This window comes from Streptomyces sp. NPDC006463 (assembly GCF_042870715.1).
Lineage (GTDB): Bacteria > Actinomycetota > Actinomycetes > Streptomycetales > Streptomycetaceae > Streptomyces.
This window is the reverse complement of sequence record NZ_JBIAHP010000009.1, coordinates 1-114,285: the sequence shown is the minus strand read 5'-3', so window position 1 is coordinate 114,285 and position 114,285 is coordinate 1. Positions and strand designations below refer to the sequence as shown.

The following is a 114,285-nucleotide window of genomic DNA, read 5'->3' as shown; positions in this document are numbered from 1 at the left end:
GCCTGCCCGTAGGTCTTCAGCCCGTCCAGCACGGCGCTCGCGCCTTCCGGCGCCCGGAAAGCCGCGGGGTCGGAGTCGGCGGCCGCCCGGGCGCCGGGCGCGGCGGTGAGGGCCGCGGCCAGCAGGGCCACCGCCAGCGGGCGGCGCGCGGAGCCCCGTACCGAAACGGCACCGGAAACTGAACGACCGCAAGAGCGAGCCGAAACTGGAACGGAAGCAGGAACGGAGGATGCGGGAACGGCAATCGACACAGTCTTCCCCTTCGGGCCAAAGACCCAGGTGCCCGTGAGTACCGGGGAATCCTATCCGGCTCGAACACTCAAACCACCGCCGCCTTCTGATTACCCATCAGCGGCGTATCCGTCTGGACTACGCGGCGGAACGCGGCCGTCCCGCGGTTGAGGTCGTGCCCGACGGCCGTGGCGTCGATCTCCGCCGAGACCCACCGGTGGCCCTCCCCGTCGGGCGGGTCCTCCCGGACCCGCAGCCGGCCGTGCACCACGAGCGGTTCGCCGACCGACACGGAACCGGCCAGGTTCACCGCGAGGGTGCGCCGCGCCCACACCGTGTAGAAGCTTGTGGACCCGTCGGTCCAGGCCTCCTTGCGCCGGTCGAAGTACCTCGGCGTCACGGCGAAACGGAACCTCGCCGACGGGCCGCCCACCGTCTCCTTGTAGTCGATCTGCGTCGCCACGTACCCCACGAGCGTCACCTGGGTGTCGTTCATCCCGGCCGCCCTCCCCCGCGATTCGCACCCGTACGGACCATCCGCACGAGGTACGCACCATGCTGGGGCCGCCCGCCGCTCCCCGCTCCGGCCTGTGGACTAGTGGCGGGTTGTGGACAACCTCGTCCCCCCTGCGGCGACAGCGGCGTACTGCTCCCGCACCTCCCGGTAGCGCAGCAGCTCCGCCGCCACCGGCTCCAGCACGCGGGCCCGCCCGCATCCGGCCGCCGCCTGCCGCAGCTTCTGCTCCGCGTCCTGCCCGTACCTGCGCGCCGGGCCGCGGGCCGCGATCGAGCAGGCCCATTCCACCAGCGGCCCGCCGACGATGCCCGCCACCATCAGCAGCACCGGCGGCATCAGCTGCGGCTCCAGGACCCCGATGATCTGCCCGACCAGCCACATCCCCCCGAAGATCTGCAGCAGCGTCATCGCCGCCTGCCCCAGTACCGCCGCCGGCCACCACGCGGGCCGCGGCGGTTTGACGGTGGGCACCGCGACCGCCGCGCCGAGGGTCACCGCCAGCTCGTCCAGCGCCTCCGGGAGCCGTTCGGCGCCGCGCACCGCCGTCTCCCGCACCGCCTGCGCCCACGGCTCGGGCAGGCCCGTGACCGCCTCGTCGGCGACCGCCCGCACGGCCTGCTCCACCTTCTGGCGCGCGGTCACCTCCTCCTCGACGGGCGCCTCGGGGACCGGCGTGCCCCGTCCGCCGATCGCCGCGAGGGCGGCCAGGCCCGACAGCGTGCGCGGCGCGCGGCGGCTCTCGTACCACCGCCACAGCCGAAGCCACGGCGTCCCGCACGCCTTTCCGGCATTGCGCCGCCAGGCCCGCTCGGCCGCGAGCCCGGCCGCATACGCCCCGACGGCCTCGGCGAGCCGGTCCTCGAACTCGGCGCGCGCCGCCTCCCCGATCTCCGGCCCCGAGTGCCCGGCCGCCACGTACAGCGGCCGCAGGCGCACGGCCGCGCGGTCGACGTCGGCGGAAATCCGCCGGGTCGCGGCGCCCTTCTCCTGGGTGAACTGTCCGAGGAGCTCGCGCAGTTCCCCGACGCCTTCACCCGTCAGGGCGGAAAGTCCGAGCACCGTGGCCCCCGGCTCCCCGTGCTCGCCGAGTGCGATCCCGTCCTCGTCCAGCAGCCGCCGCAGGTCGTCCAATACGAGGTCGGCGGATTCCCCGGGCAGCCGGTCCACCTGGTTGAGCACGACGAAGGTCACCTCCGCGTGCCCGGCCAGCGGCCGCAGGTACCGCTCGTGCAGCACCGCGTCCGCGTACTTCTCCGGATCCACCACCCACACCACCGCGTCGACCAGCGCCAGTACGCGGTCCACGTGGTCGCGGTGCGCGCCGACCGCCGAGTCGAGGTCGGGCAGGTCGACGAGGACCATCCCGCGCAGTGCCTCCGCCTCCGAGGTCTCGCGGGGCCGGCGCCGCAGCCGGCCCGGGATCTCCAGCCGGTCCAGCAGCCCGGCGGCCCCGTCCGACCAGCTGCACGCGATGGGGGCGGCGGTGGTCGGCCGGCGCAGCCCGGTCTCGGAGATCTGCACCCCTGCGAGGGAATTGAAGAGTGTGGACTTGCCGCTTCCGGTGGCTCCCGCGATCGCGACGACCGTGTGCTGCGGTGACAGCCCGCGCCGCGCGGCCGCTTCGTCCAGCACCCGGCCCGCCTCGGCGAGGGTCTTGCCGTCGAGCCGGGTCCGGGACAGCCCGACCAGCTGGCGCAGCGCGTCCAGGCGCGCGCGCAGGGCCCGCGCCTCGCGGCTGAGCGGGGGCGCGGCCGCCTTGCCGCCGTCGCTGCCCGCGCCGGAGACGGCCCGGACGAGCGCCTCGTCGCCTTCGTCGCCCTCGTTGCCCTCGCCGTCGCCCTCGGCGCCCTCGGCTGCCTCGACGGCCTTGGGGCGCGAGCGCGCGATGAGTCCGTCGTCCCAGCGGTCGTCGGTGCGGTCGGTCAGAGCGGTCACCGCGTCACCTCTCCTTCTGCAGTACGGACAGCGCGGCAATCAGCTCGGCCTGTGGTTCCGGGGTCACTTCAAGCGCCTCCAGCGGTGCTAGCCGGCGGTCACGTTCGGCGCGCAGCACCTGGTCGAGGTGGTCGCCGACCAGCTCCGCGCCCTGGTCGCGCAGCCGCAGGGCCGCCTGCGCGCCGATCCGTTCGGCGAGCTTCTCCCCCGCGGGCCGGGCCCGCTTGCCGCCGAGGAGGGCGGCGACGAGCAGCGCCGCGATGGCGTCGGGGTCGGGGGCGGGCTGCCGGTCGAGCTGCGCGACCTCCTCCTCGGCGAGTTCCTCCAGCACGCGCCGACAGTGCCGTACGGCCATGCCGATGCGTTCCCCCGCCTCCTTGTCGGGCCTGGGCAGGGGTACGGCGCCTGCGGCGGGCTCGCGCCGCCAGGACTCGGCGATCCGCTCGTCGGCGGCGGCGACGGCGCACTGGAGCAGCGAGGCGAGCGACTCGGCGAGCGAGTCGAGGAGTTCGTCGGCGGTCGTGTCGAGGGGGTAGCCGCGCCACCGGGTCAGTGCGTCCCCGGCCAGCACGGCGCCCTGGTCGAGGCGGTTGCGGACGCGCTTGCCCTCCCTCTTGTACGCCTGCTCCACAGCCGTGGTCAGCCGTACGGCGGCGGCGTACTGGGCGGCGACGGCGGAGGCGAGTTCGGGCATCCGGCGGCCGAGGGAGTCGAGCGCGCCGAGCGCGGTCCGCCCGACGGCGTACTGCCGGGCGGCGGGGTCCTGGGCGTGGTGGGCGAGCCAGGCGGCGAGCGGCGCGACGGCGCTGCCCGGGAGCAGCCCGCCGCCACCGGTGGATTCGGGGAGTTCGGGCACGGTGAAGCGCGGTACGTCGCCCAGCCCGGCCCGGGTGAGCAGGGCCCCGTACTGCCGGGAGACCTCGGCGAGCACCTGGTGCGGAACCCGGTCGAGGACGATGATGAGGGTGGCCTTGTACTGCTTGGCGGTGCGCAGGAGGTGCCAGGGGACGGCGTCGGCGTAGCGCGAGGCGGTGGTGACCATCACCCAGACGTCGGCGGCGCAGATGAGTTCGGCGGCGAGTGTCCGGTTCTCGACCACGAGGGAGTCGATGTCGGGGGCGTCGAGGATCGCGAGTCCGCGCGGGAGGGTGGAGACGGTCTCGATCCGCATCTCGCGGGTGGCGTGGCTTTGACCGTGGCCGTTCGGGCGGCCGCGGCGATGGCCGTTCGGGTGGCCGCGGTCGCGGGGCCGGGTATTGGCGGCGGAAGGCGGCTCCTCCTCGCCGTGCGGCACCCAGACCCGCATGAGGTCGGGCAGCACCCGCATCCCGGCGAACCAGTGATGATCATCCGGATGGCAGACGAGCACCGGCGTACGCGTGGTGGGACGCAGCACCCCGGCCTCGCTGACCTGCCGTCCGACGAGTGAGTTGACGAGGGTGGACTTGCCGGCCCCGGTGGACCCGCCGACGACGGCGAGCATCGGCGCCTCGGGCGCCTTCAGCCGGGGTACGAGGTAGTCATCGAGCTGTGCGAGCAGCTCGGCTCTGGTCTGGCGGGCGCGCGGAGCGCCGGGCAGGGGCAGCGGCAGACGCACGGACGCGACCCGGTCGCGCAGGGCGGACAGGGCATCGAGCAGCTGAGGCCGAACATCCAAGGTCACCACATGCGAAGAATGCCCAATTTAGGACCATTTTTGAAGCTTATACGTCCTCTGCGCGCCGACCGCCACCCCAGTGGGACATCCTGGACACGACGGACGAGTGGGGCGCAGGCATAACGAGTGCACAACACCAGGGGCGCCGCGGCGCAAAAGCGATGCGAGAATCGCACCTGCCTGCGATTATCGGGACCGCTTCACCGAACCTCCACATCGTGGCACGCGAGTGAAGCAACCGGGACAAGGCGACCGGAGCCCTATCCTTGACCCGGCACGGACCGTAGCCCCACCCCCACCAGGGGCTCCAGGCCCACCACGGCCACCTTCCGGCCCCCGTAGCTCAGTGGATAGAGCAGGTGCCTTCTAAGCACTTGGCCGCAGGTTCGAGTCCTGCCGGGGGCACTCTTTCCGCACCACCCCCAGCCCTCCCGCCGCGGAGGGCTTTTTCGCAGGTCAGCGGCACCCTAACGCGATCGCCGTAGCGGCGACGTAAGCCCCTGCACCGCCCCTGACGGCGGGGGTGGCAGTCCGACTGAACCCGGCTTCAGACGGCTCTTGGCGGGTGTTCTTCCCGAAAACTTCCCGAAGTTCTGCTGCGCCCGGTCCGTCTGCGGTTCCACGGCGGGCAGCTCCTGCGGGCCTTCGATGCGCTTCTGGAGATCGGCCAGCTGGCCAGTCACACATCGGGCATAAGTAGCGAGCAAGACAGGGACGCTGTTGCCCGCCCATGCGGCGACCTGGGCCGGCGGGACTCCGTTGTTGAGCCAGGTCGTCAGGCAGGTGTGGCGCAGGTCGTACACGCGCTTGCCGACGGGCGAGGCGTATTCGTGTTCGTCGAGCACGGCCTCGCGGGCCTTGGTCCAGACGCGCCGAAAGACCGATCCGGCCAGCAGCCCGCCCTTCTCTCCGGGGAACAGGAGGTCGCCGGGCTTCAGCTCGTCACGCGCCACGAGCTCGCGCAGAACCGCGACGAGCGCCGGATGGGCGGGCACCGGACGGGTATCGCCCACGGCCCGACCCTTCAGATGGCGACTCTCGTGGACCTCGCCGTCGTCCGTCCACTGACTGCCGACCTCAGGCTCCGCCGCGTGGGCAAGCAGCTCACCCCAGCCGTCCTCCGGCAGCGTCGCGTCAGCTACTCGCAGTGCGACTGCCTCCTCCGGGCGCAGCCCCGCGTAACGCCTGGGTAAAGACGAACTCGCCCTGATCTCTGCGGGCGCCGCAGCATGCGGCATGACGACGGCTGGCTTCCTTGCCCATGCCGCCCTCAGCGCCGAGGACCTGGACCGGACGGCGGCCGAAGTGGCTGGCGACCGCGAGATCGTGGTCGAGCTGTTCGCCTCGCGCCGCCACCTCAGCCACGTAGGCAACAACATCAACCAGGTGGCCAAGGCATTGAACTCCGGCGGAACGGCCTACCACGCCGATGCGGTCGTGGAAGACGTATGGCGGGCAGTCAGGCGGATGGATGCTGCCGTGCAGCAGTTGGTCGACGGGAGGAACGACCACCAGCGATGACCCCCGAGCTCTGAGGTGTCAGGCGCTCAACCGGGCGGCCTTCTCCCGCAGCGCCTGTGCCTCCGACATCCCCTGGTAACGGCGCAGCCGTACCCGCATGTCGTGGAGGGCGGCCTGGACCTTCACCGAGCGGATGCCCTCGGCGCATTCGAGGAAGTCGTTCCAGGTCGCCATCGCGCCGTCCACATCTCCTTGGCGCAGCCGTACGGCGCCGAGGTCGGCGAGGACGATGGCGCGGGTGCGGCGGCGGTCGAGGCCGTGGATGTCGAGGGCAAGGTGAAGGTGCTCCTCTGCGGCGTCGAGGTCACCGAGGCGGGTGAGGATCATGCCGCTCTCGTGCGCCCACCGGCCGGGCGAGTAGTGGGCTGCCCACGACTCGCCTCCCGCGACAGCCGGGCGGCCGATGGCGGATTCCGTGATCGCCAGGCGCTTGGTGGCCATGCGGCGGTCGTCGTCCTGGGCGGCGGCGTTGGCGAGGGTGGCCTCGTAGTAGGCGACGGCCCGTGGGTTGTCGAGGTGGCGGCCGTAGTCCGCGCAGGCTTCGCCGAGCTGGACGGCTTCGGCCCGGTAGCCGAGCTCGACGCACTGGACGGCGAGACCTCATAAGGCGGTGGCGGACAGTTCGGGGTCGCCGGCTTCGGCCGCCAGGCGGAATGCGTGGGCGTAGTAGCCCTGGGCGAGGCCACGCAGCTCCGGCGTGTCGCCTTCGTCCTGGGCCATCCACCCGGCGAGGTGGACGAGCTGGCTGGTCGCACCGAAGAGCTCGCGGCCGGTGGCCTCGGTGAACCGGCCTTCCAGCCAGGGCGCGACGTCCTGGGTGAGGTAAGGGACGGCGAGGTGGCGGGCGTGGCCACCGCCCAGTTCGGAAGCGGAATCGCCGAGCGCCTTCACCATCTGCTTGACCGCGGCGACTTCACCCTTGCCTACGCGTACGGAGCCGACGGGGGGGGGGGCGGCCTTGGTGCGGCGGGTGATGCTGTCGAGGTCGGGCAGTCCGAGGGCCGCCACGGCGTATCCGGTGGAAGCGGTGATGAAGTTCCGGCGGTCCACATCGCTCCTTCCCAACTCCAGGACTGAGACCACGATATCCGCGCTGGGCGGTGTCGGCCCGTCACTCGGCGAAGCGTTGATCGCCTCGATATCAAGGTCCAACACCGCAGCCACGTAAGGCCACCAATAATCCGGAGTCCGGTCACCCACGATCCACTTGTGGGCGTACTGGCGGGATAACCGGCTCGGGTCGCCGCTCTCCGCCAGCGCGACGGCGCGGGCCAGGTCGCTTGGTCCCCAGCCTCGTTCTTCGCAGGCCCGCGCGATCTGAGCCGCGACTCCCCGGTTGTTCGTCACCCCGTCACCCGGCCCCTCCTGGACTACACGGGAGTACGCAGGCCTACATCGTGAGCCCTCCCCAGCTGCGGTGACTGCCCGTTGACTGAACATCACCCGACGGATCTTCGGAGGGCGCGATCTGGCGCCCCTCCTCGGCTTGATCGGTCGGCGGCAGGCTCCGACGCGAGGAGGAAGGCAACGGTTCGTGACCACCATGGACAGCGCCCACAGGGCGAAGCACCCGAAGCAGGCCGAGTCGCAGCCCCCGTGACCTACCGCCACCTCGCCGACCACCTCGGAGCCCCATTGGGCACCCGCCCTCCCCTCACGGAGGCCGCAGCCGCCATCCTCACCCATCGGGCAGATCGCGGCCTCCTCCTTCCCTAGACCGGCAGCGACGCCCGTCAGGCAGGCTCCGTGTTCCTTAACCCACTGGTCACAGACGCGCAAGCGGAGCGGGTACGAGCTGCGGGCGGGCCACTGCATATCGATCACGGACGATTTATCCGAGCCAGCGCAGGTTGGCTTCTGGAGCACATCGGCCACCGTCCCGGCCAGCAACTCACCCCGGAAACCAAGTGCTCCTCTTGGCGCACCCTGACACTCGTCGCCGGCGAGGAGGCTTCCGCAGCCTCCTTCTCGTACGCACTCACGTCACTGGGCGCCGCCGTTTCCACGCGGCATTCAGCTGCTGCGCGAGCTCGCCTGTCTGGGCCTACCTCCTGAACTGGAGACACCACCCACTCCTTGATCCTCCGTCCGAAGGGTGTGCGGTGTTCCCAAGTCGTTGCACACCGGTATGGGAGCTCCTGCCACCGAATAGCAATTATCAGCCACACGTTCGATATTCGTTCCGCTTGGCTCACGCGGTGACAGACGATCTGTCTGTTTCCTATGGGGAGTGGGGTGAGCCATGTTCAGATCCGCACGTCGCGGTGTCGTACTCACACTGGCGTCAGCACTACTGGCTACAGCCGGGGCCACTGATGCAGCGTGGGCCCAATCAGCGCCTCGGGCCGCGCAGCCGCCAGATTCGGCGGTGACGCGCTCTGCCGAGGACCTGCCGAAACCGCCCAAGGCAATGTCTTTGGCGGAGCGCCGAGAGCAGATGGATCGCGCCACCGGGGATCATTCGCCGATGCGGGGCTTCGTACAACCGAAGCCCCCTAACCTCCCGGCTTCTCCGGCAGAGAAGCCGAGCACACCGCTGAAGGCAGGGCCCGCCGCCAAGCCGGCAGTCGAGCGGAACAGCACGTCAGGGCTCGCGGTGGCGGGAGTTCCGAATCCTGACTGGGTATCGGCGTACGCGACCGCCTACCCGGCCACGCTGTCGATCGGCGGGCAGACGAAGTTCTCCTCGGTCGCGGCCTCGTCCGTCTCGGGTCTGTGGCTGTACGTCATGGACGAACAGAAGAACCCGGTTCTCCAACAGGAGATCAAGCGAGCCACCGACGATCCGTCCGGCAAGTATGTGGAGAACGGAGCGTGGTGCTACGGCTGGTGGCCGTCCAACTCCTACCCCGTCGACCAGTGCTTCTGGTGGAGCTCCAGCCTGCTCGGCGGTCATCTCCAGGACGGTAAGAAGTACTACGCCTGGATCTTCCTCATGGGAGCCGATGGCTCATCGAGCCCTGGTGGGACCACCTCGCCGCTCGTCGAGGCCTTCTACACCCCTGACATTCCGGGCACCCAAGCCGGGCTGTGCACCTGCTACGGGCAGTCGTACCGAGCGGACCCGGTCAACACCGCGACCGGCATGTTCTACGACCGGAACACCGATGCAGCGCTCCCGGGTGTCGGCACACCCTTCTCTCTGTACCGCACCTACCGCTCCGACTCGACAACCGTCGGGCTCCTGGGCAGGAGCTGGTCGACTCCCTTCGACTCCAAGCTGACGATCGCCGCAGGCAGCAGCGCGACGCTTCTGACAGCCGACGGTGCGCAGGTGGTCTTCAAAGAGCAGGCGGGTGGCGCCTACACAACCCCGGCCGGTTCCACCCTGAAGCTGGCCAAGACTGGAACGACCTACGCGGTCACCACCGCCGACCACACCCGGCACATGTACAGCGCCTCGGGCCAGCTCACCTCCCTGACCGACCGCAGTGGTCAGGGCCTCACCCTCACCTACTCTTCGGGCCGCCTCGCTTCGGTCAAGGACGCGGCGGGCCGGAGCATCTCGTTCACGCTCGATACGGCGGGCCTGCTGACCAAGGTGGCGCTGCCCGATGGGACTGCGATCTCCTACGGCTACACGGGGGGCCTGCTGACCTCCGCTACCGACCAGACCGGCAAGGCCGCCACCTACACGTACGACGCCAGCAAACGGGTGGCCACCGTCACCGGCCGGGGTAGCGGGAAGGTCTCGAACACCTACGACGCGGCCGGCCGGGTCATCTCCCAGACCGACAGCTCGGGCAAAACCACGGCTTTCGCCTGGGACAACAAGCGTGAGTCCCACACCACCGACCCGAACGGCGGCATCTGGACCGACGTGTACTCCGGCAACGTACTGCTGGAGAGCACCGACCCGTACGGCAAGAAGGTCTCGTACAGCTACGACCGGAACCTGCGCCCCGTGTCGATCACCGACGCGCGCGGCAACACCACGGAGATGACGTACGACGCCTCCGGCCGCATGGCCACGCGGAAGTCTCCCGCCTCCGCCGGGCTCACGGAAAGCTGGACCTACGATGCGGCGGGGAATATCGCGGGCCACACCGACAGCCGGGGCAAAGCCAGCGCGTACACCTATGACGCCGCCAACCGCCTCGCATCGAGCACCGATCCGTCCAGCGGAAAGGTCGCCTACACCTACACAGGCATGGGCGCGCTCGCGAGCCTCACATCCCCGCGAGGCAAGGCCACCACTTACGCCTACGACTCGGCCGGCAACCGTACTGCCGTCACCACACCGGCGGGCGAGAAGACCACATTCCGCTACGACGCCGCCGGGCGGGTCACCGCGATGACCGACCCGCGGGGCAACGTCACCGGCGCCGACCCGAATGCCTTCACCACGACGTACGTATATGACCCGCGTGGGCTGCTCAGCTCCGCGAGCGACCCCCTCGGCCGCACCACCACGTACGGCTATGACAACGCAGGCCGAATCACCTCCGTGAAGGACCCAGCGGGCCGGACCACTGCCTACGCCTACGACACGGCCGGACGGCTCACCAAGACCACAGGCCCGGCGGGCAAAGTCACGACGCGTACCTACGACGCCACTGGCAACCTGGCATCGTCCACGGACGCCCTGGGCAACAAGACCACCTACACCTACGACAAGTCGAACCGGCTGCTCAGCACGGTCTCACCGCGCGGCAATGTATCCGGGGCCAACGCTGCGGCTTACACGACCAGCTACGGCTATGACGAAAGCGGCAACCAGACCACGGTGACCGACCCGTCGGGCGCCGTCACGACCACCGCCTACGACGCGCTGAACCGTCCCATCTCCGTCACCAACGCCCTGGGCCAGACCACCAAGGCTGCCTACGATGGCATCGACAACGTCGTGACCACGACCGATCCGCTGGGAAAGGTCACCCGCCACACCTACACGGACACCGGGCTCACCGCGTCCTCGACCGATCCGCTGGGCAAGGTCACCTCGTTCGGTTACGACCCGGATGGAAACCAGACCAGCGTGACGACGCCGCTGGGACACAAGAGCACGTCGACGTACGACGCCGACGGGCGTCTGCTCACCCAGGTCGAGCCCCGGGGCAACGCGGCAGGTGCGGATCCGGCCAAGTTCACCACCACGTACGCCTATGACCCGGCGGGCAACCTGACCAAGGTCACCAACCCCCTGGGCAAGGTGACCAGCACCTCCTACGACGCAGCCAACCAGGTGGTGGCGTCCACGGACGAGCTGGGCAAGACAACCAGGACCGACTACGACGAGCTCGGGCGCATCGCGAAGGTCACCGGGCCGGACGGCGCGGTCACGAGCTACACATACAACGCGGCCGGTGACCTGGCCACTCGCAAGGACCCCAACAACCACACCACCACCTACGGGTACGACGACACCGGACGGCAGACCTCGGTCACCGACCCGCTCGGCCGGAAGGACACCTTCGGTTACGACCCCGACGGCAACCGCACCACGGTCACCAATGCCCGCGGAGTCACCGCCACAGCAACGTTTGATGCCCGCGGCCTGACGACGGCGGTCGGCTACAGCGACACCACGCCTCAGGTGTCGGCCACTTACGACGCTCTCGGGCGGCGCAAGACGGTCACCGATGCCACGGGCACGCGGACGATGGGCTTCGACGCGGCCGGCCGGCTGACCGGGGTCACTCCGAGCACGGGCAAGGGCTCGTTCAAGTACACGTACGACGACGCTGGGCAACTGACCTCGCGGACCATCGACTACACCGCTCCCCAGCCGCTGGACTGGAGCGGCGCCGCCCAGACCGCCTCCGGGGACCTCAACGGCGACGGCTACACCGATGTCGTCCGGACCGACGCCACCAACGTTATCCGCACCTTCCTCGGACGCTCGGACGGCAACTTCACGACCGGCACGACGCGCAGCGGCTCGGGCACCGGCTTCCAGCAGATCCTCACGATCGAGTACACCGGAGACGGCAAGCTCGACCTGCTCGCGATCGACAAGGCAACCGGCCACCTCCTGCGCTTCGACGGCGACGGCAAGGGCGGTTTCGCCGCCGCCGTCGACCTCGGGGCCGGCTGGGGACCGATGACCCTCACGCCTGGCGATTTCAACAAGGACGGCAAGCAGGACTTCCTCGCCATCAGTTCCACCGCCAACGCCATGTACCTCTATCCGGGCAACGGCACCGGCGGATTCGTCGCCCGCACCGACGTCGGGCCCGGCTGGGGCACCTACCGTGTCGTCCCCATCGAGTACAACGGCGACGGCAAGCTCGACCTTCTCGCCATCAACCCGGCCGACGGGCACCTGTACTTCTACCCAGGAGACGGAGCAGGCAAGTTCGGTACCCGGACCGACCGCGGTGCTGGTTGGGGCGCGATGCACCTCGTGCCCGGCGAGTTCAACAACGACGGCAAGCAGGACTTCCTCGCCGTCGACACCGCCAACCACAAACTGCGCTTCTACCCGGGCAACGGCACCGGCGGGTTCGGTACCTACATCATCCAGCCCGACGACTGGACCGCGTACGGGACACCGAGCGTGGGCCGATTCGGGTCCTCCACCAACCAGGGCATCGTCGCCCCGGACAACGCCAACCGCCTGCGCAAGTGGAACGGCGACGGCAAGGGCAGCCTGACGGGTGCCACCCTCGCGACGGGCCCGTCCGGCGGTGCCAAGGTCAGTTACGGCTATGACGCCGATGGACGGCGCACCAGCCAGTCCGGCTCCGCAGGCACCATCTCCTACGCCTACGACCCGGACGGCAGGCTCACGAGCAGCACCCTTCCGACGGCCAACGGCCACGTCGAAAATCGCGCCTACGACAACGCGGGCCGACTCTCATCCATCACCAACAGCAAGGGTGCCGTCGTCCTCGCCGGGTGGCAGCTCACTCTCGACGACGCCGGCCGGGCCACCCGCGTGGCAGCGACCCGCGCCGGCCAGCCGGCGAGCTACCAGTACTACAGCTACGACAGCGCTGGCAGACTGCTCACGGACTGCACCTCGGCCACGCAAGCCACGACCTGCCCGGACCTCACTGGCGCCACCACCTACACATACGATTCCGTCGGCAATCGCAAGACCCAAACCAAGGGCGGCACCGCCACCACCTACACATACGACGACGCGGACCAGCTCACCGCCGCCGCCACCGGGTCCACCAACCGCGGCTTCACCTACGACGCCGACGGAAACCAGACCTCGGACGGCGCCAACACCTTCGGCTACGACGCGAAGAACCAGCTCACCTCGGTCACCGTCGCCACGGACTCCTACACCTTCACCTACGACGCCGACGGCTACCGCACCAAGGCCGCCAAGGGCGGCACGGCACTACGCACCTCCTCCTGGGACGTCAACGGAGCCCTACCCTCGATCGGCGCCGAGTACAACGCCGTCGGCGCCCGCACCGCCGAGTACCAGTACAACCCGCTCGGCCAGATCCAGACCGAGACCACCGGCGGCGGCAGCTACTACCTGCACCACGACCAGCTCGGCTCCGTCACCGACCTGACCGACGCAAGCGGCACCGCGCGGGTCCGCTACGGCTACACCGCGTTCGGTGAAGCCACCAAGACCGACGTGGCGACCAACCCGCCCGCCAACCCCTTCACCTACACGGGCGCCTACACCGAGCCCACCACCGGAGCGGCCGACTACTACCTGAGGGCCCGCAACTACGACCCCACCACCGGCCGGCTCACCGGAACCGACCCGGCGGCTCTCCCTGTCGGCAGGCCGTACGTCTCCGCCTACGCATACGCTGACAACTCGCCCACCCGCTTCACCGACCCGACCGGCCACACTCCAGACGACCCCAACGATGGCAAAGTCCATTCCGTCGGCGAGGCCGCCGGCATCATCGGCGACGGTCTCGTGGAAGGCGTCAAACTCCCCTTCCAGTTCGTCGCGGACATCTACCACGCCCTCCGGGGCCAGAATGGCGGGGCTGGCGGTTTCCTCGACAAGTACCTCCCCGTCCGGCCGGCCTACCGGCTCTACAGAGCCGCCGAGATGTTCCGCGACCAAGGCTGCGAGGAGCTCTACGACGTCTACAGCCGGACTGCGGATGAACTAGCCCAGCAAGTCGTGGTCGCGGGCCTCGGTGGTCTGCGCGGCTGGCAGCGTGACGCGGCGATGCCCGTTGGAGGGGGCGGCCGCTATTACGGGCCCACCGCCGAGACACGTTTCGGTGCGCCGTACTACACCCCTCTTCACCCTGAGAGTTCGGCGAGAATCAATCCCGAGGGCGGAGGCAGGAACTGCGGCCTGTGCGCCATCGCCGGTGACGAGCTCATGGCGGGCAAGAACCCTGGGCCCGTTGCCGGGGCCCCCATGCCGCTGACGCGCGCCCAGATGAGCGAGAGGACCGGCAAGCCCTGGATTAAAGCGAACGGAGCCACGCCGCTTGTGAATCAGATGCTTCGTTGGGGGCCTGGAGCCCGGGCTATCGTCGGGGCATGGCCCAAAACTGGACCGGGTCACTACTACAACGTGATCAACACAGATGGCAAGGTCATCTTCCTTGACTTCCAGACCGGGAAGCCGAGGCCGTTCTCGGAGCGATACAACGAGTGGTACATCATGAGGATGAACTAACCATGCTCAACATCGAAGAAGCCCTGGCGGCGGCGTCGGACTTCCTGACCAAAGACAGCCAATCCTGGGACTCCGCAGACGTGCGGATCATCCCTGAAGCATGCTTCGTCGAGCAGGGGCGGTTCATCGCCCCATACGACCACGCGGACTACCTGGACCGCGGGAAGGACGACATGCGCCTCGCAGGAAACCTGCCCATCGCCGTCGACCTGAGCACGGGTGCATGTTCGTTCATCACGTGGGATGAAGTCGACGACTTCGCGGAGCGCAACCTGCTGTAGGGCGACAGTCACCTAGCGCCGAATGTCGCCCCACACCTGGCTCGAAGGGTGTGGGGCGACGTCTGTTTCCAATCAGGGCACATCCGGGGCACACGGGAGCGGGAAGAAGTGCGGAACTGCGAGAACTTGCGGGCACGGTTTTCGCTGGGCAGTGCATGCCAAGGAGAAGGCCCAGGCCAGAACCGCGTGCCATCGCCTCAACATCAAGGGCCGGTCAGCGGTGGACGGCTGGACCCATCTCCACCATCACAAGGTCCAGCAAAGAGGAACAGCACCAAGTCCCGCAAGGCCACCTGGGCCTCCCCACCCGTGAACCAGTGCGGGATGCATGCTAGCCGTAGCCGCCGACAATCCAGATGGGTGGGAAGCGCCGGTTTCCCGAGAACAGCAGAAGACCTCAGACTCCACTCTGTCGAAATGCCCGTTTACCCAGGTCAGGGGCGCGCATGCCTCAAACACAGCAGGTGCCTTCTAAGCACTTGGCCGCAGGTTCGAGTCCTGCCGGGGGCACTCTTTCCGCACCACCCCCAGCCCTCCCGCCGCGGAGGGCTTTCGTGCAGGTCAGGGCAGCTTATCGGGGCACCCGTAGCGGAGCGGTAAGCGTCCTCGGCGCGCCGAGGAGACACGCCGGAGGGCGGGTCCCCGGTCCGGGGGCCCGCCCTCCGCGTTCGTCCTGTACCGCCTCTGACCGCCCGTGTCCCGGGCCCTGCCCCGGCTTTGGACGGGACGTCAGCGGCCGGTCGTGTCGCCGCCGCCCTCCCGGTGTCTGCGCCCCCGCCGGCCGAGGGCTCCCGCCAAACCGATCAGGGCGCTCGTGAGCGCGCCGCCCACGAGGATGCGCAGCAGGTCTTCCATCGAGCACTCCCCCTCCGGGCCGAGTGGCGGATCGACTACGAACGGGGACACCAGCGACGTGCCGGCGGCCCGGCTTGGACAAATCCGACCTCGCCCTCACAGGGTGAGCGCGCCCTCCGCCACGCGGGCGGCGGACATCCGGCCGGGATGGTCCCGGCCAGGGCGCGGGACTCGCGGCTGAGGTGAGCCTGGTCGTAGAAGCCGCAGGCAGCGGTCACTTCGGTGAGATGCGCGCCCTCGCGGGTGAGCAACCAGGAGCGCTCCTCACGCCCGAAGCCGTACGCCCTTTGGGCGGGGGCCGTGCCGGGCGCGTGAGCTAGGAGATCCCGAGGACCCGGACCGCCTGGTAGTACGTCCACGCCGTGCTGTCGCAGGAGCCTTTGCGGGTCCCCGAGTAGTGCGCGCAGACCCTCTTCAGGTCCTCGTGGAAGGCCAGGTCCAGCCGGGACTTGGCGGCCGGGAACAGCCCTGCCGCCCGGTGGTTGCGATAGCCGAAGTCGTGACGTGCGCAGGCCATCCGGAAGGGGAAGCGGAAGGGGTTGTCAGGGGAGCTGGTGCAGTAGTCGGTCGACCAGTCGAAGCCGTACGCGGCCCAGCCGGCCCGGTTCTCGCGCGCCGTCACCCAGGCCTCGTAGCTCGCCGCGCTGGTCTGCGTCCAGGTGCTGAGCACCAGGGGCTTGTCCGCGGGGGCGGCCGATGCCGGGGTGGCGACGGCGAGGACGGCGGCCATCGCGGCTGCGGCGAGGGCGGGGGTGAGGCGGCGACGCATGGCATTCCTCCTGGAGCGGGCGGCGGACGGCGCCCGGACTCCCGTGCGGCCACGGGCCGCGCCTCGTCGCCCTGCGCCGCCCTCTCAACGAGGGACGGCGCCGCTCCGTTTCGACTGCCGCCACCGCCGGTCCGGGCCGGGCGGTGGCGGCAGGGCGCGCGGCCGGGGCGGCAACTCGTCACCGCCGAGCGGCACTCCGCCCGTCCGTCAAAGAGCGCCGTCCCCGGCCGCTTCTCCGTCCCCGTCCCGCGCCAGGACCCGGGCGGCCGCCTCGGCGAAGCCTTCCGGGTTGTCCAGCATGATGTTGTGCCCGCAGTCGGGGACGGCCAGTACGGCGACACCCGCCGCCCGGAGCGCGTCGGTTCCCGGGAGCGGGCCGTCCGCCTCGGGCAGCAGGAAGCCGCGCGGAATCCCGAGACCCAGCAGGAGCTCGCGCATGGTGGGCTCGGTGCCCGCGGCCAGGTGGACGGCGCTGCGGTGCAGGGCGGTCCGGCCGGCCAGCCGCATCGTGGACCACCAGTGCGCCCCGACACGGTCGCGCACCTCGGCCCACCCGCCCGCCAGGAACTCCTCCTCGGTGTAGGAGGCGATCCCGCTGCTCCCGGACGTACCGGGTACGCGAGGCAGCGGATCCAGGTTGGCGTCGACGAGCACCAGCCGCGAGACCAGGTGGGGGTGCCGGGCGGCGAGCACGATGGCGACGGATCCGCCCATGCTGTGCGCGATCAGCTCCGCGCCTTGCGCCCCGGCCTCGGTGAGGGCGGCCGCCAGCGCGTCGGCATGCGCCTCAAGGGTGTAGGAGAAGTCCTCGGGCCGGTCGCTGTGCCCGTGGCCCAGCAGGTCGACCAGCAGGGAACGGTGCCCCGCCAGCAGCGGATGGACGGCGCTCGCCGCGAAGTAGGCGGGCGAGCTGGCCCCGAGCCCGTGCACGTAGACCCGGGCCGGTTCCTCCCCCGGCAGTTCCACCCAGCGGATCCGGTCGCCGTTCGCGGTGACGGCAGCGCTACGCACTATGTACTCCCCCGTGTATTTCCCTGTACTGCCCGGCACTTGCCGGTGATTGCCGGTGCTTGCCAGCACTTGTCGGCACTTCCCGTGCGGCCGAGGATAGCCAGCCCCCGACGGGCGCATCCCGGCTCGTCTACCCTCGGTCAGGTGATCGAGTACATGAACCAGCTCGGCGGCGACGCACCGCGGACCGGCACGGCCCCCGAGGGCGCGGCCGTCGCGGTGTGGTCCCTGGACACCTCGCTGGAGTCGGTCGGCGGGCACCCGGTCGCCGAGGCTGCGGCGCTGCTGGACGCGGGCGAACAGGAGCGCGCCGGGAGGCTGTTGCGGGCCGCGGACCGGCAGCGGTACCTCGCCTCGCACCTGGCGCTGCGCGTGCTGCTCGGCAGCTACCTGGGGCAGGCTCCGGAGCAGGTCAAGCTGGTCCGGGAGGAGTGCCCGTGCTGCGGCGGCCCGCACGGGCGGCCCGCCGTGGCCGGCGGCGCGGTCCAGTTCTCCCTCTCGCACAGCGGCGACGTGGCCTACCTGGCCTTCGCCGGGGTGACGGTCGGCGTCGACGTGGAGGAGACACCGGGCCCGGACGCGGTGGCCGACGTACTGCCCCTGCTGCACCCCGCGGAGGTCGCCGAGCTGACCGCGCTCCCGGAGCCGGCCCGCAGACCCGCCCTCGCCCGTGTCTGGAGCCGCAAGGAGGCCTGTCTCAAGGCCGAAGGCACGGGCCTGGCCCGCGGCCTGACCGAACCGTACGTCGGCTCCGCCGCCGCCCCGGCCTCCGTACCGGGCTGGACGCTACGGGACCTCCCGACCCCCGCGGGCTACGCGGCGGCCGTGGCCGTGCGGGCCTGAGGGCTCGGACGCGCCCGGCGCGTGCCGCGGCCCCAGCCGTCGGGGCGGGCCCGGCGGCCGCCTCGACCGGGTCCCGCCTCGGGTCCCGCCCCGGGTCCGCCCCGGGTCCCGCCCCGGGTCCCGCCCCGGGTCCCGCCTCGGGCGCCGCCCGCCACGCCGTGCGAAATCCGCGTCCGCGTATCCCGTCCCGGCATCATCGTCGCCATGGACATCCGCCGGGCCCGTAACACCGCCGAACTCACCGCCGCCGAGTCCCTCTTCGACGGACCCGCCCGCCCGGACTGGTGCGAGCGCTTCCTCGCCGCGCCGGGGCATCTGATGCTCATCGCGTACGTGGACGGAGTACCGGCCGGGGTGGTCTCCGGCGTCGAGATGAGCCACCCGGACAAGGGCACCGAGATGTGCCTGTACGAGCTCTCCGTGGACGAGGGCTACCGGCGCCGCGGGATCGGCCGCGCCCTGGCCCTGGCGCTCGCAGACGAGGCCCAGGCACGCGGCTGTTACGGCATGTGGGTGGGGGTCGACACGGACAACGAGGCGGCCCTGGCCACGTACGCCTCGGCCGGAGCCCGCGACGAGGGCGTCTTCGCCATGCGCGGCTGGCCCCTGGACGCGGAGTAGCTCCCGCGGCGGCGTGTCGTGCGCCCAGTCGGCGCACCCTCCGAGCGCCCGCGCCGCCCGTCGCCGAGCATCGGCCACATGACCGCATTCGCCGCCCTCCTCCCGGCCGCCGCCGCCCTCCTCGTGGCGGCGGCCACGGCCACCGCCCTGCCGCCGTCCCCCGACGCCACCGCCAATGCAACTGCCACCGCCACCGCCGCCGCCCCGTACGTCGTCGTCCTGAAGGACACCACCTCCCGCGCCCCGGCCCACGCCATGGCCGACGAGGCGGCGCGGGCCGGTGACCACGTCGGCGCCGTCTACGACACCGTCCTGAGCGGCTTCGCCGTCCGCACCACCGCCGCCCGGGCGGCCGCCCTGGCCGCCGACCCCCGGGTGGCCTCCGTGGAGCCGGACGCGGAGTTCCACATCACCGACACCCAGCCCCAGGCACCCTGGCCGCTGGACCGGATCGACCAGCGTGAACTCCCGCTCGACGGCTCGTACTCGTACGCGACCAGGGCCGAGGGCGTCACCGTCTACGTGGTGGACACCGGGATCAACGCCGCCCACCAGGAGTTCGGCGGCCGCGCCCGGACCGGCTACAACGGTGTGTTCCTCGAAACCTCCCGCGACTGCAACGGTCACGGCACCCACGTCGCGGCGACCGTGGGCGGACGGACGTACGGCGTCGCGAAGGGGGTCTCCCTCGTCGCGGTGAAGGTGGCCGACTGCGCCGGCGACGGACGGCTGTCGGCGATGGTCGGCGGGATCGAGTGGATGGTGAAGAACGCCGCCAGGTCCCCCGCCACCCCGGCGGTGGCGAACCTGAGCATGGGCGGCACCCCCAGCCACGCCCTCGACACCGCGGTCGCGCGGGCCGTCGCCGCCGGGATCACCTTCACCGTGGCCGCCGGCAACGAAGGCGAGGACGCTTGCGCCGGATCCCCGGCCCGTGTCCCGCAGGCCGTCACGGTCGGCGCGACCGACGCCGCGGACCGGCGCGCGCCGTTCTCCAACTACGGCCGCTGCGTGGACCTCTCGGCTCCCGGCGTGTCCGTCACCTCGGCCTGGAAGGGCTCCGCCACCGCCACCGCGCGGGCCTCCGGCACCTCGATGGCGGCCCCGCACGTGGCCGGAGTCGCGGCGCTCGTCCTCGCCGACGGCACGGCGAAGACCCCGTCGCAGGTGTCGCAGACGCTGGTACGCAGCGCCGTGCGCGACCGGATCACCGCGCTGCCTCCCGGCACCCCGAACCTCCTGCTGCACACCCCGACCGACCGCTAGCGGCGGCCACGAGCGTTCACCGACCAGTCGGTATCCGATGTGCCATCAGACCCGTTCTGATGGCACATCAATTTCTGTGTGCTTCGGGCGAAAACAAGTCATTGACTTCTCATCACCGCGACGCGTCAATGTCGGCCACCGCACCGGCTCGGCCTCCCCCACACAGCGGGTGGGGGGAGGGGTTCGTCATGACGAAGGAGTCGCGACCCAGTGAGTACCAAAACGCTTCGACGAAGAGTGCTGGCCGGGGCGGGAGCCCTTTCCCTGGCCCTGACGGGTGGTGTGGTGGGCCTGGCAGGCTCCGCCCAGGCCGCGACGAAGACCACCGCGGTGTTCGAGAACTGCGACGCACCGGCGCCGCAGCCGGACGGTTCGGGCAACCAGAACTACACGATCACGCTGCCCGACGGCGCCAAGGCCGGCGACGTCGTCCCGATCACGATCGACCCGGGTGCGAGCCCCCTGGTCCCCGGCTTCTCCGTCACGACGGTGAACACCTCCAAGATCACCCTCAAGGTCGGGACGACCACCCAGGTGGTCACCAGCCCGCCCGAGACCGTCACCGTCGTGGCCGGGCAGCCGCTCGACCCCAAGGCGTTCTCCGGAACCATCAAGATCCCCGACGGCACCGAGGGCACCACGGTCGACGTCGCACTCGACCTGGCGGTGACCGACGCGGACCTCTCCGGTTCGGTCTTCACCACCACCTGCACCCCGGCGCCGCGCCCCAGCGCCTCCCTCGGCTCGGTCGCCGTCGAAGCCCTGCCCAAGGACCCGGTCACCACCAAGCTGACGCCCAACAGCGGCCCGGCGGGCACAGCCGTCGTCGTCACCGGTGCCAACTTCCCGGCCGGCCCCGTCACCTGTTCCGCCCTGCTCGGGGGCGTGGCGACCGGTGACACCGGGACGGGCACGGCGGCCGCGTCAGGCGCCGCCACCTGCAACATCACGGTCACCAAGAAGGCCGACACGATCAAGATCGACGGTTCGGTCACCCCGTACAAGGCCTTCGTGTTCCTGGAGGAACAGGCGGGCGTCAAGAATCCGGTCGACGTCGAGGTCCTGCCCGGACCGCTGGCCCTCGGCCCGAAGGACGGCCAGCCGGCCGTCAGCTTCGGTGCGGTGACCATCAACGGCAAGGCGCAATCGGTGGTCGGCGTCTTCAACGCCGCGACCGTCCAGGACTTCCGCGGCGGCTCGCTCGGCTGGGACGTGACGGCGACCCGTACGCCGTTCCTGAACCAGGCGACCGGCCACTCGATGGCGAAGGCGCAGATCGGCATCCAGCCGTCCTGCACCGTGACCAACCCGGACAGCCCGAGCACCTGCACCGCGGGCACGCCCGGCGCGATCTCCGAGACCCCGATGAAGGTGGCTTCCCAGGCCGCCGGCGGGGACGAGCTGACCGGTGGTGAGTTCGCCGTCGGCGGCGCCGGGATGATCCAGCTCCCGCCGTTCATGTTCGCCGACACCTACCAGACGGTCGTGACCTTCTCGATCGCCTGACGCGGCCCCCGGGCCCCCGGGTGGGGGGGGGGGGGCCCCCCCCCCCCCCCCCCCCCCCCGGGCGGGGCCCCCCCGGGGCCCCCCCCCCCCGCCCCCCCCCCCCGCGCCGGCCCCGCCCCCCCCCCCCCCCCCGCGCGGGGGGGGGGGGCGCCCCCCCCCGCCCCCCCACCACCCCTTCCCCGTTTCCGTGCCGACTGGAGAACCGCCCATGCGCACCCGCACCTCTCTGTACGGTCTGCTCGTCGGCCTGTTGCTGCTGGGCGCGGGCCTGCTCCCGGCCGCCACCGCGACGGCGGCGGACAACGGCACCTGGGGCGTCTTCCCCACACCCCCGGCCGGTGCGGCGATGACCGACCGCGCGTACTTCTTCCACCAGGGCGCGGCCGGGACCACCGTCCAGGACAGCGCGACGATCCTGAACTCCTCCGACAAGGAGCTGACGTTCCAGATCTTCGCCACCGACGCCGTGAACACTCCGGTGGGCGGCGCCTTCGCCCTGCTGCCGGTGGAGACCAGGCCCAAGGACGTCGGCGCGTGGATTGCGCTGCCGCCGCAGACCGCGACCACGGTGACCGTGCCGCCCAAGGGCCGCAAGGACGTCCCGTTCACCGTGAAGGTCCCCGCGGACGCGACGCCCGGCGACCACGTCGGCGGGATCGTCGCCCTGAACACCGCCGTGGAGGGCGTGCAGCAGGAGGGCAAGGTCCAGGTGGGCGTGAAGCGCTCGGTGGGCGCCCGGCTGTACTTCCGGGTGCCGGGCCCGCTGACCCCGGGGCTGAGCGTGGAGGACGTGAAGGTCAGCCGGTCGGCCCCGCTGCTGCCCTGGGTCCAGGGCGCCCGCGCCACGATCTCGTACGCCCTGGTCAACCGGGGCAACGTGGTCGTCGAGCCGAAGGTGACGGTCGCGGCCAAGGGGCTGTTCGGGCGCCAGGTGCTGAACCGGCCGGCCCGCGAGCTGAAGCTGGTGTTGCTGCCGGGCCAGCGGGTCGAGCTGACCGAACCGTGGCCGGACGCACCGCAGTCGGACTGGGTGACCGTGACGGTAGCCGCCGGGGCGAGCGCCCATCCCGAGCTCCTCTCGGAGTCCGGAACGGACTTCGTCGCCGTGCCGTGGCCGGCGGTGGGCGCGGCCTTGGTGCTCGCGGGAGCCGGCATCGCCTTCCGGGTGGTGCGGCGCCGTCGCCTCGCGGTCCCGGAACACGCCGGGCCCGCACCGGACTTGGCTCGTTCGCTTTGACCGGTCAGGGTGTCGGCGGGGAGGGCCACGGTGAGGGCGGAGACGGACCCGCCCCCCGCGGTGAGGGTTGCGGGGGGGCGAGCGGACCTACGGGCGCGGGTCAGTGGTTGCGGGGGAAGCCCAGGTCCACGCCCGCGGGCGCGTCCGCGGGGTCCGGCCAGCGGGTCGTGACGACCTTGCCGCGAGTGTAGAAGTGGATGCCGTCGTTGCCGTAGATGTGGTGGTCGCCGAAGAGCGAGTCCTTCCAGCCACCGAAGGAGTGGTAGCCCACCGGGACCGGGATCGGCACGTTGACGCCGACCATGCCCGCCTCGATCTCCAGCTGGAAGCGGCGGGCCGCGCCGCCGTCGCGGGTGAAGATCGCGGTGCCGTTGCCGAACGGCGAGGCGTTGATGAGGGCCACGCCCTCCTCGTAGGTCTCGGCACGCAGCACGCACAGGACCGGGCCGAAGATCTCGTCGCGGTAGGCGTCGGAGTCGGTCTTCACGTTGTCGAGCAGCGACAGGCCGATCCAGTGGCCGTTCTCGTTGCCCTCGACCGTGTAACCGGTGCCGTCCAGGACCACGTCGGCGCCCTGGGCGGCCGCGCCCTTCACGTACGAGGCGACCTTGTCGCGGTGGGCGGCGGTGATCAGCGGGCCCATCTCGGAGGTCGGGTCGTTGCCGGGACCGATCTTGATCTTCTCGGCGCGCTCGCGGATCTTGTCGACGAGGGTGTCGGCGATCGAGCCGACGGCCACGACGGCGGAGATCGCCATGCAGCGCTCGCCCGCCGAGCCGTAGGCGGCGGAGACCGCCGCGTCGGCGGCCGCGTCCAGGTCGGCGTCCGGGAGCACCAGCATGTGGTTCTTGGCACCGCCGAGCGCCTGGACGCGCTTGCCGTTGGCGGAGGCGGTGGTGTGGATGTGCCGGGCGATCGGGGTCGAGCCGACGAAGGAGACGGCCGCGATGTCGGGGTGCGCGAGGAGCGCGTCCACGGCCACCTTGTCGCCGTGCACGACGTTCAGCACGCCCGCCGGCAGACCCGCCTCGCTCATCAGCTCGGCGAGCTTGTTGGCGGCGGAGGGGTCCTTCTCGCTCGGCTTGAGGATGAAGGTGTTTCCGCAGGCCACGGCCAGCGGGAACATCCACATCGGCACCATCGCCGGGAAGTTGAACGGGGTGATGCCCGCGACCACGCCCAGCGGCTGGCGGATGGCGGATACGTCGACGCGGCTGGAGACCGAGGTCGACAGCTCGCCCTTGAGCTGGGTGGTGATCCCGCAGGCCAGCTCGACGATCTCCAGACCGCGCGCGACCTCGCCCAGCGCGTCCGAGTGGACCTTGCCGTGCTCGGCGGTGATCAGCTCGGCGATGGCGTCACGGTTGGCGTCCAGCAGGGCGCGGTAGGCGAAGAGCACCTTGGTGCGGGCGGCCAGCGAGGACTGGCCCCAGGTCAGGTACGCCTCCTTGGCGACCTGTACGGCCGTGTCGACCTCGGCGGCCGAGGCGAGCGCGACCTGGGTGGTGACCTCGCCGGTGGCCGGGTCGGTGACCGGGCCGTAATTGCCCGACGCGCCCTCGACGGTCTTGCCACCGATCCAGTGGTTGACGGTCTTCATGCCTTGCTCCTTCACAGATGGCGACGTCGCTGCGCGGCTTGCCGGTCGTACTCTTCACGGGCCTGGGCCGCCGCCTTGCGGGTCGCGGTCTCGGCCACAGGAACATCCCACCACGCCTGTGCGGGGGGCGGGCCCGACACAGTGTCGGGCGTTCGGGTCTGTACGTAGACACATGTGGGACATGTTGCCGAGCGGGCCTCGGCGAGAGCTTCCCGCAGGTCACGCACGGTACGGGCGCGGATCACGGCCATCCCGAGGGAGGCCGCGTTGGCCGCGAGGTCCACCGGGAGGGGCTCGCCCGTGTACGAGCCGTCCGGCGCCCGGAAGCGGTACGCGGTGCCGAAACCCTCGGCGCCGACGGCGCCGGAGAGGCCTCCGATCGACGCGTACCCGTGGTTGTCGATGATCACCAGCTTGAGCGGGACGCCCTCCTGTACGGCCGTGACGATCTCGGTCGGGTTCATCAGGTACGTGCCGTCGCCGACCAGCGCCCACACGGGGCGGCCGGGCGCGGCGAGGGCGACCCCGATCGCGGCCGGGATCTCGTAGCCCATGCAGGAGTACCCGTACTCGACGTGGTACTGGTCCGCCGACCGGGCCCGCCACAGTTTGTGCAGGTCGCCGGGGAGGGAGCCGGCCGCGTTGATCAGGATGTCGGTGCCGTCGGCGAGGGCGTCGAGCAGGCCCAGCACTTGCGCCTGGGTGGGCGGCAGGTCCTCGTCGGGGGCGGGCACGGCGTAGGCCTGGTCGACGCGGGCCTCCCAGCGGCCCCTGCCCTGACGGTACGCCGTCTCGTAGGCGTGATCCACGCGGTGGCCGGACAGCGCGAGCCGCAGCTCGTCGAGGCCTTCGCGCGCGTCGGCGACCAGGGGCAGGGCGGCGAGTTTGTGGGCGTCGTACGGGTCGAGGTTGAGGCCGATGAACCGGACGGCCGGATGCCTGAAGAGGGTCGCGGAGGCGGTGGTGAAGTCGGTCAGCCGGGTCCCGGCGGCGATGACGAGATCGGCCTCCCGGGCCAGGGCGTCGGCGGCGGCGCTCCCCGTGTGGCCGATCCCGCCCAGGTCGGCGGGGTGGTCGTACGGGAGGACGCCCTTGCCGGCCTGGGTGACCGCCACCGGGATCCCGGTGGCCTCGGCGAAGGCGGCGAGGGCCGCCTGGGCCGCGCTGTGCCGGATCCCGCCGCCCGCGACGATCAGCGGCCGGGCACAGCCCCGTACCGCCTCGGCCGCCACGGCGAGCTCGTGGCGGTCGGGCCGGGGCCGGCGCACCCCCCAGACGCGCTCGGCGAAGAACTCCTCGGGCCAGTCGTACGCCTCCACCTGCACGTCCTGGGGCAGCGCGAGGGTGACGGCGCCGGTCTGCACCGGGTCGGTGAGCACGCGCACGGCCTGGAGGGCGGCCGGGATCAGGGCCTCGGGGCGGGTGATCCGGTCGAAGTGGCGGGAGACGGGCCGCAGGGTGTCGTTGACGGAGACGTCCCCGGCGTAGGGCACCTCCAGCTGCTGGAGCACGGGGTCGGCGGGCCGGGTGGCGAAGGTGTCCCCGGGCAGCAGGAGCACCGGGATGCGGTTGATCGTGGCGAGGGCGGCGCCGGTGACGAGGTTGGTGGCGCCGGGCCCGATGGAGGTGGTGACGGCGTGCGCGGAGAGCCGCCCGCTCTGCCGGGCGTACCCGACGGCCGCGTGCACCATGGCCTGTTCGTTGCGGCCCTGGAGGAAGGGCATGGCGTCCGGGCCGGTCTCCAGGAGGGCCTGCCCCAGCCCGGCGACGTTCCCGTGTCCGAAGATCCCCCAGGTGGCGGCGATCAGCCGGTGGCGCTGTCCGTCGCGCTCGGTGTACTGCCGGGCGAGGAAGGCGACGAGGGCCTGGGCGACGGTGAGTTTCATCGGGGTGCCTCCGCCTCGGTGAAGGGCAGCCGGGGGTCGATGTCCTGGCCGTCCCAGGTGGACCGGATCCAGCCGTGGTCGGGGTGGTCGCGGATCAGCCACTCCCTCGTCGCGCCCGGACCGGCCATCACGTTGAGGTAGTACATGTCGTGGCCGGGGGCGGCGATGGACGGGCCGTGCCAGCCGTCGGGGATGAGCACGGCGTCCCCGGTGCGCACCTCGGTGAGGATGTCGGTCTTCCCGGCCGGGGAGGGGGTGACGCGCTGGTAGCCGAGACCGGGGGTGTCCCCGTGCGGGGCGATCTCGAAGTAGTAGATCTCCTCCAGCCGGGACTCCTCGCCGGGGTGGTGCTCGTCGTGTTTGTGGGGCGGGTACGAGGACCAGTTCCCGCCGGGGGTGAGGACCTCGACGGCGATGAGCCGGTCGCAGCCGAACCCGGCGGGGCCTGCGGCGGCGAAGTTGTTGACCTGACGGGAGCACTGCCCGGCGCCGCGCAGTTCTACGGGCACGGCCTCGGCCGGTCCGTACCGGGCGGGCAGCCGGTTGTCGCACCGGGCCCCCGCGAGGGCGAACCGCCCGCCCCCGGCCGAAACGACCTCCGCGTAACCGTCCCGCGGCAGGTAGGCGAAGTCGGTGACGGCGTCGAACACCTCAGCCCTCCCGCGCAGTTCGAAGACGTCCGGTCCGCCGCCGGACCCGCGGTCCGGGGCGGAGCCCCAGCAGCGGACCTGGCAGCTGCCCGAGAGAGGGAGCACGATCCACTCCGCATCCCGGCACGCGTGCGCGTACACCTCCCCCGGCTCCAGCGCCAGGACCACCAGCCTCGTCCATTCCATCCCCCACTCAGACACCATCGGCACGGCCCAACACCTCCTCCACCTCGGGCGGAAACGGCATCGCGGTCGAACACGCCAGCCGCGAAGCCACGATCGCCCCGGCCGCGTTCGCGAAACGCATGACCCGCTCCAGCTCCCATCCGGCGAGCAGCCCGTGGCACAGCGCGCCCCCGAACGCATCGCCCGCGCCGAGCCCGTTGACCACCTCCACCGGCACCGGGGGGACCTCGGCCACCGTGCCGTCGCGGTGGACCGCCAGCACTCCCTCCGGGCCCCGCTTGACCACCGCCAGTTCCACCCCGGCCGCGAGCAGCGCCCGCGCCGCCGCGTACGGCTCCCACTCGCCGGTGGCGATCGCGCACTCCTCGGCGTTGCCGACGGCCACCGTCGCCCCGGCCAGCGCCCGCTCGTAGTACGGGCCGGGTTTCTCGCGCCACAGCATCGGCCGCCAGTCCAGGTCGAAGACCGTGGTCCCGGACTTCGCCCGGACGTCCAGCGCCGCCAGGGTGGCGGCGCGGCTCGGCTCCTCGCTCAGGCCGGTGCCCGTCATCCAGAACACCCGGGCCTCCCGTACCGCCTCCAGGTCCAGCTCCTCCGCCTCGATCTCCAGATCGGGGGCCTTCGGCAGCCGGTAGAAGTACAGCGGGAAGCGGTCGGGCGGGAAGATCTCGCAGAACGTGATCGGTGTGGGGAGCCCGGAGACCTCCGTCGCCCACCGGTCGTCCACGCCGAACCCCCGCAGCTCGGCGCGCAGATAGGCGCCGAACGGGTCCGCGCCGGTACGGGTGATCACCGCCACCCGCCGCCCCAGCCGGGCGGCGGCGACGGCCACGTTGGCCGGGGAGCCGCCCAGGAACTTGCCGAAGGTCTCGGCCTCGGCCAGTGGTACGCCGGTCGTCAGCGGGTAGAGATCCACCCCGATCCGCCCCATCGTGATCAGGTCGAACCCGATCGGATCGCCGGTCACGTCCAGTCCTCCCACTCGTCCCACTCGTCCCACTCGTCCCACTCGTCCTCACCGTCCCTTCGAGCCTCGCACCCTAAGGTGGCCGCTATGACGTCCTCCCCGCCCGCGTTGACCCGTATCCGCGTCGGTTCGGCTCCGGACTCCTGGGGTGTCTGGTTTCCCGACGACCCCCGCCAGACGCCCTGGGAGCGGTTCCTCGACGAGGTCGCCGACGCCGGGTACGAGTGGATCGAGCTCGGCCCCTACGGCTATCTGCCCACCGATCCCGCACGACTCGCCGAGGAGACGGCCAAGCGCGGGCTGCGGGTCTCGGCCGGAACGGTCTTCACCGGACTCCATCACGGGCCCGCCGTATGGGAGGACACCTGGGAGCACGTGTCGCGGATCGCGGCGCTCACCCAGGCCATGGGCGCGGCCCATCTCGTGGTCATCCCCTCCTTCTGGCGGGACGACAAGACCGGCGAGGTGCTGGAGGACCGCGTCCTCACCCCCGGTCAATGGCGTGAACTGGCCTCCCAGACCGAGCGGCTGGGCCGGGAGGTGCAGGACCGGTACGGGCTGCGGATCGTGGTGCACCCGCACGCCGACACGCACATCGACACCCCTTCGAACGTGGCGCGCTTCCTCGACGCCACCGATCCGGGCCTGGTCTCGCTGTGCCTGGACACCGGACATTACGCGTACTGCGGGGGCGACAGCGTCCGGGCGATCGAGACCTTCGGCGAGCGGATCGGCTACCTCCACCTCAAGCAGGTGGACCCGCGGATCCTCGCCGAAGTCGTCGCGGAGCAGCTGCCCTTCGGCCCGGCGGTGGGCCGCGGGGTGATGTGCGAACCGCCGTCCGGGGTGCCGGTGCTGGAACCGGTGCTGGCGGCGGCCCAGCGGCTCGGCGTGGACCTGTTCGCCATCGTGGAACAGGACATGTACCCCTGCGAGCCCGACCGGCCGCTGCCGATCGCCCGCCGCACCCGCGCCTACCTGCGCTCCTGTGGCGCCCGCTGACTCTTCCCGGGAGGAACACGACATGAGCACGCTCGGTATCGCCGTCATCGGCACGGGGAAGATGGGCGCCGACCACGTACGCAGGATCGGCCGGACCGTCGGCGGGGCCCGGGTGGTGGCCGTGGCCGACCCGGACGGGGACCGGGTCAAGGAGGTCGCGGGCGCCTTGGACGGCGCGGGCGCGCACACCGACCCGGCGGCCGCGATAGCGGCGCCCGGGGTGGAGGCCGTACTGATCGCCTCTCCCGGACCCGCCCACGAGGAGGCCATCGGGCTGGCCCTGGAACGCGGGCTGCCGGTGCTGTGCGAGAAGCCGCTCACCCCGGACCCGGCGGGGGCGGTACGCGTGATGGAGGCCGAGCGGCGGCTGGGGCGGCGCCTGGTGCAGGTGGGTTTCATGCGCCGGTACGACGCCGAGTACGGGCGGCTGAAGGAGCTGCTGGACGCGGACGGGATCGGACGGCCGCTCTTCCTGCACTGCCGCCACCGCAACGCCGCCTCGCCGTCCTTCTTCACCAGCGACATGCTGATCAGCGACTCGGTGGTGCACGAAGTGGACGCGGCCCGCTGGCTGCTGGGGCAGGAGATCACCGCGGTCACCGTGCTCTCCCCCACTCCGTCCTCGGCGGCTCCCGAGGGGCTGCGCGATCCCCGGCTGGTGCTGCTGGAAACTTCCGGCGGGGCCGTCGTCGACGTGGAGATCTTCGTCAACTGCGGCTTCGGCTACCAGGTGCAGTGCGAGGCCGTCGGCGAGCGGGGCAGCGCCCGGATCGGCGACGGCCACGCGATGGTGGTCCAGTCGGCGGGCCGCTGGGGCGGCGAGATCGACCAGGACTTCACCGTGCGCTTCGCCGACGCCTACGACCGGCAGCTGCGCAGCTGGGTGGCCGCGGCCGCGCGGGGCACGGTGGCCGGACCGGACGCGTGGGACGGCTACGCGGCGGCCGCCGTCTCGGAGGCGGGCCTCGCGGCCGCGCGCACCGGTGTACGGACCCCGGTGGAGCTGGTGGAACGGCCGGCCCTCTACCGCTGACCCCGTCTCCCCGCCTTCCTGCCCGGCGACCCTTGTGCCGTTTCCGTCACAGGGGTCGCCTTTGTGTCACACATGTCCGCATTACGCGGGCCTTGCGTCACAGCCGTCCCACAGCCCCTCCCCTGCCCTCACCCAGCGTCGTTCCCCGGGCACAACCCGAGTGATCGTCACTGTCCACACCCCGGCTCCCCCGACGGCCTTCCGGCCGACCCCGCGGCGTGGACAAGGAGGTGTCGTGCAATGAGCGACCGACAGCTGTGGTCGTACAAGGAGATCGCTGCCCACATCCGGGTCCAGCCGGACACCGTGCGCTCCTACCGCAAGCACGGGCTGCTCCCCCCGCCCGATCATATGGAGGGCGGCAAGCCCTATTGGTACGCCGAAACGATCCGCACCTGGGTGGCCCGCCGCCCCGGCAACCGGGGCCGCCACAAGGACTGACCCCGCTCACCCCCCACTCCTCACTCGGGGACGGGGCCCACCCGGGCCCCGTCCCCCGAGGCCACGCTAGGCGGTCCCGGCAGGCACCCGCTCCGGCTCGGCGGTCACCTCCGCCGGCGGCAGCGACTCCCCCTCGCTCAGCCCGAACCTTTCGTGCAGCCTGCGCAGCGGACCCGGCGCCCACCAGGTGGCCTTCCCGGTCAGCTTCATGACCGCCGGGACCAGGAGGCTGCGCACGACCATGGCGTCCATCAGCACCGCCAGCGCGATCCCGAGGCCCAGCATCTTGGTGTTGGTCACCCGCGAGGTACCGATGGCCACCATGACCACGGCCAGGATCACGGCCGCCGCGGTGATCAGCCCGCCGGTGCGGGCCAGTCCGGTGCGCACGGCCCCCTCGTGGTCCCCGGTCCGGTCGTGCTCCTCCTTGATCCGGGATATGAGGAACACCCCGTAGTCCATGGAGAGTCCGAAGGCGATGCAGAACATCAGCACCGGCAGGGTGGTCTCTATGTCCCCGGTGGAGGTGAAGGAGAGCAGTCCGGAGAGGTGCCCCTCCTGGAAGACCCACACCACCGCCCCGAACATCGCGGTCAGGCTCAGCGCGTTGAGGAGCACCGCCTGGACCGGTATCAGAAGGCTTCCGGTGAGCAGGAACACCAGCAGGAGCGTGGCGAGCACCACCAGGGCCAGCGCGGCGGGCAGAGCATCCGCGATGGCCTCCTGGGCGTCGACGAGCCTCGCCGCCTGTCCGGTCACCGAGGTCCGGAAGCCGGCCTCGACCTGCCTCACCTCGCCGACCAGGTCCTGGGCCTGCGGCCCGACCGTCTCGCCCTCGGCGGTCACCGAGAAGTACGCGTACCGCGCCCCGGCCCCGCCGCTCACCGGCCCGTCGACACGGACCACACCGGGCAGGACGGCCAGGCGGTCCCGGTAGGCGGCGAGCTCGGCGGGCCCGGCCGCCCCCTCGGCGAGCACGGTGAGCCCGCCACCGGGGCTGCCCGGGAAGCCGTCCCGGATGTGCTGCTGGACCACGTGCGACTCCGCGGTCTTCGGCAGCTGCCGGTCGTCCACGGTGCCGAACTTCACGCCGAGGAAGGGCAGTCCGAGGAGCAGCAGCCCCGCCGTGGTGGCCACCACGAACACCGGGGCCCGGCGCATCACCAGCGCGGCAGCCCGCCCCCAGCCCCGACCCTCTTCCGCCGTGGCGTCGGCCGTGTGACCCCGGCGCCACAGGCGGCGCAGGTCCAGGGAGTTGACCCGATCGCCCAGCAGCACCAGGGCCGCCGGCAGCAGGGTGAGCGCGGCCGCCGCCGCGAGCAGGACCACCGCGACCCCGGCGTAGGCGAAGGAGCGCAGGAAGTACATCGGGAAGAACATCATCGCCGAGAGCGAGACCGCGACGGTCAGCGCGGAGAACAGCACGGTGCGCCCCGCGGTGCGCAAGGTGGCCCCGACGGCGGCCACCGGATCCCGACCGCCGGCGAGTTCCTCGCGGAACCTGCGGACGATGAACAGGGCGTAGTCGATGGCGAGTCCGAGACCGAGCGCCGTGGTCAGGTTCTGGGCGAAGACGGAGACGTCGGTGATCTCGGTCAGGCCGCGCAGCACCGCGTTGGTGCCGAGGATGGCCACGATGCCGACGCCGAGCGGCAGCAGGGCCGCGACGGCGCTGCCGAAGACGAGGATGAGCAGGACGAGGGTGACCGGCAGCGCGATCAGCTCGGCGCGCAGCAGATCCTCCTGGATGGTCGAGGTCACCTCACGCTGGACCGCCGCGGGCCCGCCGAGGGAGACGCTCACCGGCCCGTGTTCGCCCCGGTAGCGCGGGGCGATCCGCTCCAGCACCTCGGTGGCGGCCTTCTGGTCGCCCAGCACCCTGGCCGCGATCAGGGCCTGCCGGCCGTCCTGCGAGCGCAGCGCGGGCAGCCCGGTGCGCCAGTACGAACCGACGCCGGCGACCCCCTGCTCCGCGGCGAGTTGCGCGGCCAGCCGCTCCGCCTCGGCGGCGACGGCGGGATCATCCACCCCGGCGGTCCCCGCCCGGGCGTCCACGAGCAGCAGCAGATTGGGCTGGGAGGCCGGGAACTCGCGCTCCAGGGCCGCGGCGGCATAGGTGGACTGGGCGCCCGGGTCCTCCCAGCCGCCACTGCCCATCCGGTCGGCGACGCCGCCGCCCGCGAACACGGCCAGTGCCGTGACCACCAGGGCAAGCAGCAGCGAAAGCCGCGGCCGGGCCGTGACGAACCGGGTCCACCTGCCGCTCTCCCCGGGCGACGGCGGATTCTTGACTTCGGACATGACTCGGTGTCCCCTTCACCGTGATTGCCAGGCCAAATAGACTGGCAAACACGAGCAGTCGCTCGCGTTTCCTCAGAATGCGAGCGATCACTCGCGTTTGTCAATCACCCACGGGAAGCAAGGGATTGGACATGCCGGGAACTCCCAAGGGCAAAACAACTGAAAGCGGTGAAAAAGACACCGCTCCACGCCGCCGACAGGCGCGCGGTGAGCGACGGATCTCCCAGCTGCTGTCGGCCGCCGCCGGAGTGTTCTGCCGCACCGGGTACGCCGCGGCCAGCACCAACGCCATCGCCCGGGAGGCCGGCGTGTCACCGGGCACGCTCTACCAGTTCTTCCCGAACAAGGAGGCCATCGCGGTCGAGCTCGGCGGCCAGCTGATGCAGCGCGCGAACGAGATGCACGGACAGGCCTTCCTGCCCGAGAACCTGGACCGCCCGCTGCCCGAGCTGCTCGACGCCGTCCTGGACCCCTTCATCGCCTTCAACTGCGAGAACCCGGCCTTCTGGGCGCTCATGCACGGGACCGGCATCCCGGGCATCGCCCAGGAGCACGAGGAGCTGCACTCCGGCCTGCTCGCCCGGGTCGAGGGGGTGCTGCGCACCTTCTGCCCCGAGGCCTCGCCCGCCGAGCTCACCCGCACCGCGAACATGATCCTGGGCATCTTCAAGTCGTCCCTGGACCTGATCCTGGCGCACGAGGGCGCCGAGCGCGCCGCCTACGTCGCGGAGCTGAAGATCGTCCTGCTGCGCTACCTGGAGCCGGTGATCACCCCGACCCACTCCCGGTGACCGCGAAGGCTCCCAGGCGGCCCATATCACCCACTTGCATACGTTTCATCCGGCTCGGCCACCCCAAAAGAGCAGGCGCAGATACTCGCATCCATACCCCCTAGGGGTATAGTCTCGGAGTGTCGGGAGGACGGTGGAGCGACTCGCCGTTCCCCGGCGACCGCACGCACCCTCGAAGAGGAGAACGACATGACCGCCGAGACGGACACCCAGACCACCACCGTCTACCGGGTGACCGGCATGACCTGCGGGCACTGCGAGGGCGCGGTGACCGCCGAACTCTCCGCCCTGCCGGGCGTCAGCTCGGTCAAGGCCGTCGCCGCGACCGGCGAGGTCACCGTGACCTCCGCCGCCCCGCTGGCCGAGGAGGACGTACGCGCCGCCGTGGACGAGGCGGGCTACGAGTTCGCCGGTCAGGCCTGAGCGCCTCCCCTTCGGCAGTACCCTGCCGGGGCGTGCCGGCCAGCTCATACTGGATTCCGTACGCCCCGGCCCTCCCCCTGGAGCCGGAACATGACCAGCACAGTGCACGACGGACCCATAACGGCGGTCGAGCTCACGATCGGCGGGATGACCTGCGCCTCCTGCGCGGCCCGCATCGAGAAGAAGCTGAACCGGATGGACGGGGTCACCGCCACGGTGAACTACGCCACCGAGAAGGCGAAGGTCTCGTACGCGGGCGACGTACGGGTCGCCGACCTCATCGCGACCGTCGTGAAGACCGGATACACCGCCGAGGAGCCCCCGCCGCCGGAACCGGAACCGGGCCTCGGCGCCCCGGACGAAGCCTCGCCGGCCGTACGGGACCCCGAGCCGGCCGCGCTGCGCCAGCGGCTGCTGGTCTCGGCCGCCCTCGCCCTCCCCGTCGTCCTGTTCTCGATGATCCCGGCCCTCCAGTTCGACAACTGGCAGTGGCTCTCGCTGACCCTCGCCGCCCCCGTCGTCGTCTGGGGCGCCCTCCCCTTCCACAGGGCCGCCTGGACCAACGCCCGGCACGGCGCCGCCACCATGGACACCCTGGTCTCGATCGGCACGCTGGCCGCCTTCGCCTGGTCACTGTGGGCCCTGTTCTTCGGTCACGCCGGCATGCCGGGCATGCGGCACGGATTCGACTTCACCCCCGGATCGGCAGCGACGGGCACCGACGGCTCCTCCGCCATATACCTGGAGGTCGCGGCCGGGGTCGTCAGCTTCATCCTGCTCGGCCGCTACCTGGAGGCCCGCTCCAAGCGGAAGGCCGGCGCCGCGCTGAAGGCCCTGCTCGAACTCGGCGCCAAGGACGTCGCCGTGCTGCGCGAGGGCCGGGAGGTCCGCATACCGGTGGGCGCGCTCGCGGTCGGCGACCGGTTCGTCGTCCGTCCCGGCGAGAAGATCGCCACCGACGGCACGGTCGTCGAGGGGAGCTCCGCGGTGGACGCGTCCATGCTGACCGGCGAATCCGTCCCCGTCGAGGTCACGGTCGGCGACTCCGTCACCGGCGCCACCGTCAACGCCGCCGGCCGCCTGGTCGTCGAGGCCACCCGGATCGGCGCCGACACCCAGCTCGCCCGGATGGCCAAGCTGGTCGAGGACGCGCAGAACGGCAAGGCCGAGGTCCAGCGGCTCGCCGACCGGATCTCCGCCGTCTTCGTGCCCGTCGTCCTGCTGCTCGCGCTGGGCACCTGGGCCACCTGGCTGCTGATCACCGACGACCCGACCGCCGCGTTCACGGCCGCCGTCGCCGTATTGATCATCGCCTGCCCGTGCGCCCTCGGCCTGGCCACGCCGACCGCGCTCATGGTCGGCACCGGCCGGGGCGCGCAGCTCGGCATCCTGATCAAGGGTCCCGAGGTCCTTGAGTCCACCCGGCGCGTGGACACCGTCGTCCTGGACAAGACCGGGACCGTCACCACCGGCCGGATGACCCTCGCCGGCGTCTTCACCGCGGAAGGCACCGACGAGCGCGAGCTGCTGCGCCTCGCCGGATCCCTGGAGCACTCCTCGGAACACCCGATCGCCCGGGCCGTCGCCGTCGCGGCGGCCGACAGGGCCGGCGACCTGCCGGTCCCCGAGAGCTTCGAGAACGTCGCCGGGCTCGGTGTCCAGGGCGTCGTCGACGGACACGCCGTCCTTGTGGGCCGCGAGCAGCTGCTGGCGGACTGGTCGATCGCCCTGCCGGCAAAGCTCGCGCAGGCCAAGTCGGCTGCCGAGGAGGCGGGCGGCACCGCCGTCCTGGTGGCCTGGGACGGCGCGGCGCGCGGGGTGCTGACCGTGGCCGACGCGGTCAAGGAGACCAGTGCCGAGGCCGTCGCCCGGCTGCGGGCACTGGGCCTCACCCCGGTCCTGCTGACCGGTGACAACAAGGCCGTCGCCGAGACGGTGGCCCGCGAGGTCGGCATCGACCAGGTGATCGCCGAGGTGCTCCCGCAGGACAAGGTGGAGGTCGTACGCCGCCTCCAGGCCGAGGGCCGTACGGTCGCGATGGTCGGCGACGGGGTCAACGACGCGGCCGCGCTCGCCCAGGCCGATCTGGGCCTGGCCATGGGCACCGGCACGGACGCGGCCATCGAGGCGGGCGACCTGACCCTCGTACGGGGAGACCTGCGGGTGGCGGCGGACGCGATCCGGCTGTCCCGCCGGACCCTGGCCACCATCAAGGGCAACCTGTTCTGGGCCTTCGGCTACAACGTGGCGGCCCTGCCGCTGGCAGCCGCCGGACTGCTCAACCCGATGATCGCGGGGGCCGCGATGGCCTTCTCATCCGTCTTCGTGGTGACCAACAGCCTCCGGTTGAGGTCCTTCCGCTAGCGGTTCGCCTTCGCATCGAGCACACAGGTTCTTCACACGAGACGCAGATCACAGTGATCGCAACGTAACCATTCGGGGTCGTGACGGGTCTAATGGGGCGATGCCAGGAACGTCTTGGGGGACGTTCCGCGGAGGTCTTGGGGGACGTCCGGGGGCATCAGCCGGCCGGGACGCGTGCCCGCGGGAAGCTTTGAGCGGCCCTCCCGACCCGATACGGGTCCCGGCAGACACCGACGCCCCGGTTCGGGTCCCGTGGGGGGAATCCGTTCCGGGGAAAGGAAAGCGCCCCGACCGTCGACCCGTGGGGGGATCGACGGCGGGGCGCTTTTCGCGAGCGTCGGCCCGGCCGGCCACGAGGGCTGGCCGAGCGGGGGAAGCCTCGGGTCAGCGGGCCTCGACCGGGACGAAGTCGCGCAGGACCTCGCCGGTGTAGATCTGGCGCGGGCGGCCGATGCGGGAACCCGGCTCCTTGATCATCTCGTGCCACTGGGCGATCCAGCCGGGAAGGCGGCCGAGCGCGAAGAGCACGGTGAACATCTCGGTCGGGAAGCCCATGGCCCGGTAGATCAGGCCGGTGTAGAAGTCCACGTTCGGGTAGAGGTTGCGCGAGACGAAGTACTCGTCGGCCAGCGCGTGCTCTTCCAGCTTGAGCGCGATGTCGAGCAGCTCGTCGCTCTTGCCGAGCGCCGAGAGGACGTCGTGCGCCGCCGCCTTGATGATCTTCGCCCGGGGGTCGAAGCTCTTGTAGACGCGGTGCCCGAAGCCCATCAGGCGGACGCCGTCTTCCTTGTTCTTCACCTTGCGGATGAAGGCGTCGACGTCGCCGCCGTCGTTCTTGATGCCTTCGAGCATCTCCAGAACGGACTGGTTGGCGCCACCGTGCAGCGGACCCCACAGGGCCGAGATGCCGGCGGAGATCGAGGCGAACATGTTCGCCTGCGAGGAGCCCACCAGACGCACGGTGGAGGTCGAGCAGTTCTGCTCGTGGTCCGCGTGCAGGATCAGCAGCTTGTCGAGCGCCGAGACCACGACCGGGTCCAGGTCGTACTCCTGGGCCGGCACGGAGAAGGTCATGCGCAGGAAGTTCTCGACGTAGCCGAGGTCGTTGCGCGGGTAGACCACCGGGTGGCCGACCGACTTCTTGTACGCGTACGCCGCGATCGTCGGGAGCTTGGCCAGCAGCCGGATCGTCGAGAGGTGGCGCTGCTTCTCGTCGAACGGGTTGTGGCTGTCCTGGTAGAACGTCGACAGCGCGCTGACCACGGAGGACAGCATCGCCATCGGGTGCGCGTCGCGCGGGAAGCCGTCGTAGAAGCGCTTCACGTCCTCGTGCAGCAGCGTGTGCTGGGTGATCTCGTTGCGGAAAGACGCGAGCTGGTCGACGGTCGGCAGCTCACCGTTGATCAGCAGGTACGCGACCTCGATGAAGGTCGAACGCTCGGCCAGCTGCTCGATCGGGTAGCCGCGGTAGCGCAGGATGCCCTGCTCACCGTCGAGGTAGGTGATCGCGGACTTGTAGGCGGCGGTGTTGCCGTAGCCACTGTCCAAGGTGACGAGCCCGGTCTGGGCCCGCAGCTTCGAGATGTCGAAGCCCTGGTCACCGACGGTGCTCTCGACCACCGGGTAGGTGTATTCACCGTCCGCGTACCGGAGTACTACAGAGTTGTCGCTCACGTCATCCCTCACCGACGTAGTGCCTCTTCTTCGAGGTGCCCTGACTGCCTCTACCTTCCCCCATTTGGCGCAGGAGAGTGCACTCGGGGTCGGCGTTTGGTCCATTTGACGGCACTGAGTGCCGTCAACCCGCTCATCCTGCCCCTCCCCGACGGTTGTCGGAACCCCAAATGATCGATCATTTAGGTGATGTTTCCCACCGGTATCCGGCCGGACAGTCTGGGAGCGACCGCCGTGTACCTCCTGCCTGCGGAAACCGTACGCACAGCCTGGCCAAGGGCCTTGCGGGACCCGACGAGGACGACCAGTTTCTTCGCCCTGGTCACCGCCGTGTAGAGAAGATTTCGCTGGAGCATCATCCAAGCGCCGGTCGTGACCGGGATCACCACGGCGGGATATTCACTGCCCTGGGAGCGGTGGATGGTGACGGCGTAGGCGTGGGCCAGCTCGTCGAGCTCCGTGAACTCGTAGCCGATCTCCTCGTCCTCCTCCGTGCGCACCGTCAGGCGCTGTTCGTCCAGGTCGAGGCCGGTGACCACGCCGACCGTGCCGTTGAAGACACCATTGGCCCCCTTCTCGTAGTTGTTGCGGATCTGGGTGACCTTGTCGCCCACCCGGAACACCCGGCCGCCGAAGCGCTTCTCCGGGAGGTTCGGCCGGGCCGGCGTAATGGCCTGCTGGAGCAGGCCGTTGAGGTTTCCGGCGCCCGCCGGACCGCGGTGCATGGGCGCGAGCACCTGGATGTCCCGGCGCGGGTCGAGCCCGAACCGTGCCGGGATCCTTCGCGCCGCGACGTCCACGGCGAGCACCCCGGCCGCCTCCGTGTCCTCCTCGGGGAAGAGGAAGAAGTCCGGCAGCCCGTCCGTGATGGGCGGTACGCCGGTGTTGATCCGGTGGGCGTTGGTGACCACGCCCGACTGCTGGGCCTGCCGGAAGATCCGGGTCAGCCGGACCGCGGGCACCGGGCCGCCCTCGGCCAGCAGGTCGCGCAGCACCTCGCCCGCGCCCACCGACGGCAGTTGGTCCACGTCTCCCACGAGCAGCAGGTGTGTACCCGGTGCCACGGCCTTGACCAGCTTGTTGGCCAGCAGCAGGTCCAGCATCGAGGCCTCGTCGACGACGACCAGGTCGGCGTCCAGCGGCCGGTCCCGGTCGTACGCGGCGTCCCCGCCCGGTTTGAGCTCCAGCAGCCGGTGCACCGTGGAGGCCTCGGCCCCGGTGAGCTCGGCCAGCCGCTTCGCCGCCCGGCCGGTGGGGGCGGCGAGCACCACCTTGGCCTTCTTGGCCCGGGCCAGCTCGACGATGGAGCGCACGGTGAAGGACTTGCCGCAGCCGGGCCCGCCGGTGAGGACGGCGACCCGGCGGGTCAGCGCCAGCTTGACCGCGTCCCGCTGCTCGGGGGCGAGCTCGGCCCCGGTCCGCCCGGCGAGCCAGCCCAGCGCCTTGTCCCAGTCCACGTCCTTGAAGCCGGGCATCCGGTCGTCCTCGGCGTACAGGAGCCGGCGCACCTGCCCGACCAGCGAGAGCTCGGCCCGGTGGAAGGGCACCAGATACACGGCGGTCAGCGGATCCGGACCGCCCTGGGGATCGGGTACGGGCTCCCGTACGACGCCCTCCGGATCGGCGGCGAGCTCGGCCAGGCAGTCGATCACCAGCCCGGTGTCCACCTGGAGCAGCTTGACCCCGTCGGCGATGAGCCGGTCCTCGGGCAGGAAGCAGTGACCCTGGTCGGCGGACTGGGACAGGGCGTACTGGAGCCCGGCCTTGACCCGCTCGGGGCTGTCGTGCGGGATCCCGACGGCCTGGGCGATGCGGTCGGCGGTGAGGAAGCCGATGCCCCACACGTCGGCGGCGAGCCGGTAGGGCTGGTTCTTCACCACGGAGATGGAGGCGTCGGCGTACTTCTTGTAGATGCGCACCGCGATGGAGGTGGAGACGCCGACGCCCTGGAGGAAGACCATGACTTCCTTGATGGCCTTCTGCTCCTCCCAGGCCTCGCCGATCAGCTTGGTCCGCTTGGGACCGAGACCGGGCACCTCGATGAGCCGCTTGGGCTCGTCCTCGATGACGTCGAGGGTGTCGAGGCCGAAGTGCTCCACGATCCGGTCGGCGATCTTCGGGCCGATGCCCTTGATAAGACCGGAGCCCAGGTAGCGGCGGATGCCCTGGATGGTCGCGGGCAGGAGCGTGGAGTAGTTCTCCACCGTGAACTGCCGGCCGTACTGCGGGTGGGAGCCCCAGCGGCCCTCCATGCGCAGGGATTCGCCGGGCTGGGCGCCGAGGAGCGAGCCGACGACGGTGAGCAGGTCACCGCTGCCCCGGCCGGTGTCGACGCGGGCGACCGTGTACCCGCTCTCCTCGTTGGCGTAGGTGATGCGTTCGAGCACCCCCTCGACCACAGCCAGTTGTACCGCCGCCCCGTTGGTTGCCATGGCACGAAGCTACCGTCCGGCGCCGACAACGCGTCATGCCTGTGGACGGTACGAGAAAGGGGTCCAGCCTCGCGGCCGGACCCCTGTCACGGTTACCCCTCCCGTGCCGGACTTCCCGATCCCCCCAGATCCCCTCCCGGAAGTACCGACGCACCATACGACCCGCAATTCCGCCGGAGGGTTGCACCCGGATCCACAGTTTTGCCTTTCCGTTACCCAACGCCTACTCAAAGTGCCGGTGAATCAGCACAGAAGTCGTATTTCAGGCACGAGTGGAGCGAGACGATGACGACGACGGCGTGGCCCGCGGCCGCCTGCGCCCCTAGAGTTGGCGCATGGCTGAGAGCGTGCGGCTACGGGACCCGCAGCCGGGGGACCTGGGGTGGATCGTGCAGCGCCACGGCGCGCTGTACGCCGCCGAGTACGGCTGGAACACCGACTTCGAGGGCATGGTGGCCCGGGTCGTCGCGGAGTTCGCCGAGGACCACGACCCCTACCTGGAACGCGTCTGGATCGCCGAGCTGGACGGGCGTCCGGTCGGCTCGGTGATGTGCGTCCGGGAGGACGGCGCGCCCGGTACCGCCCGGCTGCGGCTGCTCCTGGTAGACCCGGAGGAGCGCGGCCGCGGCGTCGGCTCCCTGCTGGTCGACACGGTCGTCGGCTTCGCCCGCTCGGTCGGCTACCGCGAGCTCGCACTGTGGGCCGACGACGTGCTGGCCGAAGCCCGCGCGCTCTGCCTGCGGGCCGGCTTCACCCTGGTCGCCGAGCGCCCGTACCGCTCGTACGGCGTCACCCTCACGGGGCAGGACTGGCGACTGCCGCTGCAGGAGGGCTCCCCGCGCTGACGCCCGAACCGACCCCCGTACGGTTCGAGGCGCGCGCGGGGGCCAGCGAGGTGAGGGCCACCCCGCCGACCAGGAGTACGGCCGCCAGCCAGCGCAGGCCCGAGACGGACTCCCCCAGCACCAGGGCCGCCGAGGACATCCCGAACACCGGGACAAGCAGCGAGAACGGCGCCACCGAGGAGGCCGGGTAACGGCGCAGCAGGTAGCCCCAGGCCCCGAAGCCGAAGACGGTGGACACCCAGGCCACGTAGCCGATGACGGCGGCCCCGGACCAGTCCAGGGCGCGCAGCGCGGCCAGGTCCCGCTCGGGCCCCTCCAGCAGGGCCGAGAGCGCGAACAGCGGCAGCACCGGGACCGTGCACACCCACACCATGAAGTTCAGCGCGTCGGGCGGCGAGGCCCTGCGGGTCAGGACGTTGGAGACGCCCCAGCAGGCGGCGGCCGCGACGACCAGCGTAAAGCCGAGCACCGGTCCGGACGTGCCCCCGTCCACGGCGGCCACCCCGATCCCGGCGAGCGCCACGCCCATGCCGAGCAGCCGTACCCGGCCGGGCCGTTCGCGCAGTACGACCGCGGCGAGTACGGCGGTGAAGACGGCCTGGACCTGCAGGACGAGGGAGGACAGCCCGGCCGGCATCCCGGCGGCCATCCCGGTGAAGAGCAGGCCGAACTTGGCGATGCCGAGGGCCACGCCCACCCCGATGATCCACTTCCAGGCGACCTTGGGCCGGCCGACGAAGAACACGGCGGGCAGCGCGGCGACGAGGAAGCGCAGCGCGGACAGGAGCAGCGGCGGGAAGTGGCCGAGTCCGATCTGGATGACGACGAAGTTGAAGCCCCAGACGGCGGCGACGAGCACGGCGAGTGCGGTGTGTACGGGACGCATGTTCCGAGCATCGGCGCCCTGATCGTGTAGCACCAGCGCAGATCTCTTCCGGGATGGATGAAGCATTGCTTACGCTTGGCGCATGCTCGACCTGTTCCGGCTGCGCGCCCTGCACGCCGTCTCCGTCCACGGCTCGGTCGCCGGCGCCGCGGCCGCCCTCGGCTACACCCCTTCGGCGGTCTCGCAGCAGATCTCCAAGCTGGAGCGGGAGACCCGCACCACCCTGCTGGAGCGGCGCGGGCGCGGGGTCGCCCTCACCGAGGAGGCCCGCCATCTGGCCGACACGGCCCAGGAGTTGCTGGCGATCGTGGAGCGCGCCGAGACCACCCTGGAGGAGCGGCGCGGACAGCCGAGCGGGCTGCTGACCGTGGCCGCGTTCGCCTCCGCGGCGCGCGGGCTGCTGCCGGGGGTGCTGGCCGATCTGGCCCGCCGCCATCCGGCCCTCGACGTCCGGCTCACCGAGGTGGACCCGCACCTGTCGGTGGACCTGGTGGCCCGGGGCGTCACCGACCTGGCGGTGGCCCACGACTGGGACATCGCGCCGCTGCCGGCCCCCGAAGGGGTCGAGCAGGCGGTGATCGGGGACGACCTCTGCGACCTGGTCGTGCCGAGCGGGCATCCGTTCACCGAGCGCTCCGTCGTCCGCCGCAGCGACCTCGGCGGCCAGCGCTGGGTGTGCCAGCCGCCCGGCCGGGTCTGCCACGACTGGCTGATGCGGACCCTGCGCACGGCCGGATTCGAGCCCGACATCGCGCACGTGGCGGAGGAGAACCACACCATCGTCGCCCTGGTCGCGGCCGGGCTCGGGGTGGCGGTGGTGCCCCGGCTGGGCACCGGCGCGCTGCCGCCGGGCGCGGTGGCCGTGCCGCTGGAGCCCGGCCCCGTACGCCGGCTGTACGCGCTGTGGCGGACCGGGGCGGCCCGCCGCCCCGCGATCACCGAGGCGGTACGGACCTTGCAGGAGCACTGGACCCCGTAGCGAGTCATCCGGGGGACCTCCCGAGTGTCCGGGGCCCGCGGGACGCGGGCCCGCAGTAGGGTCCGGCGGGTGCCGTACCACGCTTCCCGCCGGACCCTGCTCGCCGCGGCCGCCATGGCCGCCGTCACGGCCGCCGGGGCCCCCTCCGCCGCGGCCGACGCCGCGGCGGCCCGCCTGGCCCCCGACGCGCTCCCGCCCGGCCGCCGGCTCGACGCGGCGCTGCGCCGCCTGGTCGACCGGATGAGCCTCGCCGAGAAGGTCGGGCAGCTCTTCGTCTCCCGGGCGTACGGGCATTCGGCGACCGACCCCGACCCGGCGGACGCGGCGAAGAACCAGGAGCTGTTCGGGGTGCGCACGGCGGCCGAGCTGGTCTCCCGCTACCACCTCGGCGGGATCATCTACTTCGCCTGGGCGCACAACACCCGTAGCCCGCACCAGATCGCGGCGCTGTCGGCCGGTCTCCAGGAGGCCGCCCTCGCCGCCGGTCCCGGGATCCCGCTGCTGCTCTCGACCGACCAGGAGCACGGCGTCGTCGCCCGCATCGGCAAGCCCGCGACGCTGTTCCCGGGGGCGATGGCGCTCGGCGCGCAGCACAACGCGACCGGTTCCGCCGCCGGTGCCCGCCGGGCCGCGCGCATCGCGGGGGCCGAGCTGGCGGCCATGGGCGTCCGGCAGGACTACGCGCCGGTGGCCGACGTGAACGTGAACCCGGCGAATCCGGTGATCGGCGTACGGTCCTTCGGCGCCGACCCGGGCGCGGTGGCGGAGCTGGTCGCCGCCCAGGTCCGCGGCTACCAGCGGGCCGGGGTCGCGGCCACCGCCAAGCACTTCCCGGGCCACGGGGACACGGAGACCGACAGCCACGTCGGGCTGCCGGTGATGCGGCACACCCGCGCCGTCTGGGAGGAGCTGGACGAGCCGCCCTTCCGGGCCGCTGTGGAGGCGGGCGTGGACGCGGTCATGACGGCGCACATCGTCTTCCCGGCCCTCGATCCCTCGGGGGACCCGGCGACCCTCTCCCGGCCGATCGTGACCGGGATCCTGCGCGAACGCCTGGGGTTTCGGGGGGTGGTGGTCACCGACGCGCTCGACATGGCGGGGGTCCGCCAGAAGTACGGTGACGAGCGGGTGCCGGTACTCGCGCTGAAGGCGGGCTGCGACCAGCTGCTGAACCCGCCGGACCTGGGCCTCGCGTACCGCAGCGTGCTGGCGGCCGTGGAGACGGGCGAGCTGACGCGGGAGCGGATCGACGAGTCGGTGCTGCGGATCCTGGAGCTGAAGGCGCGCCTGGGCCTGTTCGGCGGGGCGGGCGCCCCGTCCGGCAAGGTGGACGCGGTGGTCGGCGTCCCGGAGCACCTGGCGGCGGCCGACGAGATCGCGGGCGCCACGACGACGCTGCTGGCCAATCCGGCCGGGCTGCTGCCGCTGGACGCGTCGGCCGGGCCCCGGTTGCTGGTCACCGGGACGGACCCGGTCTCCCCCAGCGGCACCACGGGTCCCCCCACCGCCGTCCTGGCCGAGGAGCTGACCGCACTCGGCTGCCGGGCCACGGCCCTGCCGCCCGCCCGCGCGGTGGCCGCGGCGCCCGGTCACGCGGCGGTGGTGGTGTGCACGTACAACGTCCCCGAGGGGGACGATCCGCAGCGCACCCTGGTGGCCGATCTGCTGGCCACCGGCGTCCCGGTGATCGCGGTGGCGCTCCGCAACCCGTACGACTCGGCGCGGCTGCCGGTGTGCGCGGCGGAGGTGGCGACGTACTCCTGGGCCGATGCTGAGATGCGGGCGGCGGCCCGGGTGCTCACCGGGGCGCTACGGCCGGCCGGCCGCCTCCCGGTGCCGGTCCCGGGCCGCTACCCGCTGGGCCACGGACTGACCTACTAGACGTCAGCCCGCGGCCCGGCAGGGCGCGTTACGGCCGCAGCTGCGGCTCGCGCTCCAGGTCACGCTGGTCGAGCTGCGCGTCCGGCGCCGCCAGCGGCGTCGCCCTGCGCGCGTCGGCGAGCGCGGCGGCCGGGGCCACCCCCGCCCACTGGAGGATCTTCGCGGTCGCGAGGGCCTTCTCTTCGTCCAGGAGCTTGGCGACGTTCGCACCGTGGTTGGCGCCCGGCGCGATCATGACGTAGCTGTCGCGCACCCCGTAGCCGAGGTGGAACGGTTCGGCGCCCCACGGGTCGTTCTGCCCGTACACGAACAGCATCTGGTTGGCGTTCTTGCGGACCCAGTTGTCCACGTCCCGCATGGCCGCCGGCTGGAAGGTCATGGGGATGTCGCGGGGCACGAAGTTGCGCGGCGGCTGGTAGCCGTAGCGGCTCAGGCCGGCCAGGTGCGGCTGCTTGATGTCCGGGGAGCCGAGCTGCGTGCCCGCCTGGTAGTAGTACGGGGTGTACGTCTGCAGACCCTGGTCGGTGTAGGCGGAGAAGCCGGAGATCGCGTCGACCGTGTCCCAGATCTCCTGGTCGCTCGCGGTCGCGGCCGCCGGGACGGAGGCGCAGTCGGAGAGCAGGCTGTACTGCCAGAAGGCCCACACGTAGTCGAGTACGACGGCCTCGTAGGCCTTGTCGAGGTCGCCGACGGTGGTGAAGGTCCAGCCGTTCTCGGCGGCGGCCGTCGCGTACTTGGCCTCCAGCGGCTCGCGGCGCACGAGCGCCTCGCGCTGCACCGCGTTCAGCTTGTCGCGGCACTCCTTGGTGCCGACCTTGGCGAAGAACCGGTCGTAGGCCGAGTCCTCGTTGTTGACGACGTCGTTGGGCGCGACGTAGGCGACGACGCCGTCCATGTCACGCGGGTAGAAGCGCTCGAAGTACGTCGCCGTCATACCGCCCTTGCTGCCGCCCGTGGCCAGCCAGTTCTTGGTGTAGATCTTCTTCAGGGCGGTGAAGATGCGGTGCTGGTCGCTGGCGGCCTGCCAGATGTCCAGGTTCGCCCAGTTGGCCGGGTCGGGCCGGGAGGGCGTGAAGAATCGATACTCCAGCGACACCTGGTTGCCGTCGACGATGGTCGTCGGCTCACTGCGGCGCGGGCTGGTGTTGACGTTGTAGCCGGAGGTGTAGAACACCGTCGGCCGCGAGACGTCCTTGTGCAGAAGGGTCAGGCGCTGCTTGAAGGTGCCCTTCCCCGGCTGCCGGTGGTCGACCGGCTGCTCGTAGTTCAGTACGAAGAAGCGGTAGCCGGGGTACGGCTTCTCCTCGATCAGGCTCATCCCGGGAATGCCGAGGATCTGGTCCTTGATGTCCGTGGCGGCCGCCGGCCCTGCGGCGGTGGCCGCTTGTGCCGTGAAGCCGGCCGCACCCATGGTGCCGATCAGCACCACGAGCGACAGCAGCCATCCGAGCGTCTTGCGCATTCACCCTCCCCTTGAGTTCACTTCGGTCGCCGTGAACCTAGCGGGGTGAACGCGCTGCTGAACAGACCTAGTTGGGCCGGTCGTTCAGCACAGGATCCAGCCGGAATCGGCAGATCCGGCCCCCACGCTCCCCTTTACATACACACAGCGGCCGATCGCACCCACGGTGACAGGCCCGGCGTAACGGGTGAATCGCCCGATATCGCGGATCGGGGCGCCGCCGCGCGGCTGGATGCTCACCGCCATCCCCCGCCGCTCACCGGGGACACGGGCCACGGCCACCGCACACGCCTGGGTGTGGGTCTTGTACACGCGCACCTCGCCCGTCGCGATCGGCAGCGTCCTGGCCAGGCGGCCCGCACATCCGCCGGATTCGGCGTACGCGCCACCCCCGCCACCCCCGCCGGCCCGCTCGGCCCGGACCGGCGACGCCGCCGCCTGCGCGGGCGGCGCCGCGAACAGCCCGCCGACGCAGAGCCACAGCGCCGCCGTGAACACCCCGAGGGGCGCGACCCATCGGCCGCATCCTCTCCACCCGTGCAACACCCTGTCCCCCGCTCGGTCGTACGTACCACGTGCGTACGCACGTACGACGCCCAGACTCCCCGGAAGGTTGCGGTCGGCAAGGGTCCGCGACCTTCTACTTCGTACGAGTGCATCCACAACGCCCCAGTGGGAGGACGCGAGTTCACGACCCCGCAGCCAATTACGCCAGGTAATCGATCCAGTTCTCAACGTAGCCGCGAGAGGGACGACCGCTCGTTCCGGCCGATGGTGAAGGCCATCCTGACGGTCGTCGACAAGGACGACGACCAGCGCGTCAGCCCCGAGGAGTTCCACAAGGCCCAGGAGGCCTTCAACCCGGAGCTGAGCCCCGCCGACGCCGAGGCGCTGTTCCGGCGGATCGACAAGGACGGCGACGGCACGCTGACCGTGGACGAACTCCTCGACGCCGTCCGCGAGTACTACATCGGCACCGACGAGGACGCCCCGGGCAACCTGCTCTTCGGCGAGCTCTGACCCTTCGGCCGTCAGGCCGCGGCGCGCTCGTCCTCCCCGGCGAAGGTGCGCCACAGCTCGGCGTACCGGCCGCCGCGCGCCAGGAGTTCGGTGTGCGTACCGTCCTCCACGACCCGGCCGCGGTCCATGACCACGACCCGGTCGGCGCGGGCGGCGGTGGTCAGCCGGTGGGCCACCACCAGGGTGGTCCGCTTGCCGGCGAGCCGGTCGGTGGCCAGGTTGACCTGGGCCTCCGTGGCCAGGTCCAGGGCGGCCGTGGCCTCGTCGAGCAGCAGCACGTCGGGGTCGACGAGTTCGGCCCGGGCCAGTGCGATCAGCTGGCGCTGCCCGGCGGAGAGGTTGCGTCCGCGCTCCGCGACGGTGTGCAGGTAGCCGCCGTCGAGCGTGGCGATCATGTCGTGGGCGCCGACCGCGCGGGCGGCGGCCTCCACCTCGGCGTCGCTCGCCCCGGGCCGCCCGTAGGCGATGGCGTCGCGGACGGTCCCGGGGAAGAGGTAGGACTCCTGGGGGACCACACCGAGGCGGTGGCGGTACGCCGTCAGGTCGAGCTCCCGCAGATCGGCGCCGTCGGCGGTGATCCGGCCCGAGGTCGGATCGTAGAACCGGGCCACCATCTTGACCAGCGTCGACTTGCCGGCTCCGGTCTCGCCGACGAAGGCGACGGTCTGCCCGGCGGATATGCGCAGGTCTATTCCGGCCAGCGCCTCACCCGTCTCACCCCGCTCCTCGGCGGTGCCGTACTGGAAGCGGACGCCCTCGAAGGCGATCTCCCCGCGCAGCGCGGAGACCTCGCGGGGCCGCTCCGGGCGGGGTGTGGAGGTGGGCTCGCGCAGCAGCCCCTGGATGCGGCCGAGGGAGACGGTGGCCTGCTGGTAGCCGTCGAAGACCTGGGAGAGCTGCTGGACGGGGGCGAAGAACAGGTCGATGTAGAGCAGGTACGCGACCAGCGCGCCGGTGGTGAGGGTCCCGGCCTCGACCCGGCCCGCGCCGACGATCAGTACGGCGGCCGCGGCGCCCGAGGACAGCAGCTGGACGAAGGGGAAGTAGACGGATATCAGCCACTGGCCCCGGACCCGGGCCTCGCGGTACGAGTCGCTGCGCTCCGCGAAGCGGCGGGCGCCGGAGCCCTCGCGGCGGAAGGCCTGGACGATGCGGAGCCCGGCGACGGACTCCTGGAGGTCGGCGTTGACCAGGCTGACCCGGTCGCGGGCGAGCTCGTACGCGGCGACCGACTTGCGGCGGAAGACGACGGTGCCGATCACGAGCACCGGGAGGGTGGCGAAGACGATCAGCGCGAGTTCGACGTCGAGGACGAGGAGGACGATCAGGATGCCGAAGAAGGTGAAGACGGAGACGACGGCGGTGACGAGGCCGGTCTGCAGGAAGCTGGACAGGGAGTCCACGTCGGTGGTCATCCGGGTCATGATCTTGCCGGTCAGCTCGCGCTCGTAGTAGTCGAGACCGAGGCGCTGGAGCTGGGCGAAGATCTTGACGCGGAGCGCGTACAGCACGCGCTCGCCGGTGCGGCCCGTCATCCGGGTCTCGGCGAACTGCGCGGCCCACTGGGCGAGGACGACGCCGAGCGCGAGGACCGCGGCGGCCCACACCGCGCCGAGGGCGGCCTTCTCCACGCCCTGGTCGATGCCGTGCCGGATCAGGATCGGCAGGAGCAGACCGGAGCCCGCGTCGACGGCGACGAGGGCGAGGCTGATGGCGAGCGGCGCCCAGAACCCGCGGAGCAGGCGGCGCAGGCCGTAGCTCTCCTCGGGGGCCGTGGCGCGGTCCTCGTCCACGTCGGGCTGGTCGTCGGCCGGCGGCAGGGCGGCCACCTGGGCGAGGAGTTCGGGGGTCGCCGGCATCCCGGCGACGGCCCCGGCCATGGAGTGCCCGGCTCCGGGCGCGCCGGTGCCGGCGGCGGGGGCGGAGCCGGCGGCGTTGTCGGCGTTGTCGGGGGCCTCGCGGCGCCGCCAGAGCTCGGGGGTGATCCCGGCCGCGACGCGGCGCTTGGCGTTGACGGGCTCGGAGTCGATCTCGGCTTCGAGCTCGATGTCGCGTTCGATGTGGTCTTCGAGGTCGCGCTCGAACTCGGTCATCACCGGGGCGTCCGGGGTCCGCGGCGAGCCGGCGCCGAGCGCGTCGGGGTCGGTGAGCAGCCTGCGGTAGAGGGGGGAGCGGCGCTCCAGCTCCTCGTGCGTCCCGATGTCGGCGAGCCGCCCGTGTTCGAGTACGGCGATCCGGTCGGCCAGCGCGAGCGTGGAGCGGCGGTGGGCGATCAGCACGGTGGTCCGGCCGGCCATGACGCCGCGCAGGGCCTCGTGGATCTCGTGCTCGACGCGGGCGTCCACGGCGGAGGTGGCGTCGTCGAGGAGGAGCAGCCGGGGGTCGGTGAGGATGGCCCGGGCGAGCGCGATGCGCTGGCGCTGACCACCGGAGAGGGTGAGCCCCTGCTCGCCGACCTTGGTGTCGTACCCGGCGGGCAGGGCCTCGATGAAGCCTTCGGCCTGGGCGGCGCGGGCGGCGGCGCGGATCTGTTCGTCGGTCGCGCCGGGGTGCCCGTAGGCGATGTTGGAGCGGATGGTGTCGGAGAAGAGGAAGGAGTCCTCGGGCACGAGCCCGATGGCGCCGCGCAGCGACTCGTACGTCAGCTCGCGCACGTCGTGGCCGCCGACGCGGACGGTGCCGTGGTCGGTGTCGTAGAAGCGCGGCATCAGGAGCGAGACGGTGGACTTCCCGCTGCCGGAGGACCCGACCAGGGCGACGGTCTCCCCCTCCGCGACGGAGAGCGAGAAACCGTCGAGGACGGGCCGCTCGGGGTCGTAGCCGAAGCGGACGTCGTCGAACTCGACGGTGGCGGGCGCGCCGGCGGGCAGCTCGCGGTCGCCGTCCTGGATCTCGGGCTCGGTGTCGATGAGCTCGAAGACCCGCTCGACGCCGGCGCGGGCCTGCTGGCCGACGGTGAGCACCATGGCGAGCATGCGGACGGGGCCGACGAGCTGGGCGAGGTAGGTGGAGAAGGCGACGAAGGTGCCGAGGGTCACCCGCCCGTTGGTGGCCATCCAGCCGCCGAGGGCCAGCATGGCGACCTGCCCGAGGGCCGGGACGGCCTGGAGGGCGGGGGTGTAGCGGGAGTTGAGCCTGATGGCGCGCATCCGGCCGGCGAACAGCCGCCGTCCGGCGGCGCGCAGCTTGGAGGTCTCCTGCTCCTCCTGCCCGAAGCCCTTGACGACGCGGACGCCGGTCACCGCGCCGTCGACGACGGTCGCGACGGCGGCGGCCTGGCTCTGCGCGTACCAGGTGGCGGGGAAGAGCTTCTTGCGGCTGCGCTTGGCGATGAACCAGAGGGCGGGGGCCATCAGCAGCGCGACGAGGGTCAGCAGCGGCGAGAGCGCCAGCATGATCCCGAGGGATATCCCGAACAGCAGGAAGTTCCCGATGGTCATCGGGAGCATGAAGAGCAGGCCCTGGATGAGCTGGAGGTCGCTGGTGGCCCGCCCCACCACCTGCCCGGTGGACAGTTCGTCCTGCCGCCGCCCGTCGAGGCGGGCGATGGTGTCGTACATGTCGGTGCGCAGGTCGTGCTGGACGTCGAGGGCCAGCCGCCCGCCGTAGTACCGGCGTATGTAGGTGAATACGTACACGAGCAGGGCCGCGCCTATGAGCATCGCGGCCCAGGGCCCCATGGGCTTGGTCCCGTTCCCGATGACGTCGTCGATGATCACCTTGGTGACCAGCGGCACGAGCGCCATGACGGCCATGCCGGCGAGCGAGGACCCGAGCGCGAGCAGCACGTTGACCTTGTACCGCCAGGTGTAGGCGGTCAGCCGCCTGGCCCAGCCCTGTTTCTCCCCAGCCGCCGTCTCTGCCGCCGCCACGTGGTGCCTCCCCGTTCGCCTGTCCTACCGGAAGCCCCAACGCCCCGACCGGCGGATTTCATCCCGCCGCAACAATCGCACCGCAGTGCGCGCCGGGCACGGGGGCCGCACCCGATCAGGGGACCACCGGCCGCTGGACAACCACCGGACGCCGGGTCGCGACGGCCTGCCGGGGCGCGGCGAACTCGTCGGCGGGACGTCCACGGCCGTGTTCACCGCGGCCTGAGCACCCTCAGACGTGGGTCGGGGCGAACATCTTGAGGGTGGTGGGGAGGACCAGGACCGAGGGGCCCGGGGTGGAGAGGGACTTGGCCAGGTCTTCGCGGAGGGTCTCCGAGGTGGTGAGGGCGGCCGGGATGCCGAAGGAGGCCGCCAGGGCGACGAAGTCGGGGCGGGTCAGCTCGGTGCCGGTCTCGCAGCCGTACTCGCGCAGGATGCCGTAGCCCCCGTCGTCGACGATCAGCCAGGTGACGTCCAGGTCGTGCTGCTTGGCCGTGGCCAGGTCCGCGATCGAGTACATCGCGCCGCCGTCGCCGGAGACGGCCAGGACCGGCGTGCCCGGCTCCGCCGCGCTCGCGCCGAGGGCCGCCGGGAAGGCGTAGCCGAGGCCGCCCGCGCCCTGGGCCGAGTGCATGGTGTTCGGGTGCTTCGCGTCGAAGGCCGACCACGCCCAGTAGGACAGGATCGTCATGTCCCAGAAGGACGGGGAGCGCGGCGGCAGGGCCGCGCGGATGGAGGCCAGGAGTTCCTGTTCCCGCGCGACGTCCTGACCGGACAGGCGGTCCGCGACGGCCGACAGGACCATGCGGACGCGGTCCGGGGCGTACGGGTCCTCGCGCTCGGCCACCGTCTCCAGCAGGGCCTGGAGCCCGAGGCGGGCGTCGGCGTGGATGCCCAGGCCCGCGTGGTTGGACTCCAGCTTGCCGAGGTCGGCCTCGATCTGGATGACCCGGCCCGTGGGGAAGAAGGTGTGGTAGTTCGAGGACAGTTCGCCCAGGCCGGAGCCGACGACGAGGAGGACGTCCGCGTCCTCCAGGAAGTCGGTCATGTAGCGGTCCTCCAGCCAGGACTGGAGGGAGAGCGGGTGCGTCCAAGGGAAGGCGCCCTTGCCGCCGAAGGTGGTGACCACCGGGGCGTGGAGGCGTTCCGCCAGCTGCTTCAGCTTGCCCGCCGCGTCCGAGCGGATCACACCGCCGCCCGCGATGATCACCGGACGGGAGGCCCGCGACAGCCAGTGCGCCGCCAGCGCCGTCAGCTCCGGGCGCGGGACGAGTTCGTGCGGGGTCGCGTCCACGCCCGTGACCTGCGGAACGAGGGTCTCGGCCCGCAGGACGTCCTCCGGGATCTCCACCCAGACCGGGCCGTGCGGGGCGGACAGCGCCGACTCCCAGGCCGCCGCGACCGCCGACGGGATCTGGGAGGGGGTGCGGGCCACGTGCACCGACTTCACCACGTCCCGGAAGGAGGCGGACTGGTCGCGAAGCTCGTGCAGGTACCCCTGCCGGCCGCCTCCCAGGCCCGCCACGGGCACCTGGGAGGAGACGGCGATGACGGGCGCGGACGCGGCCGCCGCCTCCGCCAGTGCCGGCAGGGCCATCAGCGCCCCCGGGCCCGTCGACAGCAGCAGCGGCACGGCCTCGCCCGTGATCCGGCCGTACGCGTCGGCGGCGAAGCCCGCGTTGTTCTCCGTGCGGAGGGTGATCAGGCGCAGGTCCGAGCGGCCGACCGCGTCGAAGACGGCCAGCGCGTGCTGGCCGGGCAGGCCGAAGACGGTGGTCGCGCCGAGGGAGCGCAGCGTTTCCACGACCAGGTCCCCGCCCGTCCGGCCCGGCGGCGGCGCCAGGGCGGCGGCCGTCTGGGCCTCGGTGGGACGGAGTACCAGGTCGTGGTCGTGCGTCACGCTCTTAGTTGCCCTTCGCCTTCGCCGCCGCGATCTGACGGCTCATGATCGTGGTGAGCTCGTACGCGGTGTGCGAGGCCGCGACCGAGGTGATCTCCGCGTGATCGTACGCCGGGGCGACCTCGACGACGTCGGCGGAAACGAGGTTGCAGGAGGACAGACCGCGGATGATCTCCAGCAGCTCGCGGGAGGTCATGCCGCCCGCCTCCGGGGTGCCGGTGCCGGGCGCGTGCGCCGGGTCCAGCACGTCGATGTCGATGGAGATGTACAGCGGGCGGTCGCCGATGCGCTGGCGCAACTGGTCGGCCACCTCGTCGGCGCCGCGCCGGTAGACGTCGGCGGAGGTCACGATGCCGAAGCCCATCTTGGCGTCGTCGTCCAGGTCCTGCTTGCCGTACAGCGGGCCGCGGGTACCGACGTGGGACAGCGCCTCGGTGTCGAGGATGCCCTCCTCGACGGCGCGGCGGAACGGGGTGCCGTGGGTGTACTCGGCGCCGAAGTAGGTGTCCCAGGTGTCCAGGTGCGCGTCGAAGTGGAGCAGCGCGACCGGGCCGTGCTTCTTGGCGACGGAACGGAGCAGCGGGAGGGCGATGGTGTGGTCGCCGCCGAGGGTCATCAGACGGGAGCCGGAGCCCAGCAGCTCGTCGGCCGCGGCCTCGACCGTCTCGACGGCCTCGTTGATGTTGAAGGGGTTCACGGCGATGTCGCCGGCGTCCGCGACCTGCGCGAGGGCGAAGGGGGAGGCGTCCTGGGCCGGGTTGTACGGGCGCAGCAGGCGGGAGGCCTCGCGGATCGCGTTGCCGCCGAAGCGGGCGCCGGGGCGGTAGGAGACGCCGGAGTCGAAGGGCACGCCGACGACGGCGACGTCGGCGGAGCCGACCTCGTCGAGGCGCGGCAGCCGGGCGAAGGTCGCCGGGCCCGCGTAGCGCGGGATGCGGGAGGAGTCGACGGGTCCGCGCGGCTGCGTGCTCATGGGGGGTGCCCTTCTGAAGGTCCTACAAGTGCGGTCCTTCGAGCGTAAGCCGGTGCCCACAGGACGGCGAAGTGTACGTTCTATCCATAGAACATCCCTGACATGTACGGAGTATCCATGGAGGCCCCGCTCACTCCGCCGGTCCCCCTCGGCGCGCTGCTCCCCGCCCGGGAGCTGGGCCTGCGCCACCTCGCGGGGCCCGCCGAGGCCGATGTGCACGGCGTGCACGCCTCCGAGATGGCGGACCCGTCCCCCTACCTGCTGGGCGGCGAGCTGCTCCTGACGGCGGGAGCGGCGCTCACCGACGCCGAGGCGTACGTCGCTCGGCTCTCCGAGGCCGGGGTGGCGGCGCTCGGCTTCGGCGTGGCCCCGGTGCACGAGGAGGTGCCGCCCGGGCTCGCCGAGGCCTGCGACCGGTACGGGCTGCCGTTGCTGGAGGTCCCGCCGGGAACCCCCTTCACCGCGGTGGCCCGTGCGGTCTGGCGGCTGATGGCAGAGGCCCGTACGCGGGAGCTGCGCCGGGTGACCGAGGCCCAGCAGTCGCTGGCCGCCGCGGCCGCCAGGCCCGACCCGGTCCCGGCGGTGCTGTCCCGGCTGGCGGCGAGCCTGGGGGGCCACGTCGTCCTGCTCCCGGCCGGCCGGTCGGCGGCGCGGTCGGCGGGGCGCGTACTGCCTCCCGAGACCGCCGAGGCCCTGTCCGCCCTGCTGGCCCGCGTCGGCCCGCCCGGCGGCGCGGCCACCGCCACGGACTCCGCGGCGGGCTGGAGCCTGACCGCCTACGCGCTGGGCGACGGCCCCGTCCTCGGCGTCGCCCGCCCCGACCGCACCCCCGGCGACCACGCCGTCACCGCCATCGCGGCCGTGCTGCTGACGCTGCTCACCGCGCCCCGGCCCGAAGGGGACGCGGCGGCCGCCCTCACCCGGCTCCTGCTGGACGGTGACCCGGCGGGGGCCCTGCCCCCCGGGCCCCGGTACGTCGTGCACGCCCGAGGCTCCGGCGACCCGCACGCCCTGGCGGCCGCGCTGGGCACCGTACTGCTGGACCCGCTCGGGGACCGGGTACGGCTGCTCACCGAACGGGAGCCGGCCCCGCAGCCCGGATGGCGGCTGGGGGTGAGCGCCCCGGCCGACCCGGCCGGGCTGGCGACCGCGACGGCCCAGGCCGGGCGGGCCCTGGACCGCGCGGAGGCGGCCCGTACCCCGCTGGTCCGGCACACGAGCGGGGGCCTGGCCGCACTCGTCGACCCGGCGGAGGCCCGCGCGCACGCCGAGTCCCTGCTCGCCCCGCTCGGCCCGGCGCACCGCGAGACCCTGCGCGCCTGGCTCGCCCACCACGGCAGCTGGGACCGCACCGCGGCCGCCCTCGGCGTCCACCGCAACACCGTCCGCCAGCGCGTGGCCCGCGCCGCCGGCCTGCTGGCCCGCGACCTCGACGACCCCGACACCCGGATGGAACTGTGGTTTGCGCTACGTGGCCTGGACAGCGGCGATAACTCGTCGGTAACTTAATCTGAGCAAGCGCTTAGACCTCAACCATCCATTGAGGTACCACGACGGCGCGCAACCACCTCCGCGAGAGCGGCGGCGGTGTAGCCGCAGAGAGGGAGGCCGGCCGTGCGCCGTACCGTATTCAACGAGGACCACGAGGCGTTCCGCGAGACCATCCGCGCCTTCATCGAGGCCGAGGTCGTCCCGGTCTACGACGAGTGGTTCCAGGCCGGCCAGGCGCCGCGCGACTTCTACTACAAGCTCGGCGAGCTGGGCGTCTTCGGCATCAACGTGCCCGAGGAGTTCGGCGGCGCGGGCCTGGACACGCACAAGTTCGAGGCCGTCCTCTACGAAGAGACCTCCCGCGCGGGCGTGAACTTCGGCGGCTCCGGCGTGCACGTGCTGCTCGCCCTCCCCTACATCAAGATGCTCGCCAACGACGAGCAGAAGAAGCGCTACCTCGAGAAGTTCGTCACCGGCGAGGAGATGTGGGCGCTCGCCATGACCGAGCCGGGCACCGGCTCCGACGTCGCGGGCATGAAGACCACCGCCAAGCTCTCCGAGGACGGCACCCACTACGTCCTCAACGGCGCCAAGACCTTCATCACCGGCGGCGTCCACGCCGACCGCGTGATCGTCTGCGCCCGCACCTCCGCCCCCTCGGCCGAGGACCGCCGCTTCGGCATCTCCCTGTTCGCCGTGGACACCAAGTCCGAGGGCTACTCCATAGGCCGCAAGCTGGACAAGCTCGGCCTGCGCACCTCCGACACCGCCGAGCTGGCGTTCGTCGACGTGAAGGTCCCGGTCGAGGACCTCCTCGGCGAGGAGAACAAGGGCTTCTACTACCTCGGCGCCAACCTGCCCTCCGAGCGCTGGGGCATCGCCTTCGGCGCGTACGCGCAGGCCAAGGCCGCCATCCGGTTCGCCCAGCAGTACGTGACGGAGCGCACCGTCTTCGGCAAGCCGGTCGCGCACTTCCAGAACACCAAGTTCGAGCTGGCCGCCTGCCAGGCCGAGGTGGACGCCGCCGAGGCGGTCGCCGACCGCGCCCTGGAGGCCCTGGACGCCGGTGAGCTGACCGCCGCCGAGGCCGCCTCCGCGAAGCTGTTCTGCACCGAGGTCGCGCACCGCGTCATCGACAAGTGCCTCCAGCTGCACGGCGGCTACGGCTACATGAACGAGTACCCGATCGCCCGCCTGTACGCCGACAACCGCGTGAACCGCATCTACGGCGGCACCAGCGAGGTCATGAAGTCCATCATCGCCAAGTCCATGGGCCTGTAAGGAATCAGGGCACCTACCCTTCCCCCATGAACGAGGCACTGACGACGCTCCTCGATCTGCTCGACCTCGAGCAGATCGAGGAGAACATCTTCCGCGGTACCAGCAGACCTTCCCTGGTACCGCGCGTCTTCGGCGGTCAGGTCGCGGCCCAGGCACTGGTCGCGGCCGGGCGGACCGTCCCGGCGGACCGCACCGCGCACTCCCTGCACTCGTACTTCCTGCGCACCGGGGACACGGGCGCGCCCATCGTGTACTCCGTGGACCGGATCCGCGACGGGCGCTCCTTCACCACGCGCCGGGTGGTCGCCGTCCAGCACGGGCAGCCGATCTTCCACCTCTCCGCGTCGTTCCAGAAGTACGAGGAGGGCCTCGACCACCAGGTCGCGATGCCGCCCGCCCCGGACCCGGAGACCCTGCCCACGGCGGCCGAGTCCCTGCCCGCGTACCGGGAGATCTTCCGCGACCCGGGCACGGTGGAGCGGCTGATCGAGACCCGGGAGGCGGTGGACCTGCGGTACGCCACGACCCCGCCCTGGGGCAGCATCGGCGAGCCGGTGGAGCCGCGCTCGCAGGTGTGGTTCCGTACCGCCGGCAAGCTGGAGAGCGACGACGCCCTGCTGCACACCTGCCTGGCCACGTACGTCTCCGACATGACGCTGCTTGACTCGGTGCTGCTCGCCCACGGGCGCGGCGGCTGGGCGGTCGGCGACGTGGTCGGCGCCTCGCTGGACCACGCGATGTGGTTCCACCGGCCGTTCCGCGCGGACGAGTGGCTGCTGTACGACCAGGAGTCGCCCTCGGCGGCCGCCGGCCGGGGCCTCGGCCAGGCCCGCATCTGGACCCAGGACGGCCGCCTGGCCGTCACGGTCATCCAGGAGGGCGTGGTCCGCGTCCCGCGCGACCGGAGCTAGGCCGCCTCAGTCCCACCAGAAGCCCCAGTGGGCGGCTCCGGTGACCGCCTCGTCCGTGTAGGCGCGGAGGGTGCCGGAGCCCTGCCAGATGTTGTCGGGCGCGAAGGCGAAGTGCTCCGCCGCGACGGGGAGCGAGCGGACGAGCGTACGGGGCGGGGCCGCGACCGACACGTGGAGTTCGTCGAAGCCGAGGGCGACGACGCGGGCGCCGAAGCGGTCCTCCCAGGAGCGCAGGACCGCGCTCACGAGGGCGGTGTCGTTCTCGTGGTTCGTGGGCCCGCACCAGCCCATCGCGGTGGGTACGTCGGCCGGGCGCCCCGCCGGGACCAGGGCGAGCCGCGGGGCCGGCAGCGCGCCGTCCTCGATCAGCTCGTCCGCGAGGGCACAGGCCGCGGCCTCCGGGTCCGGCCCGTCCGGTCCCGCGGCGCCCGGCTCCGCGAGCCCGGGCCAGTCCCGGCCGAAGGGAGCGATGAGCTCCTCGCCCTCCTCCCCCTCCTCGGGGTCGGGCACCACCGCGGCCCAGAAGTCGCGCAGCACCGGCTCGACGTGGTGGTCGTCGGGGTCGGACATCCGCTCCGGCGAGAACTCCCGCTCCTGCCACCACCGTTCCAGCCCCGGCCGGTCCTGGAACAGCACGGCCTGCAGGCCTGCGGCCGCGAGCGCGGGGTTCCGGTACGCGGCGAGCGCCCCCACCCCCACGGCCTCGTCGGACACCCACACCAACGGCTCGGCCGCCTTCCCCCACCGCCGCCGCCCCGGCGCGTCGATGACCGTACCCGGTGGCAACTCAAGTCCCAGGCAGCGCCCTTGGGGATCCTCGGCCAGCACGGACAGCGGGTGGTGCGCCTGCGGCGACTTCGGCGGTGTCGGCATGGAATCGACCGTAACCGCGGCCACTGACAACGCCCCGGCACGGCCTCAGACGCGGCCTCAGGCCTCCAGCAGGCCCGCCGCGTCCAGCAGGTACGCCACCATCGGGTCGTAGAAGCGCGGGTCGCGGACGTGGTCGTCCAGCGGGATCGCCACCTGGAGGGTGCCCTCGGCCTCGCCGAGGAAGAGGGCCGGGTCGTTGCAGTCCGCGTAGCCCACCGCGTCCAGGCCGCGCTGCGCCGCGCAGCCCGCCCAGCCGTGGTCGGCGACGACCAGGTCCGGCTGCGGGCGGCCCTCCGCCGTGAGCCCGTCCAGGATCGCGGCCATCGGCTCCGGCGAATGGGTGTGCCACAGCGTCGCGCCCCGCTCCAGCACGGCCACGTCGGCGAACTGCCACACCGAGCCCTCGTCGGCCGTCAGGCCGGCGGGGATGACGACGATCTCGCAGCCGGCCGCCCGCAGGGCCGCCGCCGTGGCCCGGTGGACGTCCAGCAGCCCGCCCGGGTGCCCGGTGGCCAGCAGCACGCTCTGCCGGTCCAGCGCCGCCTTGCGCAGCCGAGCCGCCAGCCGGTCCAGGCCCGCCACGGTCAGCTCGGGGTCGATGGTGTCCTGGCCGAAGCGGAGCTCCGGGTCGTCCACGACCCCGCACCGCTCGGCCATCACCGCCAGGACGTCCTGCTCGTCGGTCCAGCGGTCGCCCAGCTCCAGGCCGAGCCAGTAGTGCCGGTCGCCGTTGGCGAGCTTGCGGTAGTGGGAGAGGTTGTTCTCGCGCGGGGTCGCGACCTGCCCCGCGATGCGGGTGCGGACCAGGTGGTCGATGAGTTCTGCGCGGCTGGGTACGGGCGTCTCTATCGGCTTCGGCATACGGGCCATTCTGCCGCCGCCCAGGCGGAAGCGTCCCGTCCATCCCGGCCCGCGGACGCCCCGGCTCACGCCGACAGCGCCCCGAACGCCCCGTGCGCGAGCCGCCGTAGCAGCGACTCCGTCGCCTCCCGCCCCAGGGCCGCCAGGTGCGGGGTGGAGTTCAGCAGGCCGAAGACGGCGTGCACGGAGACCCGTACCTCCGCCTCGCCCACCTCGGGATGCAGTTCCCGTACGACCGCCACCCACAGCTCCACGTACTGCCGCTGCAGCTGCCGTACGAGCTTGCGGTCGGTGTCCCGCAGCCGGTCGAGCTCCCGGTCGTGCAGGGTGATCAGCGCCCGGTCGTCCAGCGCGAAGTCGATGTGCCCGTCGATGAGGGAGGACAGGACCAGGGCGGAATCGCCGTCCGCCTCCTCCACCCGGCGGCGGCCGCCGGTCAGCAGCCGCTCGCTGATGCCGACCAGCAGCTCGGCGAGCATGGCGTCCTTGCCCGCGAAGTGCCGGTAGAGGCCGGGACCGCTGATGCCCACGGCGGCCCCTATCTCGTCGACGCCGACGCCATGGAATCCGCGCGCGGCGAAGAGGCGGGCGGCCTCACTGAGGATCTGCTCGCGACGGGTCGGGGCGGCCGCTCTGGTGCTCATGGGAAACCATTCTAGACAGGGCCGTTAGCGGTCGTTAACCTAAGCCGTACATGCGTTAACGCTCATTAACAGCGTGCACCGAGCAAGGGAGCTCGACCGATGCAGCAGGCACCAGTGCTGACGAGCGCCGCGGACCCGGCGTCCGAGGCCTGGCGGACCAACGAGGCCGCCCACCGCGAGCTCACCGAGGGGCTGCGGGCCCGCCTCGACGCGGCCCGGCTCGGCGGCGGCGAGAAGGCCCGCGCCCGCCACACCGCCCGCGGGAAGCTCCTCCCGCGCGACCGCGTCGACGCCCTCCTCGACCCCGGATCCCCCTTCCTGGAGCTGGCCCCGCTGGCCGCCGAGGGCATGTACGGGGGCGCGGCCCCCGCCGCCGGGGTGATCGCGGGCGTCGGCCGGGTCAGCGGCCGCGAGTGCGTGATCGTCGCGAACGACGCCACCGTCAAGGGCGGCACGTACTACCCGATGACCGTCAAGAAGCACCTCCGCGCCCAGGAGGTGGCCCTGGAGAACCGTCTCCCCTGCCTCTACCTGGTCGACTCCGGCGGCGCCTTCCTCCCCATGCAGGACGAGGTCTTCCCCGACCGGGAGCACTTCGGCCGCATCTTCTACAACCAGGCGCGCATGTCGGGGGCCGGCATCCCGCAGATCGCCGCCGTCCTCGGCTCCTGCACGGCGGGCGGCGCGTACGTCCCGGCCATGAGCGACGAGGCCGTCATCGTCCGCAACCAGGGCACGATCTTCCTCGGCGGCCCGCCGCTGGTGAAGGCCGCCACCGGCGAGGTCGTCACCGCGGAGGAGCTGGGCGGCGGCGAGGTCCACTCCCGGGTCTCGGGCGTGACCGACCATCTCGCGGAGGACGACGCGCACGCGCTGCGGATCGTACGGAACATCGTGGCGACCCTGCCCGAGCGCGGGGCCCTGCCCTGGTCGGTCGAGGCTCCGGAGGAGCCGAAGGTGGACCCGTACGGCCTGTACGGCGCGGTCCCCGTCGACTCGCGCACCCCCTACGACGCCCGCGAGATCATCGCCCGGATCGTGGACGGCTCCCGCTTCCAGGAGTTCAAGTCCGAGTTCGGCCAGACTCTGGTCACCGGCTTCGCCCGGATCCACGGTCACCCGGTCGGCATCATCGCCAACAACGGCATCCTGTTCGCCGAATCCGCCCAGAAGGGCGCGCACTTCATCGAGCTGTGCGACCAGCGCGGGATCCCGCTGCTCTTCCTCCAGAACATCTCCGGCTTCATGGTCGGCCGGGACTACGAGGCGGGCGGCATCGCCAAGCACGGCGCCAAGATGGTCACCGCGGTCGCCTGCACCCGGGTGCCGAAGCTGACGGTGGTGGTCGGCGGCTCGTACGGCGCGGGCAACTACTCGATGTGCGGGCGGGCGTACTCGCCCCGGTTCCTGTGGATGTGGCCGAACGCCAAGATCTCGGTGATGGGCGGCGAGCAGGCCGCCTCCGTCCTGGCGACGGTCAAGCGCGACCAGATCGAGGGCGCGGGCCAGGAGTGGCCGGCCGAGGACGAGGAGGCCTTCAAGGCTCCGGTCCGCGCGCAGTACGAGGAACAGGGCAACGCCTACTACGCCACGGCCCGGCTGTGGGACGACGGGGTCATCGACCCGATGGAGACCCGGCAGGTGCTGGGACTGGCCCTGACCGCGTGCGCGAACGCCCCGCTGGGCGACTCCGCTTTCGGCATCTTCCGTATGTGACGTGAGGACCTCACTGATGTTCAGCACTGTCCTTGTCGCGAACCGCGGCGAGATCGCGGTCCGGGTCATCCGCACCCTGCGGGAGCTCGGCATCCGCTCCGTGGCCGTCTTCAGCGACGCCGACGCGGACGCCCGTCACGTACGGGAGGCCGACACGGCCGTCCGCATCGGCCCGGCGGCGGCCGCCGAGAGCTACCTGTCGGTGGAGCGGCTGCTGGATGCCGCGAAGCGGACGGGCGCCGAGGCCGTGCACCCGGGCTACGGCTTCCTCGCGGAGAACGCGGCCTTCGCGCAGGCCTGCACGGACGCCGGACTGGCCTTCATCGGGCCGCCCGCCTCCGCCATCTCCCTCATGGGCGACAAGATCCGGGCCAAGGAGACGGTGAAGGCGGCGGGCGTGCCCGTGGTCCCCGGCTCCTCCGGAAGCGGCCTGACCGACGCCGAACTGGTCGCGGCCGCCTCGGAGATCGGCATGCCGGTGCTGCTGAAGCCCTCGGCGGGCGGCGGCGGCAAGGGCATGCGGCTCGTGCGCGACGAGGCGGTGCTGGCCGAGGAGATCGCAGCGGCCCGCCGCGAGGCCCGCTCGTCCTTCGGCGACGACACCCTCCTGGTCGAGCGGTGGGTGGACCGGCCCCGGCACATCGAGATCCAGGTGCTGGCGGACTCCCACGGGAACGTGGTCCACCTGGGCGAGCGCGAGTGCTCGCTCCAGCGCCGGCACCAGAAGGTCATCGAGGAAGCCCCCTCGGTCCTCCTCGACGAGAAGACCCGCGCGGCGATGGGCGCGGCGGCCGTCGACGCGGCCCGTTCCTGCGGGTACGTCGGCGCGGGCACGGTGGAGTTCATCGTCCCGGGCGGGGACCCTTCCTCGTACTACTTCATGGAGATGAACACCCGTCTCCAGGTCGAGCACCCGGTGACGGAGCTGATCACGGGCCTGGACCTGGTGGAGCTCCAGCTGCGGGTCGCCTCCGGCGAGGCGCTGCCCGTCACCCAGGACGAGATCCGGCTGACCGGGCACGCGATCGAGGCCCGCGTCTGCGCGGAGGACCCCGCCCGGGGGTTCCTGCCGTCCGGCGGTACGGTCCTGGCGCTGTCCGAGCCGGACGGCGGCCCGGTCCGTACGGACTCCGGGCTGACGGCGGGCGTGCCGGTGGGGTCGACGTACGACCCGATGCTGTCGAAGGTCATCGTCCACGGGCCGGACCGGGCCAGTGCCCTGCGCATGCTGCGGGCCGCCCTCGCCGACACGGTGATCCTGGGTGTCCAGACCAACGCGGGCTTCCTGCGCAGGCTGCTGGCCCACCCGGACGTCGTCTCCGGCGACCTGGACACGGGCCTGGTCGAGCGCGACCTGCAGTCCCTCCTCCCGGAGGGGGTCCCTGACGAGGTGTACGCGGCGGCCGCGCTGCTGGCAGCGCCCGGCACTCCCCCGGCCACCGACCGCTGGGCCGACCCGTTCGACGCCGCCGACGGCTGGCGCCTCGGCGGCACTCCGGCCTGGACGGTGCGCCACTTCCGCCTCCCGGGCCAGGACCCGGTGGAGGTCCGCACCCGCCGTCTGGGCGCGGAGTCCGAGCTACTCGTCGCCGACCCCGCCGAGCCGAATCCCGCGGCGCCGGCGCGGGCCCGGATCGTCAGCCGCACCCCGGACAGCGTCACCGTCGAGCTGGACGGCGTCACGCACACCTTCAGCCACGCCACCTCCCCGGAGGGGACCTGGCTGGGCCGTGACGCGGACTCCTGGCACGTGCAGGCCCACGACCCGGTGGCCGCCGCCCTGAGCGGGGGCGGACACGCAGGGGCCGACACCCTGGCCGCCCCCATGCCCGGCACCGTCACCGTCGTCAAGGTGGCCGTCGGCGACACGGTCGTGGCCGGGCAGAGCCTCCTCGTCGTCGAGGCCATGAAGATGGAACACGTCATCTCCGCCCCGCACGCCGGGACCGTCACCGAGCTCGACGTCACCCCCGGCACCACCGTCGCCATGGACCAGGTCCTGGCCGTGGTCACCCCGGAACCGGAAGAGGAGGCGGCCGCATGAACCGTCTGCCCATGACCGTCCCGGCCCCCGGCCTCCCGGCCCGGGTCCGGATCCACGAGGTCGGCGCCCGCGACGGGCTGCAGAACGAGAAGACGGCCGTCCCCACCGCCGTCAAGGCCGAGTTCATCCACCGGCTCGCCGCCGCCGGCCTCACCACCGTCGAGGCCACCAGCTTCGTCCACCCCAAGTGGGTGCCGCAGCTCGCCGACGCCGAGGAACTCTTTCCCCTCCTCGGCGACGTGCAGGCGGCCCTCCCCGTCCTCGTCCCCAACGAGCGCGGCCTCGACCGAGCCCTCGCCCTCGGCGCCACCCGCATCGCCGTCTTCGGATCGGCCACCGAGACCTTCGCCTCCCGCAACCTCAACCGGACCGTCGCCGAGTCCCTCGCCATGTTCGAGCCCGTCGTGGCCCGCGCCAAAGAGGACGGGGCGCACGTCCGCGGCTACCTCTCGATGTGCTTCGGCGACCCCTGGGAAGGCCCCGTCCCGGTCCACCAGGTCGTCTCCGTGGCCAAGTCCCTGCTCGACCTCGGCTGCGACGAACTCAGCCTCGGCGACACGATCGGCGTCGCGACCCCCGGCCACGTCCAGGCACTGCTCAGCGGCCTGAACGAGGCGGGCGTCGGCACCGACCGCATCGGCGTGCACTTCCACGACACCTACGGCCAGGCCCTCTCCAACACCCTCGCCGCGCTCCAGCACGGCGTGACCACGGTCGACGCCTCGGCCGGCGGCCTCGGCGGATGCCCGTACGCCAAGAGCGCCACCGGCAACCTCGCCACCGAGGACCTGGTGTGGATGCTCGACGGTCTCGGCATCGAGACCGGGGTCGATCTGGCCGCCCTCACCGCCACGAGCGTGTGGATGGCCGAACAGCTGGGGCGTCCCAGCCCCTCCCGTACCGTCCGCGCCCTCTCCCACAAGGAGTAGTCACATCATGTCCCTCGACCACCGGCTCACCCCCGAGCACGAGGAACTCCGCCGCACCGTCGAGGAGTTCGCGCACGACGTCGTCGCGCCCAAGATCGGCGACCTGTACGAGCGCCACGAGTTCCCGTACGAGATCGTCCGCGAGATGGGCCGCATGGGCCTGTTCGGCCTGCCCTTCCCCGAGGAGTACGGCGGCATGGGCGGCGACTACCTCGCCCTCGGCATCGCCCTGGAGGAGCTGGCGCGCGTCGACTCCTCGGTCGCCATCACCCTGGAGGCCGGCGTCTCCCTCGGCGCCATGCCGATCTACCTCTTCGGCTCGGAGGAGCAGAAGCGGGAGTGGCTGCCGAAGATGTGCTCCGGCGAGATCCTGGGCGCCTTCGGCCTGACCGAGCCCGGCGCGGGCAGCGACGCGGGCGGCACCCGCACCACCGCCGTGCGCGAGGGCGACGAGTGGGTCATCAACGGCTCCAAGTGCTTCATCACCAACTCCGGTACGGACATCACCGGTCTGGTCACCGTCACAGCCGTGACGGGCCGCAAGGCGGACGGCCGCCCCGAGATCTCCTCGATCATCGTCCCGTCCGGCACGCCGGGCTTCACGGTGGCGGCGCCGTACTCGAAGGTCGGCTGGAACTCCTCGGACACCCGTGAGCTGTCCTTCGACGGCGTACGGGTCCCGCTCGCCAACCTGGTGGGCGAAGAGGGGCGCGGCTACGCCCAGTTCCTCCGGATCCTCGACGAGGGCCGCATCGCCATCTCGGCGCTGGCCACCGGGCTCGCCCAGGGCTGCGTGGACGAGTCGGTGAAGTACGCCAGGGAGCGGCACGCCTTCGGCAAGGCGATCGGCGACAACCAGGCCATCCAGTTCAAGCTGGCCGACATGGAGATGCGCGCGCACATGGCCCGCATCGGCTGGCGCGACGCGGCCTCCCGGCTGGTGGCCGGGGAGCCGTTCAAGAAGGAGGCTGCGATCGCGAAGCTGTACTCCTCCACGGTCGCCGTCGACAACGCCCGTGAGGCCACGCAGATCCACGGCGGCTACGGGTTCATGAACGAGTACCCCGTGGCTCGAATGTGGCGGGATTCCAAGATCCTGGAGATCGGCGAGGGCACGAGCGAGGTCCAGCGCATGCTGATCGCGCGCGAACTGGGCTTCTCCGCCTAGTCGTAGCGCTCGTACGGACGCAGGACAGCACAGAGGGGGCCCTGGAAAGTTAGGGCCCCCTTACCGCTTTCGGACAAGGTTAGGCTAACCTTCCTTCCGAACGGCCCGGTGGCTGGCCGCCCTGCACGCACGAAAGCGGACATCGACATGCCCAAGTCCCGTACCTCCTCCCTGACCCGCCGCGGATTCGTCGCGGCCGGTGGCGCCCTCGGCCTCGTCGCGGCGCTCGCCGCGTGCGGAGGCGCCGACTCGGCGAAGGGTGACGGCGGCAAGGACAAGGGCGCCGCGGCCTCGGGCCCCTGGTCGTTCAAGGACGACCTCGGCAAGGACGTCAGCACCAAGTCCACGCCGAAGAACATCGTGGCGTTCACCGGCACCGCCGCCGCGCTGTACGACTACGGCGTCCCGGTCAAGGGCGTCTTCGGCCCGACCAAGACCGCCGACGGCAAGCCCGACGTCCAGGCCGGCTCGATGGACATCTCCAAGGTCGAGATCCTCGGCAACGTCTACGACGAGTTCAACGTCGAGAAGTACGCGGCCCTCCAGCCCGACCTGCTGGTCACCAACACCTGGGACGGCAGCTACTGGTACGTGCCGGAGGCCTCCAAGGACAAGATCCTGAAGCTCGCCCCGGCCGCCGCGATCGGCGTGGGCGGCGACGCCACCCTGGACAAGGGTCTGCAGCGCACCGCGGAGCTCGCGGGGGCGCTCGGCGCCGACCTGAACTCGAAGAACGTCGTCGACGCCAAGGCCCGCTTCGAGGCCGCCTCCACCAAGCTCCGCGAGGCCACCAAGGCCAACCCGGGCATCAAGGTGCTCGTCGGCTCCGGCTCCGACGCGCTGTTCTACGTCTCGACCCCGGACACCTCGGCCGACCTGAAGTACTTCAAGTCCCTCGGCGTCGAGTTCGTCACCCCGGAGAAGCTGGACGAGGGCGGCTTCTTCGAAAGCCTCAGCTGGGAGAACGCCGGCAAGTACAAGGCCGACGTCGTCCTGCTCGACAACCGCACCGGCACCCTGCAGCCGGCGGACCTGAAGGCGAAGGCCACGTGGGCCGAGCTCCCCGCCGTCAAGGCCGGCCAGGTCACCCCGCGCGTCACCGAGCCGATCTACTCGTACGACAAGTGCGCCCAGATCCTGGAGGACCTCACGAAGGCCATCCAGAGCGCCAAGAAGGTCAGCTGACCACCCTTCACTCCGGCTGAATCCCAGGGGGGACTCTCCGCATGACCGCCACCGCGTCCGACGCCCCGGCCGTAGCGCACTTCCGGTTCTTCGCGCTCGACGTGCTCCGCACGCGCCGCCTCGGCCACTCGTTCCTGAGGGTCACGTTCGGCGGCGAGTCCCTCGTGGACTTCCGCTCGGGCGGCTTCGACCAGAGCCTGTCGCTCTTCCTGCCGACCGGCGACCAGGAACACACGGTGCTCCCGTCCACGGACGAGGACACCTGGTTCGCCGCCTGGCGCGGGATGCCGGACGAGGAACGCCCGGTGATGCGCTCCTACACCGTGCGCGAGCAGCGCCGTACGGCCGGGGGCGTGGACGAGGTCGACATCGACTTCGTCCTGCACGGGGACGACTCCCCCGCCTCCCGCTGGGCGGGACGGGCGGTCACCGGCCGCCGGATCATGGCGATCGGCCCGGCCGTCGCGGAGAACAAGTCCGTACGGTTCCAGCCGCCGGCCGGCAGCGACGCGATCTGGATGTACGCGGACGAGACGGCCCTCCCGGCCGCCGCCGCCATCCTGGACCGGCTGCCCGCGGGTACCCGGGTCCGGGCCTGGCTGGAGGTCCCGCACGAGGACGACCGGTTGGCGCTGGAGACCCTCGCCGAGGCGGACATCACCTGGATCGTGCGCGGCAGCGCGGGCCGGGAGCGGACCGAGCAGCTGCTGAGCGTGCTGCGGGCCGAGGAGCCGCGCCCCGCCGAAGCACCGTACGTATGGCTGGCGGGCGAGTCCGGCACGATCCGGGCCGTACGCCGGCACTTCGTGCAGGAACGATCCGTCGATCGCCGCGCGGTGCGGTTCACCGGCTACTGGCGACTGGGCGCGAGCGAGGAGCAGCTCCTCGCCGAGGCGTACGCGGGCCAGGCACCGAGCGAGGACCCGGCTGCCGAGCTGTAGTCAGTTCCCGTACGTCATAGAGCAGTTGGAGATGGGCCCCGGCTTTCAGCCAGGGCCCATCGCTATTTGGCCTAAGACTTAGGTTAGGCTAACCTAAGTCATGCCACCCACCCCCAGCTCTGCCTGCCCGGAGGAAAGTTGATGCGCTCGCATCTGCTGAACGAGAAGACCGCGGACCTCTACCGGCGTTCCGTCACCGAGGGAGTCGAACGCGTCGCGGCCAAACTCGCGAGCACGCAGCGCCCCCACACCGGCATCTCCGTCGACGAACTCGCCCCGGTCATCAACGGGATCGACCTCGACAAGCCGCTCGAAGACCCGGCCGCCGTCCTCGACGAGCTGGAGGACGTCTACCTGCGCGACGCGGTGTACTTCCACCACCCGCGCTACCTGGGCCACCTCAACTGCCCGGTCGTCATCCCCGCGGTGCTCGGCGAGGCGGTCCTCTCGGCCGTCAACTCCTCCCTCGACACCTGGGACCAGTCCATCGGCGGCACGCTCATCGAGCGCCGCCTCATCGACTGGACCGCCGGGCGCATCGGCCTCGGCCCCGGCGCCGACGGCGTCTTCACCTCCGGTGGCAGCCAGTCCAACTTCCACGCGCTGCTCCTCGCCCGTGACGAGGCCTGCCGCATCGTCATGAAGAAGGCGCTGGAGGAGGGCCGCGAGCTCACCAAGGCCGAACTCCTCCCGAAGCTCCGCATCTTCACCTCCGAGGCCAGCCACTTCAGCGTGAAGAAGTCGGCCGCCATGCTCGGACTCGGCTACGAGGCCGTCATCGCCGTCCCGGTCGATCGGGGCCGTCGCATGGACACCGCGGTGCTCGCCCTGGAGCTGGAGGAGTGCGCCGCCGAAGGCCTCTTCCCGATGGCCGTCGTCGCCACCGCCGGCACCACCGACTTCGGGTCCATCGACCCGCTCCCCGAGATCGCCCGCCTGGCCGCCGAGCACTCCGCGTGGATGCACGTGGACGCCGCGTACGGCTGCGGACTGCTGGTCTCCCCCACCCGCCGGCACCTCCTCGACGGCATCGAGCGCGCCGACTCGGTCACGGTCGACTACCACAAGTCCTTCTTCCAGCCCGTCAGTTCCAGCGCCGTACTGGTCCGCGACCGCGACACCCTGAAGCACGCCACTTACCACGCGGACTACCTCAACCCGCGCCGGATGGCCGAGGAGCGCATCCCCAACCAGGTGGACAAGTCCATCCAGACCACGCGCCGCTTCGACGCGCTCAAGCTCTGGATGACCCTGCGCGTCATGGGCGCCGACGGCGTCGGCTCGCTCTTCGACGAGGTCATCGACCTGGCCGCCGCCGGCTGGGACCTCATCGACGCCGACCCGCGCTTCGAGGTCGTCGTAAGGCCTCAGATCTCCACCCTCGTCTTCCGCTACGTCCCGGAGGGCGAGGTCCGGGGGGACCTGGTCGACGAGGCCAACCTGCACGCCCGCAAGGCCCTGTTCGCCTCGGGCGAGGCCGTCGTCGCCGGCACCAAGGTGGACGGGGACCAGTACCTGAAGTTCACCCTCCTCAACCCGCAGACCACGACGGCCGACATCGCGGCCGTCCTCGACCTTCTCGCCGCACACGCCGAGCAGTTCCTGGGAGAATCCCTTGCCGTCCACCGCTAAGCCCCACGACTTCATCGGCATCGGCCTCGGCCCCTTCAATCTGGGACTCGCCTGCCTGACGGCGCCGATCGACGAACTCGACGGCCTGTTCATCGAGTCGAAGCCGCACTTCGAGTGGCACGCCGGGATGTTCCTGGACGGCGCCCACCTGCAGACGCCGTTCATGTCGGACCTGGTCACCCTCGCCGACCCGACGTCGCCCTTCTCCTTCCTGAACTACCTGAAGGACCAGGACCGGCTGTACTCCTTCTACATCCGGGAGAACTTCTACCCGCTGCGGGCCGAGTACAACGACTACTGCCGCTGGGCCGCCGACCGGCTCGACAACGTCCTGTACTCCACCTCCGTCACCGAGGTCACCTACGACGAACGGGCCGGCCTGTACGAGGTCCGCACGGACCGGGGCGAGACCCACCTGGCCCGCCGCCTGGTCCTCGGTACCGGCACCACGCCCTTCGTCCCGGAGGCCTGCGCCCGCCTCGGCGGGGACTTCCTGCACAACTCCGCGTACATTCAGAACAAGGCGGAGCTGCAGAAGAAGAAGTCGATCACCCTGATCGGCTCCGGCCAGAGCGCAGCCGAGATCTACTACGACCTGCTGGCCGAGATCGACGTGTACGGCTACCAGCTCAACTGGGTCACGCGCTCACCGCGGTTCTTCCCGCTGGAGTACACGAAGCTGACGCTGGAGATGACCTCCCCCGAGTACGTGGACTACTTCCACGCCCTCCCCGAGGACACCCGCTACCGGCTGGAGACCCAGCAGAAGAACCTCTTCAAGGGCATCGACGGCGACCTGATCAACGCCATCTTCGACCTGCTCTACCAGAAGAAGATCAGCATGCCGGGCGCCGTCCCGACCACCCTGCTGACCAACACCTCGCTGAACAGCACGGCGTACGACACCACGACCGGCACGTACACGCTGGGCCTGCGCCAGGAGGAGCAGGAGCGGGACTTCTCCCTCACGACCGAGGGCCTGGTCCTGGCCACCGGCTACAAGTACGCCGTCCCGGAGTTCCTCGCCCCCGTGCGCGGCCGGCTGAACTTCGACGGCCGCGGCCGCCTCGACGCCGCCCGCAACTACAGCGTCGACACCACCGGGCACGAGGTCTACCTGCAGAACGGCACGACCCACAACCACTCCCTCACCTCGCCCGACCTGGGCATGGCCGCGTACCGCAACGCGTACATCGTCGGTGAGCTCCTCGGCCGCGAGCACTACAAGGTCGAGAAGTCCATCGCGTTCCAGCAGTTCGCAGCCCCGGAAGGCACGCACGTATGAGCACCACCTCCGAGATCCTGTACGCCCGCACCGACGCGGCGCTCGGGACCTTCTCCCTCCGCCCCCTGGACCCCTTCTCGGACGCGGAACTCCTGCACGGCTGGGTCACGCACCCCAAGGCCTCGTTCTGGATGATGCAGGACGCCTCGCTGCCGGACGTCGAGCGCGAGTACATGAAGATCGCCGCGGCCGAGCACCACCAGGCCTTCATCGGCCTCCACGAGGGCCGGCCGGCCTTCCTGATGGAGACGTACGACCCGGCCGAGCTGGAGCTGGTCGGCCTGTACGACGCCCAGCCCGGCGACGTCGGCATGCACTTCCTCGTCGCGCCGAGCGACACCCCCGTGCACGGGTTCACCCGTGCGGTCATCACCACGGTCATGGCGGCCGTGTTCGCCGACCCGGCGGCCGCCCGCGTGGTCGTCGAACCGGACGTCCGCAACACGGCGGTCCACGCCCTGAACGAAGCCGTCGGCTTCCTGCCGGACGGCCCGGTCCGGAAGCCGGAGAAGGAAGCCCTGCTGAGCTTCTGCACCCGCGCGCGGTTCGAGGCTGCCACCGGCATCAGCACCACGAAGGAACTCTCGATATGAGCCTCGCCGACGCCGTCTCCCACCTCTCCCCCGAGCTGTGGGCACGGGCCAACCGCGCCCTCGTCCGCAAGGCCCTCGCGGAGTTCTCCCACGAGCGGCTGCTGACTCCGAAGCCGCTGGACGCGGACCTCTACTCGGTGCTGAGCGACGACGGGACGGTCGAGTACCGTTTCCGCGCCGCCCTCCACGCCCTGGACCACTGGTCGGTGGACGAGTCCTCGATCACCCGCCTCCGTGACGGTGAAGCGCTGGAACTGGACGCCCTCGACTTCCACATCGAGCTCCAGCGGGCCCTGGGCCTGAGCGCAGAGGTCCTGCCCGTCTACCTGGAGGAGATCTCCTCCACCCTGGCCGGCACGGGCTTCAAGTACACCAAGCCGCAGGTCCCCTCGTCGGTGCTGGCCAAGTCCTCCTTCCAGGACATCGAGACGGGCATGACCGAGGGCCACCCCTGCTTCGTGGCGAACAACGGCCGCCTCGGCTTCGGCGTGCACGAGTACCTCTCGTACGCCCCCGAGACGGCGAGCCCGGTCCACCTGGTGTGGGTGGCGGCCCGCAAGGACGTCTCCACCTTCACGGCGGGCGCGGGCCTGGACCACGACTCCTTCATGCGCGCCGAGCTGGGCGAGGCGGCCATCGCCGGCTTCTCCGCGAAGCTGGCCTCCCTGGGCCTGGACCTGGCGGACTACCACCTGTTCCCGGTCCACCCCTGGCAGTGGTGGAACAAGACCACGGTCACCTTCGCGGCCGAGATAGCCAACCGCCGCCTGGTGCTGCTCGGCGAGGGCGAGGACGCGTACCTGGCCCAGCAGTCGATCCGTACGTTCTTCAACACGACCACCCCCGCGAAGCACTACGTGAAGACCGCCATCTCGGTCCTCAACATGGGCTTCATGCGCGGCCTGTCGGCCGCGTACATGGAGGCCACCCCGGCCATCAACGACTGGCTGCACCAGCTGATCGAGGGGGACGAGGTCCTCCGGTCCGTGGACTTCTCGATCATCCGCGAGCGGGCGGCGATCGGCTACCACCACCGCCAGTACGAGCGCGCCACCGACCGGTACTCGCCGTACCGCAAGATGCTGGCCGCGCTGTGGCGCGAGTCTCCCGTGAACTCCCTGCGCGGCGAGGAGCGCCTGGCCACCATGGCCTCGCTCCTCCACGTGGACGCCGAGGGCAAGTCCTTCGTCGGCGCCCTGATCGCGGAGTCGGGCCTGACCCCGTCGCAGTGGCTGGCGTCCTACCTCCGCGCGTACCTGGTCCCCCTCCTGCACTGCTTCTACCAGTACGACCTCGCGTACATGCCGCACGGCGAGAACACGATCCTCGTCATCGAGGGCGGCGTGGTGAAGCGGGCGATCTTCAAGGACATCGCCGAGGAGATCGTGGTCATGGACCCGGACGCGGTCCTGCCGCCGGCGGTCGAGCGGGTCCGGGCGGACATCCCGGAGGACATGAAGCTGCTGTCGGTCTTCACGGACGTCTTCGACTGCTTCTTCCGCTTCCTCGGCCCGATCCTCGTCACGGAGGGCATCTGCGAGGAGGACACCTTCTGGCGTGCGGTCGCGGACTGCGCCCACGAGTACCAGGACTCCGTGCCGGCCCTCGCGGACCGCTTCGCCCGCTACGACCTGTTCGCGGACGAGTTCCAGCTGTCCTGCCTGAACCGCCTCCAGCTGCGCAACAACAAGCAGATGGTCGACCTCGCCGACCCGTCGGCGGCCCTCCAGCTGATCGGCACCCTCAAGAACCCCGTCGCGGCCTTCGCCCGGCGGTGACCGGGGGTGGTTGCGGTGTCGATACGGTCCCTCGACGCCACAACCGCTCCCTCACCCGCGAGGCGTGTCCGCGAGGCCCTGACCGGCCCTCTTCGCGGACACGCCTCGCATGCTTCTCGGTCCGCCGTCAGCGCCCGCTGGCAGTCGTTGTGCCGTGTCTCCCGTGCACGCCGCAGGGCCCGTACGGCGGGCCCGTCGTCGTCATCGGCCGGCCCGGACCCGGCCCCGTGGATCGCCTCGCTCCCCGTCCGGTCGGGGCCAGCAGGCCGTCACGGCACCGTCACGGACAACTCGGCCCACACCCGCTTCCCGGGCCCGACCCGCTCGGCCACGCGGGCCTGCGCGCACAACCAGGCGGTCGGCCCGCCCAGTTGTCCGGATCACGAAATGCTTCCCGGTGGCTGTTGGCGATCTGCCAGAGTCTGGGCACTGTCACTTGTGGGGGGCTTCCATGGCGTACGAGATCGTTGCGGAGAACGTGGACATCGAGGTGGGTGGCTCGATACCGATGGCCGCCTACGTGGCCCGTCCAGCCGGGGGCGGCAGCCGTCCGGCTGTGCTCGTCTGCTCCGAACTGTGGGGTGTGACCGAGGAGGTTCGCGACGTCGTGGGGCAGGTTGCGGCACTCGGCTACGTCGCGATCGCCCCGAACCTCTATCACCGCTCCGGCCCGGAGACCGCCGCCGGTCTGGAGGAGAGCGATGCCAACCGGGAGCGCGGCTTCGAGCTGCTTGGCCAGCTGACCCGCGAGGGCGTTGAGGCAGACCTGCGCGCCTGCACCGCCTACGTCCGTGACCACGTGGCTGCCACCGGGAAGATCGGCGTGCTCGGCTTCAGTCTGGGCGGCCACATCGCGTACTTCGCCGCGAGCCGGCTCGACTTGGCGGCGGCGGCGATCTTCTACCCCGGCTGGCTGCCCGTCGCGGGCACCGCGCTGAGCCGTCCGGAACCGCTACTGGAGGTGACCGGCGGTGTCGCCGACCGCGATGTGCGGATCCTCTTGTTCTTCGCCGAGCTCGACCACGTCATCGACGAGGACCAGCGCAGCCGGATCGGGGAGGCACTGACGGCGGCCGGTGTCCGCCATGAGGTGGTCGTCTACCCGGGGGTCCAGCACGCCTTCTTCTTCCCCGGGCGCAGGCCCTACGACAAGGCTGCCGCCGAGGACTCGTGGAGTCGTGTGCGCACGCTGTTCGCCGCCGAGCTCGGGCAGTAACACGCCTCAGGCGGGCCGTCGCCGTGAAATGCGGCGCCGCACACCGAAGTTGCCCGGCCCGTCGCACGGGCCACCGGCGCAGCCGGAGTGGAGGGTGCGCAGGGCCGCGCGGGAGCCGCGAGCCTTACCGTCGGGAGCAGCGCCATCCAGGGCACTTTCCACTCGGGCGATCGACCACTCTGAGTGTGCGTCCGAATGCTCGGCGTGGCCTCGCGGCGCGGATCGTGCCGCGGCGATTCGCACACCGTCCCGCGCTCCAGCAGGCTGACGGAGGCGATTGAGCCGAGCGGATCCGGCCGCGGATACCGGAACGCCCAGACCATCTCCACCACCGCATGCCGCCTGCGCACCTCGGCGCACGTCCGCCGGAAGGCGCCCTCGTGGATCCCGCTGGAGGCACTCCTCGCCACCCGCCATGCGTCAAGTGTGGCCCGCAGGACAGCAGCTGTGGAGGCACTTACTGCGCCGACGGAACGGCGGCCGGCGAACGCTCGTACAGCGCGACCCAGACGACACCCGGCCCCGATGCGGGAACGACCATCCACAACCGCCGAGCCCACGACCTCCGTCCACCCAAGGTGGCCCCCGCACGCGTCTTCCCCGCCGCCCGAGATGCACCGAAGCTCACCGAGCGGTGACAGCGATGACCGCCCGGGGGTGCCCCCGTCCGGGCACCGTTGTCAGTTGATGGATTCGCCGTCGTGACCGCCGCCCGCGCAGATCCACCGGCCGGAGCCGGGGTCGTACTGCACCGTTCCGCCGCCGGCCGTACACCCCGGCTCGTCGATGCCAGGTGCGGCAGCCTGCACAGCGGGCGCCAGGGCGCCGAGAGCGGCCAGAACTACGGTGGCAAGGAAGGTGAGAAGTCGTGTACGCATGGGAGCTCCTGTGGGTACGAGCGACACCAACACGTCATGACCAGCTTCACCCCGGACCGTGTCATACGCACCCTGATGGGTGTGGCCCCGCTGTGCCGGGGTGCGCGCTTGCTCCAGAGGCGCCTCCCGCGAACAGGCGGCAGGCTGGTGTTATGGCGAACACGCCCGAGGTAACCGTAGGGCCGCCTGATGACCTTGGCTGGCGGAAAGTCGCGATCAACGGCAAGTACGCGGGCAAGGTGCGGTCTCCCGGGGAACTCAAAAAACTTCTGCAACACGCCGGGCTGAAACCCGGGCACACTGTCCGCTGGCTCGGCGGGGACAGCCTCGCCTGGCCGGACAAAACGGCGCAGCGGCGAATAATAGGCAGCCTCATGTTCATCGGCTTCCTGTTGACCGCAGGCCTGCTCCTCAGGATCGGCTGGATGGACAGCCAAAAAGCCCTGACCTTCGGTGAGCGACTCGCAGGATATTCCGTACTGGCTGCGGCCCTGGTGGAATTGATTGCCGCATTGGCCACTCTCGATTACTGGCACAAGCGAAAAATAGGCTACTCGGGGGCGCTCGTTCTGGCCGGGGTCGTGATCGTATTCATCTGCAGCTCCTCGCTCCTTCTCCTGCAGATCGGCGAGCGTTTCACCCACTGGTCCGTGATTGGAATTTCCTTCCTCATAGGATCCATTTTGGCCGGGATCGAACTCCTCAGATCCCGGGTGTGGAAGGGGCTCCGCAATCCCCGGCGAATAGCGATCGGCGCGATCGTTCCCACCCTGCTCGCCAGCATCAACCTGGCATATACGCAGCTCTACGTACCCACCGTGACAGCCCCGCTGGTCATGAGTGGCGCCGAGTTCAGGGAAGCGAGCCTGGACAGCGCGAGGGCGGTACTGCGCGTGACGGTCCATGCGTACGTGAGGAACAACGGCAGCATTCCGGTCTACGTCCTCGGCAGTATCTACTGGGTCCACGGTGGGCCCGCGAACGACATCACCCAGACCAGGGATCCCCGCTACGAATTGATCTACGATGGCGAATTCGTCAATCCGGCAGGCCGCGAGCTGAACCCGGGGGAAGAAATCTCCCAGGACTCGGTCGTCGAGATCAAGGATCCCGATAAACTCAATTACGAAATACTCAGGACTCAGACCGAGGTGTACGCGATCAGGAGAGACAGAATGACACTGCCTCCCGAGTACGGGCAATCCCGAGACTCCGTCGAGGCACTCAAGAGGAACGGCAAATGGGACCCTAAAGAACCTAAGAATGCAAAATACAGAAATGAATCCAAAATCTCGAACAGCAGCGAGATTCTCAACATCACCCGAGGCCAGCAACGCATACGCGCGTGGCGGCTGTTTTTCGGCGACTATTCGCGTATAGACGTGGCCATATCGCCGCCGGACGAAAAGATCACCCTCGACTCCCATGATCCCCACTACATGCAACGCCTCATCGACCGGTACGGTCTCTCGCTGGCGCGTGGCTCCATGGATCAGACACCGTTCAAGATGCTCCTAAAAAAGGCCCGCTCCGCCGGAGAGAGCTCAAGCCCGGACCGGTCCGGCCAGTGACGTGTCGTCAGCGGTTCCGGATGACCCGGACCCCTGACTCCCCCACCCGTCCAGGCGGCTCACCCACACCAGAGTGGCGCAGAACTGGAACGAGGCGGACGTCGTCGCGGCCTCCCACGCGGTGGCGCTGCAGGCCGTCGGCAATCTCGCAGACCACTACGGCTGCTAGGCCTGTGGCCTGCGTCAGCCGCGGTGTTCGAACGCGACACGATGTGGCGCGGAGGCGTCCGTGTCCACGCCCGTGCCCGTCGTGCCATGCGCCCGGGCATCGCAGCAGTCACGGGGCCGGGCCCGACGGGACGGGTGTCGGCCCGTGCGGCTGCCGGTGCCGGCCGCGGACCCGCTGCGGGAGGTCGTGCGCTCGTACGCCGGGTACGCGTACGCGCCGGATGGTGTGCCCCGATCCGCCGGCCACCGTCGCCTTCGGCTTCGGCGGCACCCCGGTGCGCACGGACGGGCTGGTCGAAGCGGGGCACTCGGTCAGCGCCCCGTCCAGGGCGCTGCTGCCGGTGGCCACCGCGATGGTCGGCCAACACCAGGGGGCGTACGGGGCGTGGTGCTGCGGCTGACGCCGATGGGCGCGTAGCGGCCCTTCGGGGTGCCGATGTCGGAGTGGGACCTGCCGCACCTGGACCGGGCGACCTGCTGCCGCCCGCGCTGCGCCACCTGCCGGCGCAGCTGGAGGAGGCGGACCGGCCCGAGCGGTTACGGGTGCTGGACCGGGTGCTGCCGGCGCTCCTCGACCGGAGTCCGGCCCTCGCGCCCGAGGTGGCCTGGGCGTGGCACGCGCGCACCGGGCCCGGGGCCGGCTGCGCGTCGCGGAGCCGCCGGCGCTGACCCACCGGAGCACGCGCCATCTGGAGCGCCGCTCCCGTGAGCAGGTCGGGCGGTCCCCGGCGGCCGTCGCCCGCATCCTGCGCTTCGGCTGGGCGCTGCGATTACGCGACGGCGGGCTGCCGCTGGCGCGGGGGCCCAGCTCGCCGGGTTCCACGACCAGGCCCACTACAACCACGTGTTCAAGGCGACCGGCCTCACCCCCACCCAGGTGCCCGTCGGGCTGGGGGGCGGCGACGGGTCTCCCGTCGACGACCTCCGCGCCACCGTGACCGGCTCCGCCGCCGGCTACCAGGGCACCTCCGGCGCCCGGTAGTAGGTGATGTCCTGGGAGTCCAGCCGCGGGCCCTGCGCTGCGAGCCGCTGCCGGTACGAGGTCCAGTCGAGTGCGGCCTGCGGGGACCAGCCCAGTTCCGCCAGGCTCAGGAGCCGGGGGAAGGCCATGAACTCCCAGTCGGCGCGCGTCGCGACGGTCTCCGTCCACAGCGGGGCCTCCACGCCCAGGACCGCGGATTCGGGAACGCCGGGCAGGTAGGAGCCCGGGTTCCAGGAGTACGACCGCCGCACCGGGACGAAGCCGGCCCAGGCCAGGCCCGGCTTCGTGGCCAGGTCGTACTTCATGTCCAGGTAGAGCCGGTCGGCCGGGGAAAGGATCAGCCGGTGGCCCGCCCCGGCCGCCGTCGCCACCCGTGTCCGGTCCGCCGCCGAGGTCCGGTCGTGGCCCCAGTACTGCAGCACCGCGCCCGGCGCCGGACGGGCCGCCGCCAGCTGGTGCCAGGCGACCACCGTCTTCCCGTACCGGCCCACCACCGCCTGCGCCCGGTCCATGAAGGCCGCGTAGTCCGCGGCGGGCGTCGAGTGCGCCTCGTCGCCTCCGATGTGCAGGTAGCGGCCGGGCGTCAGCTCCGCCAGCTCGCCGAGCACCTGGTCGATGAACTGGTACGTCCGCTCCTTGCCTACGCACAGCGAGCTGAAGCCGACCTTGATCCCCGTGTACCGCGCGGGGGCCTTGCCGTCGCAGTTCAGCTCCGCGTACGAGGCGAGCGCCGCGTTCACGTGCCCCGGCATGTCGATCTCCGGGACCACGTCGACGTACCGCCGCCCCGCGTACTCCACCAGCTCCCGGTACTCGTCCTTCGTCCAGTGGCCGCCGGGGCCGCCGCCGACCTCGCTGCCGCCGCCGTACTCCGCCAGCCGCGGCCAGGAGTCGACCGCGAGGCGCCACCCCTGGTCGTCGGTCAGGTGCACGTGCAGGGTGTTGACCTTGTACTGGGCGACCTGGTCGACGTACCTCTTCACCTGCTCCACCGTGAAGAAGTGCCGCGCGATGTCCACCATCGCCCCGCGGTACGCGAACCTCGGCCGGTCGGTGACGGTCCCGCCCGGCACCGTCCCGGGGCCCGCCACCGGCAGCAGCTGACGCAGCGTCTGCCCCGCGTGGAACAGCCCGGCCGGGGTCCGCGCGGTGAGGGTGATCCCGTCCGGGCCGGACTCCAGCCGGTACCCCTCGTCGCCGACCCCCTCGGTCTCCTCGTCGATCCGGAGCCGGATCCCGTTCCCGCCGGCCCCGCCGACCACGGGCAGCGGCAGCCCGCTCGGGCCGCGCAGCTGCTCCGCGAGGAGTTCGCCGACCCGCCGGACCTCCTCGTCCGCTCCCGGGCCGGTACGGATGACCGTGCCCGGCCCGACGGCGTACCCGGGGCCTTCGGCGCTCGCGGAGACGGGCGCGGGCAGGAGGCGTTCGAAGGGGGCCAGGGCGGCGGGGGGACCGTCGCCGGCTCTGGAGTCGTCGGCGCGGGCGTCGGTGCACGAGACGGAGACACCGAGGGCGCCGAGGACGAGGAGGGTGCCGAGCGTGCGTCGCAGGACTCTCATGAGGCCAGGTATAGGCCAAGTGGGCCGTCCTGGCCGGTGCGAGAATCACCGGATGGCGGAAATCATCCAGAAGGACGGCACGTGGACCTTCGACGGGGACACGGTGCGCATCGTGCCGGGCCGCGACAAGGGGGTGGGCCCGTTGCGCCAGACGCTCGGCGAAGTGGCCGTGCCGCTGCGCGCGCTGGCCGGGATCAGCTTCGAGCCGGGGCGCAAGGCGGGTCGGCTCCGACTACGCCTGCGTGACGGCGCGGATCCGCTGCTCCAGGTGACCGGCGGGCGGCTGCCGGAGGCCTCCGACCCGTACCGGCTCACCGTGGAGCAGGACCGGACCGGGGTGGCGGAGTACTTCGTGGACGAGGTGCGGGCCGCGCTGCTGGTGGAGCAGGTGGACAGCGGTCCCACCCGGGAGTACCTGCTGCCGGGTCCCGCGGTGCCGATCACGGTGGCCGCGGGTGACGGGACCGTGGCCTTCGACGGGGACCGGGTCACCCTGGAGTGGAACTGGACGGCCGAGGAGGCCAAGCGGTCCGGCGGGACGCGCGGCTTCGGTCTGGCCGACCTCCGGACGGTGGAGTGGTCCCCGTCGAAGGGGCTGAGCAACGGCTGGCTGCGTTTCCTCCCGGTGGGCGTCGCGTCGCCCGCCGCGCCCAAGTACGACCCCTTCACGGTGGAGCTCTTCGGTTTCAAGAACGACCCGCTGATGGCTCTGGTCGCGGCGGCGGTGGCCCTGCGGCTGCCCCACCCGGCGGCGGCCGCGGCCGACGGCGCCCCCGCCGCGGTCCCCGTCCTCAGTGCGGCCACGGCGCCGCCGGAGGAGACCGCGGCGGACCACGACACGCTCCTGCGCCGCCTGCGCGAGCTCGGCGAGATGCATCAGACGGGGATCCTCACGGCTGAGGAGTTCACGGCCGCCAAGCAGGCCGTTTTGCGGCGTTTCTGACCGGATCCATCCATTCCGCTGGTCTGTACCAGAAGGATCCTGCCCGCATTCGGGCAGGATCTTTTGCATTCGGCGCCGCCACCCGCCAGTATCTACGGGTGCTCGATCGCCGCCCGTCGCATGACGACCTCGTCGACCACCTGGTGCGCAGCACCGCGCTGCAGCGCGGCGAGGCCGCCCGGGTGGTGCTCGACGTGCTCGCGTACTTCGACGAGACGACCGAGGAGTTCGTCCGCCGCCGCCACCGGGAACTGCAGTCCGGCGGAGCGGTCAACGCGGAGATCTTCGAGCGGATCGCGGCCGAGCTGCCGCACCGCGCCGTGGCGCCCGCGGAGCTCTCGCTCCGGCAGCTGCGCCGCATCGTCTACGGCTGAGCGGCCGCCGCACGCGGCCGCGGACGAGTACAGGAACCGAACTTCAGGAGGGGCAGAACCGTATGTGTGGAATCGTCGGTTACATCGGCAAGCGTGACGTGGCACCGCTGCTGCTGGAAGGCCTGCAGCGACTGGAGTACCGCGGATACGACTCCGCGGGCATCGTCGTCAACAGCCCGAAGGCCCCCGCCCTCAAGGCCGTCAAGGCCAAGGGACGGGTCCGGGAGCTGGAGTCCCGCGTCCCCAAGCGCTTCGCCGGCACCACCGGCATCGCCCACACCCGCTGGGCCACCCACGGCGCCCCGAGCGACATCAACTCGCACCCGCACCTGGACCCCGAGAACAAGGTCGCCGTCGTCCACAACGGCATCGTCGACAACGCCTCCGAGCTGCGCGCCAAGCTGGAGGCCGAGGGCGTGGTCTTCGCCTCCGAGACCGACACCGAGGTGATCACCCACCTGATCGCCCGCGCCCAGGCCGACACCCTTGAGGAGAAGGTCCGCGAGGCGCTCAAGGTCATCGAGGGCACCTACGGCATCGCCGTGATGCACGCCGACTTCGCCGACCGCATCGTGGTCGCCCGCAACGGCTCCCCGGTCATCCTCGGCATCGGCGAGAAGGAGATGCTCGTCGCCTCCGACGTCGCCGCGCTGATCGCCCACACCCGCCAGGTCGTCACCCTCAACGACGGCGAGATGGCCACCCTCAAGGCCGACGACTTCCGCACCTACACCACCAGCGGTACGACGACCACCGCCACGCCGGAGACCGTGGAGTGGGAGGCCGCCTCGTACGACATGGGCGGTCACGACACCTACATGCACAAGGAGATCTCCGAGCAGCCCGACGCGGTCGACCGCGTGCTGCGCGGCCGGATCGACGACCGCTTCAACACCGTCCACCTGGGCGGCCTGAACCTGGACCCGCGCGAGGCGCGCGGCATCCGCCGGGTCAAGATCCTGGGCTGCGGCACCTCGTACCACGCGGGCCTCATCGGCGCCGGCCTCATCGAGGGCATGGCCCGGATCCCCGCGGACGCCGAGCCGGCCTCCGAGTTCCGCTACCGCAACCCGGTCGTGGACCCCGACACCCTGTACATCGCGGTCTCCCAGTCCGGTGAGACGTACGACGTGCTCGCGGCCGTCCAGGAGCTCAAGCGCAAGGGCGCCCGCGTCCTCGGCGTCGTCAACGTGGTCGGCTCCGCGATCGCCCGCGAGGCCGACGGCGGCGTGTACGTGCACGCCGGCCCCGAGGTCTGCGTCGTCTCCACCAAGTGCTTCACCAACACGGTCGTGGCGTTCGCGCTGCTCGCCGTGCACCTGGGCCGGATCCGGGACCTGTCGGTCACCGACGGCAAGCGGATCATCGAGGGCCTGCGCAAGCTGCCCGCGCAGATCCAGGAGATCCTCGACGGCGAAGAGGACATCAAGAAGCTGGCCGCCGAGTTCGCCGAGGCCAAGTCGATGATGTTCATCGGCCGGGTGCGCGGCTACCCGGTGGCCCTGGAGGCCTCCCTGAAGCTCAAGGAGATCTCCTACATCCACGCCGAGGCCTACCCGGCCTCCGAGCTCAAGCACGGTCCGCTGGCGCTGATCGAGCCCTCGCTGCCGACGGTCGCGATCGTCCCGGACGACGACCTGCTGGAGAAGAACCGCGCGGCGCTGGAGGAGATCAAGGCCCGCAGCGGCCGGATCCTCGCGGTCGCCCACCGCGAGCAGGAGAAGGCGGACCACACCATCGTGGTCCCGAAGAACGAGGACGAGCTGGACCCGATCCTGATGGGCATCCCGCTCCAGCTGCTGGCGTACCACACGGCGCTGGCCATGGGCCGGGACATCGACAAGCCGCGCAACCTGGCGAAGTCGGTCACGGTCGAGTAGCCGACCCGCCCCACCACGTGACGAACCCCCGTGCGCACCGCGCACGGGGGTTCTCCATGTGAGGCCTCGACGTGATGCCTCAGCCCGCGGCGACCGCGCCGCGCCGCGCCCGGCCGAGGGCCATCGGCCAGTGCGCCAGGGCCGCGGTGGCCCCGTACCAGGCCAGCAGGCCGGACACGGCGGCGACCCAGCCGCCGGCCTTGGCGAGCAGGCCGCTGTCCGCGAAGGCGCCTATCGCCAGCAGGAGCAGGGACAGGGTCAGCAGGGCGTAGACGCCCTGGCTGAACAGGCCGCTCGCGGCGGTGACCGTGAGGGTCAGTGCGAGCAGTGCGAAGAGGACAAGAAACGTTCCGGCGGCTTCGTCGGAGACCGAAGCTCCCGCGCCCTTGGCCCACGTGAACCAGAAGATGCCGAGGCCCGCGAACGCGGTGCCGTTGAACCCGTTGCCGCCGCGGTACTCCATGAGCCCGAGGAGGAAGAGGGCGACGCCGCCGACGTACATCGCGAGCGATACGGAACTGGCAGCGGTCACGCCGTCGATGACGCCGGTGTGGCCGATACCGAATGCGAGAAGGGTCAGACCCAGGGCGATGTTCCCGAGGGTCGAAGTCGAGGCCGTGCTTCCCGCAGAGACACCATTGTCCACGGCGGGCTCCCTTCGATCTGCAGTTGTTTGCTGCGTCCCAGCAGCATTTATCTACCCTTTACACGAGGGCACAACCGCACAATCGACTTAACAAGCGGTCACGGAATGACAACGACCGGTCGCTGTGCGCGCTTGGCCAGCCGGCCGGCCACCGAGCCGAAGATCCGGCCCACGATCCCGTGCGTCGACCCGACGACGATGGCGTCTGCCGAGTACTCCCGCCCGACCTCCTCCAGCTCGTGGCAGATGTCCCCGCCCCGCTCGACCAGGATCCACGGCACCTCGGACAGATAGTCCGCGCAGGCCAGTTCCAGCCCGAGCACCTCGGTGCGGTGGTCCGGCACGTCCACGAACACCGGAGGCTCGCAGCCGGCCCACACGGTGGTGGGCAGCCGGTTCGCGACATGGACGATGATCAGACCGGATCCGGAGCGGCGGGCCATACCGATCGCGTACGCGAGGGCGCGCTCACTGGACGTGGATCCGTCGAATCCCACAACGACCCCGTGCCGGAAGGCCGGATCGCAGTGCAGGCGTGTCTGTTCCACCGCGCGCAGATCGGCGGCCGACGCGGGGTCGGCGAGGCGTTTGCGCTTGCGGTCCGCGGGATCGGAGAATTCGTGACCGGCCATCGGTGTCTCGGCGAAGAGGTCCTTGAAGGAAGCAACAGGGGCGAATTTCGGCGACGCTGGGTAACGGAGCTCTGTCCGGGAAGCATCTTCCCAAGCCCATACCCACCAGGGTACGGCGACACTCCTGTCCTGCACAGGGCAGCACAGGGCTTGCCGCCCTAGGAGAGCGTCCCAGGGAGCATGCCGGAGTGAGCGCGCCTTGGCAATGTCCGCTGTCCCCTACAGCCAGTGACATTCCGGCCCGTTGCCACCCGCGCGCACAGTGACCGAGCCCGGCCCGGCGGCGTTGGACATGCGACCGACCGTCCAGGAAGAGCCCGCAGGGAGTACGCCGTGCCCGGCCATCCGGTTCACCCCGTCCAGCCAGCCCAGCCGACGCATTCCATCCACTACGCCGACACCATCGCGCAGTACCCCGCTTCCGCCCGCCCCGCTCTTCACCCGTCCGTGCGCCCCGCCGGGCGCCGTCACGACGACCCCGCGGGTGACGTCGTACGCTGGGCCGCCTTCAGCTGCCTGCTGGTCCCCGTGGTCCTCGTCGTCTACGGAACCTCCTTCGGCGGGGCGGCCGTCGCCACCCTCGGCCTGCTCGCCGTCACTACCGCGTGCCGGGTGCTGCTGCGCCAGTCGGAGCGGAGCTTGCGGGCCACGGCCCGGGTCCGGACGGAGGACCGCCTTCCGTCCGGCCACCGGGGCCGGCGCTCGCGCGGCGGGTCCGGGACTCACCGGGCGTGCGGGCGTTCCGAGCCCAAGTCCCCGCACGACTGACTCATTCGCACACCCACACCCGCACGTTTTCAGCCAACTTCCCGACAGGGTGCCCCCCTTGCCGGAATGTCCCCCCAACCCCCCTACCACCAGCGACGACAGGCGCCAGGGGGTGTCTCGACCCTACGGGTACTGGCCACGGCCGGACGGAACGCACCTCCGGCAGGTAGCGGAGCGGAACGCTTCCTGATCGAATGCTTTTCGCCAAGTTGAGAAGTCGACATAGCGCTGCGTGCTGAACTTGTCACGCCGACACCACGGGACGCAGTAGATTCGATCATGTATTTACGGCGGGGGATCCACGTGCAAGGCCGAGGGGAAACGTGCAGGTGCGACCAGACCAAGGAGTCGCGACACCCAAGGGGGGCTTAGCGCCATGAGCCAGGATTCCACCGCCGTCGTCACAGACGCCGGCCGGAAGCTCGCGGGGCGTCGCCGCAGGGAGATCGTCGCGGTGCTGCTCTTCAGCGGCGGACCGATCTTCGAGAGCTCCATTCCACTTTCCGTGTTCGGCATTGACCGGCAGGACGCGGGAGTTCCACGCTACCGATTGCTCGTGTGCGCCGGTGAGGACGGTCCGCTCAGGACCACCGGCGGACTCGAACTGACCGCGCCGTACGGGTTGGAGGCGATCGCCCGGGCAGGCACGGTCGTCGTGCCCGCGTGGCGTTCCATCACTTCACCACCGCCCCCCGAGGCGCTCGACGCACTGCGTCTGGCGCACGAGGAGGGAGCCCGGATCGTCGGACTGTGCACGGGAGCCTTCGTGCTCGCCGCCGCCGGTCTGCTGGACGGCCGGCCCGCGACGACGCACTGGATGTACGCGCCGACGCTGGCCAAGCGGTACCCGTCCGTCCATGTCGATCCGCGCGAACTGTTCGTCGACGACGGCGACGTGCTCACGTCCGCGGGCACGGCGGCCGGAATCGATCTGTGCCTGCACATCGTGCGCACGGACCACGGCAGTGAGGCGGCCGGGGCTCTGGCCCGCCGGCTCGTCGTACCGCCGCGCCGTTCGGGCGGCCAGGAGCGCTACCTCGACCGGTCGCTGCCGGAGGAGATCGGCGCCGACCCGCTGGCCGAGGTCGTCGCCTGGGCGCTGGAACACCTCCACGAGCAGTTCGACGTGGAGACCCTGGCGGCCCGTGCCTACATGAGCAGGCGCACCTTCGACCGCCGGTTCCGCTCGCTGACCGGCAGCGCGCCGCTCCAGTGGCTGATCACCCAGCGGGTGCTCCAGGCACAGCGGCTGCTGGAGACCTCCGACTACTCGGTCGACGAGGTCGCCGGACGCTGCGGGTTCCGGTCGCCGGTCGCCCTGCGCGGGCACTTCCGGCGGCAGCTGGGGTCCTCCCCGGCCGCCTACCGCTCCGCCTACCGGGCACGGCGGCCGCAGGCCGACGTGGCCCAGGTGTCCCAGCTCACGGAGAGCCCGGTCCCGCACCAGCGCACTCCGCAGCCCCAGCGGGCGGCGGCGGCCCTGGCCGCCACGGGCCCGACGGTGACCGAGCTGTACGCCCCGGGCCGGGTCCTGCGGGAACACGCGTAACCCTCACAACGGGTACGGCAAGAGAAGGTCCTCCATCGGTCACCGCCGGTGGGGGACCTTCCGCATGTGCGGACGGCGATGATGCGATCAGCGCCCCGGATCCCGGGGACCGCATAAGGTGGGACACATGAACGATCGCATGGTGTGGATCGACTGCGAGATGACCGGGCTCTCGTTGACGGACGACGCACTTATCGAGGTGGCCGCACTGGTCACCGACTCGGAGCTCAACGTGCTCGGCGAAGGCGTGGACATCGTGATCCGCCCGCCGGACACCGCCCTGGAGACCATGCCCGACGTGGTGCGCGAGATGCACACGGCCTCCGGACTGCTCGACGAGCTGGCCGCCGGGACCACCCTCGCCGACGCCGAGGCCCAGGTCCTCGCGTACGTCCGGGAACACGTCAAGGAACCCCGCAAGGCCCCGCTGTGCGGGAACTCGGTCGGCACCGACCGCGGCTTCCTGCTGCGCGACATGGCCGCGCTGGAGAGCTACATGCACTACCGGATCGTGGACGTGTCCTCGGTCAAGGAGCTGGCGCGCCGCTGGTACCCGCGGGCGTACTTCAACAGCCCCCCGAAGAACGGCAACCACCGGGCGCTGGCGGACATCAAGGAGTCCATCGCCGAGCTGCGCTACTACCGGGAGGCGGTCTTCGTCCCGCAGCCCGGACCCGACTCGGACACGGCGCGGGCCATCGCCGCCAAGTACGTCCTGCCTGCCGGATAGCCACCCCGGAGCGAGGGCGGCGAGAAGGGGGGAGCGAGCACCCTCCCGGACCCTGTACCCTTTTCTTCGGCCGGTCGGTTCTCCGACCGGACATGGTGGGTGTAGCTCAGTTGGTAGAGCACCTGGTTGTGGTCCAGGTGGCCGCGGGTTCAAGTCCCGTCACTCACCCTGCGAGAGGGCCCCGGTCCGCGAAAGCGGACCGGGGCCCTCTGCGTTTACGCCGGCAGCCCGCCCTCGCCCTCAGGACGATTCCCGGACCACCAGCCGGTTCGGCAGCACGACGGCCGGCGCCCCGCCCCCCGGCTCCCCCGAGATCCGCTCCAGCAGCACCCGCGCCATGGTCCGGCCCATCTCCTCGATCGGCTGCCGGACGCTGGTCAGCGGCGGGTCCATGTGCCGGGCCACCACGGAGTCGTCGAAGCCGACCAGCGCCACGTCCTGCGGGATCCGGCGCCCGGCCGCGCGCAGCTCCCACCGGGCGCCCGCCGCCATCACGTCCGAGGCCGCGAAGACCGCGTCGAGCGCGGGGCGGCGCTCCAGCAGCTCCCGCATGGCGCGGCGGCCGCCGTCCTCGGTGAAGTCACCGACGGCGATCAGCAGCTCGTCCTCGGGGTGCCCGGCGGCCGCCAGGGCCTGGCGGTAGCCGTCGAGTCGGCACTGGGCCCCGTACACGTCCAGCGGTCCGGTGATCGTGGCGATCGCACGGCGGCCCCGGTCGAGGAGGTGGCGTACGGCCTCGGCGGCGCCCGCCAGGTTGTCGGAGTCCACGGAGGGCAGGGTCTCGGCGGCGGAGCGCCGACCGCTGATCACCGTCGGGATGCCGAGCTCCGCCAGCAGGTCGGGCAGCGGGTCCCCGGCGTGGACGGAGACGAGGAGCACCCCGTCCACGCGGTCCCCGGACAGGTACTGGGCGAGGCGGCGGCGCTCGCGGTCGCTGCCGGCCAGGGTGAGGACCAGCTGGACGTCGGTCTCGGCGAGGGCGGCGCCGACCCCGCGGACCACGTCCGAGAAGTACGGCTCGGCGAAGAAGCGGGCCTCCGGCTCGGGGATCACCAGCGCGACGGCGTCGGTGCGGTTGGCCGCGAGGGCGCGCGCGGCGCGGTTGGGCACGTACCCCAGCTCCGCGACGGCCGCCTCGACCGCGGCCCTGGTGTGCTCACTGACCTTGGAGGAACCGTTGATCACCCGGGAGACCGTGCCGCGCCCGACTCCGGCGCGCGCCGCGACCTCCTCCAGGGTCGGCCGTCCCCCGCTTCGCCCGTGCCCGTTCATGGCTTCCTCCCAGTTGTGAAATCTACCTCTTGACGACCGTGGGAGCGCTCCCACACTGTGGCACACGACACCCGGCACGTTCCGTCCTTCAGGGAGGACCCAGATGCGAGCCCGAAGAAATCTTGTCACCACGGCCGGTCTGCTCGGCGCGGCGGCCGTCCTGCTCGCCGCATGCGCGCAGGACCCGGCCGAGGCCCCCGGGAAGGGCGCACCGGCCGGCGGCAAGGCACAGACCACCCTCACCGTCGGGGTCTTCGGGGCCTTCGGCCTCCAGGAGGCCGGTCTCTACGACGAGTACATGGCGCAGAATCCCGGGATCCGGATCGAGCAGACCTCGATCGAGCGCAACGAGAACTACTACCCCCAGCTCCTCACCCACCTGGGCACCGGCAGCGGGCTCGCCGACATCCAGGCCGTCGAGGTCAACAACATCGCCGAGATCACCTCCACGCAGGCCGACAAGCTGGTGGACCTGGGCAAGGCGCCGGGGGTGGACAAGGCCTCGTACCTGCCGTGGAAGTGGGCTCAGGGCACGACGAGCGCGGCGAAGGGCGGGGCCACGGTCGGCCTCGGCACCGACATCGGGCCGCAGGGGATCTGTTACCGCAAGGACCTCTTCGAGGCGGCGGGCCTGCCCGGCGACCGGGCGGCGGTCGGGGCGCTGTGGGCGGGCGACTGGAACAAGTACCTGGAGGCGGGCAAGGCGTACAAGGCGAAGGCGGGCGAGGGCAAAGCCTTCGTCGACTCCTCCTCGGGCGTGATGGCAGCGGTGACCGGGAGCAGCGCCCAGCGGTTCTACGACGAGCAGGGCAAGGTCGTCTACAAGACCAACCCGGCCGTGCGCGGGGCCTTCGACCTGGCGGCCTCCTTCGCCACCGAGGGGCTGAGCGCCAAGCTCCAGCAGTTCACCCCGGCCTGGGACCAGGGCTTCGCCAACGGCTCCTTCGCGACCGTCTCCTGCCCGGCCTGGATGCTCGGCTACATTCAGGACAAGGCGGGCCCGGCGGGCAAGGACAAGTGGGACGTGGCGCAGGCGCCGAAGCCGAGCAACTGGGGCGGCTCGTTCCTGGTGGTGCCGAAGGCGGGCAAGCACGCCGAGGAGGCGGCGAAGCTGGCAGCCTGGCTGACGGCTCCGGCGCAGCAGGCGAAGCTCTTCGAGAAGCGGGGCAGTTTCCCGAGCGCGAGCGCCGCGTACAAGCTGCGAGAGGTTTCGGGCGCGCAGCACGCCTACTTCGGCGGCGCCCCGATCGGCGAGATCTTCGCGAAGGCGGCCGAAGGGGTGCCGGTGACGGTGGTCGGCCCGAAGGACCTGGTGATCGCGCAGAACCTGGCGGACATCGGGATGCTCCAGGTCGACCAGAAGGGGCGCAGCCCGCAGGAGGGCTGGGAGGCCGCCGTGAAGGCGATCGACAACGCCCTGGACCAGTGAGGCGCCCGTGACGGACGAGACGGCTGTCCTGTCCCCCTCGTCCTCCCGCTCCGCGCGGGGGGACGAGGGGGGCGGCCGGGGCCAGGTGTGGCGCTCGCGCCGCTACCGCTGGGACCTGCGCTGGAGCCCGTACGCCTTCGTGGCGCCCTTCTTCCTCTTCTTCGCCGCGTTCGGGCTGTTCCCGCTGCTGTACACGGGCTGGGCGGCGCTGCACCAGGTGGAGCTGACCGATCCGGACTCCATGACGTGGGTGGGGCTGCGCAACTTCACCCGGCTGTGGGACGACGAGTTCTTCTGGAACGCGCTGCGCAACACCGTCACGATCGGACTGCTGTCGACGGTCCCGCAGCTGGCGATCGCCCTCGGACTGGCACACCTGCTCAACTACAAGCTGCGCGGCTCGGCCTTCTTCCGGGTGGCGGTGCTCACCCCGTACGCGACCTCGGTGGCCGCGGCCACGCTGGTGTTCGTGCTGCTCTTCGGCCGGGACTACGGGATGGTCAACTGGGCACTGTCGGCGGTGGGTTTCGAGGCGGTGGACTGGCAGAACGGCACCTTCGCCTCCCAGCTGGCGGTCTCCACCATCGTGATCTGGCGGTGGACCGGATACAACGCGCTGATCTACCTGGCGGCCATGCAGGCCGTACCGGGTGAGCTGTACGAGTCCGCGGCGCTGGACGGAGCCTCGCGCCTGCAGCAGTTCATCCACGTGACCGTGCCCTCGCTGCGGCCGACGATCTTCTTCACCTGTGTCGTGTCGACGATCGGGGCGACCCAGCTGTTCGGCGAACCGCTGCTGTTCAACGGCGGGGCGGCCGCCACGGGCGGCTCGGATCACCAGTTCCAGACGCTCGGGCTGTACCTGTACGAGCAGGGCTGGGTGAACCTGCACCTGGGGCGTGCCTCGGCGATCGCGTGGGCGATGTTCCTGATCCTGCTGGTCATCGCGGGCGCGGCGCGGCTGCTGCGCGGACGGGAGGCTTCCCGATGAGGTCCTTGCGCGCGGGCAGGCTCACGTACGCGGTCCTCGTCCTGTTCACCGTCGGCTCGCTCTTCCCCCTGGTGTGGACGGCGATCGCGGCCTCCCGCAGCAACACGAGGCTGGCGCAGACCCCGCCGCCGTTCTGGTTCGGGGGGAACCTGGGCCAGAACCTCCGGGTCGCGTGGACCGACGCGAACATGGGCGCGGCCCTGCTGAACACGGTGATCGTGGCGAGCACGGTGGCGGCGGGGACGGTCGTCTTCTCCACCCTGGCGGGCTTCGCCTTCGCCAAACTCCGCTTCCGGGGCCGCCGGCTGCTGATGTCCCTGGTGGTGGGGACGATGCTGATCCCGCCGCAGCTGAGCGTGGTCCCGCTGTACATGCTCATCGCCCAGCTGTCGTGGACGGACCGGCTCCAGGCCGTGATCCTGCCGACCCTGGTCTCCGCCTTCGGGGTCTTCTTCATGCGGCAGTACCTGGCCCAGGCGCTGCCGTCGGAGCTGGTGGAGGCGGCGCGCACGGACGGCGCGAGCTCGCTGCGGATCGTGTGGCACGTGGTGTTCCCGGCGGCCCGCCCGGCGATGGCGGTGCTGGCGATGCTGACCTTCGTCATGGCCTGGAACGACTTCTTCTGGCCGATCGTCGCGCTGACCCAGAACGGCAGCCCGACGGTGCAGGTGGCCCTGACCGGGCTGGGCCGGGGCTACGTCCCCGACCAGTCGGTGATCATGGCGGGTGCGCTGCTGGGCACGCTCCCGCTGCTGCTGGTGTTCCTCGTCTTCGGCCGCCAGATCGTCGGCGGCATCATGCAGGGAGCGGTCAAAGGTTGACTTCCTCTCTTCCCTATCGGGAGGAGGTTCCCGCCCTCGCGGGTGGGGCTTCCTGCTTCACCGCGCGCCGCCCCGACAGGGAGGGAGGACTCCCGTTGAGGTCTTACAGCCGCTCCGCAGGCAGTGGCCGCCAGCCCGGCGGCCAAGAGATTCACCGCTGCGTTGACATCCCGCCCAGGCCTCGGCGCGGGCAGCAAGGCCAAGGTTGAAGACCTTCCGCACACACCGAACGTCCGCGAAAGCGCATCTGCCTAAGAGCGGTCACGATCCGAACGCAAGCTCAGGCCATCGGATCGCCCGGTGACACCGTCCATCACGCATCGCCCGCGCAAAGGAACGCTTTCCCCTTTTCCCCGGCTGAAGCCGGGTTTCCCACGAGGAGATTGAGATGACGGATATGCAGTTCCCCGACGGGTTCCTGTGGGGTACGGCCACGGCGGCCTTCCAGATCGAGGGTGGTGCCGGACTGCGGGGGCCGTCCATCTGGGACACCTTCTGCCGTACGCCCGGCAAGGTGTACGGCGGTCACACGGGCGAAGTCGCCGTGGACCACCTCCGGCTGTGGCGCCAGGACGTCCGGCTGATGGCCGGCCTGGGGCTCGGGGCGTACCGGTTCTCGGTGTCCTGGCCGCGGGTGCTCTCCGGCGGGATCGGCTTCTACGACGCGCTCGTCGACGAGCTGCTCTCGTACGGGATCAAGCCGTGCGTGACCCTGTACCACTGGGACCTGCCGCAGGAGCTGGAGAGCGCGGGCGGGGGCTGGCCCGAACGGGAGACGGCGTACGCCTTCGCCGGGTACGCCGAGCAGGTCGCGAAGACGCTGGGCGACCGGGTGGAGCTGTGGACCACCCTCAACGAGCCCTGGTGCAGCGCGTTCCTCGGCTACGCCTCTGGTGTGCACGCCCCCGGCCGCACCTCCCCCGCCGACTCGCTGCGCGCCGCCCACCACCTCAACCTGGCGCACGGCCTGGCCGTCGCCGCCCTGCCCGCCTCGGCGCGGGTCGGGATCGCGCTCAACACGAGCGCGGTACGGCCGCTGACCGGCTCGGCGGCCGACCTGGACGCCCGGCGCCGGATCGACGCCCTGGCCAACCGGATCTTCACCGGCCCACTGCTGAACGGGGCGTACCCGCAGGACCTGCTCTCGGACACCGCCGCGCTGACGGACTGGTCCTTCGTCCGCGCCGGCGACGAGGCGCTGATCCACCAGCCGCTGGACTTCCTCGGCGTGAACTACTACACCCCGGCGGTGGTTTCGGCGGCCCCCGGCGGGAGCGGCCCGCGCGCCGACGGCCACGGGGCCGCGGAGCACTCGCCGTGGCCCGGCGCCGACGCGGTCGCCTTCCACCAGCCGCCGGGCGAGCGGACCGACATGGGCTGGTCGATCGACCCGACGGGCCTGTACGACCTGCTGATGCGCTTCACCGAGGAGGCCCCCGGCCTGCCGCTGCTGGTCACCGAGAACGGGGCCGCGTACGCCCCGGACCTGCACGACCCCGAGCGCATCGGCTACCTGGAGGCCCACCTGGCCGCCGTCCACCGCGCCCTGTCGGACGGCGCCCCGGTGCAGGGCTACTTCCTGTGGTCGCTGCTGGACAACTTCGAATGGGCCTACGGCTACAGCAAGCGCTTCGGCATCGTCCACGTGGACTACGAGACCCAGGCCCGCACCCCGCGCTCCAGCGCCCACTGGTACGCCCGGCTGGCCCGCGACGGCGTCCTCGGCGCCCGGTGACGTACCCGTCCGGGCGGTGAGGCACCGGGAGCCGGACGAGGGCCTGGTCCGGGACTTACGCGGAGGACCAGGACTAGGACTGCACCTCGGCCAGAGCCTTCGCCAGTTCCTGTGCGTTCATGACGGGACCGACCTCGATCTCGGCGTTGAACTCGTGGAACAGATCCCAGGTCAGCGCCGGCATCACCGTGCTGTCCTGGAGGTCGAAGACGATCCAGCAGGAGCGCACGCCCTCGTGCAGCCCGAAGTAGGCCGCCTCCGGCTTCACCTTGTCCATCAGCGTCTTGATTGCCTGGGGCAGGGCGCCGGTGGTGATGCCCTCGTTGGTGGCGGCCGTGTCCATGTGGGCGCGGAGCATGACTCTCATGCGTGGCTCCTTCCGTCAGGCCCACCCTCGGCGCGGGCCGGGGGCGCGGCAACATTTGCGCCCCCGTCCGTGCTCCCGTCGCAGTCCCGTCAGGCGCCCTGGACGTGGAAGTTGAAGTCGGTGTGGCCGAGGGTTCCCATCAGGCGGAGCCAGACCGGCAGGAGCATCTCGGTGCCGCGCGCCGTCTCGATGCCGCCGAGGTCGAGGATGCTCCCCTCCGGCCATCCGAAGGAGTGGAGCAGTTCGCGTACGGCCTTCTTCGCGTCCGCGTCGTCGCCGGAGACGAAGACGTGGTGCTCGCCCTCGACCCGGGCCGGGTCGACCATGATCCGGCAGTTCATCGTGTTCAGCGCCTTGACCACCCGCAGCCCCGGGAAGGTGCGCTGGATCAGTTCGCCGAGGCTGTCGGTGTTCACCGGGTCCAGGCTCGGCGGGAAGCCCTGCGAGAAGTCGAGGGGGTTCGCGATGTCGATCAGGACCTTGCCGTCGAGGTGCGCGGCGTCCGCCTCCGTCAGGGCGGCGATGCTGACCTGCCCGCCGGTGGCGTTGACCAGGGTGTCGCCGTCCCTCGCGGCCTCCGCGAAGGCGGCCAGCCGCACCCGCGGCTGCTCCGCCTGCCAGCCGGCGTACTCCTCGCGGGCCGCGGTGGCCGCGGGGTCCCGGGTCCCGATGACCACGTCGTGGCCGAGGTCGGCGAGCCGTGCGGCCACCGTCCGGCCGACGATCCCGGTGCCGAGGACTGCGTAGCGCATGCCTGATTCCTTCCGGTCAGCGGTGGCCGGCGCCGGTGGGCGCCGCCCGGTCCAGGATCCCCACGTCGTAGAAGAACCGGTAGCGGTTCGGGTCATCCGGCAGGAACCAGTGGAGGCCCTCCTCGAAGAACACGGCCACCAGGTTGACGGCGATGACCACGCCCAGGAAACCCAGTGCGAACATTCCGGCCGTCCGCAGCGGCCCCGGCCTGGTCGCCGGGACGGAGCGGTCCGTCGTCGAGTGGGCGAAGGCCAGGGCGAAGCCGATGGCGACCACCGAGGCCTGGAAGAGGATCCACGCCCACACGTACAGGTGCAGGCCGAGCACCTCGCTCCCGTACCCCTTGTCCTTCGGCAGGATGTGCAGCGTGGTCTGCCGCCAGGACGCGAAGGAGCCGGCGATCAGCGCGACCAGGGACAGGCCCCAGCCCATCATGTAGTCGCTGCCGGTCACCGCACCGTACGCCAGTGCCGTCCGGACGATGTACGCCGCGCCCATCGCCGCCAGCAGCATGAACATCCGCTGCACGATGCAGAGCGGGCAGGGGTGCTCCCACAGCCCGAACTGGTAGAAGAGGCCCCCGCAGACCACACCCGTCCAGCCGATGGCGAAGAAGCAGGCGAACCAGTACTGGGCCCGGCCGAGCAGGCTGCCCGTCGGCGTCTCCTCCGGGAGGAGGGTGTGCATCACGGCCACCGTCAGTAGCTCAGGGTCAGGGCGAGGCTGCTGGTGATGTGGTGCGCCATCAGCAGGATCACGGCGAGCAGCATGGTCAGCCACGCGCCCAGCATGACCGTCCGGGACGTCTCCCGGTACATGGCGATCAACGTGGCGAGGAGGCCGCCGAAGATGAGGGTGTCCATGCCGCGGACCGTATCGATGGACGGACATACCGCCCACGAGGCGCGCCCCCGGCCCTCCTGCGTTACTTCAGTTGCTGCGCCGCTTGCGCCGGCCGTGCCGGGTGCGCACGCCGCCCGTGCCGAGGGTCCGGCCGTCCAGGGCGATCCAGACCCGCACCTCGGTGCCCCCGAGGACCGAGCGTCCCAGCCGGACGTCGCCGCCGGTCGACTCCGCGACCCTGCGCACGATGTCCAGGCCGAGGCCGGTCGAGCCGTCCCGTCCGCCGTCGTTGCCGCGGCGCAGGGCGGCGTCCGGGTCGGCGATGCCGGGGCCCGCGTCCGAGACGAGCACGATGACCGCGTCCGAGGCGTCGTGGACGTCCACGGCGAACGGGGTGCCCTCGGGCGTGTGCCGGAAGACGTTGCCGAGCATGGCGTCGAGGGCGGCGGCGAGTTCGGGCCGCGCCACCGGGATCCGTACCGTACGGTCCACCCCCGCGAGCCGTACCTCGCGGCCCTCGTCCTCCGCGAGCGCCGACCAGAAGGCCATCCGGTCACGGATCACCTCGGAGGCGTCGCATCCGGCGCCGGCGCCGGCGCCCGTGGTGGCGGGGGCGCGCTGCTCCCGGGCCGTACGGATGATGGTGTCGACCTCGCGCTCCAGCTGCTCCACCGCTGCGCGGGTCTGCTCGGCGGCCGGACCGTCCCCGAGCGAGGCCGCGTTGAGCCGCAGCACCGTCAGCGGTGTCCGCAGCCGGTGCGACAGGTCGGCGGCCAGTTCCCGCTCGTTGGCGAGGAGTTCCACCACCTGGTCCGCCATCGCGTTGAACGCGACGGCCGCCGACCGGAGTTCCTTCGGGCCGCCCTCCGGAACGCGGGCCCCGAGCCGGCCCTCGCCCAGCTGGTGCGCGGCGTCGGCGAGCCGCTCGGCCGGCCGTACCAGCCGGGCCCCGAGGCGGTCGGCGACGGCCACCGAGCCCACGATCAGCGCCAGGGCGACGCCCGCGAGCACCAGCCAGGCGGTCGCGACGCCGTTGCTGACCTCGCTCTCCGGTACGAAGACCTCCACCACCGCGATGTCCCCGGAGCCCAGGGCGGTCGGCTGGAGCAGCGCCGAGCCCCCGCCCGACACCTTGGTCGTGGTGGCGCGCCCGATCCGCCGGGTCTCCGCGACGGCGCGCTCGCCCGCCCGGCCCGTGCCGATGTCCACGGGCCCGCTGTCGCCGATCGCGGGCACGTGGACGGCCATCCGCCGGGCCGCGCCCATCTGCGTGGACTCCACCGCCTTGCGCAGCTGCACCGCGTCGGTGGTGATGGACAGCGTCGGCCCGATGGTCGCGGCCTGCCGCTCGGCGTTGGAGAACGCCCGGTCGCTGGCCATCTCCTGGACGACGAGCCCGAGCGGCACGGCGAAGGCCACGACCACCATGGCCGTGACCGCGAGGCACACCTTGACCAGGGCCCATCTCATCGCGGCATCACCGGGGCGGCTCCAGCTTGACCCCGACACCCCGCAAGGTGTGCAGGTAGCGCGGGCGGGCGGCCGTCTCGCCGAGTTTGCGGCGCAGCCAGGACAGGTGGACGTCGATGGTCTGGTCGTCCCCGTACGACTGCTGCCAGACCTCGGCGAGCAGCTCGCGCCGGGCCACGACCACACCGGGCCGCCCGGCGAGGAAGGCCAGCAGGTCGAACTCCCGCCGGGTGAGGTCGAGTACCGCCCCGTCGAGCTCGGCCTGGCGGCGCAGCGGGTCGATGGCCAGCCCGCCGACGCGCAGGACCCGCGAGGGGGGCTCCGCGCCGGCGGCGGCGCGCGAGCGGCGCAGGACGGCGGCCATCCGGGCCGAGAGGTGCTCCACGGAGAAAGGTTTGGTCAGGTAGTCGTCGGCGCCGTCGTTCAGCAGCCTCACGATCTCCGCCTCGTCGTCGCGCGCCGTCGCGATGATCACGGGTACGTCGGTGATGCCGCGCAGCATCTTGAGCGCCTCCGACCCGTCGAGGTCGGGCAGTCCGAGGTCGAGGATGACCACGTCGAAACGGTGGTGGGCGACCTCGCGCAGAGCCTCCAGGGCGGTGCCGACGCTCCGCACGGTGTGCGAGGCATCGGTCAGGTGCCGGATGAGGGCGGAACGTACGAACTGGTCGTCCTCGACCACGAGCACACTTGCCATGGCCCGCACGGTAGCCCATACGGAGGACCCACCGGGGTGTCGGGACACTCTTGTGGCGGGTGGTGCAGTATGTCGCCTGATGCGAAGAGGACTTGTACACGCCATGGCTTGGACGCTGGCGACCGGGGCAGCGGTGACGCTGTCGTGGTGGGGCGTGCACACCGTCATGTCCGGCACGGCCTACGATCCCCCGCTCGCGGTGCCGCTGGCCGCGCAGCCGCTGTCCTCCTCGACCCACCGGGCCGGGCCGTCGCCTTCCTCCCCGGCGCCCGCGCCGAGCCCGTCGGAGTCGCAGTCGCAGAGCCCCTCGCCGTCCCCGTCGCCCTCCCCCGACCGGTCCTCGCCGAAGCCGCCGCCCGGCCCGAGCCCGTACCGGCAGCCGGACGCGGGCGCCTCGGGGAACGTGAAGGCCTATCCCGTCTCCGGCGGCCGGGCGGTCTTCGACCTGGGCGCCTCCTCGGCCGACCTGGTCTCGGCGACCCCGGCGGCCGGCTGGCGCATGCAGGTGTGGAAGCAGGACTTCTGGATCCGGGTCACCTTCACCCGGGACGGCCGTGAGGTGTCGGTCTTCTGCACCTGGCACGACCACCCGCCCGTGGTGGAGATCGTCGACCCCTAGGTCCTGTCGGCCGCCGGGACCGTGCCCACCAGCACGAACTCGTTGTACGGGAAGACCTTGCCCATCGGGCGGGGGAAGGGGAACGAGTAGGTGCGCCGCACCGCGACCCCGGCCCGGGCCGCGTGGCCGCGCAGCTCCTCGAAGCCGACCCAGCGGATGTGGGTGGCGTCGGAGCGGAAGCCGACCTCCTGCGGGGTTATCAGCACGACCGAGCCGCCGGGCTTCACCAGCGGAAGGTACTGGGCCAGCAGCTCGGAGGCGGTCTCCTCATCGACGTGCTCCAGCACGTGCGCGGCCAGCAGGCTGTCGAAGGAGCCGGGCCCGCAGTCCGGGGCGGCGGCCAGCTGGTCGGGGGTGTAGGCGGTCAGTCCGCGCTCGCGGCAGGTCTGCACGGAGTGCGGGTTGTGGTCGACCCCGACGCTGTCCGGACCGCAGTTGAGCAGGTTGCGGCCCAGGCCGCAGCCGATGTCGAGGACCCGGCCCAGCCGTAGCCTCTGCAGGTTCCACCGGTACGGCGCCTGGGTCGGCAGCAGCCGCTTGAGACCGGAGTGCTCCAGGCGGGCGAGCCGCTCGGTGTAATCCGACGTGGCGGTGCTGGGGGCGGGGGAACCGTGAGGTGCAGGGGAATCAGACATCGTCGGCCGTCTCCTGAGCGCGTCGTAGGAGGGGCGAGCCTCCTAGGAATCAACACACTACGCATGGAGTGCCGCCCTTCGGGAGCCCTCTTCGGATCTGACTTGATCAATTGTCCGAAGGCTGCCGGAAGAGCTGCCGCAGGGGCCGGTTCCAGTCCTCTCGCCCTCAGCGGAAGACCGAGGGCGGCGGCTGCGGCGAGGCCACCGCCGAGGCGTCGGCGACCGGCGCGGCGCCGCCCGTGAAGTCCGCCAGGGCCCGGCCGTGCTCGACGCGGCCCGGGTGCGGGTCGCTCGCGACCCGGCGGGTGAACTCCGCGACGGGCAGCTCACGGTCGGCCGCCACCAGTACCGCGTTGCCGAAGCGCTTGCCGCGCCACACCACCGGATCGGCCGCCAGCGCCAGCTCCGCGAACCGGGACGCGGCCGTCGCGACCTGCCCCCGCAGATGCGCCAGCGGCGGACCGTCCGCGAGGTTGGCCACGTACCACCCAGTGGGCGCGAGGGCACGGCGTACGTCGTCCAGGAACTCGGTGCTCGTCAGGTGCGCCGGGGTGCGCGCACCACTGAACACGTCCGCGATCACCAGGTCCGCCCAGCCGTCCGGCACCTTGGCCAGGCCCGCCCGGGCGTCGACCGCGCGGACCCGGACCCGCGCCTGCGGATCCAGCGGCAGGTGTTCCCGTACGAAGGCCACCAGCTCGGCGTCTATCTCCACGATCTGCTGGGTGGAGCGGGGGCGGGAGGCGGCGGTGTAGCGGGCGAGGGTGAAGGCGCCGCCGCCCAGGTGCACCACGTTCAGGGGCTGGCGGGCGGGCGCGACGAGGTCGATCAGGTGGCCGATCCGCCGCTGGTACGCGAAGTCCAGGTACCCGGGGTCGGCCAGGTCCACGTGCGACTGCGGGGCGCCGTCGATCAGCAGGGTCCAGGCGTCCGTACGCTCCCGGTCGGGCTCCAGCTCCGCGCGCCCGCAGGCCACCTGCCCGACGACCGCCTCCGCGCCGCCGCGCCCGCGCTGCTCGGCCCTGCCTCTGCCCTTGCCTCTGTCCTTGCTCGCCACCCACCCATTGTCGCCGGTCAGCGGCTGCCGCCGGCGTGCGGTCACCGGCGGCAGCAGTGAGCGGAGGTCGTCAGCGGACGTCGTCAGCGAAAGCCCGTCAGCGGAGCCCGTCAGCGGCAATTGTCCGCGGCCTCGATCAGCCGGGCCGCCTCACCCAGCGCCGCGCGCAGCACCTCGGGGTCGGTGACCGGCCCGACGGCCTCCGGCGGGAGCAGCCAGCCCGTGTCCCCCGCGATGGGCGAGGCCTGGTCGCCGAAGCGCATCCCGCGCCCGTTGGTCTGCGTACAGGCGCTGCCCGGCAGGTCCCAGGCGTCGGCGGTGCCGGGCGGCACGAGGAAGCCGAGGGTGTCGCCGGATCCGTCGTGCAGGACGGGTCCGACCCCGTCGGCCACCTGGCTGGCGGCCCGGCGGATGATGTCGACCGCCTCCAGTCCCTGCCGGGCGGGCACGGTCACCAGGTCCGGAGCGGCGGTCGCGGTCGCACCGGGCTCGGGCGCGATGTCCGTTCCAGTGCTCTCCATGCCGGCCTCCACCAAGGGAACCCCTCCTCGATCCGCGTACGAGCCGGGAGCGGTAAGTCGCCTCCCACTCCGCATGGGTTCAACGCACGGGAACGTCAACGGGTGCGGCGGCAAGACGCTGCAAAGGATGGCAGTTCATGGCGGATCGCGGGTGAGATATCCGTTTTGTAGCCAATAATCGTGTGAACGGCCTCTCGCTGGCGGTACGTTCATGCGCGCCGGTCCACACCCTCGCACGTCACGCACCGGCGCTGCGTTCCTTGCCAGAGAGGCCACGTCCATGGCGGCGTCCCCCCACTCACCCAACTCCACGTTCCGGCGGCTGCGCGGGCAGCACTCCCCGGCCGAGTTCGCGGCGCTGGTGCGCCGGGCCGCCAAGGAGATCGGAGAAACGGTTTCCTGCGACGCCCGCTACATCGGCCGCGTCGAGTCCGGCGAGATCCGCTGCCCCAACTACGCGTACGAGCGGGTCTTCCTGCACATGTTCCCCGGCCGGGCCCTGGCCGACCTGGGCTTCTCACCGCGCGAGGCCGTACGCGGCCGCTCGGCGCAGCAGGGCACCCGTACCACTTCCCACCTCACCAGTTCCAAGGAGAGCGACGTGCTGCGTCGCGCGTTCATGGCGGGCGGCTCCGCGACCGTGGCGGCCGCGACGATCGGCCTGACCCTGCTCGGCGACACCCGCCGACTGCCCTCCCGCGCCGGCGAGTCCGCGGCCGCGGCCGTCGAGGACGCCGTACGCCAGATCCGGCTGCTCGACGACCGGCACGGGGCGGACGCCCTGTACCGCAGGGCCGCCGAGCCGCTGCGCGCCGCCTACGCGCTGCTCGACGCGGGGGCGACGCGGCAGTCCACCGAGGACCGGCTGCACTCGGGCGCCGGCGAACTGGCCGTCTCCGTCGGCTGGCTGGCCCACGACTCCGGCCGCTTCGACGACGCCCGCTCGCACTACGCGGAGGCCCTCGCGACGGCCCGGGTCTCGGGGGACCCGGGCCTGGAGGCGCACGCGTTCAGCAACATGTCCTTCCTGGCCCGGGACTGCGGCCGCTCCCGCGAGGCGGTACGGGCGGCCCAGGCGGGCCGCCGCGCCGCCCGCTCCCTGGGTTCCCCGCGGCTGCTGTCGCTGCTCGCGCTGCGGGAGGCGGGCGGCTGGGCGGGCCTGGCCGACCGCCGGTCCTGCGAGGAGGCGCTGACCCGGGCCCACACGGAGTTCTCCCGGGGCGAGGCGGGCGCGGACCCCGAGTGGATGTCCTTCTTCGGCGAGGCCGAACTGGAATCGCTGGAGGCCAGGTGCTGGGCGACGCTCGGCGAGCACGCCCGCGCGGCCCGGCACGCCCGCCGGGCCGCCGACCTCCAGGACCCGCACTTCGCCCGGAACGTGGCCCTCTACACCGCCGAACTGGCCGGTGACCTGGCCCACGCGGGCGCCCCCGACGAGGCAGCCTGGGCGGGCGGCCGGGTACTGGACCTGCTGGCCGAGGTGCAGTCCACCCGGGTCCGCTCGATGCTCTCGCAGACGGCCCGCACCCTGGTCCCGCACCAGCGCTCACCTCGCGTGGGCGCCTTCCTCATCCGGCACGCGGCCGTCTGACGGCGGCGCCGGCGGCCGTGCGCCGCCCCGCTGCCGGGGCAGGCGCCCGTCAGGCGCCGCGCGGCGGGCCCGCCCCGCCGCGCGGCCGGCCCGCTACGCGTCCAGGTGCCCGGTGTCGTTCCAGCGCTCCAGCGCGGGGGCCCCGTAGGCCCAGCCCAGCACCGACAGGGAGGTCGGCTCCAGCCGGATCCGGGCGCCGAAGGAGGCGTCGAAGCCGAGCCAGCGGGCGGCCAGCGTGCGCAGGATGTGCCCGTGCGCGAAGACGAGGACGTCGCGCTCCGCCGAGCGCGCCCAGGCGACCACCTCGTCCGCGCGCGCCGCCACATCGGCGACGGACTCGCCGCCCGGGACCCCGTCCCGCCAGATCAGCCAGCCCGGGCGGACCGCCTGGATCTCGGCCGGGGTCATGCCCTCGTAGTCCCCGTAGTCCCATTCCATCAGCGCGTCCCACGGCTCCGCCCGGACCCCGAAGCCCGCCAGGTCGCAGCTCTCGCTCGCGCGGACCAGCGGGCTGGTGCGGACCTCCACCCCGGGCAGGCCCTTCCACGGGTCGCGGGCCAGCCGCTCGCCGAGCAGCTCGGCGCCCCGCTTGCCCTCCTCCAGCAGCGGCACGTCCGTGCGTCCGGTGTGCTTGCCGAGCTGGGACCACGCCGTCTGGCCGTGGCGGGCCAGCAGGATGCGGGGGGCCATGTGAGTTCTCCCGATGCGGTTCGGATGATTTCGCGCGCTTTTACGCTGATTCCGTCGTCCGTACATCATCCAACACATGAACTGCGGGCTGCCCAGCCGCCCATTCCGCCATAAGTCCACGATTGTCAGTGGCGGATGGGACACTTCCGCCCGTGAGCTCCTACCCGCCCAGCAGCGCTCCGCAGACGACACTGCGGCAGCGGCTCGCCGGCCTGCGCGGCCCGGCCGTGCCGCCCCGCCCGCTCGACGCCCGGGCGCTGGCGGCGCTCGCCGCCAACCCCGGCTGCGGCAGACGCGCCCTGCTCGACGGCGCCGGTGTGGACAAGACCGTCCTCGCCTCGGCGCTCGGCTCCCCCGCTCCCTTCGGGCAGTCGCAGTTCGCCATCGTCCGCGGGAACTCCTTCGAGGCCAAGATCAAGGGCGACGGCGGATCCGAGCTCCTGCGGCTGGTGTACGAGCACCTCGGCGCCGGATCCGAGCCCCCCGGACCGGGCGCCCGCGTCCCCGACCTGACCGCCGCCGGCCCCGAGGGCCGTGCCGCGCGGACCGCGCTCGCCCTGCGCGAGGCCACCGCCGCCGGGCGGGACACCGGGGCCTGGACCCTGCTGGACCACCCGATGCTGGCGCTGGAGGTGGCCGGCTCCCCCGCCTACCTGGAGCCGGACGCCGTCGTCGTACATCCCGACGGCCGCTGGACCGTCGTGGAGATCAAGTCCTTCCCGATGATCGACGGCTCCGCCGACGCCGCGAAGGTCGGCGCCGCCGCCCGCCAGGCCGCCGTCTACGTCCTGGCGCTGGAGAAGACCGCCGCGAAACTGGCCGGCGCCGAGGTCGGCCACACGGTGCTGCTGGTCTGCCCCAAGGACTTCTCCAACCTGCCCACCGCCGCGCCCGTCGACATCCGCCGCGAGCGCTCAGTGACCCGGCGCCAGCTGGACCGGCTGACCCGGGTCGAGGAGCTGGCCGCGGCGCTGCCCGACGGGCTCAGCTTCGACCCGGCGCGCACCGCCGAGGAGCTGGCCGAAGCCGTCTCCGCGGTGGACGCCGCCTACGCCCCCGAGTGCCTGGCCGCCTGCGAGCTGGCCTTCCACTGCCGGGAGCAGGCCCGCGCCGCCGACGAGGTGACCGCTCTGGGCCGTTCCGTACGGGGCGAACTGGGCGCACTGACCACCGTCGGGGCGGCCCTCGCGGCGGCCGCCGGGCACGGCCCCGCCGACGATCCCACCGCCGAGGCGCTGCGGCGGGCGGCCCGGCTGCGTGCCGAGGCGCTGGAGGCGTCCGGATGACCCTCCTCGGCACCCTCGCCCGGCTGGAGGCCGTCCGCACCGGCCGGGCCCAGCCGCTGGCGACCGTTCGGCACCGGCACCTCGGCGAGCGCCCGCTGGTCCTCGTACCGCTGACGACCGCCGGTGAGACCGGGGCCCCGCTCGGCGCGCTGGTCGGCACGGACCCCGGGCAGCCGCGGCTGCTGGTGGTGCCCCAGCCGCGCGACCGGAACCTGCGCTGGGCCTTCCTGGCGGACCTCGCCGACGAGGTGCTGCCGTACGTGGACTCGTACGCCGACGAGGTCGAGCTCGTGGAGCGCAACGAGACCGACCCGGAGACGGGCCGCAGGACCAAGGTCGAGGCGGAGCTCTGCCTGGACGCGCCGCAGCTGGTCGTGCCGAGCCGGGCGGGCATCGAGTACGTACGCCTGCTGGGGCGGTCGATGCGGTTCCGGCGGACGGCCGAGGAGGACCCGGAGAACCCGTATCCGGCGCCCGCGCGGGTGCCGCTGCTGGGGCGCTGGTTCACGCACCTCGGCGAGCGCGCCTGGGTCCCCGGATCCTCGATGCTGCTGTCGGCGACGGAGCTGCTGGGCCGGCACTGGGCCAGCGGCCAGAGCAACCTGGAGGACCAGCACCTGGGCGCGCTGCTGTCCTGGATAGCTCCCCCGGAGGGCGAATCCGGCGCCGAGGCGGCGCTGCGGGCCGAGCTGTCCCGGGACCGGGACGGCCAGTTGCTGGTCCCGCCCGCCGGACCGGCCACCGACCCGGCCTTCGACAACCGGCTCCTCGCCCCCGCGATGGCGCGCTACGACGCGGAGCGCACCGCGGACGACCCGGCGGCGGTGGAGCGCGCGGAGCGGGCGCTCCGGGGGCTCGTCGTGGACCAGATGCGGCCCACCTGGGACGCGGTGTGGCAGTCGTTGGAGCTGCTGCGCGCGCTGCCCGCCGGAGCCCGGGCCGAGGAGCGCTGGACGCGCGACCGCTGGTCGTACACCGGCCACCGGGACCGGGTCCGCGCGGGCGAGCCCCCGCAGCCGCGCCGCGACGACGCGGTGACTGCGGCGCAGAAGCTGGCCACCCGGGAGACGGAGCAGGTGCGGCTCGACGCGCAGGAGGCGCTGGACGACCCCCTGGTGATGGCGGGCCGGCGGCTGACGGGCGAGGCCTTCGCCGGCGAGGTCACCGAGGTGGTGATGGAGTGGACGGAGTCGAAGCGGCCGAGCCCGCGCCCCCTGGTGACGGTGGTCACGGAGGACCGGCCGCAGCTCGCGGAGGGCGGCGGCGGGAAGGTGTTCCGCTCGCTGGACGGCCGCCCGCAGTCGGCCGCCTTCGTACGCTACGAGGAGGACGGGCAGGTCGTGCTTCGGCTGCTGGACAAGATGGGCCGCGGCAAGGACCCGGAGCCGGGCTCGGTGCCGGAGAAGGGCGACCGGGTGTGCTGGACGCTCTTCGAGCACGACGCGCGCGGCGGCCCGAAGCTCCCCGACCCGGAGCAGACCCCGTGGACGCACGGCGGACCGCCCGGACACCTGACCGCCCCCGCACTGCCCGACCCCGTGACCGCCGAGGACGTGCTGTGAACTCCTTCGACCCGGGGGCCGCGGCCGCCCAGGCGACCGCCGCCATCCTGCACGACACCCTGCACGGGACCGAGCGGGGTGTGGTCGTCGACTCCCCGCCCGGGGCCGGCAAGTCCACGCTCGTCGTCCGGGCCGCCCGGGAACTGGCCGCGGCCGGGCGCCGGCTGATGGTGGTCGCGCAGACCAACGCACAGGTGGACGACCTGGTGCTGCGGCTCGCCGACAAGGACCCGGAGCTGAAGGTGGGCCGGCTGCACAGCAGCGACGGGGACGCCTACGACCCGGCGCTGCGCGAGCTGCCCTCGGTGACGCTCTCCGCCAAGCCGGGTGACCTCGCGGAGCTGCCGATCACCATCTCCACGGCGGCGAAGTGGGCGTTCGTCAAGGACGCCGAGCCGTGGGAGCACGCGATCGTCGACGAGGCGTACCAGATGCGCTCCGACGCGCTGCTGGCCGTGGCCGGGCTGTTCGAGCGGGCGCTGTTCGTGGGCGACCCGGGGCAGCTGGACCCCTTCAGCGTGGTGGGCGCGGAGCAGTGGGCGGGGCTGTCCTACGACCCGTCCGCCTCGGCGGTGACCACCCTGCTCGCCCACAACCCGCAGCTCCCGCAGCACCGGCTGCCGGTTTCGTGGCGGCTCCCGGCGACTGCCGCGCCGCTGGTCTCGCGGGCGTTCTACCCGTACACGCAGTTCCGCAGCGGTACGGGCCCGGGTGAGCGGCGGCTCTCGTACGGGGTCCCCTCGGACGGGTCGGGTCCCGACCGGGTCCTGGACGAGGCCGCCGAATCGGGCTGGGGCCTGCTGGAACTGCCCGCGCGGCACACGCCGCGCACCGACCCGGAAGCGGTCCGCGCGGTGGCCCAGGTGGTCCGCCGGGCCCTGGACCGCGGGGCGGTGACCTCCGACGAGCAGTCGTCGGGGCCGGCCCCGCTGACCGCGGACCGGATCGCGGTGGGCACCGCCCACCGCGACCAGGCGGCGGCCGTCCGCGCGGCACTGACCTCGCTGGGCGTGACCGGGGTGACGGTGGACACCGCGAACCGCCTCCAGGGCCGCGAGTACGACCTGACCGTGGTGCTCCACCCCCTGTCGGGCCGCCCGGACGCGACGGCCTTCCACCTGGAGACGGGCCGCCTGTGCGTGCTGACCTCCCGGCACCGGCACGCCTGCGTGGTGGTGGCCCGGGCGGGCATAGCGGAACTCCTGGACGACCACCCCTCGACGGAGCCGGTACAGCTGGGCGTGACGGTCAAATTCCCGGATGGCTGGGAAGCGAACCATTCCGTCCTGGCACACCTCGCGGAGCACCGGGTGAGCTGGAAGCCGTAGGGAATCAGGCCTTCCGCTCGATGCCCATGCGGGTGCGCAGGACCTCGCCCACCTCGGCGAAGGTGCGCAGTTGCTCCGGGGTCAGGATGTCGATCAGGTGGCGGCGTACGGATTCCACGTGGAGGGGAGCCGCCGAGGTGATCGTGCTCACGCCGGTCCCGGTCAGGACCACCTCCGCGCCACGGGCGTCGGCCGGTACCTCCTCACGGCGGACCAGGCCACGTTGCTCCATACGGGTGAGCTGGTGGGACAGCCGGCTGCGCGACCACTGCATCAGGACGGCCAGGGCGCTGATCCGCATGCGGTGGCCCGCCGTGGAGCCGAGCACCGACAGGACGTCGTAGTCGGCTTCGGAGAGGCCGCTGTCCTGGTTGAGGTCGCGCGCGATACCGGCATTGACCAGGGGAAACATCCGCCGCCAGGCGTACCAGGCATCCATCTCGGGCTCGGTGAGCCACCGGGGCTCGGGTGCGGTCATGGGGGCACTCTAATCAGATTGGTGATACATCACCTATCTGGTTGACACGTCACGCACCTCCGGGTTTTATAGGTGACACGTCAACAACCATCGAACGGGGAGCCCATTCCTATGACCCGCCTGCACGTCATCTCCGCCGCCACCCGCCCCACGTCCTCCGGACGCCCGCTGTCCCGGTGGGTCACCGAGCAGGTCCGTGCGCGGGGCGGCTTCGAGGTCACCCCCGTCGACCTCGCGGAGATCGCACTGCCCTTCCTGGACGAGCCGGAGTACGCCTCCACCGGTGTCTACGCCCACCAGCACACCCGCGACTGGAGCGCCGTGGTCGATTCCGCGGACGCCTTCCTCTTCGTCATGCCGATGTACAACGGCGGCTTCACCGCCCCCTTCAAGAACGCCATCGACTTCCTCTACAACGAGTGGCGCGACAAGCCGGTCGGCCTCGTCAGCTACAGCGCGGGCCCCACGGGCGGCGCCCCGGCCGCCGAGATGCTGCTGCCCGTGCTCACCCGTCTCGGCATGCGGCCCGCCGAGCGGTCCGTCGCGATCCCGGGCGTCTCGAAGCTGGTCGGTCCGGAAGGGTTCACCGCTCCGGAGGGGCTCGCGGGCGAGCTGGCCGGCGTACTCGACGACGTGGCGGAGCTGGCCGCGCGCCGCGCCGAGGAGACCGTCACGGTGTGACGGACCGCGCCGCGGGCGTCCACCTGCTCGACTCCCCCGCCACTGTGCCCGCACGGCTCCTCCCGCACCTCACGGGCCGTACGGACGTTCCATCCGGACGCCGTGCACCCTTGCGCGGCGTTGGACAATGGACGGTGGCCCGGAAGGATTTCGCACGCAGCAGGAGGACGCGCATGGCAGAGCCCGAGCGGACCGAGCGGAGGCTGCGGCCGGCACCGCTGCTCTTCGAGCCCTCGGAGGCCGCCACGGACCCGGAGCACTTCTTCGACCTGGAGTCGATCGAGGATCCTCGCGAGCTGCTGGCCCGCGCCACCGAGCTGACGCTGGCCTTCCGGGCCGCGCAGGAGCGGGCGATGGAGTTCCAGGCGCTGGCGGCGGCGCAGCTGGCGGACCCGCGGCGGTTCGACCGGCTCACGACGGCGGCGATCGCGGAACGGGCGGAGTGGACCGAGGACTACACCCGCAAGATGATCGAGTTCGGCGAATCCCTGCAACACGGCCTGGACGTGCCCTGACGGATCCGGTCCGCACCGCCGCCGGGCGCGAGCGGTGCGGCATATGCGGGGCGCAACATACCCCAGCAACAGCCGTCCTGTCCCGGTTTCCGGTAACTCCCGGAAACCGGGATGTCACGCCGGGTAGATCTGGCATATGACGACCCTGACGACGGCTCCCGGCTGCCCGGCCCTCGACGCACGCACCGCCCCCGCCACCCACGTCACCCCGCAGGGCGCCGCGTGGCTCGTCTCCGCGTGCGCCGATCCGCGGCGCAGCCTCGCGGCCTGGGAGGCCCGGCCCACCGCGAACGCGGTGCTGCCCTGCGGGAACGCCTTCGACGTCGTCAACGTCCCGGCCGTCCTCGGGCGCCGCGTGCTGGACCTGCTCTGGGCCGAGGGTCCGGGCTGCGGCCCGGTCGCCGTGCACCGCGGCCGGATGCTGCTCTTCGCCGCCGCGGGCACGGCCCACCGGCTGCCCGCCCTGCTGGCGTGGGAGGAGTGGGGAGGCTCCCGTACCGTCCCGGCACCCCTGTGCCACGGGCACGGCGACGCCGTCACCGTGCCTCCGCTGACCGGCACCCCCGGCCCCTCGCGCTGGCTCGTCGCCCCCGCCGCGCGCCTGCCGTGGCTCCCCGGGGCCGAGGCCCTCCTCTGGGCGTTCGTCCGCGCCGCCCGAGCTGCGGATATCGATTTTTCGTTCAGCGGATCCGGATGCTAATGTCTACGACGTCAGCAAGCGCCGCTAGCTCAGTTGGTTAGAGCAGCTGACTCTTAATCAGCGGGTCCGGGGTTCGAGTCCCTGGCGGCGCACAGACGGAGGAAGGCCCCCACTCAGCAGAGTGGGGGCCTTCTTCGTATCCGTTCGCCCGGACCCTCCTCCGTCACGTCGTGATCTTCACCGTGTACGCACCCGACCGGGTGCGGTCCGCCACCTCGACCGTGATCCGCTCGCCCGGCACGGTGTACGTCTCGCCCACCGCCAGCGGCGCGTCCGCCAGCGGCGGGTACACCGAGCGGTCCCAGCACGCCTCCGTCGACGGATGGGCGTCCAGGACCTCGATCGGGCCGCCGCCCGAGGCCGCCTCGTTGCGGACCCGGTAGATCAGGACCCCTTCCGTGCAGGTGTCCCCGTCGTTGCCGGCGGAGCCCCGCGCCTCGACGGCGATCGCGCTGCCGGGGCCCGTACGGATCACCGCGAGCCGGGTCCCGCCCGTGCCTCCCCGCACCGGGACCTCCGCCAGTGGCTGCAGGGTGTGCAGCGAGGAGCCCGACCGCACGCAGTCCACCTGGGCGGGGTCCAGCCAGCCCAGCTTCCACTTGTGCCAGGCGAAGAGGTCCGGCGACATCCCGAACTGGCTGCCCATGACGTCCCAGTCGCCGACGTAGGTGTCCCAGTCGCCCTTGCCGTCGCTCGGCCGGTGGTAGAGGTCGGGCAGGTCGAAGACGTGCCCGGTCTCGTGCGCGAGCACGTTGCGGTCCGGCGGGTGCCGCTCGAAGACGGTGACGATCCGCCGCAGGTCCGTGCCGTCGGCGCGGAGCGGGCGGTCGAAGTTGACGACCTTGGTGGCATCGGAGTCCACTCCGGGCGCGTCCGGGTCGGCGACGAAGTAGACGACGTCGTACTTGGCGAAGTCCACCTCGGGGTCGGCGGCGGCCACCGCGTCCCGCAGGTAGGCCGCCCGGTCCTCGGGGGCCCAGTCGCGCTGTATGCCGTACGCGGCGGCCGGCTTGGGCATCCGGATCCACTGCTTCTGCGGGTGCGGGACCAGGTTGAACCTGCCGTACGAGGCCCGCTCGAAGAAGTCGCTGGTGGCGGGGAAGTAGTCGCCGGCGATCTCTTCGGTCCGCAGCGTGGTCCGGTGATCGGGGAAGGAGAGGAAGACCATGACCGCGTCGAGATTGCGCTCGGGCCGCGGGTAGGCGCGGTTCCAGGTGTCGAGGCCCAGCGAGTGGTGGGCGTCCGTACGGGTCAGAGCGCACGGCCCGGCCCCGGGGGCGGCCACCGCGGGCCCCGCGACGAGCGACATGGCGGCGAGTGCCGCCAGGGACGTGAGCGCTGCCGCCGCACTTCGGATTCGGGAGCGGTCCACTCCCCCGGGTGTCTCCTGTCGCGGCACATCGACCTCCGGTGGTGGATTCGTACCATCTCGTCCACCTTGAGGTGCTTGTCTTACCAATGCCCTGTTCCGCTGCCCCACACGAGTGAGCAATACGGCAAGCCGGTGACCCCCGGGGTTCACACCTTTGCCTACAGAACGTCACGACCGATCACGCCGGATCAGCAGCCGTCTCCGCGCGCTCAGAGCTGCGCAGAAACGATCAACCGATCTTGGACGGCCAATCCGTCATCACGCCGAACTCCCGCCCCTCGCGCGGCGACGCCGCTGGATGAGGCCTCCCGGCAGCCTCTATGATCGGCACACTTTCCTGCACGGACACTCACGAGCACTGCGGGAGCCAACGGTGAGCGGAACCTCAGAAGGAACCGGTTCGGCGGCCGACAGCATCCGATCGGCCATTACGGAGCGTCACGGAGCAGTGTCGGCGACGGCGGCGCCGTCGCGAACCCCGTCGCGGGACGAGTCGGAACGGCGCGACTACCGGGCCGCGTTCAACGCGGCCCACCTCCCCATGGCCGTCGTCGACCGCGACGGCTACGTCGTGGCCGCCAACCAGGCCTTCGCAGGCCTGCTCGGTGCCGAGCCGCACGCACTCGTCCACCAGAGCGCCGCCGACCTGGTGGACCTGGCCGCCGAGGCCCGCACCTGGGCCGCGTACCAGGAGGTGCTCCGCGGGCGGCAGGCACGGCTGCGCTGCACCCGCCGCCTCAAGCACCCCGACGGGCACTCGCTGTGGACCGAGGTCACCCTGGGGCCCGTACCCGGGACCGGCGACGTCCTGCTGTCCGTCGCCGACATCAGCGACCGGCGCGACCTCCAGGCCCGCCTGCGGCACCTCCAGATGCACGACCCGGTCACCCGGCTGCCCAACCGGGCGCTGTTCTTCGAGCGGCTCTCCGCCGCCCTGGAGGCGTCCTCGTACGACCACAGCGGCGGCACCGGCCGGATCGGGCTGTGCTACCTGGACCTCGACGGGTTCAAGGCGGTCAACGACACGCTCGGCCACCGGGTCGGCGACCGGCTGCTGGCCGCCGTCGCGGCGCGGCTGACCCAGTGCGCCGACCAGTCCGGGTACGGGCGCACGAGCGGGCACCTGGTGGCACGGCTGGGGGGCGACGAGTTCGCCCTGCTCGTGGAGGACTCCACCGGCACCGAACAGCTCGCGGACCTGGCGCGCAGCGTACTGGCCGCCGTCCAGGAGCCGTTCGACCTGGCCGGTCAGCGGCTGTCGGTCTCCGCGTCGATCGGGGTGGTGGAGCGGGCGACCGCCGGGACCTCGGCGACCGGGCTGATGCAGGCCGCCGACACGACCCTGTACTGGGCGAAGGCGGACGGCAAGGCCCGCTGGACCCTCTTCGACCCGGAGCGCAACGCCCACCGCATGACACGGCAGGCACTGTCCTCCACCCTCCGGCCCGCCGTGGAGCGCGGGGAGTTCGACCTGGAGTACCAGCCGCTGGTGGACCTGGAGAGCGGGGCGGTGCGCGGAGTGGAGGCGCTGGTGCGCTGGAACCACCCGCAGTTCGGCACGCTCACGCCGAATCGGTTCATCGGAATTGCGGAAGAGGACGGATCCATCGTCCAGTTGGGGCAGTGGGTGCTGCGCACGGCCTGCCGGCAGGCGCGGCGCTGGCAGATCGAGCAGCCCAGCGACTCCCCGGTCTTCGTTTCGGTCAACGTCGCGGTGCGCCAGGTGTGGGACTCGGACCTGGTGGGCGATGTCGCGGAGATCCTGGCCGAGACGGGGCTGGCGCCGCAGCTGCTCCAGCTGGAGCTGACCGAGTCGGCCGTGATGGGCTCGGCGGGCCGGCCGCTCCAAGCCCTCCAGGCGCTGAGCGACATGGGCGTGCGGATCGCGATCGACGACTTCGGGACCGGGTACTCGAACCTGGCCTACCTCAGCCGGCTGCCGGTCTCGGTGCTGAAGCTGGACGGCTCCTTCGTGCGGGGCTTCCGCTACGAGGAGGGCACGCACCCGAATCCGGCCGACGAGACCATCGTCGAGGCCCTGGTCCAGCTCGCACACCGGCTGGGTCTGACGGTGACGGCGGAGTGCGTGGAGACCGCCGGGCAGGCGGCCCGGCTGCGCCGGGTCGGCTGCGACACCGGGCAGGGCTGGCTCTATTCGCGGGCGGTCGCCCCGGACGTGATCGCCGGCATGATCGGCCGCCAGGTGGAGGCCGCGACGGCCGCCGCTCCCCTGCCCGACGAGCCCGCCCCGCACCCCTTGGTCTGACAGGGGTGCGGGGCGGGCCGGTCGGGGAGCGTGAGATTCACCCGAGGGCGGAACCGAACGGCCGAGCCTCGTGGGCAATTGTCAGACCCCCCTGCGAAGATCGTTTGGCTGTCGAGACCCGGACAGCCTTTCGACCGAGGGGGAACCATGAAACTGACCCGAGCCGCGCTCGCCCTGACCGCCTGCGCCCTGGCCCCGGCCCTGCTGCTCGCCACCCCGTCGCTCGCCGCCGCCGCGCCGGTCACGGCGTCGGCGTCGGCGTCGGCGTCGGCCGGCACGGTGGTGGGCTCGGACACGGAGAACGCCGTGGCCATCGCCAAGATCCTGGCCGACCCGGCGTCCGGCAAGTCGGTCATACGGGAGGCCAACGCGGCCCTGAACGGCACCCCGGAGGACAGGGTCGCGTTCCTGACCACCGGCCTCGCGAAGGCCCAGGACGAGGACAACAAGGTCGCCATCCTCAAGGTCCTGTTCGCCAACCCGTCCACCGGCAAGGCGGTCATCCGCGAAGCCAACGCGGCCCTGAACGGCACCCCGGAGGACAGGGTCGCGTTCCTGACCACCGGCCTCGCCAAGGCCCAGGACGAGGACAACAAGGTCGCCATCCTCAAGGTCCTGTTCGCCAACCCGTCCACCGGCAATGCCGTGAAGCGCGAGGCCAACGCAGCCCTGAACGGCACCCCCGCCGACCGGACCGCGTTCCTGAAGTCGGGCCTGCGTCTCGCCCAAGCCGAGGACGACCGCGTGTCCGTCGTACGGATCCTGGCCCGCCCGGGCATCAGCGACGCGCTGCGCGTGGCAGCGGAGAAGGCGCTGAACGGCACCCCGGAGGAGCTGCGGTACTTCCTCACGGTCGGCCAGTACCAGGTCTGACCGGTCGGGGGGGGGCCCCCCCCGGGGGGGGGGGGCGGGGGGGGGGGGGGCGGCGCGGGGGGGGGGGGCGGGGGGGGGGGGCCCCCCGCCCGGGGTGACGCGGCCCCCGGCGGGCGGGGGGTCGGCG

The 114,285-nt window shown here is 71.7% G+C and carries 97 protein-coding genes, 3 tRNA genes and 3 pseudogenes (1 of these 103 only partly in view); 59 read left to right on the top strand and 44 right to left on the bottom strand.

The genetic code is table 11. The annotated features are described in order from the left end of the window. The 4 genes from ACFYOB_RS18045 to ACFYOB_RS18030 form a co-directional block, all read right to left on the bottom strand. Positions 1-131: the start of a thioester domain-containing protein gene (locus tag ACFYOB_RS18045; RefSeq protein ID WP_388560827.1), read on the bottom strand. It extends 1,021 nt beyond the left edge of the window; the window shows 131 of its 1,152 coding nt (coding positions 1-131); its start codon is at positions 129-131; the stop codon falls past the left edge of the window. A 188-nt stretch (positions 132-319) separates the two neighbouring features. Then, positions 320-727: a single-stranded DNA-binding protein gene (locus tag ACFYOB_RS18040; RefSeq protein ID WP_388560826.1), complete on the bottom strand. Its 408-nt coding sequence runs from the start codon at positions 725-727 to the stop codon at positions 320-322. Positions 728-826: 99 nt separating this feature from the next. Continuing rightward, complete coding sequence (locus tag ACFYOB_RS18035) at positions 827-2,683, bottom strand: GTPase (protein WP_388560825.1); 1,857 nt, start codon at positions 2,681-2,683, stop codon at positions 827-829. Between the two features lie 4 nt (positions 2,684-2,687). After that, positions 2,688-4,340: a dynamin family protein gene (locus ACFYOB_RS18030; protein WP_388560824.1), complete on the bottom strand. Its 1,653-nt coding sequence runs from the start codon at positions 4,338-4,340 to the stop codon at positions 2,688-2,690. A 332-nt stretch (positions 4,341-4,672) separates the two neighbouring features. Here ACFYOB_RS18030 and ACFYOB_RS18025 point away from each other — a divergent pair. Next, positions 4,673-4,745 (top strand) — tRNA-Arg (locus tag ACFYOB_RS18025). Positions 4,746-4,807: 62 nt separating this feature from the next. On the opposite strand, the gene ACFYOB_RS18020 is transcribed toward ACFYOB_RS18025, so the two are convergent. Beyond that, on the bottom strand, positions 4,808-5,578 hold the full coding sequence (locus ACFYOB_RS18020) for a hypothetical protein (RefSeq protein ID WP_388560823.1): 771 nt from the start codon (positions 5,576-5,578) through the stop codon (positions 4,808-4,810). Between ACFYOB_RS18020 and mobC the strand changes: the two genes are divergently transcribed. After that, positions 5,577-5,861, top strand: coding sequence for a plasmid mobilization relaxosome protein MobC (gene mobC, locus ACFYOB_RS18015; RefSeq protein ID WP_388560822.1), 285 nt, complete (start codon positions 5,577-5,579; stop codon positions 5,859-5,861). The genes ACFYOB_RS18020 and mobC overlap by 2 nt on opposite strands. 18 nt (positions 5,862-5,879) lie before the next feature. Here the strand turns inward: mobC and ACFYOB_RS18010 are convergent, their stop codons facing one another. After that, positions 5,880-6,302 (bottom strand): hypothetical protein, encoded by a 423-nt coding sequence (locus ACFYOB_RS18010; protein ID WP_388560821.1) that lies wholly within the window; start codon positions 6,300-6,302, stop codon positions 5,880-5,882. Between the two features lie 159 nt (positions 6,303-6,461). Beyond that, positions 6,462-7,208, bottom strand: coding sequence for a hypothetical protein (locus ACFYOB_RS18005; RefSeq protein WP_388560820.1), 747 nt, complete (start codon positions 7,206-7,208; stop codon positions 6,462-6,464). A 1,249-nt stretch (positions 7,209-8,457) separates the two neighbouring features. On the opposite strand from ACFYOB_RS18005, the gene ACFYOB_RS18000 reads away from it, so the two are divergent. Together ACFYOB_RS18000 and ACFYOB_RS17995 are read left to right on the top strand one after the other, a co-directional pair. Continuing rightward, the gene (locus ACFYOB_RS18000) at positions 8,458-14,421 is read left to right on the top strand and encodes an FG-GAP-like repeat-containing protein (RefSeq protein ID WP_388560819.1); all 5,964 of its coding nucleotides are present in this window, start codon (positions 8,458-8,460) and stop codon (positions 14,419-14,421) included. 2 nt (positions 14,422-14,423) lie between these two features. After that, on the top strand, positions 14,424-14,702 hold the full coding sequence (locus ACFYOB_RS17995) for a hypothetical protein (RefSeq protein WP_388560818.1): 279 nt from the start codon (positions 14,424-14,426) through the stop codon (positions 14,700-14,702). Positions 14,703-15,431: 729 nt separating this feature from the next. Here the strand turns inward: ACFYOB_RS17995 and ACFYOB_RS17990 are convergent. From ACFYOB_RS17990 to ACFYOB_RS17980, 3 genes are all read right to left on the bottom strand, one after another. After that, entirely contained in the window at positions 15,432-15,557 is a 126-nt protein-coding gene (locus ACFYOB_RS17990) for a hypothetical protein (RefSeq protein ID WP_388560817.1), read from the bottom strand. Positions 15,558-15,873: 316 nt separating this feature from the next. After that, on the bottom strand, positions 15,874-16,326 hold the full coding sequence (locus ACFYOB_RS17985) for a phospholipase (protein WP_388560816.1): 453 nt from the start codon (positions 16,324-16,326) through the stop codon (positions 15,874-15,876). A gap of 207 nt (positions 16,327-16,533) precedes the next feature. Next, the gene (locus ACFYOB_RS17980) at positions 16,534-17,337 is read right to left on the bottom strand and encodes an alpha/beta fold hydrolase (protein WP_388560815.1); all 804 of its coding nucleotides are present in this window, start codon (positions 17,335-17,337) and stop codon (positions 16,534-16,536) included. 144 nt (positions 17,338-17,481) lie between these two features. On the opposite strand from ACFYOB_RS17980, the gene ACFYOB_RS17975 reads away from it, so the two are divergent. The 5 genes from ACFYOB_RS17975 (at position 17,482) to ACFYOB_RS17955 (ending at position 22,810) form a co-directional block, all read left to right on the top strand. Continuing rightward, on the top strand, positions 17,482-18,180 hold the full coding sequence (locus ACFYOB_RS17975; protein WP_388560814.1) for a 4'-phosphopantetheinyl transferase family protein: 699 nt from the start codon (positions 17,482-17,484) through the stop codon (positions 18,178-18,180). 204 nt (positions 18,181-18,384) lie between these two features. Next, entirely contained in the window at positions 18,385-18,801 is a 417-nt protein-coding gene (locus ACFYOB_RS17970) for a GNAT family N-acetyltransferase (RefSeq protein WP_388560813.1), read from the top strand. A 78-nt stretch (positions 18,802-18,879) separates the two neighbouring features. Next, positions 18,880-20,067: a S8 family peptidase gene (locus tag ACFYOB_RS17965; protein WP_388560812.1), complete on the top strand. Its 1,188-nt coding sequence runs from the start codon at positions 18,880-18,882 to the stop codon at positions 20,065-20,067. 210 nt (positions 20,068-20,277) lie between these two features. Further along, positions 20,278-21,573, top strand: a complete 1,296-nt coding sequence (locus ACFYOB_RS17960; RefSeq protein WP_388560811.1) for a hypothetical protein — start codon at positions 20,278-20,280, stop codon at positions 21,571-21,573. A gap of 208 nt (positions 21,574-21,781) precedes the next feature. Further along, positions 21,782-22,810 carry a WxL protein peptidoglycan domain-containing protein gene (locus ACFYOB_RS17955; RefSeq protein ID WP_388560810.1) on the top strand — a complete coding sequence of 343 codons (1,029 nt, stop codon included), beginning with the start codon at positions 21,782-21,784 and terminating at the stop codon, positions 22,808-22,810. Between the two features lie 100 nt (positions 22,811-22,910). Here the strand turns inward: ACFYOB_RS17955 and ACFYOB_RS17950 are convergent, their stop codons facing one another. Genes ACFYOB_RS17950 through iolC form a run of 4 tightly spaced genes read right to left on the bottom strand, consistent with a single transcriptional unit; the run spans position 22,911 to position 28,099 of the window. Further along, a complete protein-coding gene (locus ACFYOB_RS17950) occupies positions 22,911-24,410 on the bottom strand; it encodes a CoA-acylating methylmalonate-semialdehyde dehydrogenase (protein WP_388560809.1) in 1,500 nt (499 codons plus the stop codon). Between the two features lie 11 nt (positions 24,411-24,421). Next, positions 24,422-26,296 (bottom strand): 3D-(3,5/4)-trihydroxycyclohexane-1,2-dione acylhydrolase (decyclizing), encoded by a 1,875-nt coding sequence (gene iolD / locus ACFYOB_RS17945; protein ID WP_388560808.1) that lies wholly within the window; start codon positions 26,294-26,296, stop codon positions 24,422-24,424. After that, positions 26,293-27,150 (bottom strand): 5-deoxy-glucuronate isomerase, encoded by an 858-nt coding sequence (gene iolB, locus ACFYOB_RS17940; protein WP_388560991.1) that lies wholly within the window; start codon positions 27,148-27,150, stop codon positions 26,293-26,295. The genes iolD and iolB overlap by 4 nt, the downstream gene beginning before the upstream one ends. Then, positions 27,140-28,099: a 5-dehydro-2-deoxygluconokinase gene (gene iolC / locus ACFYOB_RS17935; protein ID WP_388560807.1), complete on the bottom strand. Its 960-nt coding sequence runs from the start codon at positions 28,097-28,099 to the stop codon at positions 27,140-27,142. Before iolC ends, iolB begins: the two co-directional genes overlap by 11 nt. Before the next feature lie 87 nt (positions 28,100-28,186). Here iolC and ACFYOB_RS17930 point away from each other — a divergent pair, with 87 nt between their 5' ends. The 3 genes from ACFYOB_RS17930 to ACFYOB_RS17920 all read left to right on the top strand — a co-directional run bounded on the left by ACFYOB_RS17930 (position 28,187) and on the right by ACFYOB_RS17920 (position 30,575). Further along, positions 28,187-29,101 carry a sugar phosphate isomerase/epimerase family protein gene (locus ACFYOB_RS17930; protein ID WP_388560806.1) on the top strand — a complete coding sequence of 305 codons (915 nt, stop codon included), beginning with the start codon at positions 28,187-28,189 and terminating at the stop codon, positions 29,099-29,101. Between the two features lie 22 nt (positions 29,102-29,123). Further along, positions 29,124-30,134 carry a Gfo/Idh/MocA family protein gene (locus ACFYOB_RS17925; RefSeq protein WP_388560805.1) on the top strand — a complete coding sequence of 337 codons (1,011 nt, stop codon included), beginning with the start codon at positions 29,124-29,126 and terminating at the stop codon, positions 30,132-30,134. A 240-nt stretch (positions 30,135-30,374) separates the two neighbouring features. Then, positions 30,375-30,575: a helix-turn-helix transcriptional regulator gene (locus ACFYOB_RS17920; protein WP_388560804.1), complete on the top strand. Its 201-nt coding sequence runs from the start codon at positions 30,375-30,377 to the stop codon at positions 30,573-30,575. 66 nt (positions 30,576-30,641) lie between these two features. Here ACFYOB_RS17920 and ACFYOB_RS17915 read toward each other — a convergent pair whose 3' ends face one another. Next, the gene (locus ACFYOB_RS17915) at positions 30,642-32,876 is read right to left on the bottom strand and encodes an MMPL family transporter (RefSeq protein WP_388560803.1); all 2,235 of its coding nucleotides are present in this window, start codon (positions 32,874-32,876) and stop codon (positions 30,642-30,644) included. Positions 32,877-33,007: 131 nt separating this feature from the next. Between ACFYOB_RS17915 and ACFYOB_RS17910 the strand changes: the two genes are divergently transcribed. From ACFYOB_RS17910 to ACFYOB_RS17900, 3 genes are all read left to right on the top strand, one after another. Then, positions 33,008-33,667, top strand: a complete 660-nt coding sequence (locus tag ACFYOB_RS17910) for a TetR/AcrR family transcriptional regulator (protein ID WP_388560802.1) — start codon at positions 33,008-33,010, stop codon at positions 33,665-33,667. A 189-nt stretch (positions 33,668-33,856) separates the two neighbouring features. Beyond that, complete coding sequence (locus ACFYOB_RS17905) at positions 33,857-34,090, top strand: heavy-metal-associated domain-containing protein (RefSeq protein ID WP_388560801.1); 234 nt, start codon at positions 33,857-33,859, stop codon at positions 34,088-34,090. 90 nt (positions 34,091-34,180) lie between these two features. After that, positions 34,181-36,454, top strand: a complete 2,274-nt coding sequence (locus ACFYOB_RS17900) for a heavy metal translocating P-type ATPase (RefSeq protein WP_388560800.1) — start codon at positions 34,181-34,183, stop codon at positions 36,452-36,454. Between the two features lie 384 nt (positions 36,455-36,838). Here the strand turns inward: ACFYOB_RS17900 and ACFYOB_RS17895 are convergent, their stop codons facing one another. Both ACFYOB_RS17895 and ACFYOB_RS17890 read right to left on the bottom strand, forming a co-directional pair. Continuing rightward, positions 36,839-38,128, bottom strand: a complete 1,290-nt coding sequence (locus ACFYOB_RS17895) for a citrate synthase (RefSeq protein WP_030229520.1) — start codon at positions 38,126-38,128, stop codon at positions 36,839-36,841. A 182-nt stretch (positions 38,129-38,310) separates the two neighbouring features. Further along, the gene (locus tag ACFYOB_RS17890; RefSeq protein ID WP_388560799.1) at positions 38,311-40,560 is read right to left on the bottom strand and encodes an ATP-dependent RecD-like DNA helicase; all 2,250 of its coding nucleotides are present in this window, start codon (positions 40,558-40,560) and stop codon (positions 38,311-38,313) included. Between the two features lie 341 nt (positions 40,561-40,901). Here ACFYOB_RS17890 and ACFYOB_RS17885 point away from each other — a divergent pair. Next, positions 40,902-41,405, top strand: a pseudogene (locus ACFYOB_RS17885) (GNAT family N-acetyltransferase); the annotation flags it as partial. Here the strand turns inward: ACFYOB_RS17885 and ACFYOB_RS17880 are convergent. Beyond that, complete coding sequence (locus ACFYOB_RS17880; RefSeq protein WP_388560798.1) at positions 41,356-42,291, bottom strand: EamA family transporter; 936 nt, start codon at positions 42,289-42,291, stop codon at positions 41,356-41,358. The pseudogene ACFYOB_RS17885 and the gene ACFYOB_RS17880 sit on opposite strands and share 50 nt — an antisense overlap. Before the next feature lie 82 nt (positions 42,292-42,373). Here ACFYOB_RS17880 and ACFYOB_RS17875 point away from each other — a divergent pair, with 82 nt between their 5' ends. Both ACFYOB_RS17875 and ACFYOB_RS17870 read left to right on the top strand, forming a co-directional pair. Next, positions 42,374-43,270 (top strand): LysR substrate-binding domain-containing protein, encoded by an 897-nt coding sequence (locus ACFYOB_RS17875; protein WP_388560797.1) that lies wholly within the window; start codon positions 42,374-42,376, stop codon positions 43,268-43,270. Positions 43,271-43,384: 114 nt separating this feature from the next. Continuing rightward, positions 43,385-45,151 (top strand): glycoside hydrolase family 3 protein, encoded by a 1,767-nt coding sequence (locus ACFYOB_RS17870; protein ID WP_388560990.1) that lies wholly within the window; start codon positions 43,385-43,387, stop codon positions 45,149-45,151. Between the two features lie 28 nt (positions 45,152-45,179). Here ACFYOB_RS17870 and ACFYOB_RS17865 read toward each other — a convergent pair whose 3' ends face one another. Together ACFYOB_RS17865 and ACFYOB_RS17860 are read right to left on the bottom strand one after the other, a co-directional pair. Beyond that, positions 45,180-46,613, bottom strand: coding sequence for a S28 family serine protease (locus tag ACFYOB_RS17865; RefSeq protein ID WP_388560796.1), 1,434 nt, complete (start codon positions 46,611-46,613; stop codon positions 45,180-45,182). Positions 46,614-46,697: 84 nt separating this feature from the next. Continuing rightward, on the bottom strand, positions 46,698-47,111 hold the full coding sequence (locus ACFYOB_RS17860; RefSeq protein WP_388560795.1) for a hypothetical protein: 414 nt from the start codon (positions 47,109-47,111) through the stop codon (positions 46,698-46,700). A gap of 273 nt (positions 47,112-47,384) precedes the next feature. Here ACFYOB_RS17860 and ACFYOB_RS17855 point away from each other — a divergent pair, with 273 nt between their 5' ends. Beyond that, positions 47,385-47,633, top strand: a complete 249-nt coding sequence (locus ACFYOB_RS17855) for an EF-hand domain-containing protein (RefSeq protein ID WP_388560794.1) — start codon at positions 47,385-47,387, stop codon at positions 47,631-47,633. An 11-nt stretch (positions 47,634-47,644) separates the two neighbouring features. Here the strand turns inward: ACFYOB_RS17855 and ACFYOB_RS17850 are convergent, their stop codons facing one another. The 3 genes from ACFYOB_RS17850 to speB all read right to left on the bottom strand — a co-directional run bounded on the left by ACFYOB_RS17850 (position 47,645) and on the right by speB (position 54,378). Continuing rightward, the gene (locus ACFYOB_RS17850) at positions 47,645-51,505 is read right to left on the bottom strand and encodes an ABC transporter ATP-binding protein (RefSeq protein WP_388560793.1); all 3,861 of its coding nucleotides are present in this window, start codon (positions 51,503-51,505) and stop codon (positions 47,645-47,647) included. Between the two features lie 232 nt (positions 51,506-51,737). Then, a complete protein-coding gene (locus ACFYOB_RS17845) occupies positions 51,738-53,405 on the bottom strand; it encodes a thiamine pyrophosphate-binding protein (RefSeq protein WP_388560792.1) in 1,668 nt (555 codons plus the stop codon). A gap of 4 nt (positions 53,406-53,409) precedes the next feature. Further along, the gene (speB, locus tag ACFYOB_RS17840) at positions 53,410-54,378 is read right to left on the bottom strand and encodes an agmatinase (RefSeq protein WP_266788005.1); all 969 of its coding nucleotides are present in this window, start codon (positions 54,376-54,378) and stop codon (positions 53,410-53,412) included. Between the two features lie 102 nt (positions 54,379-54,480). On the opposite strand from speB, the gene ACFYOB_RS17835 reads away from it, so the two are divergent. From ACFYOB_RS17835 to ACFYOB_RS17825, 3 genes are all read left to right on the top strand, one after another. Then, the gene (locus ACFYOB_RS17835) at positions 54,481-55,887 is read left to right on the top strand and encodes a PucR family transcriptional regulator (protein WP_388560791.1); all 1,407 of its coding nucleotides are present in this window, start codon (positions 54,481-54,483) and stop codon (positions 55,885-55,887) included. A 105-nt stretch (positions 55,888-55,992) separates the two neighbouring features. After that, the gene (locus tag ACFYOB_RS17830) at positions 55,993-57,150 is read left to right on the top strand and encodes an acyl-CoA dehydrogenase family protein (RefSeq protein WP_328925814.1); all 1,158 of its coding nucleotides are present in this window, start codon (positions 55,993-55,995) and stop codon (positions 57,148-57,150) included. 26 nt (positions 57,151-57,176) lie between these two features. Next, entirely contained in the window at positions 57,177-58,061 is an 885-nt protein-coding gene (locus ACFYOB_RS17825; protein WP_388560790.1) for an acyl-CoA thioesterase, read from the top strand. A 6-nt stretch (positions 58,062-58,067) separates the two neighbouring features. Here the strand turns inward: ACFYOB_RS17825 and ACFYOB_RS17820 are convergent, their stop codons facing one another. The 3 genes from ACFYOB_RS17820 to ACFYOB_RS17810 are packed head-to-tail and all read right to left on the bottom strand — an operon-like array spanning position 58,068 to position 60,439. Further along, positions 58,068-58,934 carry a DUF4253 domain-containing protein gene (locus tag ACFYOB_RS17820; RefSeq protein ID WP_388560789.1) on the bottom strand — a complete coding sequence of 289 codons (867 nt, stop codon included), beginning with the start codon at positions 58,932-58,934 and terminating at the stop codon, positions 58,068-58,070. A 57-nt stretch (positions 58,935-58,991) separates the two neighbouring features. Then, positions 58,992-59,804: a phosphatase gene (locus ACFYOB_RS17815; protein WP_388560788.1), complete on the bottom strand. Its 813-nt coding sequence runs from the start codon at positions 59,802-59,804 to the stop codon at positions 58,992-58,994. 56 nt (positions 59,805-59,860) lie between these two features. Then, positions 59,861-60,439, bottom strand: coding sequence for a TetR/AcrR family transcriptional regulator (locus tag ACFYOB_RS17810; protein ID WP_388560787.1), 579 nt, complete (start codon positions 60,437-60,439; stop codon positions 59,861-59,863). A gap of 99 nt (positions 60,440-60,538) precedes the next feature. Between ACFYOB_RS17810 and ACFYOB_RS17805 the strand changes: the two genes are divergently transcribed. From ACFYOB_RS17805 to ACFYOB_RS17755, 11 genes are all read left to right on the top strand, one after another. Beyond that, positions 60,539-62,155 carry a carboxyl transferase domain-containing protein gene (locus ACFYOB_RS17805; protein WP_388560786.1) on the top strand — a complete coding sequence of 539 codons (1,617 nt, stop codon included), beginning with the start codon at positions 60,539-60,541 and terminating at the stop codon, positions 62,153-62,155. Between the two features lie 16 nt (positions 62,156-62,171). Then, complete coding sequence (locus ACFYOB_RS17800) at positions 62,172-64,199, top strand: acetyl/propionyl/methylcrotonyl-CoA carboxylase subunit alpha (protein WP_388560785.1); 2,028 nt, start codon at positions 62,172-62,174, stop codon at positions 64,197-64,199. After that, entirely contained in the window at positions 64,196-65,128 is a 933-nt protein-coding gene (locus ACFYOB_RS17795) for a hydroxymethylglutaryl-CoA lyase (RefSeq protein ID WP_388560784.1), read from the top strand. The genes ACFYOB_RS17800 and ACFYOB_RS17795 overlap by 4 nt, the downstream gene beginning before the upstream one ends. A 7-nt stretch (positions 65,129-65,135) precedes the next feature. Next, positions 65,136-66,296, top strand: coding sequence for an acyl-CoA dehydrogenase family protein (locus ACFYOB_RS17790; RefSeq protein ID WP_388560783.1), 1,161 nt, complete (start codon positions 65,136-65,138; stop codon positions 66,294-66,296). Between the two features lie 147 nt (positions 66,297-66,443). Beyond that, positions 66,444-67,481 carry an ABC transporter substrate-binding protein gene (locus ACFYOB_RS17785; RefSeq protein ID WP_388560782.1) on the top strand — a complete coding sequence of 346 codons (1,038 nt, stop codon included), beginning with the start codon at positions 66,444-66,446 and terminating at the stop codon, positions 67,479-67,481. Positions 67,482-67,522: 41 nt separating this feature from the next. Then, positions 67,523-68,422 (top strand): siderophore-interacting protein, encoded by a 900-nt coding sequence (locus ACFYOB_RS17780; protein WP_388560781.1) that lies wholly within the window; start codon positions 67,523-67,525, stop codon positions 68,420-68,422. Positions 68,423-68,563: 141 nt separating this feature from the next. Further along, a complete protein-coding gene (locus ACFYOB_RS17775; RefSeq protein WP_388560780.1) occupies positions 68,564-70,054 on the top strand; it encodes a pyridoxal phosphate-dependent decarboxylase family protein in 1,491 nt (496 codons plus the stop codon). Beyond that, complete coding sequence (locus ACFYOB_RS17770) at positions 70,038-71,339, top strand: lysine N(6)-hydroxylase/L-ornithine N(5)-oxygenase family protein (RefSeq protein WP_388560779.1); 1,302 nt, start codon at positions 70,038-70,040, stop codon at positions 71,337-71,339. Before ACFYOB_RS17775 ends, ACFYOB_RS17770 begins: the two co-directional genes overlap by 17 nt. Further along, entirely contained in the window at positions 71,336-71,932 is a 597-nt protein-coding gene (locus ACFYOB_RS17765) for a GNAT family N-acetyltransferase (RefSeq protein ID WP_388560778.1), read from the top strand. Before ACFYOB_RS17770 ends, ACFYOB_RS17765 begins: the two co-directional genes overlap by 4 nt. Next, the gene (locus ACFYOB_RS17760; protein WP_388560777.1) at positions 71,929-73,710 is read left to right on the top strand and encodes an IucA/IucC family protein; all 1,782 of its coding nucleotides are present in this window, start codon (positions 71,929-71,931) and stop codon (positions 73,708-73,710) included. Before ACFYOB_RS17765 ends, ACFYOB_RS17760 begins: the two co-directional genes overlap by 4 nt. Before the next feature lie 451 nt (positions 73,711-74,161). Continuing rightward, on the top strand, positions 74,162-74,926 hold the full coding sequence (locus ACFYOB_RS17755) for a dienelactone hydrolase family protein (RefSeq protein WP_388560776.1): 765 nt from the start codon (positions 74,162-74,164) through the stop codon (positions 74,924-74,926). 680 nt (positions 74,927-75,606) lie between these two features. Here the strand turns inward: ACFYOB_RS17755 and ACFYOB_RS17750 are convergent. Next, a complete protein-coding gene (locus tag ACFYOB_RS17750; RefSeq protein ID WP_388560775.1) occupies positions 75,607-75,804 on the bottom strand; it encodes a hypothetical protein in 198 nt (65 codons plus the stop codon). A 152-nt stretch (positions 75,805-75,956) separates the two neighbouring features. Here ACFYOB_RS17750 and ACFYOB_RS17745 point away from each other — a divergent pair, with 152 nt between their 5' ends. The 4 genes from ACFYOB_RS17745 (at position 75,957) to ACFYOB_RS17730 (ending at position 78,525) form a co-directional block, all read left to right on the top strand. Next, positions 75,957-77,375, top strand: a complete 1,419-nt coding sequence (locus ACFYOB_RS17745) for a hypothetical protein (protein WP_388560774.1) — start codon at positions 75,957-75,959, stop codon at positions 77,373-77,375. A 389-nt stretch (positions 77,376-77,764) separates the two neighbouring features. After that, positions 77,765-77,944: a hypothetical protein gene (locus tag ACFYOB_RS17740; RefSeq protein WP_388560773.1), complete on the top strand. Its 180-nt coding sequence runs from the start codon at positions 77,765-77,767 to the stop codon at positions 77,942-77,944. A gap of 43 nt (positions 77,945-77,987) precedes the next feature. Then, the gene (locus ACFYOB_RS17735) at positions 77,988-78,212 is read left to right on the top strand and encodes a hypothetical protein (protein ID WP_388560772.1); all 225 of its coding nucleotides are present in this window, start codon (positions 77,988-77,990) and stop codon (positions 78,210-78,212) included. A gap of 175 nt (positions 78,213-78,387) precedes the next feature. Next, positions 78,388-78,525, top strand: coding sequence for a hypothetical protein (locus ACFYOB_RS17730; RefSeq protein ID WP_388560771.1), 138 nt, complete (start codon positions 78,388-78,390; stop codon positions 78,523-78,525). Here ACFYOB_RS17730 and ACFYOB_RS17725 read toward each other — a convergent pair. Then, positions 78,498-80,084, bottom strand: coding sequence for a beta-N-acetylhexosaminidase (locus ACFYOB_RS17725; protein ID WP_388560770.1), 1,587 nt, complete (start codon positions 80,082-80,084; stop codon positions 78,498-78,500). The two genes, ACFYOB_RS17730 and ACFYOB_RS17725, sit on opposite strands and share 28 nt — an antisense overlap. Positions 80,085-80,136: 52 nt before the next feature. Between ACFYOB_RS17725 and ACFYOB_RS17720 the strand changes: the two genes are divergently transcribed. The 3 genes from ACFYOB_RS17720 (at position 80,137) to glmS (ending at position 83,281) form a co-directional block, all read left to right on the top strand. Next, complete coding sequence (locus ACFYOB_RS17720; RefSeq protein ID WP_388560769.1) at positions 80,137-81,027, top strand: DUF4429 domain-containing protein; 891 nt, start codon at positions 80,137-80,139, stop codon at positions 81,025-81,027. 98 nt (positions 81,028-81,125) lie between these two features. Next, positions 81,126-81,401 carry a hypothetical protein gene (locus ACFYOB_RS17715; RefSeq protein WP_073915429.1) on the top strand — a complete coding sequence of 92 codons (276 nt, stop codon included), beginning with the start codon at positions 81,126-81,128 and terminating at the stop codon, positions 81,399-81,401. 62 nt (positions 81,402-81,463) lie between these two features. Then, entirely contained in the window at positions 81,464-83,281 is a 1,818-nt protein-coding gene (gene glmS, locus ACFYOB_RS17710) for a glutamine--fructose-6-phosphate transaminase (isomerizing) (protein WP_388560768.1), read from the top strand. Between the two features lie 79 nt (positions 83,282-83,360). Here the strand turns inward: glmS and ACFYOB_RS17705 are convergent, their stop codons facing one another. Together ACFYOB_RS17705 and ACFYOB_RS17700 are read right to left on the bottom strand one after the other, a co-directional pair. After that, positions 83,361-83,927 (bottom strand): acetate uptake transporter, encoded by a 567-nt coding sequence (locus tag ACFYOB_RS17705; protein ID WP_388560767.1) that lies wholly within the window; start codon positions 83,925-83,927, stop codon positions 83,361-83,363. Between the two features lie 98 nt (positions 83,928-84,025). Then, a complete protein-coding gene (locus tag ACFYOB_RS17700; protein ID WP_328925837.1) occupies positions 84,026-84,559 on the bottom strand; it encodes a universal stress protein in 534 nt (177 codons plus the stop codon). A 333-nt stretch (positions 84,560-84,892) separates the two neighbouring features. Here ACFYOB_RS17700 and ACFYOB_RS17695 point away from each other — a divergent pair, with 333 nt between their 5' ends. The 4 genes from ACFYOB_RS17695 (at position 84,893) to ACFYOB_RS17680 (ending at position 87,774) form a co-directional block, all read left to right on the top strand. Next, a complete protein-coding gene (locus ACFYOB_RS17695) occupies positions 84,893-85,327 on the top strand; it encodes a hypothetical protein (protein ID WP_388560766.1) in 435 nt (144 codons plus the stop codon). Positions 85,328-85,703: 376 nt separating this feature from the next. After that, on the top strand, positions 85,704-86,876 hold the full coding sequence (locus tag ACFYOB_RS17690; protein ID WP_388560765.1) for a helix-turn-helix domain-containing protein: 1,173 nt from the start codon (positions 85,704-85,706) through the stop codon (positions 86,874-86,876). 127 nt (positions 86,877-87,003) lie between these two features. After that, on the top strand, positions 87,004-87,606 hold the full coding sequence (gene orn, locus ACFYOB_RS17685) for an oligoribonuclease (protein WP_388560764.1): 603 nt from the start codon (positions 87,004-87,006) through the stop codon (positions 87,604-87,606). Between the two features lie 95 nt (positions 87,607-87,701). Beyond that, positions 87,702-87,774, top strand: a tRNA-His gene (locus tag ACFYOB_RS17680). Between the two features lie 72 nt (positions 87,775-87,846). On the opposite strand, the gene ACFYOB_RS17675 is transcribed toward ACFYOB_RS17680, so the two are convergent. Beyond that, on the bottom strand, positions 87,847-88,878 hold the full coding sequence (locus ACFYOB_RS17675) for a LacI family DNA-binding transcriptional regulator (RefSeq protein WP_388560763.1): 1,032 nt from the start codon (positions 88,876-88,878) through the stop codon (positions 87,847-87,849). A 103-nt stretch (positions 88,879-88,981) separates the two neighbouring features. Here ACFYOB_RS17675 and ACFYOB_RS17670 point away from each other — a divergent pair, with 103 nt between their 5' ends. The 3 genes from ACFYOB_RS17670 to ACFYOB_RS17660 all read left to right on the top strand — a co-directional run bounded on the left by ACFYOB_RS17670 (position 88,982) and on the right by ACFYOB_RS17660 (position 92,119). Then, the gene (locus ACFYOB_RS17670; RefSeq protein WP_388560762.1) at positions 88,982-90,307 is read left to right on the top strand and encodes an ABC transporter substrate-binding protein; all 1,326 of its coding nucleotides are present in this window, start codon (positions 88,982-88,984) and stop codon (positions 90,305-90,307) included. A gap of 85 nt (positions 90,308-90,392) precedes the next feature. Then, on the top strand, positions 90,393-91,298 hold the full coding sequence (locus ACFYOB_RS17665) for a carbohydrate ABC transporter permease (protein WP_388560989.1): 906 nt from the start codon (positions 90,393-90,395) through the stop codon (positions 91,296-91,298). After that, on the top strand, positions 91,295-92,119 hold the full coding sequence (locus ACFYOB_RS17660; RefSeq protein ID WP_388560761.1) for a carbohydrate ABC transporter permease: 825 nt from the start codon (positions 91,295-91,297) through the stop codon (positions 92,117-92,119). Before ACFYOB_RS17665 ends, ACFYOB_RS17660 begins: the two co-directional genes overlap by 4 nt. A gap of 13 nt (positions 92,120-92,132) precedes the next feature. Here ACFYOB_RS17660 and ACFYOB_RS17655 read toward each other — a convergent pair. Then, positions 92,133-92,292, bottom strand: a pseudogene (locus ACFYOB_RS17655) (RNA-guided endonuclease TnpB family protein); the annotation flags it as partial. A 215-nt stretch (positions 92,293-92,507) separates the two neighbouring features. Between ACFYOB_RS17655 and ACFYOB_RS17650 the strand changes: the two are divergent. Then, complete coding sequence (locus tag ACFYOB_RS17650; RefSeq protein WP_388560760.1) at positions 92,508-93,854, top strand: GH1 family beta-glucosidase; 1,347 nt, start codon at positions 92,508-92,510, stop codon at positions 93,852-93,854. 73 nt (positions 93,855-93,927) lie between these two features. Here the strand turns inward: ACFYOB_RS17650 and ACFYOB_RS17645 are convergent, their stop codons facing one another. The 6 genes from ACFYOB_RS17645 to ACFYOB_RS17620 form a co-directional block, all read right to left on the bottom strand. Next, a complete protein-coding gene (locus ACFYOB_RS17645; RefSeq protein WP_388560759.1) occupies positions 93,928-94,221 on the bottom strand; it encodes a hypothetical protein in 294 nt (97 codons plus the stop codon). A gap of 89 nt (positions 94,222-94,310) precedes the next feature. Further along, positions 94,311-94,973, bottom strand: a complete 663-nt coding sequence (locus ACFYOB_RS17640) for an NADPH-dependent F420 reductase (RefSeq protein ID WP_388560758.1) — start codon at positions 94,971-94,973, stop codon at positions 94,311-94,313. Between the two features lie 16 nt (positions 94,974-94,989). Then, positions 94,990-95,661, bottom strand: a complete 672-nt coding sequence (locus ACFYOB_RS17635) for a disulfide bond formation protein B (RefSeq protein WP_388560757.1) — start codon at positions 95,659-95,661, stop codon at positions 94,990-94,992. 11 nt (positions 95,662-95,672) lie between these two features. Beyond that, positions 95,673-95,837, bottom strand: coding sequence for a DUF5993 family protein (locus ACFYOB_RS17630; protein ID WP_388560756.1), 165 nt, complete (start codon positions 95,835-95,837; stop codon positions 95,673-95,675). Between the two features lie 67 nt (positions 95,838-95,904). Beyond that, positions 95,905-97,287 carry a sensor histidine kinase gene (locus tag ACFYOB_RS17625; RefSeq protein WP_388560755.1) on the bottom strand — a complete coding sequence of 461 codons (1,383 nt, stop codon included), beginning with the start codon at positions 97,285-97,287 and terminating at the stop codon, positions 95,905-95,907. 7 nt (positions 97,288-97,294) lie between these two features. Then, positions 97,295-97,984 carry a response regulator transcription factor gene (locus ACFYOB_RS17620; protein ID WP_388560754.1) on the bottom strand — a complete coding sequence of 230 codons (690 nt, stop codon included), beginning with the start codon at positions 97,982-97,984 and terminating at the stop codon, positions 97,295-97,297. 79 nt (positions 97,985-98,063) lie between these two features. Between ACFYOB_RS17620 and ACFYOB_RS17615 the strand changes: the two genes are divergently transcribed. Beyond that, positions 98,064-98,603 (top strand): hypothetical protein, encoded by a 540-nt coding sequence (locus tag ACFYOB_RS17615; RefSeq protein ID WP_388560753.1) that lies wholly within the window; start codon positions 98,064-98,066, stop codon positions 98,601-98,603. Here the strand turns inward: ACFYOB_RS17615 and ACFYOB_RS17610 are convergent. The 3 genes from ACFYOB_RS17610 to ACFYOB_RS17600 form a co-directional block, all read right to left on the bottom strand. Then, positions 98,600-99,238 carry a class I SAM-dependent methyltransferase gene (locus ACFYOB_RS17610; protein ID WP_388560752.1) on the bottom strand — a complete coding sequence of 213 codons (639 nt, stop codon included), beginning with the start codon at positions 99,236-99,238 and terminating at the stop codon, positions 98,600-98,602. The genes ACFYOB_RS17615 and ACFYOB_RS17610 overlap by 4 nt on opposite strands. 166 nt (positions 99,239-99,404) lie before the next feature. Continuing rightward, positions 99,405-100,295: a spermidine synthase gene (locus ACFYOB_RS17605; RefSeq protein WP_388560751.1), complete on the bottom strand. Its 891-nt coding sequence runs from the start codon at positions 100,293-100,295 to the stop codon at positions 99,405-99,407. 110 nt (positions 100,296-100,405) lie between these two features. Beyond that, positions 100,406-100,816, bottom strand: coding sequence for a hypothetical protein (locus tag ACFYOB_RS17600; RefSeq protein ID WP_388560750.1), 411 nt, complete (start codon positions 100,814-100,816; stop codon positions 100,406-100,408). A gap of 280 nt (positions 100,817-101,096) precedes the next feature. Here ACFYOB_RS17600 and ACFYOB_RS17595 point away from each other — a divergent pair, with 280 nt between their 5' ends. After that, the gene (locus tag ACFYOB_RS17595) at positions 101,097-102,407 is read left to right on the top strand and encodes a tetratricopeptide repeat protein (RefSeq protein WP_388560749.1); all 1,311 of its coding nucleotides are present in this window, start codon (positions 101,097-101,099) and stop codon (positions 102,405-102,407) included. A gap of 93 nt (positions 102,408-102,500) precedes the next feature. On the opposite strand, the gene ACFYOB_RS17590 is transcribed toward ACFYOB_RS17595, so the two are convergent. After that, on the bottom strand, positions 102,501-103,097 hold the full coding sequence (locus ACFYOB_RS17590) for a histidine phosphatase family protein (protein ID WP_388560748.1): 597 nt from the start codon (positions 103,095-103,097) through the stop codon (positions 102,501-102,503). A 152-nt stretch (positions 103,098-103,249) separates the two neighbouring features. Between ACFYOB_RS17590 and ACFYOB_RS17585 the strand changes: the two genes are divergently transcribed. The 3 genes from ACFYOB_RS17585 to ACFYOB_RS17575 are packed head-to-tail and all read left to right on the top strand — an operon-like array spanning position 103,250 to position 107,273. Then, positions 103,250-104,383, top strand: coding sequence for a hypothetical protein (locus ACFYOB_RS17585; RefSeq protein ID WP_388560747.1), 1,134 nt, complete (start codon positions 103,250-103,252; stop codon positions 104,381-104,383). Continuing rightward, the gene (locus ACFYOB_RS17580; protein ID WP_388560746.1) at positions 104,380-105,945 is read left to right on the top strand and encodes a hypothetical protein; all 1,566 of its coding nucleotides are present in this window, start codon (positions 104,380-104,382) and stop codon (positions 105,943-105,945) included. The genes ACFYOB_RS17585 and ACFYOB_RS17580 overlap by 4 nt, the downstream gene beginning before the upstream one ends. Further along, positions 105,942-107,273, top strand: coding sequence for an AAA domain-containing protein (locus ACFYOB_RS17575; RefSeq protein WP_388560745.1), 1,332 nt, complete (start codon positions 105,942-105,944; stop codon positions 107,271-107,273). The genes ACFYOB_RS17580 and ACFYOB_RS17575 overlap by 4 nt, the downstream gene beginning before the upstream one ends. Before the next feature lie 4 nt (positions 107,274-107,277). Here ACFYOB_RS17575 and ACFYOB_RS17570 read toward each other — a convergent pair whose 3' ends face one another. Then, positions 107,278-107,751 (bottom strand): MarR family winged helix-turn-helix transcriptional regulator, encoded by a 474-nt coding sequence (locus tag ACFYOB_RS17570; RefSeq protein WP_388560744.1) that lies wholly within the window; start codon positions 107,749-107,751, stop codon positions 107,278-107,280. 111 nt (positions 107,752-107,862) lie between these two features. On the opposite strand from ACFYOB_RS17570, the gene ACFYOB_RS17565 reads away from it, so the two are divergent. From ACFYOB_RS17565 to ACFYOB_RS17550, 4 genes and pseudogenes are all read left to right on the top strand, one after another. After that, positions 107,863-108,432 carry an NADPH-dependent FMN reductase gene (locus ACFYOB_RS17565; RefSeq protein ID WP_388560743.1) on the top strand — a complete coding sequence of 190 codons (570 nt, stop codon included), beginning with the start codon at positions 107,863-107,865 and terminating at the stop codon, positions 108,430-108,432. A gap of 173 nt (positions 108,433-108,605) precedes the next feature. Continuing rightward, on the top strand, positions 108,606-108,947 hold the full coding sequence (locus tag ACFYOB_RS17560; protein WP_388560742.1) for a hypothetical protein: 342 nt from the start codon (positions 108,606-108,608) through the stop codon (positions 108,945-108,947). Positions 108,948-109,083: 136 nt separating this feature from the next. Next, positions 109,084-109,675: pseudogene (locus ACFYOB_RS17555) on the top strand (bifunctional DNA primase/polymerase). Beyond that, a tRNA-Lys gene (locus tag ACFYOB_RS17550) sits at positions 109,666-109,739 on the top strand. The pseudogene ACFYOB_RS17555 and the gene ACFYOB_RS17550 overlap by 10 nt, the downstream one beginning before the upstream one ends. 71 nt (positions 109,740-109,810) lie before the next feature. Here ACFYOB_RS17550 and ACFYOB_RS17545 read toward each other — a convergent pair. Next, positions 109,811-111,046: a M6 family metalloprotease domain-containing protein gene (locus ACFYOB_RS17545; RefSeq protein ID WP_388560741.1), complete on the bottom strand. Its 1,236-nt coding sequence runs from the start codon at positions 111,044-111,046 to the stop codon at positions 109,811-109,813. Positions 111,047-111,392: 346 nt separating this feature from the next. Here ACFYOB_RS17545 and ACFYOB_RS17540 point away from each other — a divergent pair, with 346 nt between their 5' ends. Beyond that, the gene (locus ACFYOB_RS17540; protein ID WP_388560740.1) at positions 111,393-113,285 is read left to right on the top strand and encodes a putative bifunctional diguanylate cyclase/phosphodiesterase; all 1,893 of its coding nucleotides are present in this window, start codon (positions 111,393-111,395) and stop codon (positions 113,283-113,285) included. A gap of 147 nt (positions 113,286-113,432) precedes the next feature. Next, positions 113,433-114,158, top strand: a complete 726-nt coding sequence (locus ACFYOB_RS17535; protein ID WP_388560739.1) for an ALF repeat-containing protein — start codon at positions 113,433-113,435, stop codon at positions 114,156-114,158. Positions 114,159-114,285: the final 127 nt, after the last annotated feature.

Coding starts and splice junctions, on each gene's coding strand:
- ACFYOB_RS18040 (WP_388560826.1), bottom strand. CDS start 727: ATGAACGACACCCAGGTGACGCTCGTGGGGTACGTGGCGACGCAGATC.
- mobC (WP_388560822.1), top strand. CDS start 5,577: ATGACGACGGCTGGCTTCCTTGCCCATGCCGCCCTCAGCGCCGAGGAC.
- ACFYOB_RS18020 (WP_388560823.1), bottom strand. CDS start 5,578: ATGCCGCATGCTGCGGCGCCCGCAGAGATCAGGGCGAGTTCGTCTTTA.
- ACFYOB_RS18010 (WP_388560821.1), bottom strand. CDS start 6,302: ATGGCCACCAAGCGCCTGGCGATCACGGAATCCGCCATCGGCCGCCCG.
- ACFYOB_RS17995 (WP_388560818.1), top strand. CDS start 14,424: ATGCTCAACATCGAAGAAGCCCTGGCGGCGGCGTCGGACTTCCTGACC.
- ACFYOB_RS17990 (WP_388560817.1), bottom strand. CDS start 15,557: ATGGAAGACCTGCTGCGCATCCTCGTGGGCGGCGCGCTCACGAGCGCC.
- ACFYOB_RS17985 (WP_388560816.1), bottom strand. CDS start 16,326: ATGCGTCGCCGCCTCACCCCCGCCCTCGCCGCAGCCGCGATGGCCGCC.
- ACFYOB_RS17970 (WP_388560813.1), top strand. CDS start 18,385: ATGGACATCCGCCGGGCCCGTAACACCGCCGAACTCACCGCCGCCGAG.
- ACFYOB_RS17965 (WP_388560812.1), top strand. CDS start 18,880: ATGACCGCATTCGCCGCCCTCCTCCCGGCCGCCGCCGCCCTCCTCGTG.
- ACFYOB_RS17955 (WP_388560810.1), top strand. CDS start 21,782: ATGCGCACCCGCACCTCTCTGTACGGTCTGCTCGTCGGCCTGTTGCTG.
- ACFYOB_RS17950 (WP_388560809.1), bottom strand. CDS start 24,410: ATGAAGACCGTCAACCACTGGATCGGTGGCAAGACCGTCGAGGGCGCG.
- iolD (WP_388560808.1), bottom strand. CDS start 26,296: ATGAAACTCACCGTCGCCCAGGCCCTCGTCGCCTTCCTCGCCCGGCAG.
- iolB (WP_388560991.1), bottom strand. CDS start 27,150: ATGGTGTCTGAGTGGGGGATGGAATGGACGAGGCTGGTGGTCCTGGCG.
- ACFYOB_RS17930 (WP_388560806.1), top strand. CDS start 28,187: ATGACGTCCTCCCCGCCCGCGTTGACCCGTATCCGCGTCGGTTCGGCT.
- ACFYOB_RS17925 (WP_388560805.1), top strand. CDS start 29,124: ATGAGCACGCTCGGTATCGCCGTCATCGGCACGGGGAAGATGGGCGCC.
- ACFYOB_RS17920 (WP_388560804.1), top strand. CDS start 30,375: ATGAGCGACCGACAGCTGTGGTCGTACAAGGAGATCGCTGCCCACATC.
- ACFYOB_RS17915 (WP_388560803.1), bottom strand. CDS start 32,876: ATGTCCGAAGTCAAGAATCCGCCGTCGCCCGGGGAGAGCGGCAGGTGG.
- ACFYOB_RS17910 (WP_388560802.1), top strand. CDS start 33,008: ATGCCGGGAACTCCCAAGGGCAAAACAACTGAAAGCGGTGAAAAAGAC.
- ACFYOB_RS17905 (WP_388560801.1), top strand. CDS start 33,857: ATGACCGCCGAGACGGACACCCAGACCACCACCGTCTACCGGGTGACC.
- ACFYOB_RS17900 (WP_388560800.1), top strand. CDS start 34,181: ATGACCAGCACAGTGCACGACGGACCCATAACGGCGGTCGAGCTCACG.
- ACFYOB_RS17890 (WP_388560799.1), bottom strand. CDS start 40,560: ATGGCAACCAACGGGGCGGCGGTACAACTGGCTGTGGTCGAGGGGGTG.
- ACFYOB_RS17880 (WP_388560798.1), bottom strand. CDS start 42,291: ATGCGTCCCGTACACACCGCACTCGCCGTGCTCGTCGCCGCCGTCTGG.
- ACFYOB_RS17875 (WP_388560797.1), top strand. CDS start 42,374: ATGCTCGACCTGTTCCGGCTGCGCGCCCTGCACGCCGTCTCCGTCCAC.
- ACFYOB_RS17870 (WP_388560990.1), top strand. CDS start 43,385: ATGGCCGCCGTCACGGCCGCCGGGGCCCCCTCCGCCGCGGCCGACGCC.
- ACFYOB_RS17865 (WP_388560796.1), bottom strand. CDS start 46,613: ATGCGCAAGACGCTCGGATGGCTGCTGTCGCTCGTGGTGCTGATCGGC.
- ACFYOB_RS17855 (WP_388560794.1), top strand. CDS start 47,385: ATGGTGAAGGCCATCCTGACGGTCGTCGACAAGGACGACGACCAGCGC.
- speB (WP_266788005.1), bottom strand. CDS start 54,378: ATGAGCACGCAGCCGCGCGGACCCGTCGACTCCTCCCGCATCCCGCGC.
- ACFYOB_RS17835 (WP_388560791.1), top strand. CDS start 54,481: ATGTACGGAGTATCCATGGAGGCCCCGCTCACTCCGCCGGTCCCCCTC.
- ACFYOB_RS17825 (WP_388560790.1), top strand. CDS start 57,177: ATGAACGAGGCACTGACGACGCTCCTCGATCTGCTCGACCTCGAGCAG.
- ACFYOB_RS17820 (WP_388560789.1), bottom strand. CDS start 58,934: ATGCCGACACCGCCGAAGTCGCCGCAGGCGCACCACCCGCTGTCCGTG.
- ACFYOB_RS17815 (WP_388560788.1), bottom strand. CDS start 59,804: ATGGCCCGTATGCCGAAGCCGATAGAGACGCCCGTACCCAGCCGCGCA.
- ACFYOB_RS17810 (WP_388560787.1), bottom strand. CDS start 60,439: ATGAGCACCAGAGCGGCCGCCCCGACCCGTCGCGAGCAGATCCTCAGT.
- ACFYOB_RS17805 (WP_388560786.1), top strand. CDS start 60,539: ATGCAGCAGGCACCAGTGCTGACGAGCGCCGCGGACCCGGCGTCCGAG.
- ACFYOB_RS17800 (WP_388560785.1), top strand. CDS start 62,172: ATGTTCAGCACTGTCCTTGTCGCGAACCGCGGCGAGATCGCGGTCCGG.
- ACFYOB_RS17795 (WP_388560784.1), top strand. CDS start 64,196: ATGAACCGTCTGCCCATGACCGTCCCGGCCCCCGGCCTCCCGGCCCGG.
- ACFYOB_RS17790 (WP_388560783.1), top strand. CDS start 65,136: ATGTCCCTCGACCACCGGCTCACCCCCGAGCACGAGGAACTCCGCCGC.
- ACFYOB_RS17785 (WP_388560782.1), top strand. CDS start 66,444: ATGCCCAAGTCCCGTACCTCCTCCCTGACCCGCCGCGGATTCGTCGCG.
- ACFYOB_RS17780 (WP_388560781.1), top strand. CDS start 67,523: ATGACCGCCACCGCGTCCGACGCCCCGGCCGTAGCGCACTTCCGGTTC.
- ACFYOB_RS17775 (WP_388560780.1), top strand. CDS start 68,564: ATGCGCTCGCATCTGCTGAACGAGAAGACCGCGGACCTCTACCGGCGT.
- ACFYOB_RS17765 (WP_388560778.1), top strand. CDS start 71,336: ATGAGCACCACCTCCGAGATCCTGTACGCCCGCACCGACGCGGCGCTC.
- ACFYOB_RS17760 (WP_388560777.1), top strand. CDS start 71,929: ATGAGCCTCGCCGACGCCGTCTCCCACCTCTCCCCCGAGCTGTGGGCA.
- ACFYOB_RS17755 (WP_388560776.1), top strand. CDS start 74,162: ATGGCGTACGAGATCGTTGCGGAGAACGTGGACATCGAGGTGGGTGGC.
- ACFYOB_RS17750 (WP_388560775.1), bottom strand. CDS start 75,804: ATGCGTACACGACTTCTCACCTTCCTTGCCACCGTAGTTCTGGCCGCT.
- ACFYOB_RS17745 (WP_388560774.1), top strand. CDS start 75,957: ATGGCGAACACGCCCGAGGTAACCGTAGGGCCGCCTGATGACCTTGGC.
- ACFYOB_RS17740 (WP_388560773.1), top strand. CDS start 77,765: ATGGTGTGCCCCGATCCGCCGGCCACCGTCGCCTTCGGCTTCGGCGGC.
- ACFYOB_RS17725 (WP_388560770.1), bottom strand. CDS start 80,084: ATGAGAGTCCTGCGACGCACGCTCGGCACCCTCCTCGTCCTCGGCGCC.
- ACFYOB_RS17720 (WP_388560769.1), top strand. CDS start 80,137: ATGGCGGAAATCATCCAGAAGGACGGCACGTGGACCTTCGACGGGGAC.
- glmS (WP_388560768.1), top strand. CDS start 81,464: ATGTGTGGAATCGTCGGTTACATCGGCAAGCGTGACGTGGCACCGCTG.
- ACFYOB_RS17700 (WP_328925837.1), bottom strand. CDS start 84,559: ATGGCCGGTCACGAATTCTCCGATCCCGCGGACCGCAAGCGCAAACGC.
- ACFYOB_RS17690 (WP_388560765.1), top strand. CDS start 85,704: ATGAGCCAGGATTCCACCGCCGTCGTCACAGACGCCGGCCGGAAGCTC.
- orn (WP_388560764.1), top strand. CDS start 87,004: ATGAACGATCGCATGGTGTGGATCGACTGCGAGATGACCGGGCTCTCG.
- ACFYOB_RS17675 (WP_388560763.1), bottom strand. CDS start 88,878: ATGAACGGGCACGGGCGAAGCGGGGGACGGCCGACCCTGGAGGAGGTC.
- ACFYOB_RS17670 (WP_388560762.1), top strand. CDS start 88,982: ATGCGAGCCCGAAGAAATCTTGTCACCACGGCCGGTCTGCTCGGCGCG.
- ACFYOB_RS17660 (WP_388560761.1), top strand. CDS start 91,295: ATGAGGTCCTTGCGCGCGGGCAGGCTCACGTACGCGGTCCTCGTCCTG.
- ACFYOB_RS17650 (WP_388560760.1), top strand. CDS start 92,508: ATGACGGATATGCAGTTCCCCGACGGGTTCCTGTGGGGTACGGCCACG.
- ACFYOB_RS17645 (WP_388560759.1), bottom strand. CDS start 94,221: ATGAGAGTCATGCTCCGCGCCCACATGGACACGGCCGCCACCAACGAG.
- ACFYOB_RS17640 (WP_388560758.1), bottom strand. CDS start 94,973: ATGCGCTACGCAGTCCTCGGCACCGGGATCGTCGGCCGGACGGTGGCC.
- ACFYOB_RS17635 (WP_388560757.1), bottom strand. CDS start 95,661: ATGCACACCCTCCTCCCGGAGGAGACGCCGACGGGCAGCCTGCTCGGC.
- ACFYOB_RS17630 (WP_388560756.1), bottom strand. CDS start 95,837: ATGGACACCCTCATCTTCGGCGGCCTCCTCGCCACGTTGATCGCCATG.
- ACFYOB_RS17625 (WP_388560755.1), bottom strand. CDS start 97,287: ATGAGATGGGCCCTGGTCAAGGTGTGCCTCGCGGTCACGGCCATGGTG.
- ACFYOB_RS17620 (WP_388560754.1), bottom strand. CDS start 97,984: ATGGCAAGTGTGCTCGTGGTCGAGGACGACCAGTTCGTACGTTCCGCC.
- ACFYOB_RS17615 (WP_388560753.1), top strand. CDS start 98,064: ATGCGAAGAGGACTTGTACACGCCATGGCTTGGACGCTGGCGACCGGG.
- ACFYOB_RS17610 (WP_388560752.1), bottom strand. CDS start 99,238: ATGTCTGATTCCCCTGCACCTCACGGTTCCCCCGCCCCCAGCACCGCC.
- ACFYOB_RS17600 (WP_388560750.1), bottom strand. CDS start 100,816: ATGGAGAGCACTGGAACGGACATCGCGCCCGAGCCCGGTGCGACCGCG.
- ACFYOB_RS17595 (WP_388560749.1), top strand. CDS start 101,097: ATGGCGGCGTCCCCCCACTCACCCAACTCCACGTTCCGGCGGCTGCGC.
- ACFYOB_RS17590 (WP_388560748.1), bottom strand. CDS start 103,097: ATGGCCCCCCGCATCCTGCTGGCCCGCCACGGCCAGACGGCGTGGTCC.
- ACFYOB_RS17580 (WP_388560746.1), top strand. CDS start 104,380: ATGACCCTCCTCGGCACCCTCGCCCGGCTGGAGGCCGTCCGCACCGGC.
- ACFYOB_RS17570 (WP_388560744.1), bottom strand. CDS start 107,751: ATGACCGCACCCGAGCCCCGGTGGCTCACCGAGCCCGAGATGGATGCC.
- ACFYOB_RS17565 (WP_388560743.1), top strand. CDS start 107,863: ATGACCCGCCTGCACGTCATCTCCGCCGCCACCCGCCCCACGTCCTCC.
- ACFYOB_RS17560 (WP_388560742.1), top strand. CDS start 108,606: ATGGCAGAGCCCGAGCGGACCGAGCGGAGGCTGCGGCCGGCACCGCTG.
- ACFYOB_RS17535 (WP_388560739.1), top strand. CDS start 113,433: ATGAAACTGACCCGAGCCGCGCTCGCCCTGACCGCCTGCGCCCTGGCC.